58 protein-coding genes (1 of these 58 cut by a window edge) are annotated in these 84,921 nt (G+C 42.9%); 32 read left to right on the top strand and 26 right to left on the bottom strand.

Annotated features, from left to right (window positions below; genetic code table 11):
• Window positions 1–154 precede the first annotated feature (154 nt).
• Together Q0590_RS24755 and Q0590_RS24750 are read left to right on the top strand one after the other, a co-directional pair.
• The gene (locus tag Q0590_RS24755) at window positions 155–973 is read left to right on the top strand and encodes a hypothetical protein (protein WP_302040312.1); all 819 of its coding nucleotides are present in this window, start codon (window positions 155–157) and stop codon (window positions 971–973) included.
• Between the two features lie 251 nt (window positions 974–1,224).
• On the top strand, window positions 1,225–2,694 hold the full coding sequence (locus tag Q0590_RS24750; RefSeq protein WP_302040311.1) for a M81 family metallopeptidase: 1,470 nt from the start codon (window positions 1,225–1,227) through the stop codon (window positions 2,692–2,694).
• 214 nt (window positions 2,695–2,908) lie between these two features.
• On the opposite strand, the gene Q0590_RS24745 is transcribed toward Q0590_RS24750, so the two are convergent.
• From Q0590_RS24745 to Q0590_RS24695, 11 genes are all read right to left on the bottom strand, one after another.
• On the bottom strand, window positions 2,909–3,565 hold the full coding sequence (locus Q0590_RS24745) for a DedA family protein (protein WP_302040310.1): 657 nt from the start codon (window positions 3,563–3,565) through the stop codon (window positions 2,909–2,911).
• Between the two features lie 162 nt (window positions 3,566–3,727).
• Window positions 3,728–5,431 (bottom strand): sodium-dependent transporter, encoded by a 1,704-nt coding sequence (locus Q0590_RS24740; protein ID WP_302040309.1) that lies wholly within the window; start codon window positions 5,429–5,431, stop codon window positions 3,728–3,730.
• 354 nt (window positions 5,432–5,785) lie between these two features.
• The gene (locus tag Q0590_RS24735; RefSeq protein WP_302040308.1) at window positions 5,786–6,103 is read right to left on the bottom strand and encodes a hypothetical protein; all 318 of its coding nucleotides are present in this window, start codon (window positions 6,101–6,103) and stop codon (window positions 5,786–5,788) included.
• An 810-nt stretch (window positions 6,104–6,913) separates the two neighbouring features.
• Window positions 6,914–7,753, bottom strand: a complete 840-nt coding sequence (locus Q0590_RS24730; RefSeq protein ID WP_302040307.1) for a transporter — start codon at window positions 7,751–7,753, stop codon at window positions 6,914–6,916.
• A 22-nt stretch (window positions 7,754–7,775) separates the two neighbouring features.
• On the bottom strand, window positions 7,776–8,486 hold the full coding sequence (locus tag Q0590_RS24725) for an outer membrane beta-barrel protein (protein ID WP_302040306.1): 711 nt from the start codon (window positions 8,484–8,486) through the stop codon (window positions 7,776–7,778).
• A 61-nt stretch (window positions 8,487–8,547) separates the two neighbouring features.
• Window positions 8,548–11,697 (bottom strand): efflux RND transporter permease subunit, encoded by a 3,150-nt coding sequence (locus tag Q0590_RS24720; RefSeq protein ID WP_302040305.1) that lies wholly within the window; start codon window positions 11,695–11,697, stop codon window positions 8,548–8,550.
• A gap of 76 nt (window positions 11,698–11,773) precedes the next feature.
• On the bottom strand, window positions 11,774–12,883 hold the full coding sequence (locus Q0590_RS24715) for an efflux RND transporter periplasmic adaptor subunit (RefSeq protein WP_302040304.1): 1,110 nt from the start codon (window positions 12,881–12,883) through the stop codon (window positions 11,774–11,776).
• Between the two features lie 19 nt (window positions 12,884–12,902).
• A complete protein-coding gene (locus Q0590_RS24710; protein ID WP_302040303.1) occupies window positions 12,903–14,183 on the bottom strand; it encodes a TolC family protein in 1,281 nt (426 codons plus the stop codon).
• Window positions 14,184–14,527: 344 nt separating this feature from the next.
• Window positions 14,528–14,923: a hypothetical protein gene (locus Q0590_RS24705; protein WP_302040302.1), complete on the bottom strand. Its 396-nt coding sequence runs from the start codon at window positions 14,921–14,923 to the stop codon at window positions 14,528–14,530.
• 408 nt (window positions 14,924–15,331) lie between these two features.
• Window positions 15,332–16,360, bottom strand: coding sequence for a patatin-like phospholipase family protein (locus tag Q0590_RS24700; protein WP_302040301.1), 1,029 nt, complete (start codon window positions 16,358–16,360; stop codon window positions 15,332–15,334).
• A 256-nt stretch (window positions 16,361–16,616) separates the two neighbouring features.
• Complete coding sequence (locus Q0590_RS24695; protein ID WP_302040300.1) at window positions 16,617–18,425, bottom strand: D-arabinono-1,4-lactone oxidase; 1,809 nt, start codon at window positions 18,423–18,425, stop codon at window positions 16,617–16,619.
• 647 nt (window positions 18,426–19,072) lie between these two features.
• Here Q0590_RS24695 and Q0590_RS24690 point away from each other — a divergent pair.
• Genes Q0590_RS24690 through Q0590_RS24665 form a run of 6 tightly spaced genes read left to right on the top strand, consistent with a single transcriptional unit; the run spans window position 19,073 to window position 23,718 of the window.
• Window positions 19,073–19,561, top strand: coding sequence for an RNA polymerase sigma factor (locus Q0590_RS24690; protein ID WP_302040299.1), 489 nt, complete (start codon window positions 19,073–19,075; stop codon window positions 19,559–19,561).
• Entirely contained in the window at window positions 19,558–20,274 is a 717-nt protein-coding gene (locus Q0590_RS24685) for a hypothetical protein (RefSeq protein WP_302040298.1), read from the top strand. Before Q0590_RS24690 ends, Q0590_RS24685 begins: the two co-directional genes overlap by 4 nt.
• A gap of 33 nt (window positions 20,275–20,307) precedes the next feature.
• Window positions 20,308–21,201: a DUF4097 family beta strand repeat-containing protein gene (locus Q0590_RS24680; protein ID WP_302040297.1), complete on the top strand. Its 894-nt coding sequence runs from the start codon at window positions 20,308–20,310 to the stop codon at window positions 21,199–21,201.
• Entirely contained in the window at window positions 21,198–21,845 is a 648-nt protein-coding gene (locus tag Q0590_RS24675) for a hypothetical protein (RefSeq protein WP_302040296.1), read from the top strand. Before Q0590_RS24680 ends, Q0590_RS24675 begins: the two co-directional genes overlap by 4 nt.
• A gap of 38 nt (window positions 21,846–21,883) precedes the next feature.
• Window positions 21,884–22,714 carry a hypothetical protein gene (locus Q0590_RS24670; RefSeq protein WP_302040295.1) on the top strand — a complete coding sequence of 277 codons (831 nt, stop codon included), beginning with the start codon at window positions 21,884–21,886 and terminating at the stop codon, window positions 22,712–22,714.
• 11 nt (window positions 22,715–22,725) lie between these two features.
• Complete coding sequence (locus Q0590_RS24665; protein WP_302040294.1) at window positions 22,726–23,718, top strand: S41 family peptidase; 993 nt, start codon at window positions 22,726–22,728, stop codon at window positions 23,716–23,718.
• A 188-nt stretch (window positions 23,719–23,906) separates the two neighbouring features.
• On the opposite strand, the gene Q0590_RS24660 is transcribed toward Q0590_RS24665, so the two are convergent.
• Complete coding sequence (locus Q0590_RS24660) at window positions 23,907–24,908, bottom strand: glycoside hydrolase family 43 protein (RefSeq protein WP_302040293.1); 1,002 nt, start codon at window positions 24,906–24,908, stop codon at window positions 23,907–23,909.
• A 437-nt stretch (window positions 24,909–25,345) separates the two neighbouring features.
• On the opposite strand from Q0590_RS24660, the gene Q0590_RS24655 reads away from it, so the two are divergent.
• Window positions 25,346–26,560, top strand: a complete 1,215-nt coding sequence (locus Q0590_RS24655; RefSeq protein WP_302040292.1) for an exo-beta-N-acetylmuramidase NamZ family protein — start codon at window positions 25,346–25,348, stop codon at window positions 26,558–26,560.
• Between the two features lie 182 nt (window positions 26,561–26,742).
• Here the strand turns inward: Q0590_RS24655 and Q0590_RS24650 are convergent, their stop codons facing one another.
• The 3 genes from Q0590_RS24650 to Q0590_RS24640 form a co-directional block, all read right to left on the bottom strand.
• Window positions 26,743–26,931 carry a hypothetical protein gene (locus Q0590_RS24650; protein WP_302040291.1) on the bottom strand — a complete coding sequence of 63 codons (189 nt, stop codon included), beginning with the start codon at window positions 26,929–26,931 and terminating at the stop codon, window positions 26,743–26,745.
• Between the two features lie 235 nt (window positions 26,932–27,166).
• Window positions 27,167–28,336, bottom strand: a complete 1,170-nt coding sequence (locus Q0590_RS24645) for a trans-sulfuration enzyme family protein (protein ID WP_302040290.1) — start codon at window positions 28,334–28,336, stop codon at window positions 27,167–27,169.
• Window positions 28,337–28,432: 96 nt separating this feature from the next.
• Window positions 28,433–31,438, bottom strand: a complete 3,006-nt coding sequence (locus tag Q0590_RS24640; RefSeq protein ID WP_302040289.1) for a PAS domain-containing protein — start codon at window positions 31,436–31,438, stop codon at window positions 28,433–28,435.
• 606 nt (window positions 31,439–32,044) lie between these two features.
• Here Q0590_RS24640 and Q0590_RS24635 point away from each other — a divergent pair.
• On the top strand, window positions 32,045–34,195 hold the full coding sequence (locus Q0590_RS24635; RefSeq protein ID WP_302040288.1) for a PAS domain S-box protein: 2,151 nt from the start codon (window positions 32,045–32,047) through the stop codon (window positions 34,193–34,195).
• 456 nt (window positions 34,196–34,651) lie between these two features.
• Entirely contained in the window at window positions 34,652–35,179 is a 528-nt protein-coding gene (locus Q0590_RS24630; RefSeq protein ID WP_302040287.1) for a DinB family protein, read from the top strand.
• Window positions 35,180–35,284: 105 nt separating this feature from the next.
• Here Q0590_RS24630 and Q0590_RS24625 read toward each other — a convergent pair whose 3' ends face one another.
• On the bottom strand, window positions 35,285–37,441 hold the full coding sequence (locus tag Q0590_RS24625; RefSeq protein WP_302040286.1) for a hypothetical protein: 2,157 nt from the start codon (window positions 37,439–37,441) through the stop codon (window positions 35,285–35,287).
• Window positions 37,442–37,899: 458 nt separating this feature from the next.
• On the opposite strand from Q0590_RS24625, the gene Q0590_RS24620 reads away from it, so the two are divergent.
• The 3 genes from Q0590_RS24620 to Q0590_RS24610 all read left to right on the top strand — a co-directional run bounded on the left by Q0590_RS24620 (window position 37,900) and on the right by Q0590_RS24610 (window position 42,854).
• Window positions 37,900–39,834, top strand: coding sequence for a DUF3857 domain-containing protein (locus tag Q0590_RS24620; RefSeq protein WP_302040285.1), 1,935 nt, complete (start codon window positions 37,900–37,902; stop codon window positions 39,832–39,834).
• 70 nt (window positions 39,835–39,904) lie between these two features.
• Window positions 39,905–41,845: a DUF3857 domain-containing protein gene (locus tag Q0590_RS24615; RefSeq protein WP_302040284.1), complete on the top strand. Its 1,941-nt coding sequence runs from the start codon at window positions 39,905–39,907 to the stop codon at window positions 41,843–41,845.
• Between the two features lie 232 nt (window positions 41,846–42,077).
• Complete coding sequence (locus Q0590_RS24610) at window positions 42,078–42,854, top strand: hypothetical protein (protein WP_302040283.1); 777 nt, start codon at window positions 42,078–42,080, stop codon at window positions 42,852–42,854.
• 157 nt (window positions 42,855–43,011) lie between these two features.
• Here the strand turns inward: Q0590_RS24610 and Q0590_RS24605 are convergent, their stop codons facing one another.
• A complete protein-coding gene (locus tag Q0590_RS24605; protein WP_302040282.1) occupies window positions 43,012–44,121 on the bottom strand; it encodes an acyltransferase family protein in 1,110 nt (369 codons plus the stop codon).
• Between the two features lie 601 nt (window positions 44,122–44,722).
• Between Q0590_RS24605 and Q0590_RS24600 the strand changes: the two genes are divergently transcribed.
• Window positions 44,723–46,036: a Gfo/Idh/MocA family protein gene (locus Q0590_RS24600; protein WP_302040281.1), complete on the top strand. Its 1,314-nt coding sequence runs from the start codon at window positions 44,723–44,725 to the stop codon at window positions 46,034–46,036.
• A 213-nt stretch (window positions 46,037–46,249) separates the two neighbouring features.
• Window positions 46,250–46,960: a 3-keto-disaccharide hydrolase gene (locus tag Q0590_RS24595; RefSeq protein ID WP_302040280.1), complete on the top strand. Its 711-nt coding sequence runs from the start codon at window positions 46,250–46,252 to the stop codon at window positions 46,958–46,960.
• A gap of 270 nt (window positions 46,961–47,230) precedes the next feature.
• On the opposite strand, the gene Q0590_RS24590 is transcribed toward Q0590_RS24595, so the two are convergent.
• Window positions 47,231–48,361, bottom strand: a complete 1,131-nt coding sequence (locus tag Q0590_RS24590; RefSeq protein WP_302040279.1) for a glycoside hydrolase family 18 protein — start codon at window positions 48,359–48,361, stop codon at window positions 47,231–47,233.
• 352 nt (window positions 48,362–48,713) lie between these two features.
• Here Q0590_RS24590 and Q0590_RS24585 point away from each other — a divergent pair, with 352 nt between their 5' ends.
• Together Q0590_RS24585 and Q0590_RS24580 are read left to right on the top strand one after the other, a co-directional pair.
• Window positions 48,714–49,811 (top strand): MBL fold metallo-hydrolase, encoded by a 1,098-nt coding sequence (locus tag Q0590_RS24585; RefSeq protein ID WP_302040278.1) that lies wholly within the window; start codon window positions 48,714–48,716, stop codon window positions 49,809–49,811.
• A 411-nt stretch (window positions 49,812–50,222) separates the two neighbouring features.
• Complete coding sequence (locus Q0590_RS24580; protein ID WP_302040277.1) at window positions 50,223–51,746, top strand: lipopolysaccharide biosynthesis protein; 1,524 nt, start codon at window positions 50,223–50,225, stop codon at window positions 51,744–51,746.
• A gap of 81 nt (window positions 51,747–51,827) precedes the next feature.
• Here the strand turns inward: Q0590_RS24580 and Q0590_RS24575 are convergent, their stop codons facing one another.
• A complete protein-coding gene (locus tag Q0590_RS24575; protein WP_302040276.1) occupies window positions 51,828–53,129 on the bottom strand; it encodes a DUF418 domain-containing protein in 1,302 nt (433 codons plus the stop codon).
• Window positions 53,130–53,504: 375 nt separating this feature from the next.
• On the opposite strand from Q0590_RS24575, the gene Q0590_RS24570 reads away from it, so the two are divergent.
• A complete protein-coding gene (locus Q0590_RS24570) occupies window positions 53,505–54,017 on the top strand; it encodes a hypothetical protein (protein WP_302040275.1) in 513 nt (170 codons plus the stop codon).
• Window positions 53,999–55,102, top strand: coding sequence for an HTTM domain-containing protein (locus tag Q0590_RS24565; protein ID WP_302040274.1), 1,104 nt, complete (start codon window positions 53,999–54,001; stop codon window positions 55,100–55,102). Before Q0590_RS24570 ends, Q0590_RS24565 begins: the two co-directional genes overlap by 19 nt.
• A 10-nt stretch (window positions 55,103–55,112) precedes the next feature.
• Here Q0590_RS24565 and Q0590_RS24560 read toward each other — a convergent pair whose 3' ends face one another.
• The 5 genes from Q0590_RS24560 to Q0590_RS24540 form a co-directional block, all read right to left on the bottom strand.
• The gene (locus tag Q0590_RS24560) at window positions 55,113–56,021 is read right to left on the bottom strand and encodes a hypothetical protein (RefSeq protein WP_302040273.1); all 909 of its coding nucleotides are present in this window, start codon (window positions 56,019–56,021) and stop codon (window positions 55,113–55,115) included.
• A 124-nt stretch (window positions 56,022–56,145) separates the two neighbouring features.
• Window positions 56,146–57,315 carry a glycosyltransferase family 4 protein gene (locus Q0590_RS24555; protein WP_302040272.1) on the bottom strand — a complete coding sequence of 390 codons (1,170 nt, stop codon included), beginning with the start codon at window positions 57,313–57,315 and terminating at the stop codon, window positions 56,146–56,148.
• Window positions 57,316–57,387: 72 nt separating this feature from the next.
• Window positions 57,388–58,161, bottom strand: a complete 774-nt coding sequence (locus tag Q0590_RS24550; protein ID WP_302040271.1) for a hypothetical protein — start codon at window positions 58,159–58,161, stop codon at window positions 57,388–57,390.
• A gap of 879 nt (window positions 58,162–59,040) precedes the next feature.
• Window positions 59,041–59,286: a hypothetical protein gene (locus Q0590_RS24545; protein ID WP_302040270.1), complete on the bottom strand. Its 246-nt coding sequence runs from the start codon at window positions 59,284–59,286 to the stop codon at window positions 59,041–59,043.
• 280 nt (window positions 59,287–59,566) lie between these two features.
• Window positions 59,567–60,733, bottom strand: a complete 1,167-nt coding sequence (locus tag Q0590_RS24540) for a glycoside hydrolase family 43 protein (protein WP_302040269.1) — start codon at window positions 60,731–60,733, stop codon at window positions 59,567–59,569.
• Between the two features lie 545 nt (window positions 60,734–61,278).
• Between Q0590_RS24540 and Q0590_RS24535 the strand changes: the two genes are divergently transcribed.
• The 3 genes from Q0590_RS24535 (at window position 61,279) to Q0590_RS24525 (ending at window position 66,481) form a co-directional block, all read left to right on the top strand.
• Window positions 61,279–64,335, top strand: coding sequence for a SusC/RagA family TonB-linked outer membrane protein (locus Q0590_RS24535; protein ID WP_302040268.1), 3,057 nt, complete (start codon window positions 61,279–61,281; stop codon window positions 64,333–64,335).
• A gap of 19 nt (window positions 64,336–64,354) precedes the next feature.
• Window positions 64,355–65,863, top strand: coding sequence for a RagB/SusD family nutrient uptake outer membrane protein (locus tag Q0590_RS24530; protein WP_302040267.1), 1,509 nt, complete (start codon window positions 64,355–64,357; stop codon window positions 65,861–65,863).
• A 240-nt stretch (window positions 65,864–66,103) separates the two neighbouring features.
• Window positions 66,104–66,481: an STAS/SEC14 domain-containing protein gene (locus Q0590_RS24525; RefSeq protein WP_302040266.1), complete on the top strand. Its 378-nt coding sequence runs from the start codon at window positions 66,104–66,106 to the stop codon at window positions 66,479–66,481.
• A gap of 159 nt (window positions 66,482–66,640) precedes the next feature.
• On the opposite strand, the gene Q0590_RS24520 is transcribed toward Q0590_RS24525, so the two are convergent.
• Window positions 66,641–68,254, bottom strand: coding sequence for a M81 family metallopeptidase (locus tag Q0590_RS24520; RefSeq protein WP_302040265.1), 1,614 nt, complete (start codon window positions 68,252–68,254; stop codon window positions 66,641–66,643).
• 612 nt (window positions 68,255–68,866) lie between these two features.
• On the opposite strand from Q0590_RS24520, the gene Q0590_RS24515 reads away from it, so the two are divergent.
• The 9 genes from Q0590_RS24515 to Q0590_RS24475 all read left to right on the top strand — a co-directional run bounded on the left by Q0590_RS24515 (window position 68,867) and on the right by Q0590_RS24475 (window position 83,345).
• The gene (locus Q0590_RS24515; protein ID WP_302040264.1) at window positions 68,867–70,726 is read left to right on the top strand and encodes a glycoside hydrolase family 2 protein; all 1,860 of its coding nucleotides are present in this window, start codon (window positions 68,867–68,869) and stop codon (window positions 70,724–70,726) included.
• A 65-nt stretch (window positions 70,727–70,791) separates the two neighbouring features.
• On the top strand, window positions 70,792–71,835 hold the full coding sequence (locus tag Q0590_RS24510; protein ID WP_302040263.1) for a hypothetical protein: 1,044 nt from the start codon (window positions 70,792–70,794) through the stop codon (window positions 71,833–71,835).
• 73 nt (window positions 71,836–71,908) lie between these two features.
• Window positions 71,909–73,507, top strand: coding sequence for a glycoside hydrolase family 43 protein (locus tag Q0590_RS24505; protein ID WP_302040262.1), 1,599 nt, complete (start codon window positions 71,909–71,911; stop codon window positions 73,505–73,507).
• Between the two features lie 27 nt (window positions 73,508–73,534).
• Entirely contained in the window at window positions 73,535–74,554 is a 1,020-nt protein-coding gene (locus Q0590_RS24500; RefSeq protein WP_302040261.1) for a glycoside hydrolase family 43 protein, read from the top strand.
• A 66-nt stretch (window positions 74,555–74,620) separates the two neighbouring features.
• Window positions 74,621–77,080 carry a glutaminase family protein gene (locus Q0590_RS24495; RefSeq protein ID WP_302040260.1) on the top strand — a complete coding sequence of 820 codons (2,460 nt, stop codon included), beginning with the start codon at window positions 74,621–74,623 and terminating at the stop codon, window positions 77,078–77,080.
• Between the two features lie 140 nt (window positions 77,081–77,220).
• Window positions 77,221–78,324, top strand: a complete 1,104-nt coding sequence (locus Q0590_RS24490; RefSeq protein WP_302040259.1) for a glycoside hydrolase family 43 protein — start codon at window positions 77,221–77,223, stop codon at window positions 78,322–78,324.
• A gap of 73 nt (window positions 78,325–78,397) precedes the next feature.
• Window positions 78,398–80,110: an arylsulfatase gene (locus Q0590_RS24485; RefSeq protein WP_302040258.1), complete on the top strand. Its 1,713-nt coding sequence runs from the start codon at window positions 78,398–78,400 to the stop codon at window positions 80,108–80,110.
• Window positions 80,111–80,138: 28 nt separating this feature from the next.
• Window positions 80,139–82,172 carry a beta-L-arabinofuranosidase domain-containing protein gene (locus tag Q0590_RS24480; RefSeq protein WP_302040257.1) on the top strand — a complete coding sequence of 678 codons (2,034 nt, stop codon included), beginning with the start codon at window positions 80,139–80,141 and terminating at the stop codon, window positions 82,170–82,172.
• 255 nt (window positions 82,173–82,427) lie between these two features.
• Window positions 82,428–83,345 carry a hypothetical protein gene (locus tag Q0590_RS24475; RefSeq protein WP_302040256.1) on the top strand — a complete coding sequence of 306 codons (918 nt, stop codon included), beginning with the start codon at window positions 82,428–82,430 and terminating at the stop codon, window positions 83,343–83,345.
• A gap of 252 nt (window positions 83,346–83,597) precedes the next feature.
• Here the strand turns inward: Q0590_RS24475 and Q0590_RS24470 are convergent, their stop codons facing one another.
• Window positions 83,598–84,921: the 3' portion of a hypothetical protein gene (locus Q0590_RS24470; RefSeq protein ID WP_302040255.1), read on the bottom strand. Its footprint extends 38 nt past the window's final position; the window shows 1,324 of its 1,362 coding nt (coding positions 39–1,362); its start codon lies off the right edge, out of view; its stop codon occupies window positions 83,598–83,600.

Genomic DNA, 84,921 nt, shown 5'->3' with positions numbered 1-84,921 from the left:
ATGCACCACCTGCTTTCTACCCTCAGAGATCTGGAAGTGGCAGAAGCCCTGATTGCGCAGGTAGAGGAAATTGCCGAAAGTACACGCAGCCATGTGCTGGGCAGGCAAATCCATTAATAAACATTTTCAATCAATACATCCTAACTCTACAATCATGAAACAAAACATTTTTCGATTTTCCCTACCAGGTATTTTTTTAACGTTAGCTATAAGCTTACTGATCAGTTGTTCACAAACAAACGAAGTAGTAGCACCAGACATAGCTCTTGAAGAAAAGGCTGTTTTAGTACCAGAACCTGTTTTGGCAGAAGCTCCTGCAAGTGGGGAAGTGGTGGAGAAAACAGATTCCCTGGTGTTTCCAACGCAGCCATTAGCAGCTGCCCGCACATCCGGTACGCATGCCATCGACTACGTAGACTTTGACGATGAACTGGGACTCAGCCTCATTCCTGATTACGCAGCTAATATGTTTGCTTCTGCTCCTTTTTATATTCAGCAGGTAGGCAATGCCTGGGTGCATGTAAAGGAGAACAATAATGGCAGCTATAGTGCATCATTCAAATCCAATTATGGGCACTATCATTTAGATTACCAGAATTTTATACCTTGTACCAGGCCAGACGGCACGTTTGGAAGACCTACCTATGTAGGTAATGGATGCCGGAGTATTGACCCACTTAAACAGCCACGTACACTCAGCACACATTATGGGAACCAGTGGATTAAGATATATGCCTATGATTACACGAATTCCAGCAGGGTTTTTGACTTGCAGGGCATCAAGGTAATCCACGGCCCAATCCGGCTTCGGTACAGAAAGCAAAACGGCACCTGGTATGAGTGGGCAAGCCTTGGCGAGGGCTCCTGGAATCTTTCCTCCTATTCCACAGGTATTACGGAAGTATTAATTTCAAGTACAAATAATAGTTCCATAAGTTTTGATAAGGTACTTATAAAAATGCCGAACTATTGATGTTATACATGGCCACTCATCGGTTAGTGCTTACAGATAACTCGTATGCAATGGCCGATGAGGGGTATGGTTGAATTTAAGTAAAAAGATGAATTTCTTTACTCACCCACCAGATTATAGAAGGGTGATGTTTTGAATAGCTTATTTGTTATCTTCACCTGGGTAGCGGACCTTGCCTTGTTACTAATCCAGTGGTAGTACAATACTACTTGCGAATTTTTCCTACCTTGGGGTTTTACGGCCGGGAAGCGATGCAAAAGAAGATAGCCATTATCGAAATACAGCAGGAAACCAACTCTTTTTCTCCTGTCTTAACTACACTGGAAGATTTCAAAGCGGCTGCTTTGGGCTATGGAGAAGACGTGCTGGCGATCAGTGACATACACTCGACCAAGCAGATAGCCGGTTTTCTGAAAGCGGTGCGTACCTATGGCAAAGGGCAGATTGGCGTAGTTCCGGTCATTACTGCCTGGTCTACGTCTGGGGGGCCTGTGGCCATGCAAGTGTACCAGGGATTTAAAGCGCATGTCCTGACAACTCTTCAGCAGAATCCTGCGCTGGATGGCATATTTCTTTCCATGCATGGGGCAATGGGCGTAGAAGGCATGCGCGATCCGGAAAGTGATATGCTGCAAGCCATCCGGCAAGTTTGTGGAGAACAGATACCCATTGGAGTGGCCTTCGATCTGCATGCCAATGTAACGGCAGAAACCGTCAGGCAGGCAACCTTTATTACAGCGTATCGCACCAATCCCCACCGCGACCATTTTCAGACAGGATTTCGTACCGGAAAAATTCTGATAGAAACCATACAGGGAAAAGTAAAACCAGTGATGGCTTTTAGAAAGTTGCGCCTGCTCAAAGGCGGAGGATTTACTATTGATTTTCTTTCTCCCATGCGGAAAATATTCCAGTGGATGAAAATGATGGAAAAGAAACCTGATGTCTTAAGCATTTCCACCTTTATGGTCCACATCTGGCTGGACGATCCGGAACTGGGATGGAGCACCGTAGTGGTGACAGATGGAAAAAGAAAGCTGGCCGAAGAGTTGGCTGAAACGCTGGCAGATATGAACTGGCAGGTTCGCCATATTACTCATCCCCAGCCGGTAAGCCCGGCCATGGCTATAGAAAAAGTAAAAAAAAGCTGGTTTGCCCGCTTATGGGGAACCACTATTCTATGTGATGTATCGGATATTGTTTCAGCCGGAGCCCCCGGAGAAAATACATGGCTGCTGCAAACAATTGTCCAGCTGGCTCCCCACTTAAGAGCCTATATCCCGCTTAGAGATGCCCAGATGGTGGAAGTAGCTTTTGATAGCAAGCTTCATGAGGAAATAGAAGTAAGGGTAGGAGCAAAGCTGGACCAGGTCTATAATCAGCCGTATACCTTTAAAGGAGAAGTTATTTTCAAGCAGCACAGGCAAGACACTGGTAAAACAGCCGTTCTTAAAAACAGAGGTACACACCTGATTCTGACAGAACGCCCGGTGGCTGCTTTCTTTCCCAAATTCTTTACAGAACTGGGCTTAAACGTATGGAAGGCAGACATAGTAGTAGTAAAAAACCTGTTTCCATTCCGGTATTTTTTTCTGCTCTACAACCGGAAAACAATCAATGTCGTTTCGGCAGGCACAACCAATCTGGATGTATTTCAGCTTACCTACAGGCAAATCTCCAGGCCCATTTATCCGCTAGATAAAATTGAAAGCTGGAAATAAAGCCACAATAGTTCCTCCCCTTAGCTAAAAGGGGAGGAATAAACCTTATTTTCCTATTTCTACCAATAATTTTTTCTACCAATAAAAAATATCGCCAGATCTTTCCTTTGTCCGCGTATCTAATACAGAAAAGCAGGTAAAGATTTTGGCTTCGTATGCTTCTCATGCTGTTTGTCAGGCATGAAAGGAGCGTGTGTGATTTCTCTCCATGCCATTACATTTTTACAGCCTTTTTAGCTACCCTTTGTTTGATCAGTTCCAGAAGCGGAGGCATCAGGGATAAGATAATAATTCCAAATACGACAAATGTAAAATTCTTTTTGATCAGCGGAAGGTTACCAAAGAAAAAGCCCATCAATATAAAAGCCACTACCCACACAAAACCGCCAATGAGATTGTAGGAAATAAACCGCCTGTAATTCATCGTGCCTATGCCAGCTATAAAAGGCGCAAATGTGCGGATAATGGGAATGAACCTGGCAAAAATAATGGTCTTGCCTCCATGCTTCTCATAAAATTTTTGCGTTTTTACCAGGTGGTCTTTTTTTAGCAAAAAGTAATCTTTCTCAAAAACCCTTGGGCCGATTGCATTTCCAATGATATAGTTAAGTGTATCACCCAAAAAAGCGGCTATAAACAATAAAGCCATTAAAATTACTACATTCAGGTTATTTGCCGGATTGGCAGCCAAGGCTCCGGCAGCAAACAGCAAAGAGTCGCCAGGTAAAAATGGCATAATTACTACACCTGTCTCTATGAAGATAACCAGGAACAGGATACAGTAAGTTAACATGCCATATTGGGAGATGATTAGGCTTAAATGCTTGTCTAAATGAAGAAAAAGATCAATAATTTGTGAAACAAGTTCCATGTGAAAGTTCTGGTAAGAATATAATTGTGAAAAATTTACGTTGCTAAAAGCAGTAGATTGCCTTATTCAGCCGGAAAACCAGGCGTCAGACGGCCTCAAAGGATAAGTATTTCTACGACGTGTCATGGTTTATATGTGCTTGATAAGGGGTGGTTTGAGGAGTTAGGAAGTAAATCTGCCTTCCCGCACTCTTTTTTTATAGGCGGCATACACCAGTAAGGCGGCTGCCGAAAAAACGGCTAGCAGCAATAGCTTGGCTGCATTGATATAAAACAGCTTCCGTTCCAGGGCTTGTATCAGTACTGGGTCTGTTGCCTGGGCGAGCTGGTTGTTCAGCTCTTTATTGAGTAGTTGAGCAATGATTGAACTGTTATCCAGCAGCCAGCCATTTCCATTGGCTAAGCTAGCAAAAGCAGCTCCCCAATCGCCATTTGCCGGACCAATGAGCGAGCCTATAAAAACAAAGAGCAGCAGCACTGGGGTTATCCATTTGATCACAAGCCGGTAGAAGCCGGGAATATGAATGTCTGCGCCATCGGTTATTTCTTTCCAGCCTTTATCCATTCCAAAAACCCAGGCAAACAAAATGGTTTCTAGCAACGCAAACACTACCAGAGAGACTTCGCCTGCCCAGTAGTCATACTGATCAAATACCCCTTCATTGAAGAAAAATACAGTGGGCAAACCAAGAATCAGCACAATCAATCCGAAAGAGATGGCCGATTTTTCACGTTTCCATTTAAATTCATCCTGCATAAAACCCATCCAGGGCGTGCCCATGGCCAGCGAAGAGGTAATGCCGGCAAAGAATAAAAGGCCAAAAAAAGCTACGCCAGCAAAGGAGCCGATAACCGTTCCCCATTGCCCGAATAAGAAAGGCATTGTGCGGAATCCCAAACCCAAGCCCCCAGAGGTAGTTAGTTCCACCACTTTATCTATACCCAGATAGCCTACCGAAATAGGAATCAGAATGGCGCTTCCCAGCACCACTTCCACAAACTCATTCATCCATCCGGCAGACATGGCATTGAGCGCAATATCTTGTTTGCTATTCACATACGAGGCATAACATTGAATAGTGCCCATCCCAACTGACAGCGTAAAGAAGATTTGCCCGGCAGCCGCCAGCCATACTTTGGGATTTGCCAACGAATCAAACTGAGGTGTCCATAGAAAATTCAAGCCTACAGCGCCGCCATAAAGTGCACCATCTTTACCGGCTTGCAGGGTAATGCCTTTATAAGCCAGAAAAGCGCCAAAGAAAATGAGTAGGGGCATTCCGATTTTGGATGCTATTTCCACCCCACCACTTAGCCCTTTGCTTAAGATCCAGGTGTTCAGCACGACACAAAGCAGGAAGAAAAAGATGGGTTCAAACGGAATACCAGTAGTAGACGTATTCAGGTCTACATATTTCTCAAAGAAAGAAGCTACTTCCACCTGGTTTAACTCTTGAAAGGTACCCACCAGGAAGTGATAAACATAGGCCATCGTCCAGCTTTCCAGGTAGCAATAGTAGGCAGCCACCGCAATGTTGGTGAATATGCCGAACACGCCAATATATTTCCAGAACTTGCGCCTATCCATAGAATCCAGAATGAAGGGGGTGGAATGGTGGCCATTTTTTCCTCCAAAACGTCCCATCGACCATTCTATCCAGAGCAAAGGGATGCCCATCAGCAGAAAACAAACCAGGTAAGGAATAATAAAGGCGCCCCCGCCATTCTGCATGGCCTTTACCGGAAACCGGAGAAAGTTTCCTAGTCCCACGGCATTGCCTGCCATCGCCAGAATCAGACCCACCCTGGAGCCCCAGGATTCTTTGTGTATTGTTTTTGCCTGTGTTTTACTTGTTTGGGCACTCATAAGAGAAAGGTATAGATAATTAAAATGTAGAAAGGATAATGTTTTTAGACACATTCGGTATCTTTCATCGGCTAGCCTGCAGGACCGCCGGATAAACAAAACCTGTTAAGAGAATAGGCTACAGAGGAGTGTACTTGCTAAAGTTGCCAGAACCAGACTGCTACTTTCCAGTTGATTTCTTCTGTAGTTTCCTTAGTTGGTAACAGACTCAACTTGAATGTACGTGTAGTAAATAAGCCAAAGGGCAATAGCTGCAACTTTCCTCACCTTTACCCAAGGGTAGGCTGGACGAATCTATTGACAGTACACTATACGAAAGGCATTTAGTTAGATTACCCCAGGAATACTGATACCCTAGGGAGCATGGATGAGAATTACACTCAGGAACAGAATGTGCAGATACGAATTGGCAACAGAGAAGGGCCTTGCCTTACATTGCGGGCAGCACTTAGCAGCGAAAACAGCAAATAGAAAACAAGCCAGTACTTCTATCCATCCAAATTGATAAGAGGGGATAGGCGAGAGCAGCGCAGCGGGTAGCAAAAGTTTGTCAGGGCTATAGAGCGATTCTTTCTCTTCAGTGGAATCATCTGCCATAGATTGAGCAGCTGAATACGCTGTGAGAGAGGGAACATCAGGCAGGTGTACAGCCGGGCTATTTTTGCAGCACATTCCTGCTAATTGCACAAGAATCAGACAGAAGAAAAGAGTACGGAATATTGTTGCTGCAACCGCCATAGATGATACTATCAAAAATACATAAATTTATTGTAGGTTACCAGGCAGGTAACCATTACCTGCTCTTTTTTAGGCTATACCCATGTAATATTTGTATAGCCATTCATCAGGTTGTGCTCAGGGTGAAGGCTGATCGGATAGGTAAAAGCCGTTCTGTGACTTAAATAGCCGGCTACAATGCTTGTAGAAGCAGGGAGAATCCATGCACTTAACTACGTTGTAAAATAAGGTTCAATCTCATTTATAAAGTTTTAAAAGGAAGGAATAAAGTTCAAATCAACGTTTTGACATGATCCTGTTAACCCTTTCTTAAATGATCGTAAAAAAGACTGTATTCCCGTTTAACTAGCAGGGTGTGTAGAGTTCTATAGGAAGAAGCATTGACACTCAGCCCATACTTTGGTAGTAACCTTCGCCTCCCGGCTCGGTTGTAGCTCTCGCCTTGAGAATTCCAGCCCCCTTTTTGTTACTGACAAAACGCTGGCCTGGCTCAACGTATGCACTTTGCCTTGTGACCATGACCTATCAAAGATGCATCATACTTCATTGAAAATGATTTATGTGGTAAATATAAAGTTAGAAAATAGACTTGAAACTATCTGTTTTAGGGTAAGCTTTAGGAAATCTTTAACTAAGGTTACATACCTTCAATGTGGCTAGGGAGCTTAACCAGAAAGGGGATAATATATCCTTTCTGGTTGATTAATAAAGAGCCTTAAAACGTATGCTTGGTTATTCTGAAAGTTATCTTGGCAATCTGATTCCTATACCCACTCCGGCAAACACATCTGCCGCCTGGTAAGACAACGATTTACTAGCAAAGATATCTAATTGTAAATGCGGAAAGGCCACATATAATAATCCTACATCTGTTGCATACTGCACTTGCTCTCCGGCAGGCTTATAGCAAAATACCTCTACAAAGATTGATAATTTTTTGGTAAGGCTAATTGCCTGAGATAATGAATAATTTATATTTATCTTTCCTGTTGCTTGATCTAACATACCTCCTGCACTGCCGTCCAATACAAATCTATCAGATATAGCATGAGAGAATGCACCGACTAAACCTGGGGCAAATTTATATGGTAAAGCTAAATTTTTACGACTATGGTAAGGAGTGGCTAATTTAGCTAATAAGGCAAAATTTGGTCTCCACCCTTTCTGCTCAAACAACAATATTTTGGTTGCAAGCAAAGTAGGGTGCCATCCTGTTTTTATACTTTCTTTATCTAGCAAAGGCTGTGAATTGATCTTATCTACACTATAATTTTGTTCTAGCCTTACTTCCAGTCGTTTGAAAATTCCATACCGTAAAAGCATATTTGGATAGGTAAAAGAACGGTACGTGTACTTTACTCCGTCTTCTCTATACTTATCCCATACATGCTGGATACCTATTTCAACTTGAAAAGAACCTGCCGGAACCACATAAGGAGAATCTGTTTGATCAGGTCTATCAATGGTAAGCGCAGGTAAGTGATGCAGTTTTTTTGTGGTATCTGATACTGCTATTACTTCCAGCCCAGCCTGTACATAAATGCCATGGCATATAAGTATTATAAGAAGAACTGCCCTTGCCATACCTTAATTAGAATGTAAGTCATTAGAACATAACTCCTACTTGTATGCCATACATCCTGTTCTTACCGTTATAGCCAAGAGGTACCATCTCCTGATCTTTAAATACATTTTTTGTGCCCCAGTTTCCAACCAGACGTACCTGGAAAGTGGTAGCTCCTGCAAAAATATCTGCACCTATGGTACTAATAAGTCCTATTTCATTTTTGTGTACTCGATCAGTTTCATCAGTAATTTCATGAAAACCGTCTTCTACACTATGGAAAATGCGGGTAGCTTTAAACATATGTTGAGAGATAATACCAAACGTACCTACCAGCCGTACGTCACCACCTTTAATGGGTGTAGGTGTTCTTAAGACAAGTTGTATAGGAATATCCCAGTAGTTGAACCGGAGTCGTTCGCGGTAAGTAGAATCTTTGCCCCCCAAAGGAATTTCTTCTTTATTCCTATTGATGATGCCTGTTCCGCGTTGCTGGTATGTCAAACCTGCACTAATACCTAAAAACTTAGTGAAATAATATTCAGCTTTTACAGAATAGCCTAAACTTGGTTTATAAAAATATTCAGGCAAATTTTGTCCTTCAATACTTGACCAGTAGTTATTAAAACCTATACCTACGTAGAATTTTTTGTACTGTGATTTTGCTTTGGTTAAGCTATCCAGTTGGGCATAACTGCTTGTGGCAACTAGTAATAAACTGCCAACTAATAAGTAAAATATATTTTTTTTCATAAAGGATGACGAGGAAAATGCGTTAATCCCCCATGTTTAGTTTAGATGGGGGATGATTAGTTTACAAAGCGATGGAAGGATGTACTTCATCTGTTGATACCTTTTTCTTCTTAAGCTTGTGTGCTACATTTTTGTAAAATGCTTTGTAAATCACAGGAAGAATCAAAAGAGTAAGAATGGTAGCAGAAATAAGCCCGCCGATTACTACTATTGCCAAAGGCCGTTGACTTTCAGAACCAATTCCTGTAGAAAGAGCTGCTGGAAGTAACCCAAGCCCCGCCATTAATGCGGTCATAACTACCGGCCGCACACGGGTAAGAGCGCCTTCTTTGATAGCGGGCAATAATTCCATTCCATCCTGCACGTTCTTATTAAATACCGAGACGAGAATTACCCCATTTTGTACGCAAACGCCAAACAGAGCGATAAACCCAACACCAGCTGAAATACTAAAATTCATTCCTGTGAGGTATAACCCTAAAATTCCGCCGATTAAGGCAAAAGGTACGTTCATCAGTACAATACCTGCATCTTTGGCAGAATTGAACATAATGAATAGCCACACAAATATGAGAGCAATCGAAATAGGCACTACAACCTTTAATTGATTAGTAGCCCTTACTTGATTTTCAAATTCACCGTGCCAGGTAATATCATATCCTTTGTCTAATTTCACCGCCTGACTTACTTTGTCCTGTGCTTCTTTAATGGTACTTCCTAAATCGCGTTCACGAACAGAGAATTTAATAGGAACAAATCGTTGGTTACCCTCGCGGTAAACAAAAGCAGGACCAGTAGTGAGTTTAATGTCAGCTAGCTCGCGTAATGGAATTTTAGTGCCATTTGTTGTTGGAATCAACAGTTTACCAATTTCCTGTTCAGAACTACGGAATTCGGGAGAAAAGCGTACACGAATATCAAATCTTCTTTCACCTTCATATAACGTAGAGGCTGCTTTACCTCCTACTGCCATTTCTATGATATCTTCTGCTTCAGATACATGAGCTCCATAACGTGCCATCTTAATATGATCTAATTCGATACGAAGTTCAGGTTGCCCAAGGCTTTTAAAAATACCTAAGTCTTTTACCCCTTCAATCTTACTCATGATAGTCCGTATGGAATCTGCTTTACGTTCTAGCACTGTAAAATCCTCTCCGGACACTTTAATGGCCATTTCTCCTTTTACACCCGAAACGGCTTCTTGTACGTTATCTGAAATAGGCTGGGAAAAACCAAAAATAACCCCCGGAAACTTCTTTTCCAGTTTGGTCTGCATATCTTTTATGATCTCATCTTTCGTAACATCTCTTTCCCAGTCATCCTTAGAATACAGATCTACAAAAAACTCGACATTAAAGAAACCTGTTGGATCAGTACCATCATTTGGGCGGCCATTTTGTGAGATTACACCCCGCACTTCAGGATACGGACGGAATATCTGCCGCATTTCTTCTGATAACTCATTTGCTTTGGAGAAGGAAATACTTTGTGGCATACTAGCTCGTACGTAGATAGAACCTTCATTCATCTGGGGTAAAAATTCTGTACCTATGCCAGCGGCGATTACCAGACTAATGGCTAATAAGCCAACAGATAGACCCACACTTAATTTAGGTTTTCTCATAGCCCAATCTAAAGACGGACGGTAGATGTTCTCCAAAAATTTTACTAGTGGATTGTCTTTTTCCCGTACGTTTTTGTTTAGTAACATTTTACATAACAATGGTACCAAAGTAAGGGTAAAAATCAACGCACCTAACAGAGCAAACCCCATAGTATAGGCCAATGGTGAGAACATTTTACCTTCTACTTTCTGGAAAGCGAATATTGGAATTAAGGCAGTAATGATAATCAGCTTAGAAAAGAAGATAGGTTTACCCATTTCTATGGAAACTCTTTTTACCATTCCCATTTTCGAAATTAGGTTGAATCGCTCTTTGCCTAAATGGTGTTGTTTATGTGCCAGGTACACAAAGATTCCCTCTACCATAACTACGGCACCGTCTACAATTATACCAAAGTCAATAGCACCAATGGAGAGCAGATTAGCCGACATACCCTTTAACTCCATACATATAAAGGCAAAAAGTAGAGCCAGCGGAATTATAATTGCCACAATAAAGGTAGTACGCCAATCTGCCAGGAATATAGATAATATAAAAGTTACCAGTAAAACGCCCATGATCAAGTTTTCCATCACCGTATGTGTGGTATGGTTCACTAGGGTTGTTCTATCATAAAATGTACTTATTTTAACGCCTTCAGGCAGTACTCTTTCGTTTAAATCTGTTATTCTAGCATTCAGATCTTTCAGAACCTGGCTTGGATTTTCGCCTCTTCTTAATAGCACTATACCTTCTACCACATCACTTTGTGCATCTCTACCTACCTTACCCATCCTAGGACGGAAAGACATCTGTACGTCTGCTACATCTTTGATAAAAATGGGCGTTCCATTGATATTTTGAACAATAATATTTTTAATGTCCTGCACATCTTTTACCATACCAATACCCCGTACTAAATATGCCTGGGCACTTTTTTCTACCACATCTCCCCCAACATTGGCATTATTTTCATTCAAGGTTTTGAACACATCTTCGGGGGTAAAATTGAAGGCAGCCAGTTTACTGGGATCCAGGGTCACTTCAAAAGTCTTAACCTCTCCACCAAAGCTGATAACATCCGCTACACCTGGAACAGCTTTAATACGTTTGTCAATCACCCAATCCTGGATTTCTTTCAGTTCACGTACTGTTTTACCCTTTCCATCCAAGGTATAGCGGAATATTTCACCAGTAGGGCCTGTGGGAGGCTGCACTTCCGCTTCTGCTCCATCGGGTAATACTACACTTCGTAGTTGATTGGAAACCATTTGACGGGCATAGAAATCTTCTACATCATCATCAAAGATCATCGTTACTACAGATAATCCATACAGAGAAATAGAACGCAGGCTTGTTTTTTTAGGAACTACGTTCATCTCTGTTTCAATGGGAATAGTAACAAACTTTTCCAATTCTTCGGCGCTTCTGCCTGGCCACTGGGTAATTACTACCACACGTGTATTAATTACATCTGGAAAAGCTTCAATAGGCGTATTTAAAAAGGCACGCACACCCAAGCCCACTACGATAAGTGTAGTAACTATAATAAATGCTTTATTTTTGAGGGAAAAAGATATAATCTTTCCTATAAATTTATTCATGAATTCAAATAATAATAGTGAATAATGAAACGTGAGCATATTGGTGGCCAGCTGATGGCTTATTCACCAAGAGTCACTAAAGCTGATTGTTATAAGCTGTTGTAAGAAATAAAGCTCCTTCGCTTACGATCCGATCACCCGGCTTTAAACCTTCATGGACGATGGTGTAATTTTGAATGGTCTTACCAGGCTTGATTTTAACTTTTGAGAAAGTATTTTCTTTGGTTTCTTTCATTACCCAAAAAGCATTATTCTCAATAACTAGAGCCGATGTAGGCACAGCCAATACCTGGTTACCTCTTTTAGGAGAAATAATAACCGTAGCAAACATCTCAGGTTTAAGTAAGCCTTCTTTGTTGTCTAGCTCTGTTCTTACTTTAATTACCCGGGAGGCAGGATCAAGCATAGTACCTATTTTCTTGATTGTGCCGGTAAACATTTTATCAGGATAGGCGATGGTTTTTACTTTTACTTCGTCTCCTTCATGGATTTTAGAAAGATCACTTTCATACACATTGGCCCATACCCAAACTGTTTTCAAATCAGAAATAGTAAACATGGTGGACGCATTATCGGTACGAATCTGCATGCCCTGGTTAATATTCCGTTCTACTATATAGCCACTATTAGGAGCAAACACTTTGTATAAAGCATCCAGGTTTTGTGAGGAACCACCGTATAATTCAAGAATCTGCTTCCTTTTCCTATACTCAGATTGTGCATTATTAAAATCATTCTGCGCTTGTGTAAGATCTCTTTCAGAAATTACATTGGTTGCAAATAATTCTTTGGCACGTTTCAGGTTTTTCTCAGCTACTTCAAAATTTGATTTGGCAATATTGTAATCGCCCTGATACGTACTGATATCTGTACTGATAATGGTAGCAAGTAACTGTCCTTTTTGCACATAATCTCCTAGAGAAACATTTACATTCTCTACACTACCACTGACTATAGGAAACACTCTTACTACATTGTCTTCATCAAAGCTTACTTCGCCCACAACCGTAAACTCATCACTGTCCGGAATCATGGCTACTGTATCAACTGTCGTATATCCTAGACTTTCTTCAGAAAGAGCTATATCATTTCCTTTGGTGCTCTCCACTTTCTGATCTGTTGATTCTTGCTTATTACAAGCTACCATCATTAAAGCTAATACTGGAACTAAAAATATCTTTTTCATGGCTTTTAATCTTTTATCGTTAAAATATCTCTCTACCTACACTAAAATTCAATTGGTTAACTGATTGGTTATATTGATTCATTAATTGAATTTGCTGAATTTTGGTTTGTACATAAATCCGTTGCTGATCAATGAATTCTAAAATGCTAATGTTTCTTCTATTATAATTGGTGTTTGCATTGACATTCAGTTCTTCTAATTGCTGAATAAATTGCGTGGAGTAGTTTTCTATTCCCCGCTGTGTATTGATCAGTTGATAGTAAGCAGTGGTAGTTTCGTTGGTTACCTTGTTCTCTATCAATAGATTGTTAGACTTTGCTTGTTTGATCTTGACTTTTGATTCTTGAATACGTCCCTGATTCCGGTCAAATATTGGAATAGGAGCTTCTATGTTAAATCCTTCATAGGGACGAACATAGTTACTACCTCTATCAAATGGCTGATAGGCAAACTTAATGTCAGGCACGCTGATAGATTTTTGTAGTTTTAAGTTTCTTGACTCATAAGCAATGCTGCGGTTACTTAGCTTATAATCCGGACGGCTCTCTAAAGCTAGGGCAATAAGATCCTGCAAGGGTTGTAAAGATTCAACTACTTTAACAGCTTCTGTTGTTTGAATGAATGTCGTAGAAGGCAGATTGAGTAAGATGCGCAACTCACTCATAGCTTGCTCCATTTCATTCCGGTTTTGCAAAGCCTGTGTTTGGATAGAAATTAATTCTGACCGTAACCGGACTACTTCATTTCCTGCCAATGCACCAGTCCTTTGCTGTTGCTCAGAAGCTGTAATAAGCTGATTTACATTGTTTAATACCGTACCATATAAGGTATCTTGTTCTTGCAAGGCATTCAAGGAAGCGTAGCTATTTCCAAGTTCTAATAGCAAACTGCGCATTACATCTTCTAGGGCAAGCTTGCTCATTTCTACATTGAGCTTGGATAGTTTTACACTATTGGTATGCTTGCCTGCAATAGAAAATACTTGCTCTATTTGAATTAGTGCCTGTCGGGTAAAGTTGAAATAGTCATTTTTTTCTACACTATAGGCTGCTTGATTCCATATCAGATAAGGATTATTCCATAGTTTAGCTTGTACAGCCTGTGCTTCTGACATATTAATGTCATATCGGGCAGCAAGGAGTTGTAAATTCTCCTTAATCATTCTGGCTTTTGCTTCCTCATAGGAAATAGTGACTATCTCAGGAATGGTTGTGGTATCCTGTTGGGCTTGTAGAATTGTGGGCTTAATTAACACTGTACTCCACCATACCAGGAGTAAAAAGTATACTTTCGATGACATAAGATTGTTAAAATATTTCAATAGAATATTGGCTCAGCAACAGCATTTTCCTTAACAGGCTACTTCCATACATAGCTATAGTAAAACACACCTATGCTTGGTATACATTTTTAGAAAAATGCATAACCCGAAATTGAGTAAATGAATGTTGTGAAAACTAAAGGGGATCTGTAGATATACTGAAGCTAATCAGTTACCGGTTTCTACAGCCAGAGAAGGTTACACTTGCAGAGATTGCTCCTATAAGGCGTGGATGTATATACCTAGATGCTTGCATGCAAAAATACCTTTGCATATCCATATACGCTTATAAAATCAATTAAGAAAGTGCCGGAAAGCAAAACTCAAATAACGAGTTTCCTGCAAAAAATAAAGATGGGGATTAAAATAGAATAAGATTTGCAGTAGTTACGGACCGTAACGAATCGCTGGCTCTTACTTTTGAAAACAAAATATAGAACACTTAGCGAAAGTAAATGGAAAAGAATTCTTGTTCTTTCACTTGCATGCGAAACTACTGTTTCAGGCTTGATTGCCTTAACTGGGTGTATAGGAGTTGAAAAATTTAAAGCTAAATCTTCGAAGGCAAAACCTGAATTATTAACTTCTTGATGTATGGGTGTATAAGTCTCCTCTTCAACATATTCGGAAGCAACTGTTGAGTTACTGTATATCAAAGTATATACAGTTAAGATAACAGCAGCGACTAGTAATAAATATGTTTTAATTTGCTTATACATAGGTATAATACAAAGGTAAATCTAAAATTAGATACAAACCAAAACTAGTAAACTAAATATTTTTTTTAGCTCGAAAATAGTACTTTTACTACATATAGTAGAAATTAATGTAGTATTCATTGAGATTTATAATATTTAAACAATATAAGGGTAAATTAGTTCATATCCGTTACCTTACTGCCTATACTTAAGCATAATACTATTCTTTATTAGCTATCAGTTTAAGAGTTTGCAGAATCTTGTTACAAATAATACTATGTTTATGCACTATAAGCCCAGTAACTTACAATCACGCCTTCTTGAAACAAAGGCAATCCTATACAAAGAAATGCAGGCTTATAGCAGAGTATGACACAGAAGTTTCTTGCAAGGCGGCCCGCTGAACAAGAAGGCTATGTAAGGTATACTCTAAGAAAATTCCACCCTGTCCGGGCCATCTTCTATCAGGATCTCAGCAATTCTATCCAGTTCCTTGTTGCAATCTTCGGCTGTAATGGTGCCTACTTCCAGTAAGGCATTAATATTCTGCGGGGAAGCATCATCTATTTCCTGATTGGCATCCTTGAACCGTTCCGGTTGAATACGGATATACTGGTCACTCCGCTGTACGGCATCAAACATCTTCCGTAGATGATAATCCGTAATTTCGGAAGCCCCAGACATCATAATGTCAATGATCGGTTTTATCCAGCCGACGGCTCCCCAGTTTTTGGCTTTATGATACTTAAACGGTTCATTTACATCGCCAGTGCCTAGGGAAACTATGAACATATCTTTCGCTATAGGATTTTGTGCAGAGTTTCTGATCTCAGAGTAAGCACTTAAGGCGGGATTATTCACAAAGACGCCTCCATCAATTAATGCATAAGAAACATTACTCAATGATTTGACAAGGGCTACTTCAAAATAGGTTGGCGCTGCTGATGTGGCCCGGCAAACATCTTTTACAAAAAAGTCGGCACCCTCTCCCTGTGTTGCAAAGTCATGCTGGGCGAAAAAATGGGCTTTTCTCCGGTCAATATCATAGGCTGTAACAATACAAGGCTTTAGCAGCTGGCTCAACCGGACATCCTGGAAGTATTGAGCCAGCAGCGTTTCTAAGGCCGAGGCATCGTACTTCTCATCTAATGTTCCGTTTACCGATTGTATACTTTTCCACAAAGCAATATCGAAAATCTTTTGCCCATACTTCACATATAACTCAACGGCTTGTTCGGCTGAAAACTTAGCTCTCCGGGGATCATTTTCTGCAGGACATAGGTAGATACACGCCAGAATTCCGCCAGTACTGGTTCCGGCAAAGAAGTCAAAATAGTCGGCCAGGCGTGCTTCCTGATTTCCTGATAGTTTCTTTAGTTTTTTTTCTAAAGCGATTAATACTTGTCCGGGAATAATACCTCGTATTCCTCCGCCATCGATTGCTAAAACCTTTTTCATAGAAGTTGGTGGAAAGGCTTCTCCTTACATGTGGTGCTTAAATTTTTTACACCCACTGTTGAACAAGAAGCATAGATGATGATATTTTATAGGGGTTTACTACAGAAAATACCTGTGAATGAGTGGGCTGATATAAATACCTACTTGCCGCGTTACAAACTGCATGAGTGCGTATGGAAAAACGATCGTTCGGCTGCTGCCATATGCCTGCATAGATGGATGGAAATGGTTAGCTTTTCACCCAACTTAGCTTGTTTTACACTACCGGAGCCGCTATTGGGTCCAGGCCTGCCTTGCGGGTAAATTCACTTTCGAACGTACCCTTGAAATTAAAAAACCGGTAGGCAGCAAGCCATTCATTGAATTTGGGATATAGCTTGTGAAGCAGCTCTACAGTAAAAGGAAATCCGAAATTTAGGCCCCAGTGCGGTCTGCCCCCTTTCAGGTACATCATCGTTTGCAGGTGGGTAAATATTTCCAGTTCCTTTTTATCATCCTCTGCTGCCTTGCTATTTACCCGCAGAATTTCAACATAACACCATTCGGCCACCTGTTTCCCCTGGTAGGTATGGTAATTGGGTGCAAGATAGGCCTTGGAGGGCCGTACAAAGCGTAGGGCAATCGGTGCATTTAAATAATAGCCTCTGCCCATGCTGCTCACTTTTTCTATACAAGCCAGCAGCAAGTCTATGGCTTCCGGGGCTTCTTCGGCAGGAAAGGCAATTTCTATCCCTGTGCCTATGCTTTTGGTTTTGCCACTGCCGGCATTCCATATTTTATAGGCTATATCGGTGTAGCCTCTTCCTTTCCTGGTATTGTCATTCTGCGAGCGCAAGGCCGATTCGATAATACGTTTTTTGGGCATCAGGCCCGAGTTGGTAATATGCCTGATCAGATTTACACTCAGCGGCCAATTCGTAAAAACAGATGGCCAGATTTTTCTTCTGGTTTCTTTTTTTCCAGATCCGGGCACATTGCTGGGTTTTATTTCTTTCACCAGAATGGAAGGGTTTTTTTTACGCTTCAGTTTGTAAGGGTTAAGCTGAATGTAGTAAAAGTATTCCTCTTCCGGGTCGGCAGGCAGAACCGGCTTTTGTAATGTTTGCTTCAGGTTAGCCGTCCATCCTGACTGGTAGTAATAGTTGTCGGCATGAAGCAGGGTCATTTCCGCTACCTCAATAATGGCAGAATAAATAATGCCGAAGCACCCCATGCTGACCAGCAACGAATAAAATTTATCATCATCCTGAATCAGCAGTACCTTAACTTTTTCCGGATGGTTGTTATAATAGAGCTGGTGTTTATCCGGATCGGTTATTCCATTTGTAGGTTCTACACGGTAGACTTTTCCCTCGGAAGACACCAGGAGAATAGAGCGGATCATATCATGGTAAGCAGAATATTTGCCCCCAGAGCCATGAGTACCGGTAGAGAAGGCGCCGGCAAACGTTTGTACATCTCCTCCGCCCATATTATACATTCTTTTGCGGCCAAACCTGGCTATATCATTATTATTATCCGGGCAGAGTATATGGTTGATCATGCGGATAGTCAAGCCTCCCAGGGCATCAAAGTGCTGTTTTTTGCTGATGCCATCCTTTAACAGATCCAGGGATGACTGATCCAGGCTATGCACCGTTTCATTATGCTTGCCCAACGAATAAGTAAAGGTTTTGGACAGATCTATGTAACAATGATCGGTTGCCGGGGCTAACGAAAATGAATGGCGGGAACCTAATCCTTTTATTTTCAAGTGGTTTTCCTCAGCATAACGTACCGCGTTGACTACGCCTTTCAAAGAATGGGGAAACAGCATGGAAACGGGCTTGGCAAACTCCCAGGTGCCCGCCGGATTCGTGATGAACTCATTATGTTTGATATCAAATTCCTCACTGCTAAATGCAACAAGGCCCGTTACTTCCGGGGTTTCGTCGCCTTCTTCATCCAGAGGGGCTTCAGCGGGCGTAGTGGCAAGTAATTCAACTAACTCATCCACTGCTTGTTCATCGTTCGCCATGGCACCGATTTTTGATAGGCTGGCTTGTAAGTTTGTGGTAGGGGACATACCTTCTAATTAGTTAAGATGGGAAGTTTATTTATCTGATTGCTTGCCTGCTTTTCGCGCAGACAGGGATTCTCTATTACTTTCGGCCCTGTGTTCTGGTAAAGAATATATCCATAGCATTTATACGCTACCCCAGCACAGGCATATATTCAGTAGATGTTATAACTGGCTACCTGTAATGCCGCTGACAAGTCGCATGCTTTCTCAGATATATTGGCAAAGAATAAATAGGTAAGCACAAAAGTTTAGAAAAGATACGGGATTGTATGGAGTAAGTCAATACCCATTTTTAGGTATACGTAGTATACTATTGGTGTACGTCTCGTAAGATCATCGGGCTGTAGAATTTGGGAGGCATCTGTTTTCAAACGGGTAAGCATGGGCTGGCTATCCTGCTAAAAAAATCCAGGTCCTAGACCTTTCCAGGTTATTCATGATCCTTACGTTTCATAAAGCCAAAAGAATTCTACTCGCCTAAAGCCTGGTAACGGCCATGCCTGGTACTGTCTGTGAGGTGAACTGCGGTAAACTATTTTTTTTCTCTCATACAACCCTTTCCAGATATTTTCCCACTTTAAGGGTGAATGGTACTTAAGTCATTGAGCTATTTACAAGATCCATACGAGCTAGAGCTTTTACACGGCTGTATGCAGCACGACAGAAATGCCCAGCGCGCTTTGTATTACAAATACAAAGATGCTATGTATACGTTGCTCTTGCGCATGCTCAACGATGAAGAGGATGCTGCTGACGCTTTGCAGGAAGCCTTTATAGAAGTATTCCGGAGTCTTAAGAATTATAGGGGAGCCTCTTCCTTAGGGGCCTGGATTAAAACCATAGTTATCCGCAGTGGGCTCTCCAAGCAAAAGAGCTTGCATGCTTTTGAGCCGATAAGTGAATTTATACAGGATAATCAACCTATTACCTGGGATGAAAACCTGACAGGGGAATACCTGGAAAAGGCTATCCGGAAGTTGCCGGCAGGGTATAGAAATGTGTTTTTGTTAGTTGAAGTAGAAGGCTATACACACCGGGAAGTTGGCCAGATTATAGGCATTGCCGAAGGTACTGCCAAATCACAGCTGTTTCAAGCTAAAAAAATGTTGCAACGCCTTCTAAAAGACCTGATGGAATGAAACCTAACAATAAACAAATACTTGATCAAGCTTTAGCCCAATTGCCTCAATACAAGGCACCGGCGGACATATGGAAAAGTATAGAGCAAGAACTGGATAAAGAAAAAGGGCTGCCACACATAGACCGTGCTATTTCCCAGTATAAAGCGGATAGAGTGCAGGCCCATCTACCCTGGGAAAAAATTGAGCATGCCCTTGAAAACCAGGAGAGGCTGAACCGGGCTATTCAATCCTTGCCCGTACACAAACTCCATAAAGATGTATTTGAGAACATTATTGAAAAGACACAAAAGGAAAAACCAGTACGCAGTAGTCCGTACCTGTATTGGATAGCCGGTATGGCAGCATCCCTTTTACTCCTGCTTAGCTTTTTGTGGCAGAATGAAATACCTGCCAGTGCTGAAAAAATACACATAACCTACCGGGAAGAGGCTATTCCTCCTACAGACTGGCAGGCTGTGTACAGCCAGCTTCCGGAAGAGGATGAGCTAATGCAATTTATCAGAGAAAACTGTGCCCGCTTAGCTATGCAGTGTCAGGAACCTGGGTTTAGAGGTTTACTAGAAGAGTATCTGGAGCTTCATGCAGCCAGGCAAGAGCTGGTAAATCAGTTACAAACACACCGGGAACAAACACAACTGGCTACGTATCTGGTACGCATTGAAAAAGAAAAAACAGAAGTAGGGAAGAAATTAATCCAGCATCTGCTGTGATGGGATAGGTCGATAAAATTGAAGAAGCAAACCATGAAATTTTTACTCACATCCGGGCTGCTGCTTTTACTGGTTTTCTTCGCCGGTAGGCTGATAGCTCAAGGAATGGTGCAAGTGATTACCAAAACAGTGGAAAAGAATTTTTCCTGCAAAGAAGGCGAATCTATTCAACTGGAAGGGGAGAAGGCCGGAATTAAGGTGATGGGGTGGGAGGGCAAGGAAGTAAAGGTAAAGCTAAAACTTATTTCAAAAGCCCTTACCAGGCAAGTAGCCCAGCAAGAACTGGACTATCAGCGGTACATTCTGGAAAAAAGAAGAGGAGTGATTCATTTAAAAAATTATTTCGCTTTGCCTAATGGAAAGGCTCAACTGAATGCCATTCTGCTTGCCGAATATGAAGTATGGGTACCCACTGGAGCATCCTTGCAAATAACCAACAGCTATGGGAATGTACATGTAGCCAATACCTCCGGGAATACCAGCATAGACAGCAGGTATGGAAATATTAGCCTGGAAAACATGAACGGCCGGGGCGATTACAAAAGTCACTTTGGAGATTTTACGGCTACAACTATAGCCGGGCAAATCACTTGCTCTTTTACCCATACCAAAACCAGCATCCAAGGTATAACCGGCTCTGCTTCTTTTAAAAATACCTTAGGAGATATCTATATAAGCGGCTTAACCGGTATTTCTTCGTTAACAGTGGATGCTGCCAAATCCGATATACATCTTTCTATGAATCAACTAAACCATTATCAATACCAGCTGGAATCGCAGTTTGGGGAAGTCACCCTGCCGGGGCATATAAAAAGCAGTACAGTTAATCATTCTGCCCAGCTAGCCAGGTGGCAGTATGGGGCAAAGGGTTTGCCCTTAATAAAAGTTCATACATCGTTTGGCAAAATCATTTTGGAAGGAAAATGAAAAAGATACTTATTCTTTTCATCGGTTTACTGACAGGCTTGCCATGGGTAGCAGCCCAGGAGAAAATCACTATTGAACGCAGTGAGGAAGAAATGGATACGGCCAGGTTTGCCCACTTACTGGATTCTTACAACCATGTGATCAGAGCTAACGAAGAAAAAAAACAGTTAATTAAAATTGACCTCATTGGCCCTGTTTTATACCTGTTTTCCTTAGGAGAAAGAAATGATTCAAGCAAAAACCATGTGAACAATATGGTAAGGGTTTCTTTTGAGAGAAAAATAACCCCTGCCTGGTCTTATATTATAGGCACTACCCTTCGGGCAGATAACAGGCGTATCCGGGATATAGGTCTTGCTGGAGGCATGCGGTATTATTATAACCTTAACCGCCGGATTCTGAAAGGCAAGAGTGCCAATAATTTTTCGGCCAATTACCTGAGTACGTTTATCGATGGCCGGACCCGGCCCGGCAGGAATGAACAGGATCTTTCCATTCACCTGGTATATGGCATCCAACGAAGAATTACCAGATGGGGCTATGTAGATGCGGATGTAGGGATAGCAAAAGGTATCATAAATTATCCTGACCGGAAAGCAGGCCTGAATTTTAGAGCAAGCATTCAACTCGGAATAGCCTTTTAAGATAGCTGTGTTTATACCATCTCCTTACGATGATAATTATGAAAAAAATCAACAGAATTCTAGCCCCCAGCCCGTGGTTCAGATTCAGCCTTTGGGTCTTGCTCTGCCTCCATGCAGTGCAGGCTAGAAGTCAGAAAACGACTCATCTGGAGTTGGGCAGTGGCTTTACCTACCACCAGATAAAGGATGATGCGATGTCTCCGGTTCGCTACAAAGGATGGCTGCCCACCTTGTCTTTTGGTGTGTTGAAAGAAAAACAGGGCAAGCGGTTAACCGAATTACGTCTGCCTATCCAATATGCCCTTATTACTTCAGGGGATTTTAAAAAATACCCCACCATGAAAGCCAATATGTTCCGCCTGGATATAGATTATGTGTATCTGCGGAAGACCACTCTGATAAAGGACACGCTGAAGGGTGCATTTTTCCTGGGAGCCTCTTTACATACCTTTCTGGATGTGCGGTATTTACCTCAGCTGGATAACAGTGCTATCGTGTATGATAATTTTACTTCTTTAGCCATCAGTGCGGCGTATAAGGGGAGTTTTCAGCTAAAACGTAAACGGCTTACCCACTACCACCGCGTAAGCCTGCCATTGCTTTCGTATGGCACCCGGCCTGATTACCTGAATGTGTATGATGTCACCAATCCCGAAGATGACCTGTTTAGGTATGCGCAAAGAAATGCCCGGATGTGTAGTTTTGGCTCGTTTGGCCGCATTATGCTGCGTAATTCTTTGCTTTATCCCATTAGAGGAAATAATCAGCTAGGCATCAGTTATGAGTGGCAATATTATACAGCCTCCTTTACAGAGCAAGTAAAAGGGGCTTCGCATGCCCTGATGTTCTCCCTGCTAGTAACTATTTAGATGCCCTTCCTATGAAAAAGATACTTGTAGTTTTACTATTATTCGTTTTTACAGCTTGTGAGGATGTGTTTATTGAGAAAGACCCTCCCAGTGGCAATGTCACTAATTTCGATCTGCTTTGGAAGGAACTGGACCGTAAATATTCTTTCTTTGAATATAAGAGAATCAACTGGGATTCTGTATACACGGTTTATAGGCCACAGATACATAATAACTTAAGTCGGGAAGAGTTATTTGAGGTAATGGCCCAGATGCTCTCTACCCTTCGGGATGGACATGTAAACCTGCGTTCGGGAGATAATATTTCCAAATATGAAAACTGGTTTCTGGATTATCCGGCTAATGTAGACAGAGAGTTACTTATCCGCCATTACTGGGGAGATTATCATATTACTGGCCCTTTAATCAATACCATTATTGGCGAGGTGGGCTATATTCATTACAGCTCTTTCCGCAATCCCATCAGTGCCGATAATTTAGATTATATTTTTACCCGCTTTAAGGATACCGAAGGACTTATTATTGATATACGAAGTAATGAAGGAGGGAATCCCAAGAACAGTTTTAAGATCCTGGAAAGAATCATTTCGGAGCGGAAAATGCTATACAAACAAGCTTTTAAAAATGGCCCGGGGCATCAAGATTTTGAACCATTCCACGAAGTATATCTCACGCCTGATTTGGAAAATGTGCGGTTTGAGAAAAAAGTAGTAGTGCTTACCAACAGGCGCTGCTATAGTGCAGCCAACTATTTTGCTGCATCCTGTAAGGCGCTAGGCATTACGCTAATTGGGGACCAGACCGGGGGAGGAGGGGGAGTGCCGGCAGGTTCCGAATTACCCAACGGCTTTCATGTAAATTACTCTGCTTCGGTTTCTCTTCTGCCAGATGGCTATAATATGGAAGCGGGAATTGTACCTGATATTGCCGTGAATATGGCAGAGGCAGACAGAACTAAGGGCATAGATTCGATTATAGAAAGAGCCTTACTGGAGTTCAAGTAAAATAATGATTGCTTGCTTAATCAGCAAACGATTGTCCAGCCTGGTACACTGGCTAGTTCTAAAATACGGCTAGAAACATGCGCAGAGACATGGACTATAAACCTGATAAATTTTCAGGCATCTTACTGGTTTTTGTAACAGGCAGGTTCAGGATTTTTTCTGGAACAGCATGAGAGTTATTTTGTAGTTTAAGGGATATACGGCTTAGTAACAACCAACTTATCTCCAGATAGATCTGCTTCAAACAGATGAGGAATGCGCCGGTAGCGGCCGTTAATACTTTTATGACTATGGATAGACATCAATAACTTGCCATCTAAGGTGTGAAACAACATACCATGGCCATAATTGAGCGGTGTGATCGGGTCTTTCTCCTGTATCCAGGGGCCATCCAGGGTGCCACTTTGTGAATAGGCAACGCCTTGCGTGTACATATCGTAAATCCAGCTGGTCCATATCATTCCTAATCGTCCGGTTCCTGTTTTAAACAGATAAGGGCCATCGGTTACTTTGTTGGGGCGGTCTTTGCCATTTTTATCTTTTTCCCGGCTCCAGGGAGCCTCACTTGCCCGGAACAACAGCTTACTCTCGCCAATGGTACCACTTAAATCCGGTTTCAATTCAATCTTTTCAATGGTCCCATTTAAGTTTTGCAGCCATTCGTAACAATAGACCATATAGGGCTTTCCATTTGTATCTACCCATAAGGTACCATCCAACGTTGGCATATGGGCAGGTAAATAGGTAGTATCTTTCATGGGTACATAGGGGCCATCAGGCTTGTCACTTACCAGCACATGGCAGGCCCTGCGTTCAATGATATTTTCTCCGACAGTATCTATCTTGACGGAGCGGTTAGTGAAGGTAGCAAAATAATAATACTTGTTTTGAAAGGCGTGAATTTCGGCCACCCAGATCATCGGGTTTGGCCCCATCCAGGAGCTTGGATCTGTTCTGGTAACGGTAAAGGGGCCATCCCACAACTTCAAATCTTCGCTCTTCCATAACAGGCCACCGGTTCCGGTCATGTAGTAGAGCTTTGTTTTCGCATCGGCCAGAATAAACGGATCGCTTAGCACAATAGAATCCAGGGGAATGTTTTTTTTGATTTCAACTCTCTTACTCTCCTGTGCCTTACCTACAAGTGAAAAAAACAAGCAAACGGCTAGCGCAAACCCAAAATGTTTCATATCCGAATGTTGTCTGAGAAAAAGTTAAAGATAGAATTGTTGTGTATATAGTAATCCATTCTTACTAACTGCAGTTTGCTACCCATGCGTATAGGAAATCCTATATTGGTGCTCTCATGTAAGGCATGTACGTTACCTAGAAAGGATAGAGCGGGTAATATACAAAATATACCTTATCTTTGGTCAAGCGTTTTCTTAAGAGTAAGAAGGATTTATACCCCTTTGGTTTCCCGTTGTTTATATCACTGCACAGAAATTGTGTGAAGTCTTTTTTAAAATTGACTAATGGGATCATCAGACGGATTATTGTACAAGAACAACTAGATGAGCTAGAAAGAATAGGGCAGTTGTACTAGTTGTTACCAGGAGTTAAACATTGCAGGTATTCATTTGATATTTATTACTTACTAGTATTTTCATTCCATAAACATTGCCTTATGAAAGTGTTTGTTGCATTTTTCATCCTACTGAACCTTTGTATAACTCACAAAAATCCATCAGCCAATCCTGCTCTCATTAAGCCGGCAGAGATAAAAACCGGGGCAGAACAAACCGAAAAATACCTGCCTTATCTGAAAGGCAAAAGGGTGGCTATTCTTGCCAATCAAACCTCTGTGATTGGGAAAACGCATTTAGTGGATAGTCTGACCAAAGTAGGTATTACGATTGTAAAGGTGTTTGGCCCCGAACACGGTTTTCGCGGCAAGGCCAGTGCCGGAGCTGTGGTGGCTGATGATACCGATCCAGTTACCGGCATTCCGGTGATCTCCTTGTACGGCAAAAAAAGCAAACCTGCCAAAGAAGATTTAGCCGATGTAGACATCCTGATTTATGACTTGCAGGATGTAGGGTGCCGCTTTTATACCAACATCAATGCCCTTGCCCGGCTAATGGAAGCCTGTCATGAAAATGGGAAAGAACTGCTTATTCTGGACAGACCCAATCCCAATGGGTATCTAATTGACGGCCCCATCCTGGATTTAAAGTTTAAGTCAGGCATTGGTATGTTTCCATTACCTATTTCTCATGGATTAACCGTTGGTGAATTTGCTCAAATGGCCAATGGAGAAGGATGGCTCGCAAACAAAGTGAAATGTAAACTGCGGATTATTCCGGTGGCTAACTATACGCATGATATGCCGTATGTATTGCCGGTAAGTCCCTCGCCTAATTTAAATACCCAGCAAGCCGTGATGCTGTACCCTTCCACCTGTTTATTTGAAGGCACATACCTTAATCATGGCCGCGGTACTTATTTCCCTTTTACCGTGATAGGCAGTCCTGAACTCAAAGGTAAATACGAATTTTCCTTTACCCCAACCAGTATTAAGGGGATGGCAGAAACGCCACTGTTCATGAACCAGGTTTGTTATGGCCTTGACCTGCGCACGTATGATGTGGAGCAGCTAAGAAAAAAGAAACAGGTTAATCTGCAATGGATGATGGAGTTATACAAAGCTTCTCCTCACAAGGAAAAGTTCTTCGACTCCAAACTGAGCAAAGAAATGGGTGTTATTGAACGACTAGCCGGCAATGCCTTGTTCAGGCAACAAATAATTGCTGGCGCCTCTGAAAAAGAAATCCGCCAAAGCTGGGAACCGGGCCTGAGTGAATATAAAGTGATGCGAAAAAAATACCTGCTTTACCCGTAAAGATTAAAGGCAATTCTTCTTTGGAGCTCCAGTAAGGAAGATTTTGCTAATAACTTCTTTTACAGATTCATTGATGATAAGTAAAGATAGCTCCTACCTGGCTTGTTTCATAACTGAACGTGTGTTTACCCAGCTAAACAGCTTTTTCTCTATCTATAGCAGCTCTATGAGAAGCTAGGTAATTAAACATAGGTATCAATTTTGATTTTCAACAGCGTGAGTTCCTTATATAAGACCGTATGTTCTTTTTTCCAAAAGCTATTTCTGGCAAAATTCAGCCGGCTGGCGTAGCGGTTATATTTACTCTTTAACTCCCTTAGTGCATTTGGCTCATTCGTCCCAAAACCTATCGACTCAATATTCTCTCCCATTCTCATTCTGGCAATATACGCAATCCTTTTTACATTGACCTTTTACCTTTTATATAGAGTACCCCTGTTACTCCTGGTTTCGCCCCAACATACTTCAAATAAGGGAAAAGGTGTCTATTCTATAAAAGGCGTAATTAGCCTGAATAACGCTTGTAGGATAATAGTTTTCAAACGAACTCCTACTCATCAAAGCTTTACCGATGAGCTTTCGTGAGTAGGAGAATTTTTGTTCGCACTATACATGCACAGATGTTGATAGGTTGATAAAGGCTTTTTTCAGATCTTTTATCAGATCCTGAGCATTTTCAATACCTACCGATAATCTAAGCAACCCATCTTTAATGCCTGCCTCTTCTCTTTCCTGGGGCGAAAGTTTTACATGCGAGGTAGTAGCCGGCGAACAAATAAGGCTTTCTACCCCTCCCAGACTCATAGCTGGCTGAATAAACTGCAGACTATCTAAGAAAATATCTACCTGTTTTAAATCATTCGTAGCCAACTCAAAAGATAACATGCCGCCAAAGCCCCGCATTTGCGACTTAGCAATTTCGTGACCTGGATGAGAGCGCAATCCTGGAAAATACACCCGTTGAACCTCAGGTAAGCCTTGCAGGAAATTTGCCAGCATCAGGGCATTTTCATTGTGCTTTTCCATGCGGATAGCCAGCGTTTTTAAGCTTCTTTCAATCAGATAACAATCCAGTGCATTTAAACTTCCTCCGTAATTAATGGCACCTTCATATATTTGCTTTGTTAAGGCGGCAGACGTAACCACAGCGCCAAAACACAGGTCACTATGCCCACCCAGGTATTTTGTGCCGCTATGAATAACAATATCGAAGCCGAAGCTGATCGGATTCTGGTTAATAGGGCTGGCAAAAGTATTATCTATTACGGTTACAATCTGGTGCTTTTTTGCCAGCAGACTGATAGCTTGAATATCCAGAACCTCAAGCAAAGGATTGGAAGGCGTTTCTATATAAATCACCTTTGTTTGGGATGTGATCACCTGCAAAAAGGCTTCTGACGTATTATCAGGAGCAAAACTATAGCGGATTCCCCTTTTCTCAAATTCACTGCTGATTAAGTGATAGGTGCCTCCATACAAGCCTTTGCAAAATACTACATGATCTCCTGGTTGCAGGAGAGAAAAAAGTGTGGTGCTGATTGCTGCCATGCCGGAACTAAAAATGAGTCCATCCTGGCCTCCTTCCAGGGCACATAGTTTTTCAATAATCACTTTTTGATTGATGGTGTTAAAATACCTGGGATAGGTATTTTCTGTTGTTTGTCTGTATTTATAGGAGGAGGCAGGAAAAACAGGTGTAACAACACTTTGTGCATCGCCAGCTAACTCACCACCGGCGTGCACACATAAGGTTTCTTGGGAAAGGTTTTCTTCCATGATCAGAATATAAATTTTTTGCAAGTAACTAAAAGTGAAAACAGATGCACTATGCAAGGATAACATATTTGCAGAAATAGCCGCTGCTAAAAACCACTAGTGAGGAAAATACACCCGGAAGGTAGATCCAAGGCCAAGCTGGCTATTCACTTCAATTTTGCCTCCGGCATTTTCTACCATTTTCTTCACCATATATAAGCCTATGCCGGTACCCTCCACATGATCATGAAACCGTTTGAACATCGTAAACAGCTGATTTAGTCTGGCACGCTCCAGGCCCAGTCCGTTATCTTCCACACTAAGCACCAGGTAGGCCGCTTCTTGTTTGCAGGAAATTGTAATATGAGGAGCCCGGTCAAAAGAGCGGTACTTTAAGCCGTTAGAAAGCAGGTTGTAAATCACGGAACGAAGGTTTTTGATGGAGAAACGTACCGGGGGGCAGCCGGTTACTTCCACTTCTATGTGTGCATTCGTTTCTTTTATCAGCGGCTCCAGGTCTAAGCTTACTTCGCGTATCACAGGCAAAAGATCCACTAAAACCTTTTCTCCACTATTTTCCTTTTGCAGTTTAACTACTTCTGTCAGGTTAGCAATGGTGCGTTTAAACCTTTCTATGGATTCACTCATTAAAGCAAGCATGTGCTTTACCCGCTCGGAGGAGAAATTTTCAGCCGATAGGTTGCGGAGCAGGGCAGACAGCAAGGCTTCAATATTGGAGATAGGCGCTTTTAAATCATGAGAGGCTGTGTAAATAAAGTTATCCAAGTCCTGGTTAATGCCTACCAGCTGTTGATTGGTTTCTGCCAGTTCCTCATTGGTAGCTTGGATTTGTTCATTTGCTGCGCGGAGTTCTTCATTGGCAGCGGCTATTTCCTCCGACATCCGCTGTGTGGCCTGCTCGGCCAGCTTGCGGCTTGTAATGTCAATGCAGGTACCGTTCATGCGAGTTGGCCCTTTCTCATCAAAGATGACCTCTCCGCGCTCGGCAATCCAGGCAATCTCCCCAGTGGGCCTGACAATGCGAAATTCAACGTAAAACTCGGCTTGCCTGTTAGCAAACGCTTTTTCCACATGCCCGTTCACTAGTGGCCGGTCTTCAGGGTGGATTACCTGCTGAAAAACTTGGTAAGCATGGTCGAATTCTCCGGTGAACCTGCCAGCTTCTAAGCCAAACATTTCTTGTAACAGATCAGAATAAGTAGCCTGGTTACGGACAATATCCCATTCCCAGATACCTACCTTCCCGGCTTGTACCGATAAGTGCAGCCGCTGCTGTGCCACTTGTTCTTCATGTACGTCAACAACCGAACCTATAAATCCTTCAAAATTACAGGCCGCATCAAAGGTAGGTTCTCCTTTATCTAAAAACCACCGGTATTGGCCATCCTTCCCTTTGAGCCGGTAGAGCAGAGAGAAGGGCTGCTTGAGTGCATTGGCAGCAAAAAAGGTCTCTTTACTGGGCGAAACATCTTCAGGATGCGTGGCCTGAAGCCATCCAAATCCTAAGGCTTCTTCTTCGCTTTGCCCGGTATAGGCATACCAGGGCTTATTCAGGTACGTACAATACCCGTCAGCCCTTGTTACCCAGATCATCGCAGGAACCTGGTCTGCCATTTTGCGGAAATAGGTTTCCTGTTTTACTACCGCTTTATGGGACAGTACCTGAGCGGTCACATCATAAGAAAAGACTAACAGGCCATCTATGCGGCCTTCCGCATCCCGCCTGGCCTGATAGGTAAAATTCCAGTACCTGTCTTCTACCGGGCCTCCCGGATAAGCAGCAATCGGGACAAGCATCTCCTGCCCCTGATAGGACTGACCCGTTTGGTAAACCTGTCTGATAATGTCTAACAGGGGCTGCCCTTCCAGCTCGGGTAAGGCTTCAAGCAAGGGTTTGCCAAGTAACTCCCGTCCTGGGAATAGTTGCTGATAAGCCGGGCTGACTAACTCAAAAACCAGATCAGGCCCATCGTGAATACAGATGATGGCAGGCGCTTGCATGAACAAACGCTCCAGACGGGCCCGCTGCTCTTCTGCCTCTGCCTGGGCAAGCCGTAACTCGCCTGTTCTAAGGGCTACCCGCTCTTCCAGCTCTGCATTAAGTTGCTCTAAGGCCTTTTTAGTGAGAATCAGTTGTTCATTGGTGGAAGTTAGCTGTTCGTTTAACAGCTGCTTTTCTTTGGCATCCTGCTCGGCCTTTTGCCGCGCCAAAACCAAGGCGGTTACTTCATAGGCAAACACCAAGATGCCATCTATGTCGCCGTTCAGGTTGCGTATGGCCTGGTAAATAAAGTTATAATAGTTGTGGCCCAGCTTCCCGGTATTATCATGATCAAGCTGTACTTTCATTTCATAGGCATAAAAGCTCTCTCCGGTATGGTATACCTTGTCGAGCAGCCCAAAGATAGGTTGTCCTTCCAGCTCAGGCATGGCATGCCGGATGGGTTTATCGAGAAGTGGCCGTTGGCCAACCAGTTGTTGATAAGGCGGATTAACCAGTTTAAATACATGCTCTGGCCCCTGGAAAATACAAATCATCGCCGGTGCTTGCATGAGAATATGGTGCCACTGGCTTCGCTCCAGCTCTGCTTGGGCCCGGGCAGCGATAAGCGCTGCATTGAGCGTGCGCAGTTGCTCATTCAGTTCCTCAAGCAAGCTTTCGCCAGGTTGTTCATTCATTTGATCCACTAGTCTATCTGTGATAGTACCCATTTTATGAATGATATAGCTCACCTCTCCGGCCTCATCGAGCACGGGGGTATTTAAAGCTGTCCAGTGGCGTTCAATGAACATATCCTTCTCTTCTGGATGGGAAATAGTATAGGGTGGAATCGCTAGTTGATGTGGCTTTCGGGTAGTCAGCGTTTGTACGAATGAGGCCTTGAGCATGGAAACTGCTTCTGCTTGTAAGTGAAGAGACGTCTCAGGAAAGACATCGAAAATATACTTTCCAGCAATAGTATTTCTTGTAGTAACAGTGGCCTCCAGGTAAGCATTGCTGGCTGTTAGAATAAGTAAATCAGGAGTAAGCAATACATATAAATCTGGCAAAGTTTCAAATACTTTCAGCATGTCCGGTAGGTGGGCAGGGGTCAAGTTCATGGGTTAGGTATAGTTTGTATCGCATAGATAGCTATTCTCTCAGGTTTGGTAGACAGATTAGGCGGGTGTAGTGCCTAGTTGAGAAGTGGCTATCATCTTTTTTGTATGAGCATTTATATATAGGTAACTAATCAGCCGGTTTATACGGTGGCTGCTAAAGCAATGTTAATAAAAGAATTTTTCTTTAAAAAACACTGCCAGGCTGAGTAATTTTGCCAGGCGGTAAGGTAACCACCTATCGCTTGCTTCCCTTGTTTTTTGGAACATCACAAGATGAAAGTTAACCTGGCATAAGAGCCGGATTTATGCACGCGGCAAAAGCTGCCTAAGCTGCTCTGTTGACTCCTGCCCATTCAAGCCAGGAATAGAATCCGGCCTCCATGGTGAATGAATCTGGCTAAGGGTCGAATCTGCCGGACTTATCTTACCTTACTCTTTTGGCTTCCCAATCACCTTTGAATTTGGTATCAGGCAGGCCTCATTACCTGTACTAAACAGGGTAGGAGCATCACTCCTACGTGCCTCTTTTCTCATGATTAATCCTTCTTTCCGATGCCGGACAAAAAAATATCAATCATTCAACCGTACTTTTCGTATGTTAAGGCTATGACCGATCAACAGTTCCTGGCTGACATTGCCCAAAGCTTTTCTATGGACACCATTGGCAAAGAATTCTTTCAGTCTTTGACAGCCTACCTATCCCGGACTCTTCAGGTAGAGTATGTTTTTATTGGCGAACTGCTTAACGGGGATCAACTAGTGAGCTCCTTGGTATTCTTTGCTCATGGAAAAGAAGCCCCAGGCCTTCAGTACCCTTTAGCCGGGTCTTTATGCGAGCAAGTGGTAAGGTCAGGTGATTTTTGTGCTTTCCCCAACAAGGTGCAGCAGCAATTTCCCCAAAACAAAGCTTTGAAGCAATATGATGTAGATAGCTATGTGGCCGTGCCGCTGAAAGCTTCTACTGGAAAAGTACTAGGTGTGCTCTACCTGATGGATAAGCATCCGGTTGAAGACCTGGAAAAGGTTAAACTTTTGCTTTCTATTATGGCTAAACGGGCTTCGTTAGAACTGGAACGGGAGCAGCAGGAGAGAACGCTGCAAGCTAAAAATAAGGACCTGGAAAGGCTAAATCAGCAACTGATACAGACCCAGCAGGCGCTAAAAATGGCTAATGGGGGGCTGGAAGAACAAGTGGCTCATCGGACAACAGAGTTGCAGCACAGGAAAAAAGAGCTGCATGATTCGCTGCAGAAAGTATTGGCGCTTAATCAAACACTCTCTCAACGCGAACTTCTCCTGAGCAGTATAGTTAAAGGAACCAGTGTCGGAATTGCTACTACAGATGTATCCGGGCATTTTACGTATGCCAATGAAGGGTATCAAAAGCTGGTTGGCCGTCCGCTTGAACAGTTGCAGCAGCTAACGCTGATGGAGATAACCCACCCGGATGATTTGCCGGATAATCTACAGCTATTAGAAAAGCTGGTGCAGCAAAATGTATGGTTTGAGCTGGAAAAGCGGTATGTGAAGCCAGATGGCTCTTTCGTATGGGTATTGATGAATGTTTCCTTACTGGAGCAGCCTGAAGGAGGAGCTAGTCAGACTATGGCTGTTTGTCAAGATATCACACAACGGAAGCAGATAGAAAGCAAACTAGCCGAAAACGAACTGCAGCTAAGATTACTTACCGATGCCCTGCCAGTACTCATTTCCTACGTTGATCAAGATCAGTATTACCGGTTTGTTAACCAAACTTATGAACAATGGTTTGGAGAACCTTCCTGGGAAATTATCGGAAAAACCGTTGAGCAGGTAGTGGGTGCCATAGCCTATACACAAATTCTGCCTAAGGTGGAGGCAGTGCTTTCCGGGCAGGAACAGCGTTTTGAAAGACTGGTAGATTACCGCAAAATCGGAACCCGTTTTGTGGAAGCCCGCTATATCCCTCATTGGCAAAAAGGGCAAGTAGTTGGTTTTTATGCCCTGGTTACAGATATAACTCTTTACAAGCAGACACAGCAGGCCCTGGAAAAGGCAATCAGCGAAGCTCAACAAGCCAACCAGCAATTAAGCAGCATCAATGCAGATTTAGACAACTTTGTTTATATGGCCTCACATGATTTAAGGGCGCCGATCAACAATATAGATGGGTTGCTAAAAATATTAAGTAAAAGGCTGCATAAACTAGGCGGGTTAACTCAAGAAACAGATAGTATTATTACCTCATTACAGGCATCCGTCAGCCGGTTCAAAGAAACCCTTACAAGCCTTTCCCAGGTTATTAAGCTGGATCAACTGATAGATAGACAGCTAGAAAGCATACAGCCTGAGGAAGTGGTTCAAGATCTGATTTTGGACTTGCAGCCACAGATTATAGAATCAGGGGCTACAATCGACTACCATTTTGAGCAGTGCTCCCTTTTGCTGTTTTCCCGAAAGAACCTACGAAGCATACTATACAATTTGCTTTCGAATGCGATTAAATACCGGTCCACCGAAAGAAAACCTTTTATTCACCTAAACTGCCAGCTGTCAGATGAGTATGTAGTAATGTCGGTGCAGGACAATGGCTTAGGCATGAGTGAAGCAGGGAAAGCAGACATATTTTCCCTATTCAAGCGATTACATTCTCATGTAGAAGGTACCGGCATAGGCTTATATATGGTGAAGAAAATGGTAGAAAATGCCGGAGGCAAAATTGAAGTGGATAGCCAGCTGGGCGTCGGGTCTACCTTCCGCTTATATTTTAAACGATAGTAAAACTACCTAAAGAGCCAGGCCCGCCTACCTATACATAACCCATTCAATTGTGGCTCAGAAAGGCCGTTTATCCAGATAACTTCCTATAGCTCTACCACTACAATTCCTCAGTAAGCTGGGGTGTAAATTACCTATAGCTTTTACAGGGAATGATTACCCAAGTAGAAACCTGTTAGGTTTTTTAAAACCCAACAGGTTTGAGCGTAAATCTTAGGTAATTATTTGCTGAAAGAATTACAAAATAGAAATAGATGCAGGCAACTACCTTTTCAGCCTGTTAGCAACTCATTCAGCCTACTTGCCAGACTTCCTTCGCCCTGCATGAATGGTACAAGTAATGAGAAAGCAAGATTAGGTAGTTTGCCAGAATTTTATGCAGGAGGCAACACCGTTTCTTGACATAAGCAAGAAAAAAAGCCTATATTTAGCCCCACTAGTAAACCATCACGTAACATGAAAACAATCCCTTTACTTACTACCCTTTGCCTGTTTTTAGGCATTATCCAGTTTGGCCAAGCTCAATCTTCCACCGAGGAGATGGTTAAAGAATGGGAAAGAGCCAAAGCCTACACCAAAGAATACCTGGATGCCATGCCTGAGTCAGGGTACGCATCTAAACCTACCCCTGATATGCGTTCGTTTGCCGAGCAAATGCTTCACCTGACGGATGCCAATTATGGCTTTGCGGCAGCAGCAACCGGCGAAAAAAGTCCGGTCAGTGAACTGGAAAAGAATACCACCGATAAATCCAAAGCAAACATAACCAAGCAAGTACTGGCAGGCTATGATTTTGTTATCAACGGAATTAAAAAAATGACGCCTGCTCAGCTAAGCGAACAAGTAAAGCTGTTTGGAAGATTTGATATGAGCAAAGGAGTAGCCCTTGCCAAACTTTTCGAACACCAGACGCATCACCGCGGCCAGGCCACTGTTTACCTCCGCTTAGCTGGGGTAAAACCACCACAAGAGAAGCTGTTTTAACGAAGCAATCTTGTCAAAAGAATAAAGTCAACAAGGGTAGGGGTTCTACTTCTGTTGACTTTATTCGTTACTACCCGGGAGCACAAAGTGAGGTATCGTTATTGATCACTTTTGTTCTTTTGAAACTACGCTTGCCTTTTTGGCTATTTCCACATCATTAGCTACTTGCGGTCTTATCAGTGCCCAGTGAAACAGATTGTTGTCGTTTCTATCATGGCTGCTCCCATTGTAATGGGTGAGAGGCATGTCCTTATACAGTGGCCGGGTAATAGCTATAACCTTATCCCAATAACTAAGGGCTTTTTGCAGATGGGCTATTGCTTTTTGTTTATTTTCTTCTCCTCCTTTTATCCGGTAGGTTTGGAGTGCCACCGCGCCAGCTAATTTTTCTGCCAGATGTAGACCCAGATTGGCCCATGTTTGTACATCTGCCACCTCATACCTGAGTGCTGTGTTGTTTTTAGTATCAATAGTAGCCACTAACCGTAAGGCTTTCTGGCAATCCTGCTCCAGCATGCCGATCAACGCTGGCGGGGTAATGCGGTTTTTTTCAAAGGCAGTAGTAGGGGTAACTAAATCTTTCACAGAAACATAGTCCGGATCCAAGGGTGGTTGACTGATCAATCTGTCGACAGATATATATTGCAGGGTATCCCCATTGAGGGCCATCAATCCTTCTCCATATAAGGTATGGTCCCATCGGGAATCAAACACAGAGCCCAGCCGCAACTGTGTGGAGGATGCCAGGGCAAACGCCTCCAGCAGGTTATTCCCAGCTTTTCCATACCGTCTGCTAAATTCAGTCCCAAATACCTCATCCTCGGTCTGAGGATTATAGAGGAGTCTGCCCCATAATTTGTAAAATAACCATTGCCGTTCAAATGCATACTTCCAGTCCAGAGGTGCCTGTATGGCCGTGAAATAATCTTTTGCCGGAATATAGGTTTCTGAGCCAATAAAATAACCGCCCACATAGGGTTGGCTATTACGGTTTATATGGGCCCGGATAAAGCCGGATACTCCCCACCGCAGGGCAAAAAAATCTTCATTACGGGCGGTATAGGTAATTTTATAGCCTTGTGGCTCGGGGTTATAAAATGTATCAAACATTTCGCCGCCATGTACTTTGACTAATTTAGGCGTGCTGTGTGCGTGCGACCAGTTGTATTTTAAATCTGCCCAGATCGGCCCTTGAATAAAGTCCAAAGTTGTTTCCCGTTCAATGGATTTACGGGTGAGCTGTTCCAGTTCGACACTGGTAGCACCCAACGATTCGGTAGTGCTTGAAAAAGGAATCCGGTGTATAAGTTTTAGTTTTCTGCCAGCCAGGCGCATGCCTTCTATATATGTTTCCTGCATCCAGGATTCGCGTTGCTGAGGCGTCATGCCGGCCATTCCTTCGCCAAGTGTAAGGCCCAAGCCAGTAAGGGTAGGGTACTCCTTAAACAGTTGTGTAATACATTCCCGGGTATAGCGTTTCACAATTTCGGACGTATCGCCCGTTACATAATAGTGCGGGTAAACGTTTTGCCTGGCTACCTGGTGCGCTTCACTGAACTCTTTGCTGACAAAGATATTAAAGGGAACAATGTAGGTATCTATGGCACGCTCATCTGCCATGCGGAAAATTTCTTTGTGCAGGTGTTGCCATCGCTTCATTTCTTCTTCGTTAAAAGGGCTTGCCTCCGGAAAGTTTTCCGGTGTAATCATGTAGACAAAGGGATGCAAATTCCACAGTGATAAAGCATTAAAGCGGTTTTTAGCCATCATGTCCAGAAAAGCTTCCCAGTAGGCCGGATCACGGGCTGTTTCATAATGCTGGTCCAGGGCAGAACTGGAACGGTAGGTGTACCAGGGTGTATTGTGCTTGATGGCCCGGAGCAAGTAGTGCGGCTTTTCTGTTTTTCTTTCAATATTCCCTAGCCGGATGCCATTGGCTATATCTTCGGCAAGTGCCAGACACCCGTAAATCATGCCCCGTTTATCTCCTCCCGTAATGGTAATGTTTTTCCCTTCCCGGATAATAGAGAATGCTTCACTTGCTAAATTTGCTGTGTCTACCCGGATAGTTAGCAAATAAGCAGACTCCCGGCGGTTAGTTGTTAATGAAATGTTTTTTTCTACGAGTGCTTTCTTCAACATGCCTGCCCCATAGGCTGCCTGAGGCACAACCGTATCGTAGTTCATATATACACGCTGGCAATACCCTGCCTGAAGGGTGCTTAAATAAAGAATAAATAGGAGAATGACTATTTTTTTCATAGTAGGTAGTTGATCAACAAAGTACCCAGTAAAAGTGAACCTGTTGCCGGTGATGTAAACTATTTGGGTGCTGCTGCCAAAAGATAAGAAATATACCTGTTTACTCAATAAACTACTTGCTTTTCATTCATTGCCTGAGAGCATTTTGTAGAGCTCTTGCCTGTTGACAGGCTTTTCTCAAAAAAACAATTAGGCGTATGGCGCAGCCCTATTTCTATTGTTTTGGAGCTACCCGAGAGACAGACTCTGATAAATTCTTTAAGCAGATTTTTCGTTGCTTCCGGCAGATGCGTGAAGAGAAATGGCCACTTATTAACTCACCCGGACCGCATGGCAGGCAGCTAAGGTACATTTGGTAACACTTGAATATAGGTATACGCTTAACTACTTTTTAGCAAGTTGCGGTATTAACCAGCCAAAAGTTCAGACAAATTATTCTTTCAATAAGTAAACTCAACATGAGACAAACTTTTATCTATTGTTCTTGTGCTTTTCTGGTAGCCTCCTCCATTCCTGTTTTAGGACAACAAGCAGATACAGAGAAAATCAAGTCCCTTTTTCCGAATGCACCAGCCGTATATTCGGTTAAAAATGAACATTTAACCATTGATGTAAAAAATGCAGCCTTAGCCCTTTCCAGTTCAACAATGGAAGAAATGCTGTTTATCACCAGTGAAGCAGCTCCTTATGCCAACAAATCTATTTATTTCTCTGGGTTTGAAGAGATAAAAGACATTGAAGCCTACACGCTGGTTCCCAATAAATCTAAATACAAAAAGTTTGAAGTGGGTAGCATTGAAACCAAAGATGTGCTGCACAGAGGTATTTTTTATGATGATGGAAAAGTAAAGAATCTGATTTTCCCCAATGTGCAACCTGGTGCCATTACTTCCTTGCAGTATACCCAGAATATGAATGAACCCCGGCTGCTGACTCCCTTTTATTTTTCTTCCTATATTCCTACAGTGGCTACTCAGTACTCGGTTAGTTTTCCTGAAAATGTATCTGTCAAATGGAAATTGCTGGGTGCTAACACGGATAAAATTACTTTTTCTGAAACTACAGCAAATGGTAAAAAAACCTATACCTGGAAAGCGGAGAACATGCCAGCTAACCTCTATGAGGAGGATGCCCCGGCCATAGCCTATTATGCTCCGCACGTAATGGTATATATCCATAAAGCAGTTATCAGTGGAAAAGAAACCACCTATTTAGGTGATGTGTCGCATTTGTATGACTGGTATTCCACCATGCTCAAAAACATCAATAAAACAGATAATACGCACATCCAGAATATTGTAAAGGAAATTACCAGAGACTGTAAAACGGATAAGGATAAGGTAAGAAGTATATTTCAATGGGTCCAGAGTAATATCCGCTACATTGCCATTGAAGATGGCTGGGGAGGCTTCATTCCTACAGATGCTTCAGAAGTATATGCCAAACGCTATGGCGATTGCAAAGGGATGGCGAACCTTACCAGGGAAATGCTTTCTCAGGCCGGGATTACTTCTCATTTAACCTGGATTGGCACCCGCAGCCTTCCATATATATACCAGGAAATGCCTGCGCCTATTGCCGATAACCATATGATTGTATCAGTAGAATTAGACAAGCAAACCCTGTTTTTAGATGCTACAGACAGTTATGTGCCTTTTGGCCTGCCCAGTTCCATGATTCAAGGGAAAGAAGCATTGATTGGCCTGGGAGAAAAAAAGTTTAAAGTAATGCCAGTGCCTGTTGTAGAGCATACAAAAAATACCTCTACAGATACCATTCAGCTGCAAATACAGAACAAAGCATTAGCCGGAAAAGGCTTTATGCACCTGAGTGGGTATAAGAAAACAGATTTTGAGTATAAGTATTTAAGCAAAGCAGGTACAGATATGCAGAAATTTCTGATCCAGTACCTGGAAAAAGGCAATGATAAATTTTATGTTACCACATCCGACATACACGGGTTGCACAATTTAAATAGCAATATCCGGATTGAGTACAATTTTATGCTTCCAGACTATATAAAAACGGTTGGGAACTCTACCTATATCAACATGAACCTCACCAAACCATTACAGAAAGAATCCATTGATGTTAGCAAAAGGATAATGGATAAAGAAATAGAATACCAGTATGTGGACAGCGGAGTAGTAGAACTGATAATTCCGGATGGGTTTACCATTAAGCATCTGCCGGCGAATGTCTCATTAGAAGGAAAAGACTACGGCTTCACTATTAGCTACCGGCTTCAGGGCAACAAAATTAGTATGAATAAGCAGTTGTACATCAAAACTATTATGCTCAAAAAAGAGGCCTTCCCTCAATGGAATGCAATGGTTGCCCAGTTATGCAAAGCCTATCAGGATGTGTTGATATTGACTAAACAAGGGGTCTAATAAAATGCATCCATCCAACCCTGTATATAATTTTCAATCTAAGTTTTCATGCATGCAAAATGCCCAGATTATGATCAAAACTTTACTTACAGCCCTATTACTGTCCAGTGCTAGTTTAGCCCTTGCTCAGGATTTTAACTATAAGACCTATGAGTGGGAAACTAGGCCAGCCATTCATCCGCTCTCGCCGGAAGAAGAAAAAGAAGGAGCGGTAATTATAAAAGATACCCGCATTATTGAATACGCTATGGGGGAAGATGCCCGCTTATATATGGCAAAAACGCTTCACAAAATTATCCGGGTAAATTCAGATAAAGCCATGGAGGAATATAATAAAGTATATGTGCCGGTAACTAACCAGAAGATACTTTCTGTAAAAGCGAGGTCTATTGCTAAAAGCGGCAAAATAGTAGAAATGGATAACAATAGTATGAAGGAGTTGAAGAACGTAGGGGAATATGGCAATTTTAAAATATTTGCTATTGAAGGGTTGGAAAAAGGCGGCGAGGTAGAATATATGTATACGTTGCTCTCTTCACCCAAAGAATCGGGCAGGGAGGTAATGCAGTCAGATGTGAAGGTAAAACAGGCAACCCTGGAAATACTTTCGCCCCGCAATGTAGAAGTAGTTACCCAGTCGTACAACGGCTTTCCGCAGCTTGATGTACAAGGCAAGACCAAAATCATATTAACTGCGAAAGCCGAAAATATACCCGCCCTGCGCGACGAAGAATATGCTACCCGTAAAGCAAACTTAATGAAGGTAGATTACAAAATAGCTTCATTTACCAATATGTATGGCACTACGGTGGATGTTTCTTCCTGGAGGGTTATTACTGAGCGCTACAACAAAGTAGTATTCGAAGAAAAGCCTAAGGAATATAATAAGGTAGCAAAGCTTTTGAAAAACCTTAAAATAGAGAGGATGAATGAGGAGCAAAAAATTAAGACCATTGAGCAATATATCAAGAATGCCATCACCCTGCGCGATGGCAGTGGCGAAGAGTACATCTCCATAGAAGATATATTGAGCAATAAATTCGGGAATGAACTAGGCTTAATCCGCCTGTACCAACTTTGCTTAAAAACAGCAGGAGTAGCTAACTATCAGGTACTGGTAAGCTCCAACCGCTATGAGGCCCGTTTTGATGAGTTTTTTGCCAGTTTTAATAACCTGCAGCATTTCTTACTTTACTTTCCCAAATACCATAAATACCTGAGTCCTGCGAATGTAGAATATCGCTATGGCATGGCACCTTATATGTTTGCCAATAACCATAGTTTAGTGCTTAATTCCGCCGCTGTTCATTATATTGACGGGGCCGATACAACTCTTAATTACATCCGCAAAGATGTACGCTTAACTTTCCCGGCTGAGATGGATTATGTCGAAATGAACGTAGCTTATGCATGGAATGGACACAGAGCAGCCGGCATGAGAGGGGCGTATCATTATCAGAATGAACAGGGTAAAGAAGAGTTTATTAAAGGGAATCTTTCCTCAGGAATGGAAGATGCGCAGATCATCAGCAAAAAGCTGATCAACGAAAAGATGGATCATTCAGCCGAAAATCAGGAATTTGTGCTCCAGTCGTCTCTGAAAGCAGGTTCGCTGATGGAGAAAGCAGGAAACGATATCATCTTTAATGTGGGCAGAGTGATTGGAAAGCAGACCGAGTTATACCAGGAAAACGAAAGACAACAAGATATCGATATGTCTCATCCCATCCAGTACACTTATCAGATCAGTTTTGCTATTCCTGCAGGATATACTGTAAAAGGAATGGATGATCTGGTAATGGACCATTATATACTGGAGAAAAAAGAAAAAATAGCGCAGTTTGCGGCCAACTACACCATTCACGGACAAACGGTAACCATTCTGGTAAAAGAGTTCTATACACAAGCTGAGTATACTAAGAAAAACTACGACGCATTCAGAAAAGTGATCAATGCGGCTGCAGACTTTAGTAAAACCGTTCTGGTATTTGAACGAATAAGTAATGAATAATACAGCCGCCGTCTGCACAAGCCGCTAACTCACAAGTGGAGGCATGTCTTAAAAAGCTGATTGAATAAAGAAAGCAAAATTTTCAGCTCTCCTCCTTTAACCGAGGGAGCTGAAAATTTTTGTTTCACAAAGAGCCTTGTTGTATGAACGGTGTTTAAGAAAGGCAGGCTTCTTTTGGTCAAAGTGCTACCAGTTGATTTTTTTTGAGGATCTTTGTTCTAAAGTTTATCTTATGCGAGACATTTTACGGAGCTTTTTCCTTATCATCAATTACAAAACCCTGATCATTACCCTGCTTTCCATTGTCTCTACATTTCTTTGCCACAGGTTTGGCTTAACAGCCAGATTTCCGGATATGCTGGTGGGCGTGGCGATTGTGTTTCCGGTAGTGTTCTCGATTGGCTCAGCCTATAGCCGCCGGGAAACTGCCCTGCAAAAACTGTCGGATTTTAAAGGGCATGCCATTGCCATCTATTATGCTTCCCGTGACTGGACTTCCAGCAAAGAGCATGATCTGCCCGAACGTGTGCAAGGGATTGTAGGAGATATGATTGTGCTGATGAAGCGCATGTTCAGATACGATCAGCGGACCGCCTGGCAGGAAAATGAAAATCAGTTTTATGCTTATTTTTCTCAGTTATCCAGACTCACGATGGAAATGCGCAACCATGGGGCGCAAAGCGGAGAGATATCCAGAGTGAGCCAGTATGTAAGTAAGATGATCATTGCATTTGATAACCTAAAAGTGATTCATACCTACCGGACACCAATTACGCTCCGGGCATACAGCAAAGTTTTTATTTATATTTTTCCTATTCTCTACGGGCCCTACTTTGCCAGTACATTCAAAGAATACGCCGTTCACTTAGAGTATGTGATGCCGGTTCTCTATAGTTTTATTCTGGTAAGCCTGGATAATATCCGCGATCATCTGGAGCATCCGTTCGATGATGTAGGCGAAGATGATATCCGCTTTGACCAATCAGAGATTATTTCCCACATGCGGTAGCACTACTTAGCCTTCGCTAATTTGTGATGCATCTGTTTGCTGTATTCTAGACAGTGTTCCGAGCAACTATTGGCTTAACTTAAATTTGTAAACCATAGCGAGAAAGGGTAATGCTTGTAGCAATCTCCCTGGAGTGCCGATGAACTGAGGTGACGATTTAGGATAACACGGTGGCTAAACGCCTGATAACTAAATACTGGCTAGATTTTAAGTACCTGTTCACTAGGTAATTTTGCAGCAGCGTTAGCATTATTCCAAACCAAAGGATAAAGCAGGCTTTGGTTAAACTTGGGAGAAGTTCCTTATTTGTTGAACCCAGCAATAAGTCTGCGATGAAAATACCCATAATATGCCACAAATAAACCCATAACGAGTTAGCTGACAGCCATGTGATAATCCTTACCGGGATAATCTTTACTAATACTTTATCGCATAAAAAATAAACGATATGTAAGCAACAGAAAGCATATGAAAGGTAATACATGCGGGGCGGATATTTGTCAACCTGGGTTTGATAGAACATATCAAAGGTTGCAAAATTATAGATTACCATGCCCACAAAGGGAATAATCGATAGGCCGGCTATAAGCAAAATCTTGTTTTTCTTTATTTCATCAAGCCTTAATCCATAGAGAAATAACAATGCGTAGGCCAGTAAGGTAAAAATATTGGCATCCATACTTTTTGAAAGAGGAACAGGCAGCACCAGATGTGTCAGGCTGATGAGCAGTTCATAAAAGAGATAGCCAAAGAAAAGAAATAGAAAATAAGCAGAAAGTGTACTTGGGGTGTTGGAGGATTTCAGGCGTAAAGCAAAAGGAGTAAATAAGGCAATAAAAATGTAGACTCTTAAAATCCATAAATAATCAATACCCCCTCCGCCATACATATACGATTTTAAAACTGTTCTCAGGCTATAAGGATAATCTGCTGCGTTCCCAAATAAAAAGAAGGCTGCATAGATAAGAGAAAAATAAAGGGTCAAAAAAATCCAGGAGGGAACCGTCAGTTTTATTAATCGCTTTTGATAAAACTCTTTAATAGGTAACTGCCTGGTTTTATATATTTTAGACACCGTAAGGGCAGAAGCTACAATAAGTAAGGGAGTTCCAAAATTTCTGAGTTGAAAAAGCCAGGCAGGTGGCTGGGAGTGCGCTAGCATGATAATAAGCAAGCCAATAAAGCGCATAAGGTCCAGGCTGCTGTCTCGTTGTTGGGTAGATGTATTTTTAGTTTTTAGATGCGGTTGTGTTAGTACGGAAGCCATGAATAATTTAGCAAGTAACGGATAGCTAGTAGTAGAACCCTGTTAATGAAAGGCCTACGGAGTCTAAATAGATGGTAGGCAATTGCTGAACATACTAATCAAGTCTCAATATAGAAGTAAATGTTATAAAAAACGATCCTTATTCAAACAAATGATATTTTATTTTGAATGCCGCAATAATAGAAGAAGAGTTTGAATGTATTTGCTGCAGTTGAATAAGAGTAGACCTATCGGAACTGTTCTATTTGAAGTTGTTTCTTCCTACCAAAATATACGTTATCCAGAAGTTTATTTTAGTCACCTCTTTTGTCTTTGACTAGTGCCTATTGTATATACCATAATGCTTAGTCAGGCAGCAAGCCATAGGTCAGCATCCTATTACGAATTAACAGAGCAGGTAAATTTTTATCTGACCTATTGTGGAACAGCAGCTGGATATACTTTTCAGCGAAACCTAATATACTATAGGACTTAGATGTGTTCTATCTAAGGCAATGCCTGCACCCAATCAATGAGCAGTAATAAATATATGATTGGATAATCAAACCGGCTGATATTATTTGTATATTAAATGGCAATAAACCAATAATATTGATGGATTATGAAGAAAAATACCTATGAGCCGGGTAAAACAAACCGGAGAGCATTTCTCAAATCAACTGGAACAGCTGTAATCGCCAATACCCTTGCCCTTACCCTGAGTTTTCCTGAACAGATAAGGGCAGCTAATAAAAATACCTTAAAAGTAGGGTTAATCGGATGCGGGGGTAGAGGTACTGGTGCTGCTGTGCAGGCGCTTAAGGCCGATCCGGATGCAGTAATTACGGCTATGGCAGATGTTTTCCCCGATCGACTGGAAGAGGCCTATCAGTCACTTATAAAAGTTTTTCCTAAACGCATAAAACTAAATAAAGAGCATAAGTATGTAGGGTTTGATGCCTACAAAAAAGTAATAGAATCAGATGTAGATGTGGTGCTCTTAGCTACGCCTCCTTCCTTCCGCCCGGATCATCTGATGGCTGCCGTGGAGGCTGGAAAGCATACATTTTGCGAAAAGCCGGTTGCAGTAGATGCTCCTGGGGTGCGGAAAGTTTTAGAGGCAGCAAAGAAAGCCAAACAGAAAAACCTCTCGATCCTGTCGGGCTTTTGCTTCCGCTACGATCTGGCAAACCGGGCAACTTTTAGCAAAGTGCACCAGGGAGAGATAGGCGAAATAAAAATGGTAGCCACTACACGGAATGGTGGGCCGGTTTGGCATCTGCCCAGGCAGCCACAATGGACAGATATGGAGTACCAGATGCGCAACTGGTATTATCAAAACTGGCTGTCTGGCGATTTTATTGTTGAACAAGCCGTGCATAGCCTGGATATGATGTCATGGGCCATGGGCGATAAGCCGCCTTTGAAAGCCAGCGGAAGTGGCGGAAGGCAAGTACGCACAGAGGCTATCTATGGAAACATATATGATCATTTTGCCATAGAATATGAGTATGAACAAGGGGTGAAAGGATTTCATTTTACCCGCCAGCAAAGTGGTTGTTCTACGGCTAATACGGTGGATATAGCTGGTACTGAAGGAAATGCTAGCCTAAATCTATGGCGCGGAGTTCATGAGATCACGGGCAAAAACAAATGGCTATACCGGGGCGAAAAAAATGATATGTACCAGACAGAACAAGATGAGTTTTTTGCTTCTATCCGTCAAGGGAAACCGATGAATGATGGCGAATGGATGGCTACCAGCACCATGCTGGCTGTTTTAGGAAGAATGGTTGCCTATACCGGCCAAACCATTAGTTGGGAAGAAGCCTTCAATTCTGAGCAAGTGCTGGGTCCTAAAACCGACGAGTTTACCTGGCAACTGAAGTGGCCAGGTCCGGGAATTGCCATTCCAGGAATTACTAAGCAATTTTAATTTACCAAGAACAAGGATAGCTGCCATTGACAGGTCTCTAATCAATCCAATAACGGATGTTGAATGGAAGATTCCAGAAGAATTTTTAAGCAGTATTTCCTATCCAAATTAACCCTTTTTTTACGGTTTGTAACATCTTATTGTAAGTAAAGTCACATGAGAATTTTTTTGAAAATAGCAGCATCCCAACTATTCGTAAGTCTAATAGTTAGTATGTATAGCATTTCCTATGCACAAGGTTTCCTGTTTGAATTTGGCACCCAGAGGAAGTTAGACAACATTACCTCCGGCCAACCGGTGCAAGAATTTCCTATAAAATGGATGAATGTCAATACAAATAGTTCTACCTGGACTAAAAAGGATGATGGAGAGTTAATCTGCTTGGGCCAACCTATTGGCGTCATTCGTTCGGAAAAGCAATACGAAAACTTTATGCTACACATTGAATGGAAACATATGGAAGCGGGAGGTAACTCTGGCGTTTTCGTTTGGAGTGATGCTAAACCTGATGAAAAATCGCGTTTGCCCAATGGAGTGGAAGTGCAGATGCTGGAACTAGATTGGGTGAATTTAAATAAACGTGACGGCACCACTCCGCCAATCGCCTATGTTCACGGGGAGCTTTTTGGCGTAGGTGGCGTAAAAACCTTGCCTGATAATCCCAGAGGCGACCGGAGTAAATCTGTTGAAAACCTATGCAAAGGCCGTGGCGAATGGAATACCTACGATGTGGTATGTGTCGATGGGGTGATTAAGCTTTCTGTCAATGGCAAGTTTGTTAATGGTATCAGCCAGTCGACTCAGCGGAAAGGATACCTCTGTTTAGAGTCTGAAGGGGCAACAATTCATTTTCGCAACATTCGATTAATTGAGTTACCAGCTGGTACAGCTTCGGCAAGCCATACAGCCCCGGAGCTTCCCTAATCTTTTTGCTCACCTGGTGCAATGCTTTACCATCAGATGTTGGTTATTTTAAACTTCTATAGGTTTTGCTATAAACAGCAGGTCATTCTAAACCGGCTGTTTTTGTTAACAATTATTCGATACAAGAGTAGCTACTATCTTGATTTTTGAACCAATTCAACCTATGATAAAGGCTGGACTAGCTGATAGATGTTATAAGAACTGATAGATTGATTGGGAGAACCCGGCTTTCTGGAAACACCCTGCAAAGGGTATTGACAAGCTATCCTGTTATTTGATCGTGCTGGCTGCCGGACGATAGCTTTTTTTTACATCAGCTATCGCATCCAATAATCCTTCCTCCGGCAGATCGTCTGCCAGTTGCCAGAACATGATACCTCCTAACTGTTGATCTACCACATATTTAGTTTTTAATTCGATTGAGCGCCGGTCGTCAAAAGTGACAAACAGTTTTTCCTGGGCATTGTACAGATAAGGCGCTTTTGCCTCTTCATCCCAATAGTATGCATATCCTTTGTCAGGGGTTAAAGTAGGGAAAAATTGCTTGTATCCGATACCTGACTTAAACTTAGCAGACTGATAAAGTCCCTGGTTGGTAGAAGCCACATTCTCGAAAACACGGGCATAGAAAGCCCCGCCAATTACCAGTTGTCTGGAGTCTATGCCTAGTTTGCGCAGATATTGCACGGCATGATCGGTAGACTCTGCTTGTTGAGAGGTAGCATACAGAGGCGTATGATGCCCTGTTTTGGTGGCATAGCCATTCACCAGATCATAGGTCATCAGGTTCACAAAATCTACTTCTTTCATTACTTTTTTCCACTCCACAGATTTGTCAAGAAACTCTGTGAACCCTCCGGCAGCAAAACTAATAATGCTTTCTTTCCCTAAGGTTTTGCGTAGTTGCTGAACAAGCAGGGTAAAGTTTTTTCTGTCTGCAGGACCATACGGGTGACCTGGCAAACCTTCAATAGCCGGATACTCCCAGTCCAGATCAATGCCATCTGTATGCAGGCGTGTTTGCATAACTTTTACAGATTCTGCAAATGCTAGTCTGCCGGCATGAGTTGAAAAAACTGGCGAACAGGTTTCGCACCCGCCCCAACCGCCTAAGGATAATAGTACTTTTAAGTGAGGTTGCTGGCGTTTTAAAGCCACCATTTTGTTAATAATCAAGGTGTCCGCAGGCTTGCCCAGGGTAAAGGAATTTCCCTGTAGATGGCCAAAGCAATAGATCAAATGGGTAATGTTAGCAACCTTGAAACTATCAAGTTGAGCGGCATTTCCGGCAAAATAGGCAATGACATTAAAATTGTTGGTTGTCTGGCTAAAGCCGGGTAAGAGGGCAATACTACTGAGAATAAGTGAAAAAAGCAGGGGAATACGTTTTAAAAACATCATAGATTCGTAAAAGTGGTTTTGAAGAAAGCGAACTTATGAATAATTTTCAATAATACGTGTATGAATGTAGTACCCATAGCCTCACTTTCAGCAGTTGCCGCATATAAGTAGCTCTTAGGGGTGATAACTTTATGTAGAAAGCCAACTGATGTACACTTTGTTCTATAAGCATAACCGGTACTAAGGCCTTGTATACATTCCATACAACCTCAAAAGATTCTTTTGTTGAAGTACACACTTCTACCTTTTTTTATCAAACTTGCTTATAGTCCTAGTATGCCAGTAAAAAAAATGTTCGTAAATAACCAACATTCAGCCTGAGCTGAGTTCAGATAAATATAAAGAAATACGCATGAAACGATTTAAAAAAGCAGGTATCATTCTTGCCTCGATCATTGCCCTGATTGCTGCAAGTGTTTACATCATTTTTCAATTGCCGCAATTTGGCGGTTCGTTGCCAGGCAACCGGCTTGAGAGGTTTCAGCAGTCTCCGCAATTTATCCATGGACGGTTTGAAAACACCCCTCCGCAACAGACAGACCTATCGCTTTTTAACAATTTAAAGCTTTACTCGCAAGGCCAGATCAGAGAGCCACAATTTGCTGTTCCGGTCGTTCAGCTGGAGGCAAACACGCTGAAAAATCCTCCTGGCCAAGGACTCAGAACTATCTGGCTGGGGCATGCTACTGTTTTGGTGGAGATCAATGGCTTACGGATTATGACAGATCCTGTGTTGTCGGAAGTGGCTTCTCCTGTGCCCATTGGACCTCACCGGCTGCATCCCTCGCCTATTGCCTTAGAAGCACTTTCAGGTATCGATGCGGTAGTTATCTCTCATGATCATTACGACCATCTGGATATGAAGACCATTCAGCATCTGGCATCCCAGGGCACGCATTTCTACGTAGGGTTAGGCGTGGGCGCACATCTGGAAAGATGGCAGGTAGCTCAACAACAAATTCATGAAATGGATTGGTGGGAGCCTGTTCAACTCAAGGGGGTAACAATTATCTGCACGCCTGCCCGTCATTATTCCGGGCGAAAGTCTATGGATAACTCAACCTTGTGGGCATCCTGGCTACTGCAGGGAGGGGGGTATTCCCTTTATTTTAGCGGCGATACCGGATATGGTGAGCATTTTAAACAGATTCGCGAGCGTTTTGGAGCCGTAGATGTATCCCTGATGAAAGTAGGAGCCTATGGCGATACCTGGCTTGATATCCATATGAATCCGGAATCAGCTGTACAGGCACAAGTGGATCTGGGGGGTAAAATCCTGCTACCCGTTCATTGGGCTACTTTCAACTTATCGTATCATGCCTGGGATGAACCTATTTTGCGTACGTTAGCGGCTGCCAAAAGTAAAGGCATAACTATTATTACTCCACAGGTGGGGGAGCCCTTTGAAATGGGGAAGCCCTTTGAGAACAAGGTATGGTACAAGCCTTAGAAGTTAGCTGAGATTTTGCTATAGGTTGTGCCAGTAAGCTCCCCATCTCAATGTATGGTAGTCTAAAGAAATGGGTAGTGGTATGCAGGCTTCTCCAAATTTTCATTTTCTGCCTTTATTGACTAGTTAAAAAACAGCCGTGCTGGCAACTATTTCATAATCTCCAGGCCAAGGCATAAGAGTAAGAGAGGAATAGATGAGAGTAATATGTCCGTTTCTTTGCTGCTGGCTTCTATCCTAAAGTGATTATCTGCTTTTTGCAGGCTTTAAGCCTAACTTCTTTTGATCTTTAAGAAATCTTCTTTCCCATGACAGTTTACCTTATATTTACTTTATGCGGTAGATTCCTTAAAAGGTGTATTCTTAGAACAAATTTACCCAGCCAACAAGCAGCATATCCGGAAACAATCCATGAGTGAAAATTTAACCACCAAGACCGTCCAGGGCATTAAATGGAATTCAGTTTCAACCATTACGAATGCAGTTGTGCAGTTAGGCTATAGTGCCATCATGGCACGCTTGTTAGCTCCTTCAGATTTTGGACTAATGGCCATGTCCGGATTGGTTCTTGGGTTTAGTACCTATTTTTCCCAGATGGGGATGAGCCAGGCGTTAATTAACAAAAAAGACTTATATAAGGAAGATATACGGGTAGCTTTTACCTCTTCCTTCTTATTAGGTATACTTTTCTCAGGAATAACCTGGCTGGCGGCTCCTTTGTCAGTATACATATTTGATAATCCGCAGTTAGTACCCATTCTCCGTACCACGTGTATCTCACTAGTGATCAATGGCCTGGGTTCTACTTCCATTAGTTTGTTGCGGCGGAACCTGGAATTTAAGTCCGTAGCTATTATTCAGATCGCCTCTTACCTGGTAGGATATGTATTGGTTGGAATGAGTTTAGCCTATTTGGACTTTGGGGTGTGGAGCCTGGTAGCGGCTTCCATCTGCCAGGCCATCATTAGTACGGTTACCTCCTATATTTTTGCCAGACATAGCCTGTCGTTGTTGTTTGACTGGAAGTACTACCAGCCACTATTTGCTTTTGGCAGCAAGATGTCCTTGATCAGCTTTATTGATTTTTTGGGTGCCGATTTTGATACCCTCTTTATTGGCAGATTTCTGGGAGAGGCAAACCTGGGTTTGTATAACCGGGCTTTTATTCTCATCCGGCAGCCAGTCAGTTTACTGGTAGGAACTGTTTCCAGGGTATTGTTTCCTGCTTTTAGCCGTATCCAAACGGAGATTTCACGGTTAAAAAATGTATACTTGTTTTCTGTTTCATCAGTAGCCCTGATTATCTTTCCTATCTGTTGCGGCATTTCCCTGGCCGCCGAACCCATTGTTTATCTGATGTTGGGCGAAAAATGGACAGCCGCCATTCCTATCTTACAGGTATTGGCTTTTACTACTCCCTTCCGGGTGCTGATGCATTTTAGCGGCATTGTTTGTGATGCAACCGGGACCCTAACCTGGAAAGCAATGCTGCATATATCCTATTTTCTTGTTCTGGGAATACTGTTTTTTGCCTTTAAACCTTTAGGCCTCATCGGCTGTACGTATGCGGTATTGCTGGCAGCCATCCTTAAAAATGTGGGATATTTTCTCATACTCCGGAAAGTATTAGGACTGAAACTTGGCGAACTGTTGAAAGCTTACCGGCCTGGTTTTTTTTCAGCCATTGTACTCAGCATCGGTCTGTATGTTACGTCTATGCTCCTTGAAAGCTTTTATCTGCCTAACCTGCTAGAGTTAATTGTCTTGCTTACCGTAGGGTTGCTGTTTTGGCTTGTATCTCTCTATTTCACACCGGATAAGGGGCTGCTGGCACAACTTAGCCAAAAATTTAACAACAGGCCTACCAGTAAAAAAAGTAATTCTCCCCTTGCTCAGTTACTGACAAAAGTACTAAAGGTCATAACCCATACCTAGCATTGTGCACCAAACAAGAGCCTGTTATCTTTGGGGCCATTTTACTACAGGTGGTTCGTATTTTATTTATTCGGTTGTGTCTTAGCTAACTTCTGATACCATAGGCTTGAGTTTAATGGACAAGAATTTTCCATACGTTAAGCATCGCCATAGCCATTCCACCGGGCCAAATTGAAAATGTCTGAGCCACCAATGGCTAAGCACTAATTGAAATACAAGTATAGCCGCTGCAATTCCTAGCCCTATAAAAGGACCCACTTCTCCCAGCAAGCCTAACCCAATGCCATTAAATACCCCTACACAAATGACACTCTGTAATAAATAATTGCTTAATGCCATTTTACCTACCGGAACCAAAAAACGTAGTCTGCCCTGCCATTTCTCTTTTTGCCAGGCTAATGTAAATAAGGCAACATAACATAAGCTGAGTGGAACTACGCCCAGCATATAAACCAAAGATTGAACCAGGCCAAGCATAGAAGGGGGCGTATCACCACCGAGTTCCATTAGCCAGGTAAGGACAAGGTTTGCCGGCACACCCAGGAGTAATCCTCCGGTAATCAATGTATTTATCAGTGGACGGTGTGTCTCCGGACTGCTGAACAGCTTTTTGCGGCCTGCATAAAATCCAAGCAGAAACATAGCCAGGATCTTAAAAAAACGCCCGGTATATAACAAATGTTCAAACCGGTAGCAGGCACTTACCAAATTCGATTGTATCATGGATAAATAATCTCCCTGCAATTGTGATAACCGGGTGCCAGTTAAGCCCAACTTTTGTTTTATTACCGAAGCGGCTATGGCAAAGGCCATTCCTGGCTGCACTTTTCCGTCGACAGTTAGTACCAAGGCATATTGTATCACTGGTAGGATGAGTAACACAACTGCCCATAGTAATAAGGTTTGGTTACTTTTATTGCGGAATAGCAGTAACACAAATCCGGTAATTGCATACGCAGCTAAAATATCCCCTGTCCATAGCAAAAGCAAATGTGCCAGGCCAATCAAAAATAAAATAAAAAGCCGCCGGATATAATACGGCAGAAAATCAGATTTTTTCTCTCCAGCCCGCACCAGTTGGACGGCAAATCCAATCCCGAATAAAAGGGAAAATAGGGAATAAAATTTTCCTTCAACAAAGAAATGAATTAGCAGAAGCACCACTTTATCAGCTTCCGCAAATGGCATGGCCGCCTGTTGCTGATCGGTCAGGTAATAATAGCCCATTAAAAATGGGAGATTTACCAGCAAGATACCACAGATAGCAAAGCCCCGTAAAGCATCTAAAATTTCTATCCGGTTGCTACTGCCTAGTGGCTTTAAACTAGTCTCAGGCTTTTTTTCTACATGAAAAGATGGTTGCTGAAGTTCAGTTTTTTTCATCTGGGCGGTCATGGGTTTAATTGATTGGACCTACACAGCTTGCTTTTTACCTGGAATTTCGGCAGACAAAAGGCAAAACAGCTCCTGTCTGGAGTTTGCTTGGAAACCAGCCAGCCATAGGTGTCTGTGTACAACTGGTTATTGTATGTAGTTAAATATAGTGGATAAGCTTGTAGAAACAGCAAAGTAAGTGATTTTATTTATGCTTATTCCTCTCCAACAATAGCTACTGATGCATAAAATCTCAACCTAGTTGCATGTTTCAACTAGCAGCAGTGTATCCCGTGTAGACCGGCTTTAGCAAAAAAAGGAAGTGCTTGATAATAAATGAAATAAATTATATATTCGATTACTTTTTCCCCTTCCGCACTGCTGATGAAAGCAACACAAAAAGTATATGCTGTGTCGGTGATGGTGGCTTTTTTGCTGCCTAATTTGTATGTGATGTATAGCGGCCATGAGTCGTTTCCGTTTACGCATGCACCTATGTTTGCCCATTATATTGATGAAACTACCCTGTTTTATGATTTTGAGTTTATCGGGCAAAAAGGGCATCAGGAAACTTTCCTGTATCCTTCTTATGAAAGCCCTTTACCCTCAAAAGACCGGGTGATCAGGCGTTTTTTCTTCAATAAGGTGTATGGATCCATGGAAGCCAGTTCCTTCAGTCACTTTGAACACGATACCCAAGAGCAGTTCATCAGGCGGTTAGAACTATTTTTCGCTTCTTATTTTGGTTACTTACAACACGATACGCTTGGCATCCAGACCGTTCGCCTGGAAGTACATCAATACAATGCAGACTATCAGCTTACAGAAAAACATACCCTGGGATATTTTGATGTTTCAACAGGCAAATTTCAGTATACATGGACAAACCGGCAGTAAGGCACAAGCTACTATCCTTCTTCAACTCTTACTTTTTCGCCGAGGTAAATCCGCACAAACTTGGCCTGATCCGCATACTTCTGGTAGGGCTCACGCTGCTACAAACAGCCAGCAGGTATTACCTTATGCACCGGATTACCTCTTTAGGGCCTGCTTTTGATGTGTTGCATACACCCAGCCACTTACTCAAACTGTTAGCTGTTCCCTTTCCACTGCCACCAGAACTACAATTGCCTTTTGCCATAGGCTATTATTTAGTGGGTTGCTGTGCCATGGTTGGTTTGTTTACCCGCCCGGCCTTAGTCCTGTTTGGCTTAGCCAACATTTATGTGTTTGATGTGCAATACGCTACCGGGGTTTTCGATCATGAAATGGGCCTCGTTTCGCAGGTATTGCTTGTGTTGGCTTTTGCTCCCGGCACTATGGCATTTTCTGTAGACAGGCTTATTGGCTGGCTGCTACACAAGAAAAGCCTGACCACTACCCAACCATTGTATCATTTTTTGCCTGGGCCCCGGGTACCGGTTTGGGGCTTGCGGCTCATCATGATTTTGCTGGCGTGTACCTATTTTACAGCTGGTTTTTCAAAAATCAGATATGGAGGTATACAGTGGGTAGATGGGAAAACCTTGGCACATTACCTCAATGGCCAAGCCAGCCCCAATATTGCCGGGCACAGACCTATTTTTATGGGTCCTGCTGTTGTGCCAGCCGATAAAAAATGGAAAGATGGCTTTGGCATTTATACTTACTCCTGGGGAAACAAGCAGCGCAATGTGTCTCGCATGGAAATAGGAAAATTTATAGCCTCTAACCGGTTTATCATTACGGCCCTTTCCATTGCTACAGTTATTTTTGAACTCAGCAGTATACTTCTTTTAACCTCGGGCTGGCCAAAACTGCTGTATCTGGTAGGAGCTATTGCTATGCATCAAACGATTGGATTTTTGATGGACTTGCGTTTTTTAAAGTTCCAATTACTATGTCTGTTGTTGATCGACTGGCAATGGGTGTACCGCACACTGCTCTCTGGCTTTAACAAAGTAGTGGCCCGAAGGCAGGCCCGGACGTCTTCACTTGGGTAAAGGTGTATGTTTATTGCTGAATGACTGCTGTATTGGTAGATTTAGCCGGAGCAGCTTCTATAAAGTTTTTGATAAATGCAGCCGTTAATTTTCGCAGGGCCCGTATTTCATCCACCCGCGATAAATTATGCGGAGGCCCTCCAGGTGTATTATTTACATCCACAATATAAATTTTTCCATCTTCTCTATCGCGCAATACATCCAGTTCGCCATAATCGAGCCGCATTTGTTTACAAAACTCTATAATGTTTGTTACCTCTATTGCACTGAGCACCTGATGCGTAGGCACCATTACACACTTGGTGTTTTTACTTCCAAAGCGGCTATCGACAGGCCGGTTTTTTACATAGACAAATGGTATGTCATGCAAAAACACTGGCACGCGTATGTCTTCAATAAACACTCCTGTCTGATTATTAATTAGCTTCTGATAAATAAATCCGTCTTCGGGGTAAGCAACCGGGCAAGCTACAATACTTCCGTTATGCAAAGCATTAATATCCCCTTTTTTTACACACAAACCCTGGTAGGTAGTAGGGTCAATCAGGGTTTGGTAGCCAAATACTTTTCCGAAGGTAGTATCTACATAGGTCTTACTGATATCCAGGCTGCCACTGTTGATCACAAGCCGGTTGGCGGATAGATTCAGTAACTCAGGTAGTTGCCTGCGAAAAGTCGTGTCTTCCCAGCTCACAACAAAGGCAGCTTTGCCGGCCGCTTGTAAATCGGTTGTAATCTGATACCGGAGAATGCGGAAGATACGGCCCAGAATATGGCGGCTGCGGGGCAGTTCCGGGTAAAACACCACTGTCTTTCTTTCCTGTTTTCCTTTATAGGAAAGGCTAGCGAATATGAGCCAGTAGTTCAAAGACTCTTTATAGGTATTATACGCTTCCCGGATTGTATGATAAAGTTTCATGGGTGCAGCCGTTTATTGTGTGATACGAAAGAGGTTTTACAAGATGCCAGAGATCCGCCAGGTAAGGATAGTAGGAACGGCCTGTTTTCTAAACTTTACTGCTGTGGTGAATAAGCTTAGGCATTTAATAGACGGCGTCATAGGATTTTAGTTTCAGCACTTTTTTATACATAGTTATATACGCTTCTACAATCGAATCTTCACTAAAGCTAGCGGTGGCGTACCTGTTTGCTTCACCTGTTAGTTGATTAGCAAATGTGCTGTTAGAGAGGATTTTTTCTGCAGCCTTTTGTATCTCATTCACTGAATCAACATCACATAATACACCGTATTTGCCATGCCCTAGTAAAAAAGGAACATTCCCGCTTTTACTGCCTGCCACTACAGGGGTACCCAGCACCATTGCTTCAAGCAGCGTATTTCCAAAAGATTCTTCCCGGGAGGTATGTAAAAGCAGCTTTGCTGAAGCTATCATCTCCATAGTCTCTGTATAGGATTTTGGGCCCATAAAAACTACCCCTTGGGTAAGGTTGTGTTTTTTGGCATATTGATAGGCTAAGCCTTCTGCATCCATATTATGGCCCAGTAGGTAATAGGTGAGCGAAGGGTATTTTTTTCTGATCTGCTGGAAAGCTAACAAGCCATTTTCGATATTCTTCCGCTTGCCAAATCCATTGTTAACCGAAACCATGTAATCGAGCTTTTTCTCATAGCTAATGAAATAATTCTCAATAAGTTTGGGGTAAAAGTTTTGGATAATGGTCGTTTTTTTCTGCTCGGTTTTACTTAGAAGCTTAAACAAATAATGTGAATTAGTAGTAAGCTCCTTTGCCTTTGACAATACAATGCCATTCATCAGCCACCGGACTACGCGGAAAGGAATAGGATGGTATTTGAGAATAGTGAGGGCATGATCCCGCACCGTCACTACTACTGGTAGGTTTGTACCTAAAGCCGCCCAGGCATATTCATAGGACCAATGTGCATTAATCAGGTCAGCCGGGTATTTTTTCATTAGCTGAATTAAATCCTGACGAATGGATCTAAAAAAATCTCTTCCTGGATGAGGTTTGTAAGGCGCAACACATACAGTTACTCTGTCTGTTTCAATAATTACAGGCTCCATAATTTTGCAGGAGGTAGTATATACTACAATTTCGTACCCTCTTTGTAACAATGCATTTATTAAAAGGGCTGTAATAGGTACACGGTTGTAGGTGTCGGGCAGTAAATTGCCTTTAAAATCAACATCAAGCAGATGTAAAGGTACTGGAGCTGCAATCCCAATTTTCATTCTACAATAGGTAAGAGGTAAAATTCAACACAGAAAAACATATGGATAGCTTTCGTATAGCCTGTATCCTTACTAGGTTATGGTCACCTCTTTTCCCTTCGTAGCAGTACTAAGCAAGTGCTTAATGGGCATGCGAACATTGGTATACACAAAATGCCTTAGTTGAGACTGTAGCGGTATACGCCGGCCAAGGCCCTCTTCCATGGTTGCTTTGCAAGGCATACATAAGCCACAGGGTTGCTCATGTATGGGGGAATGGCAAAACCAGGTTTGATTCATAATATCAATAAAATCATGCTTGATGGCTAGTTGCTGTAAGTCTAACTTAGTCAGTTCATGTATGGGAAAGCGGAAATACTGAAATAGGGAAATATCCGGATTACGGGGTAGATCCGTTATCTTAAAATTTTCAGCCTTGCCATCATGAATTTTTATTATTTCCGGCTTCACATAGCTTGTAAAGAATCCAGGACTTCGTGTTTCAATAGCTAATTCCAGGTCGTACAATTTTTCTTCCTCCGCAAAACAAGCCAGCCATTCATATTGCGCACCCAAGTGTCTTACTGATTTTAAGCGGGCATACTGCTGTTGAATCTGCTCATTGGGTTTAATGCCTTTTAAATCTTTAAATTTGGTAGGAAGCAGAAGTTGCTTTGTATGAGGAGCTTTCTTAAAGATCATACCAGTCAGCTTTTCCATGGTTTGTATTTCCATGTGGAGCGATTTGCGTAAATGATCTTTGACATAAAAGGGTTGTACAGTTCTTTGTTGCACCAGCAGCAGATCGAGCAACCTGAATGTGGAATCCCATCCACTGGTCCAAAATAAATTAACAGGCTTTTCCATGGAAGGTGTTTTTTTGAAAATTAGGTGGTGTATTAGGTTAGTAGAATATACACATAAGTCAATAAATTATAAGCATTTTTATATTTATTTTTTCGCTTTTCTTTCCTGAAACTTGACTAGATAGCTGAAAAGCAGCAATGCTAATCTACAAATACATATATAGGATAAAAGGACCTTGTAAAACGGAATCGTAACCCTTGCCTTTACACGAACTAGTTCGAAGCAGAACCTATTGCTTGTATACTATCTGGAAAGGAAGAAATTCCTAAGTAAAACAGTGGCACATCCAAAGGATAATTTGAATCTATTCCTTTGGTAGCTCTAGCAATAATTTGCAGAAGACGCTCTGTCTACCTGCCGTTATAGTGAGCGTATCTTATGCGCTGCTCATAGCTTACTATCAAAAGCTTTTAATGGAACTTACCTGAGGATACATCTAAAATAAGCTAGGAACTAAAGGCAGTATACGTGGAATATGTGCATTTTGTGCTAATCCAAGTATTTATACAATAAAACCAGGTTTTTAGTTACACTTTAAAAATAAGTATTTTTTCTGCTTTTTTGATGTAACTCTATCAGTCATCGTTTTTCCAGGGCGGAGTAGGCAAACAAGCACCATATGTGAGTAGTTGCCAGCTTTTATTTAGTAGAAAAAATAAAGTACAGAGCAGGTTGGGATAAATCAACCTGCACATTACCAGCTTGGCTACGGTCTCACACAGAGAAAAATAAGTTATTGGCAGTAAACAGGTGGGGAGGGCTGCAACTCCCAGGCAGGAGAAAATCTCTTTTACTCATATACCAGCTGACAAACTAAATGGCAGGCGTAGCTGAAACATACTAGCAGTAGCTTATTAATTGCAGCTAAGTTGCTTTCCGTTAATGATTCTTTTGGGTATCATCCAGGTTCCGTTCATGTTCAGCCAGTGCTTTTTCGATGGCTTTTTCAATCATCTCCACATTTTCCTGGGTTAAATAAATCGTATCATTTGCACCCAGAATCAACTCTACTTCATGCACTGACAGCGGCGAGTCCATATAGGTTACTAGTTTCTGGTTATCTAACCTTAATCGTTTCTTAAGTTGGTTGAGCTTATTAATTCTGCTGCTAAAAGGTTTTGCCATATAAAAACAGATAATTTGTTAAACGTATACGTGCCAAAAGCAAGTTTGGATCGTGTTCATACTATTAAGTTGAAATGCTAGTTGCCAGCCTGGTACCTCATGCGGCCAGGAATAGAGAGTAGCGTTTTAAATTAAGTAAAAAACAATAGGATGCAGATAAGGTACGCTAAAATTTTTCTTGGTGCGTTATTACTTCCCTACCTACTAACCCATTGTTGTTTTTAAAGAGGCCGATTTTTTATTCAGGTCTTACGATGAGAAGGAAAGCCTTTCTACACCATTAATTGGTATTAAGCGCCGTTTTTACATCGGAAGGTAGTTTTTGTGGGGTGGTAGTAGGGCCAGAAATAGTTAATTTGCCATTTTTCACCTGCATACGGTCAATAAATACGACTCTTTCCTCGCCGGTTTTGGCTGTACGGCCATGGTACACACAAAACATCTCTTTTCCGTCGGGCGAGTACGCAATGCTGTTGTGTCCGGTGCCTGATACAACACCCCCTTTATCTGTATTTTTCTGTAACACCGGATTGTTCGCTGCTTTTTTATATGGACCCAGTGGTGAGCTGGCGGTAGCGTACCCAATGGCATAATGCGCTCCACCAAAATGATTCGCGGAGTACATCATGTAATAGGTGTTGTCTTTTTTAAACGTAACAGAACCCTCTGTCCAGCGGCGGTTTACTTCACGGGCCGTAACCGAACGGCTTTCCCACTCTGCCTGCTTGTCGCTTAAGGAAGTAGGTGGGCGCAGCAAGAGTACCGGTTGGCCGACAACCCCGAAAAAATCATCCTTTAGCTGGATGCCATACACCCAGCTTTCTTCAATCTCCTTGAACCAACCTTTTTCCCTGGCTAATGTGGCTACTTCACTTTCCACCGGATGTTTGTAGCAAGCCCTGGAATAATACAGATATGCTTTGCCATCCGTGTCAAAAAATACATTGGCATCAATAATAGGATAGCCAGGATCAAAAATAGGTTTGTTGGTCATATCAATAAAAGGTCCGGTTGGCTTGTCGGCAACTGCCACCCCAATCCGGAAATTTTCTACTTCCTTGGTGGGATTTACCTTCCATTGGGCACTGTAAAACATATAGAATTTTCCTTTTACCTCATAGACTTCAGGTGCCCAGTAAGCTCCGCCCCAGTCCGCATCCGGATCACTCCAGCCATTCTTGTTATCATGAAAATACACTTGTCCTTCTGGCTTCCAGCTTACCAGATCTTTTGATGAATAGGCGGCAAACCCCTTGTCTGCTCCTCCGCCAGTCCCATAGAGGTAGTAGGTATCCTGTGTGTACAACACGTATGGATCACCAAATTGTACAGGCAAAGGATTAGAAAAAGTAGCTGTATTAGAAGCTGCCGGTTGAGTAGTTTGGGCCATCCCATGATAGAAAGACAGTCCGGTGACTAGCATAAAAAAGAGGAGTGATTTTTTCATGGTAACTGCTAAAGTTTGCTAAATGTAGCTATTTTTTCTTTAGCTGCGTCCGCTACCCTTAATATACCTTTTTTTTGCTGGCCTGAGCACAAACGTAATTCAGAATTGTACAGAAAACTTATGTGCCGGTATATGCTACTTGCAGGCTATCTAGTTACCCTGTAAGTAGAAGGGTTTGTAATTCAGCTTATTTTACCTAGCTACTCTTAATAAACCGTTGCTAGTGCGACAGTTAAAAGATTAGGTGACAATATTTTGCTAATTATTATTTAGCAATGTCAAGTTTTTTTTGAATTATTATTAGTATGTATACATGCTTAATAACTATATTATTTTAATATTCATTTTAATTTTAAATGGAATTTATGCTTTTTAAGGCAATTTTTTATATTTTATATTGATTTATTTCAATAGAACCTGCCTATATTTGGAGCTTGTTCCGGACTGGGATAGGTACTTATTTTTTTGAGTTCCACAAGTCATAAACTCGAGCTATAGCGCTTAAGTCCGGTTTTTATTTTTTTATTTAACCTATTTCTTATTTTATGAAAAAGCGCTTACAAATCCTGCTATGGATAAGTTGCCTTTGCATCACATCAGTTGCTTACGCGCAAAACTTAACAATCAAAGGAAGAGTCACCAGCGAGAATGAAGCCATTCCCGGGGTGAATGTTGTTCTGAAGGGTACCACAACAGGTACTTCTACCGACATGGATGGAAATTATTCCTTAACCGTGCCAGATGGAAATGGCACATTAATTTTTACCTATATCGGCTATACACCTGAGGAAGTGCCTATCAACAACCGCACTACCCTTGATGTATCCCTGGTACAAGATATCCAGACCTTAAGCGAAGTAGTAGTAGTGGGCTATGGTACGCAGAGCAGGCAGAGTCTGGTAGGCTCCGTGGCCTCCATTAAAGCTGAAGAACTTCGTACCCAAGGGGTAAACACCATTCAAAAATCCCTGCAGGGACGTGTGGCTGGTGTAAACATTGAATCGTCCGGCGGTAGCCCTGGTTCTGGTGTTCGGATTTTAGTAAGGGGTACAGGTTCGTTCAACAATAATGATCCTTTATATATTGTAGATGGGGTACAAGTGACGAATATCAATAATTTATCTCCATCTGATATTGCCTCTATTGATATCTTGAAAGATGCCTCTGCCGCCGCTATTTACGGATCACGGGCAGCCAATGGCGTAGTACTCATTACAACTAAAACTGGTACAAAAGGCGAGCCTCGTATTGATTTCAATGTGTATGCCGGATTACAAAGTGTAACCAAGAAAATAGATGTACTGAATGCTTCCGAATGGGCAAGAGTGAGCAATGCAGCGCATGATGCAGCCGGATTGCCCAGGTTAGACATAGCCCAGAATCCTGAATCATTGGGTGAAGGTACTGATTGGCAAAGTGAAATTTACCAGGTAGCGCCCACCCAAAGCTATGAACTGGGTGTAAGTGGGGGAGGAGATAATTTTACCTATAGCCTTTCTGGCGGCTATTTTGATCAGAATGGCATCGTAAGAAAAACAGATTATAACCGGTTAAACTTGCGGTTAAAAACAGATTTTACCAAAGGCAGATTGAAAATAGGCGAGAGCGTAATTCTAACCCGTGAAAACTGGCGCAACATGGCTGGTGGCTGGGGCGGACAAGGTGGCAACCCGGTAGGTTCAGCTACTAAAATGATTCCGGTGTTTCAGGTGTATGATGCCAATGCACTTGGTGGCTTTTCAGGTGCCTCTGGCCCAGTGGTAAACGTGGCTAATCCGGTAGCCCAGTTATACCTGGAAGATCCTACCGTAAACACGAATACAGTAATGGCTAACATTTTCGCTGAACTTACTCTGATCGACAATTTGAAGTACAAATACAATGTAGGGTATACCAATACATTTGGCTATAACTATACGTATACGGCTCCTTATCAGGTAGGTGCTTTATTCCAAAACCTTAACAGTGATTTAAGTGAAAGCCGGAATCAAACTTCGTTCTTCTTACAGGAACATACTCTGGCTTATGATAAAGCGTTTGGCAGACATAATTTCCAGGCACTGGCCGGTTTTGGTTTACAGAAAAACACCTTCCGTAGCTTAAATGGCTCTAGAAGCGGTATGCCAGGCGGACTCCAGGTTTTAGATGCCGGAACGACTAATATTGCTTCTGGAGGCCTGGCACGTGAAAATGTACTGGAATCCTATTTTGGCCGTTTTGTATATTCGTATGATCAACGTTACCTGCTGACAGCCAATTTCCGCCGCGACGGCTCTTCCCGATTTGGTAGAGCATACCGGTATGGCAATTTCCCTTCTTTGGCCCTAGGCTGGAATTTATCTAACGAAGCCTTCTATGAACCATTCCGCTCCTATGTGAGTCAGTTAAAGTTAAGGGCTAGTTATGGGCTGTTAGGAAACCAGGAGTTTGATGATTATCAGTATGTGGCTTCGATTCCTGGTAACCTGAATTATGTAATTGGCCGGGATCAGCAGTTATGGGTAGGGGCTATACAGCAGGCATTTGCTGATCCGAATCTTAAGTGGGAAGAATCAGAAAGCATTAACGTTGGAGCTGATCTGGGTTTTTTCAATAACCGCCTTTCGCTGATTGCTGATTACTTCATCCGTAAAAATTCTGACTTATTGTTACGCGTGCCACTGCCTTTATCTACCGGTTCTACCGTTAACCCAGTAGTAAATGCCGGGCAGATTACGAACAGAGGGGTTGAGTTAGCTTTGTCGTACAACCAGGAAATTAATGATTTCTCTTATCAGTTGACTGGTACATTTACAGCTATCCGAAACAAGGTTGATCAGTTAGGTTCCGGCAGTCAGCAAATTTCTGGTGGGCAACCTACGCACCATGGCTCATCTGCTACTATAACTATGGCCGGGCAACCTGTTGGTACATTCTATCTGATTAAAACCGATGGAATCTTCAATGATACCGATGAAGTAACAGCACATAGCAAAGAAGGAAAGTTGATTCAACCTAATGCCCAACCTGGCGATATCCGCTTTGTAGATGCCAACAATGACGGAATTATTTCAGAAGACGACCGGGTGAATGTAGGCAATCCTAATCCTGATTTTTCTTATGGATTTGGTGGCAATGCCCGCTGGAGAGATTTTGATCTAAGCGTTTTCTTCCAGGGAACACATGGCAATAAAATATATAATGGCTTACGTCAGGACCTGGAAGGTATGACTCTGGAGTTTAACTATGGCAAATCTACCTTGAATGCCTGGACACCAGAGAATCCTACTGATTTCCCAAGAGCCGTAATCAACGATCCAAATTATAATTCCCGTACGTCCGACCGTTTCCTGGAAAGCGGATCGTATTTGAGATTGCGGACCTTACAAGTAGGCTATACCTTACCCAAAGCTTTGCTGGAGCGGGTGAAAATAACCAGCTGCCGGGTCTATCTAGGCTTTGACAATCTGTTTACCCTCACTAAGTACAATGGCTACAATCCTGATTTGGGGCGCTATAGCGGTGGTACAAGCCAAGGCATCTTCGACCGTGGAGTGGATTTTGGACATGTCTCTTATCCATTGGCCAGAACATCTATGTTAGGGCTTCAACTTTCTTTATAAAATTAATTAGGCTAATATCATGAAAAAATATATAATAATTTCTCTAATAACTCTCTCCTTAGCCGGATGTAAAAAGGAGTTAGAGGTAGTGAATCCAAATGTAATTACCACGGAAACGTTCTGGAAAAACGATGCAGATTTTCAGTCAGCTTTAGCAGCAACGTATAAAGTTTTCCGGGATGTAAATAATGGCTATTGGGGAGTAAGGGGTGTTGAGTTAACCAACGGACGGGGCGATGATTTTTTTATCCGTAACGACGTACAGGCACTATATCAGCTTTCTACGTTTACTAATACTCCCTCTACCGGAACACCCTCTTCTATATTCCAGGGGGCTTATACTGGTATTTTCCGGGCAAACCAGATTATTGAAAATGCTCAAACGGCTCCCATATCAGAAGAATCAAAAAAGCAGTATACGGCAGAAGCACAGTTTATCCGGGCACTCAATTATTTTCATTTAGCCATTAATTTTGGTAATGTGCCTATTATAACTACTGTGCCTACTGATAAAAGCCAGTATTTTCAGCCCAGTTCCCCGGAAGCACAGGTATGGCAACAGATTATCAGCGACTTTACAGCTGCAAAAGAAGGCTTACCAGAATCGTACGATGAAAAATGGGTAGGCAGAGCTACCAAGGGTGCCGCTATTGGATACCTGGGTAAGGCTTATTTATACAATGAACGTTGGGCCGATGCAGAGAATGAATTTAAGTTACTTATGTCTGCTCCTTTCCAGTACGACCTGAGGCCAAACTTTGCCGATAATTTCCGTCCGGAGTTTGATAACAACGAAGAATCGGTGTTTGAAATTCAACTGCAGAATGTAGGCGGTGTACAACCATGGGCTGGTGAAAATGCCAATGAAGCTTTAGGGGTAACCACTGCCCAGGAATTTGCACCCACAGAAGTAGCCGGCTGGTTTGAAGTGTCCCCGACTGATACGATGTTTGTTGAATTCGAGAAAGAGAAAACAATAACAGGAGATTATGATCCGCGGATGTATGCTTCTATTGTATGGGATTATCCTGGTGCCATGTATTACAACAGGCCTTTTAAAGAGTTTAAACTAGTTTTTGGTTATCAATCCATGATCCGTAAGTACCAGAACTGGTGGAATGATAATGAACAGCCTAATGGTAATTATATCTCTGAAATCAACGAAAAGGCTATGCGGTTTGCCGATGTGTTACTGATGTATGCCGAAGCATTGACCATGCAAGGGAAAGTGGTGGAAGCCACTGCGCCAGTTAACCGGGTGCGTGATAGAGCTAATCTAGCTGAACTGCCAGCAACCTATTCGCAGGATGAGATGATGGCGGAAATTCGTCATCAGCGGATGATTGAATTGTTCCGCGAAGGGCACCGTTTCTATGACCTGAAACGCTGGGGATTATTGGAACAGGAAATAAAGAATAGCGACAAAGTAGGAAGAGAGTTCTTTGATCCTGCCAGACATGCGTATTTCCCAATTCCGCAGAATGAGTTAAATACTAATCCGAATATCGAGCAAAACCCAGGTTGGTAATTACCTGTACAGCACTATAGATTTCTTTAGTGAATGTGTAATAGATAAAAATCAGAGCCCGGTTATCCTATAATTGTAGGAGGACCGGGTTTCTTTTTTAGCAAACATATAGGCTGCCGTTGAATCTATAAAACTACCCGGGTTTACACAGGTAAGGTATTGCCTTAATTGACTTTGTACCGGGATTCAAAAAATGGATAGTCTTGCAGTCAAAACTAATTCTAGTAAACAGTCACTTTTATGCAAACTCATTTAATATTTGATGCAGCCAGCAACACGGTTGTTGCCACCATTGCCGGAAGAGTAGATTCTCAACAGTTTAGAACGTTTGCTTTGCAAGAAATAGCCTTACTCAAAGAGAAAAAAACCAATAAACTAATTATTGATATTGCCGGACTTAGCGTAATGAGCCTTCCAGACCAGCACTGGTTGCAGCAAGAATGGAATAGCAAAGCCATGCAGGAAGGCTTACGACACCTGGCTTTTGTCGTGCCAAAAGATGTATTCGGAAAAGTAGCCATGAATAAAGCAAATCAGGATGAAAAACTAGCCGCACAAATTTCAATCGGATACTTTGACAGAGTAGAAAAAGCCCAGGAATGGATAAAACGGTGCTAAGCCTGCGGTCGTGCAGAGAAGCTTTTTGCTGAAGATGGTATATCCGGGTTGATGTGTGAGCCAAAACCCTCATCAACCCGGATTTTATTTGTAGAATTCCCTCTGTTAGCAAGTAGAAAGAAAGCAGACCTAAGGAAGAATAGATACCATTAAATACACTTATAATTGATCAGAGATGGGCACAAGCTTAGCGGCTAAATCTGGGGCTTTCATCGTTTTATCTAATGGAAACATGGGCCGCTTGATCCGCTTATAGGGCAACCGCTCCAGGTTTTGGTCCACGCCGCCTGGCGTCAGTGCCAGAATCCAATCTGCCCGCATGGCATATAATTCAGGTTCCAGGTACCCGATTTTTACTATGACAATGGCCGCTTTCCGTGGCTCTAACCCTAGCCTGGTAAAATCTATTTCCTTGTGGTAAGGCTTGCGTTTCTGGGTTACAATCACCGATACACTGCCTACCTTCACTACTACTTCTACCTCAGCATTCCTGTCGCCATACTCAATAGCGGTAACCGTTCCTGAAAGCTTTACCGGGGGAGCAAAACGTGCATCTACTGCCGCTCCGGCATTTCCTTCCACTTTTCCACCCACCCCGGCAGCGATGGCTTTTTTTACCAGCTCCGGACCTGGAATGGAGGCATAGATAAGGGAAGGACCATTAGGGGATTTGAATTCTGGCCTGGCCAGTATTTCCTGTAATGTCCAGGTAACATCGCCTGCGCCTCCGGCAGTCGGGTTATCGCCAGAATCACTGATATAGAAGGGACGCTTGTTGCTGGCAATGGCTTTGTCGAGGCTTTCTTTTAAGGAACCTGTGGGTGCAACAAAGGCAAATTCGTTTCTGGCGTTCCAGAAACTGGTGGCCAGTTTTTCGGCTGTGCTTGTTACTTTTGCTTTATCATCGCCAGTTACCATCACTACTGCATGATTACGCGGTTCGTCCGCCCAGGCATAGCCTACCCAAATGGCTGCATCTACTATTCCTTCCTGAGCCGCAGCAGGCGCAACTGCCTGATAAATAGTTTTTGCCGGTTCTATCCGGGTGCTTGTTTTCTCGCCAGGCAATAAAACAGGAATAGGTATCCATGCCTTATATTGAGGTTTCCCTTTTCCACTTTCAAGCCGTTTCAGCAGGTTTTCAAGAGCCCGCTGTTTGGTTTCCATGGCATCTTCGTGAGGTGCCATGCGGTAACAGGTAATAAGGTCAGTATGGGAGGCCAGCCGCCAGGATACATTTCCATGCAGATCCATGGAGGTAGATATAATGGTTTGTTTGCCAATTACTTTGCGGACTCTTTCAATAAAGTCGCCTTCCGGATCATCCAGGCCAACTACACTCATGGCTCCATGAATATCGAAGAATAACCCATCATAGGGTCCGTTTTTCTTCAGTGAATCTAAGGTTTTGCTGACAAGCGATTCATAGGCTTCTCTGGTAACGGCTCCTCCTGGCAGGGATTTGCCAATGATCGTTGGTATAAAAACTGCCCGTTTATGGTAAGGAGAAGCTGCGGACAAAAATGGATAAGAGGTAAATACGTCGGCCCCATATTTTGCATGGAAGGCTTCTTCATGGGTAAGTGCCGGAGAAAAAGTGCTCGACTCAATGGCCAGCCCGGCGATAGCAATCCGGGGAAGGGCCTTGGTTTGGGAAGGATCTGCGCTGGAAGCAGGCGTTCTCTGATGAATGAAAGAGTTTTTATTTCCTAAAGAAAACCCCTGACCTATGTTTAACCAGGCTAAGATAACTACTAAAAACGTATGCCGCATGAACAATCGTAACTAAGTTTAAGTGGAAGTTTATGTTAAATTTTTTAACTGATGCTTTTCTAGGACAGGTCCGTGTTATACATGCAGAGAAATATTTCATTATCTGCTCATACAAACTATACTATTTAGCTACCTACACGGCTGTACCTACTTACAAAGGTTAAGGAAAGATTAGTGTTTTGCCAAAAAGAAGACAAGAAAAAGTGTTTTTGCTTTCCAGCCAACAAAAGTAAGGCTATCCGTTGCATAAACCTGTTTGATAAAGGATTCTGCTATAAAATATCGGCTTCTGCAAAAGTAAACTGAGTTTGAGGATTAGACAGGTATTCACCGGTTGTCCGTACAAGCATTGCCACTAAAGAGGTAAATGGAGTAAGTATAACCATCTGCATGGGTTAACTTTGAATAGATGCTCCAGCTCTGTATCTAAGCCCTACGAATTGACTTACGCTTGTGAAAATAAAATATCCATTGAAATTTGTGTCTATAAATAATACCTTCGTACCCAATAAACCTTAGTTGGAAATACTTACTACACCCAAATCGCGGGCAATACGGAAAGTAGTAGTAGGACAGGTATTTCTGAAAATAATCTTCACTTATTCACTACCTATGAAAAAGTACAGTACTTTTCTGATTCTTCTCCTGCTAACCCAGTTCTACTTCATTCAGGCACAGCAGAGCAGCTGGAAAATGGTGGGAGGAAAAATTGCTTCTCCCTGGGCAGAAAAAGTAAACCCTGCCAATCCCTTACCGGAATATCCAAGGCCGCACATGATACGCCAAACCTGGATGAATCTGAATGGTTTATGGGACTATGCCTTAGTACCAAAATCGCAGGGAGAGAGCAAACCCTCTGCCTTTGCCGGACAAATACTAGTACCATTCCCGGTAGAGTCAGCCTTATCTGGCGTTGGAAAAAAAGCCGGAAAAGATACCCTGCTCTGGTATAAACGGACAATAAGCATACCGGCAAACTTTAAAAAAGGAAAGGTGCTGCTGCATTTTGGGGCTGCCGACTGGCAATGTGAGGTGTTTGTGAACGGGAAAAAAGCAGGCGCACACCAGGGCGGATACGACCCTTTCTCTTTCGACATCACCCCACTTCTCAAAGGGGGAAACCAGCAGGAAGTAAGTGTGAAAATATGGGACCCCTCCAACGACGGGCCACAACCCCGCGGCAAGCAAATCAAAAATCCGCATGGCATCTGGTATACGCCAGTTACCGGTATCTGGCAGACAGTATGGCTGGAAGCTGTTCCCCAAACCTATATTACGTCTACTAAACACACGCCCGATATTGACAAGCAAACCCTGACAATCCAAAGCCAGGTGCAGAACCTGCAATCCGGCGATAAGCTGAAAATTACGGCCTGGGATGGAAAAACCAAGGTAGCCGAAAAAGAAGTTGCCGCCAATACAGAAGCGGTGTTGCAGGTAAATAACCCAAAGTTGTGGTCACCGGAAAATCCGTTTCTCTATGATCTAAGCATAGCTGTAGTACGCAAGGGGAAAGTAGTAGACGAAATAAAAAGTTATTTTGCTATGCGGAAAATTTCTATGCAGCCAGATAGCAAAGGCATGCTGCGGATGCTGCTCAATAATCAGTTTGTTTTTCAATATGGCCCCTTAGACCAGGGCTGGTGGCCAGATGGGTTATATACAGCTCCCACTGACAAAGCCCTCAAGTTTGATATTGAAAAGACCAAAGAGATGGGCTTCAATATGATCCGCAAGCACGTAAAAGTAGAGCCTGCCCGCTGGTATTATCACTGCGATAAGCTGGGAATGCTCGTATGGCAGGATATGCCCAGTGGCGACATGGGTAATCGGTGGGATTCGCGTCCGGGAATTATTGGGCGGGCCACCGAAAAAGAACGCACAGCCGAATCTGAGCAAATATTCCGTACCGAATGGAAAGCCATTATGGATGCTACCTATAACTTTCCTTCTATTGTGGTATGGGTGCCATTTAATGAAGCCTGGGGCCAGTTCAAAACCGAAGAGATTACTAAATGGACCATGGATTATGATAAGAGCCGCCTGGTGAACAGTGCCAGTGGAGGTAATTTTCATAAAGTAGGCCATATTATTGATCTGCATAACTACCCGGAGCCTGCCATGCCCCAGCCAGATTTGTTTGGCAAAGAACAAATTATTGTATTAGGCGAGTTTGGGGGATTGGGCTTACCTCTGGAAGACCATACCTGGCAGCAGAAAGATAACTGGGGCTACCAGAGCTTCAAAAATGCCGATGAACTGTTTGCCAAATATGAAGAATTTATGAATAGCCTGGCAGGCATGATCGGCAAAGGACTGTCCGCCGCTGTGTATACCCAAACCACCGATGTAGAGGTAGAAACCAACGGCCTGATGACCTACGACCGGAAAGTAATAAAAGTGCCGGAAGCTAAACTCAAACAAGTACATAGCAAATTATATAATCCGGCATTGGGTAGCTTGAAAGAATAAAGTTGCGTACATTCAGTAGCCGAATATATATACCCTACTTGTTCAAACTAACCTAAAGCAGTCCTATGAAACAGTTATTTCTGCTCCTGGCCTTCTTGCTGGGAAATTGCCTACTATTTGCCCAGCAAGAAACCCTTGAATCAATTACCAGAAAACCTACAAATAAGGAAATTACTAAACCGCTGGTTGATCTACGGACCAAAGAACTTATCCAGAAAGCCATAGACCGTATTCCGGAAAATTATCCGGATAGGCCTCATCAGATGGAAGGTTTTTACCGGAAAGTATCTACCTATGAAAATGAGTATACACACTTGCTGGAGGCGGCTTTTTTAATGGAAGATAGTAGTTATACCACGTATTCTCACAGTGCACTCAACGTTAAATTACTGCAACAGCGGCAAAGCATGGAATGGGGAAAGATAGATGAAGAAGTAGTGATTGCTGTCAGGAATTCAACTCAACGGTTGGCCAAACATGTAAAACATCAGGTTGCCAGTAGTAATACTATTCACCGGACGTATGAGTATAATTCGTTGAGAGGGTATAATAGCCCACATACAATTTTTAACTCATTAGGCCGCTTTACAGAAGGAATAAATTTCCGGATACGTGATACCTCTCTTGTGGAGAACGATACCATTTTTCATGTCCTGATCAGTGATGCGCTTATGCCGGAAGGCACCAGCTATCTGAAAATTAACAGGAGTGATCTGGCAATCGTAGAATATCAACGAGCTATTTATCTATTCGGGTATGATTTTACAGAACAGGTGCACGTTCGGTATAAAAAAATAGATGGCCGCTACTATCCGGACTATATCCAGGTAAAAGTTCCCAGGATCATAAATGAGGATATAGGTGGGCATCAGCTGGATATTCATACCTTGTGGGTAAACAGGGTAGATACTGGCAAATTCAAGAAGATGAAAGAAAAAGAGAAAACAGACCGGATGCAGGAATTGCGAGTACTTACACTTCCTTACAACGAAGCTTTCTGGGCAGAATACCCCATGCCAAAAATTCATCCCTTGGAAAAGCAAATTCAACGGAGCCTGGAAAGAAATAAAAGCCTGGACAGGCAGTTTGAAGAAATGGCTGCCAGGTAAAGCTTTTTGATTTTTATTTGCCAGATCTTTGGCAACCCTAATGTAGATTCTATGGAAGATTATACCTTTGTTAATGCAATTATCAGTCAGAGTAGCCATACTTTTTAAATGCCTGTTCATTGGCTTCGTGTTGTTTGGTTGTGTACAAGATCTACAGGCTCAATCCAACAAGGCAGCTAAACAGGAAGCCACGTACCGCAATCCGGTTATCAGCGGAGATTTTGCCGATCCTTCCGTGATCCGGGTAGGCGACACCTACTATGCCACAGGTACCTCTTCCGAATGGGCTCCGCATTATCCGCTTTTCCAATCCAAAGACCTGGTTAACTGGGAGCCAATGGGCTATGTTTTTCCTACGACACCAGCCTGGATGCAGTCTTCTTTCTGGGCACCAGAATTGTTTTATCAGAACAATACCTTCTATGTGTATTATACCGTAAAGCGCAAAAGCGATGGCAAATCCTGCATCGGAGTAGCCTCCACCAAAGACCTGAGCAAAGGCTTTACCGATCATGGCATAGTAGTGGAACATGGCTCTGAATCCATTGACGCCTATGTATGGAATGAGAATGGCCAGTTGTATATCTCCTGGAAAGCCTATGGCCTGGATAAACGCCCGATAGAAATACTGGCTAGCAAACTATCTTCCGATGGATTAACATTGCAGGGTCAGCCATTTACGTTATTGAAAGAAAGTCCGGATGAAAAAGGCATAGAAGGCCAGTGCCTGGTGAAGAAGAATGGATATTATTACCTGTTCTATTCGGCCGGGGCTTGTTGTGGCTCAGGCTGCACGTATAATGTCCGCGTTGCCAGGGCAAAATCCATTAACGAACCTTTTGTGCGCTACGAGAAAAATCCCTTATTGGATAAAGATGACCAGTGGAAGTGCCCAGGACATGGAACCCTGGTAGAAACACCGGATAAACGTACGTTTTACCTCTACCACGCCTACAATTCCCATGACCATGTGTATACCGGCAGGCAAGCCATGCTTGATGAACTCTTATGGGATGAGGCGACCGGATGGCCTTACTTTAAATACGCCCAAAGTCCTAGTATACAAACCCCCATGCCTGTTGTTAACAGTAGCCAGCAGAAATCCTGCGAATTCATCGATTCATTTGAGGCAACTTCTCTTTCCAGTTTCTGGCAATGGAATTTCCGTTCGTATACCCCAGTCACTAACATAGAAAAGGGTAATTTGTATCTATCTGGAAAAGTTGCTTCTGGCAATAAAACAGGTATTGCCTTAACAGTGAGGCCAGCAAAAGGCAATTATGAAATCATCACAGAGGTGGTTAACCAAAATAATGCCTTGAAAGGACTGGTGTTATATGGCGATTCCAGTCAGGCGGTGGGTATAGGCGTAAAGGGAAACACGGTAGAAGTATGGGAAGTAAAGAACAATCAGCGCAAATTAATCAAAGAAGAAACCGTAATGCAAGCCCCTATACAACTAAAACTACTGGTAGAAAACGGATTTATGTGCCGGTTCTACTGGAGGACCGGTGGAAAAGATTGGACAGAGATAAAACCAGCAGGTGAGCATTCTTTTTATGATGGCAGTTTTTTGCCGCAGTGGGACAGAAGTGCCCGGGCAGGTCTGTTTCAGTATGGAGAGGAAAGCCAGCCTGGTGTTTTTTCTTCATTTTCATTAACGTATCACTAATTTATAAAGTTAATATCTCTACAAAGCATGAAAAATTTACTTATTCTGTGTGCCTTCGTTTGTTTTACTACCGCTGCCTGGGCACAAAGTGCGGCAGGTAAAAAGGAAAATTCTGCCAATAATGGCAACACAAAAGCAAAAAACAAGTCTGGTAACCCCATTTTTGAAGGGTGGTATGCCGACCCGGAAGGCGTCATCTTTGGCAAGCAATACTGGATTTATCCCACCTATTCCGCTAAATATGAACAACAAGTATTTATGGATGCTTTCTCCTCAACAGACCTCGTAAACTGGACCAAGCACCCACGCATTATTGATACAGCAGCCGTAAAATGGGCCAAAAAAGCAATGTGGGCTCCGGCTATTATTGAAAAAGGAGGCAAGTATTACCTGTTTTTCGGAGCCAACGATGTACATGAAGGAGAAATCGGCGGTATTGGGGTAGCCGTTGCCGATAATCCGGCCGGTCCTTTCAAAGATCACCTGGGCAAACCCCTGATTGGTGAAATACACAATGGAGCCCAGCCCATAGACCAGTATGTGTTTAAAGACAAAGACGGCCAATATTATATGATCTATGGCGGCTGGTCGCACTGTAATATTGTTAAACTAAAGGAAGACTTCACTGGCTTTATTCCTTTTGAGGATGGTACCACCTTTAAAGAAATCACACCCAAAAACTATGTAGAAGGCCCGATCATGTTTATCCGCAACAACAAATACTACTTTATGTGGTCGGAAGGCGGATGGACAGGCCCTAATTATTCAGTGGCCTATGCTGTGGCCGATTCTCCTTTCGGGCCTTTTGAACGGGTAGGCAAAATTTTACAGCAAGACCCCAAGGTAGCTACCGGTGCCGGGCATCATTCGGTGTTGCAAGTGCCGGGTAAAGACCAGTGGTATATTGTGTATCACCGCAGGCCACTAGGCGAAACCGACGGAAACCACCGGGTAACCTGTATAGACAAGATGGAGTTTGATGAAAAAGGCCTGATCAAGCCGGTAAAAATTACTTTTGAAGGCGTAGCCAAACAGCCGTTGAAATAGGTAATTGCTTTAAGATATATATTACAGTTATTGCTGCCGGAACACCTATATAACCTCCGTTTACCCATGAAGAAATTTTTTGTGCTTTTTTTGCTCTTCCAGGGCTTTATCCTGCAAGCCCAGCAGATGCGGGCACCTTCCTATCCTTTAGTTACCCACGACCCGTATTTCAGTATCTGGTCTGCTACCGATACGCTGCATGCGTCGCCTACCAAACACTGGACAGGCAGCAGTCATTCATTAACCGGTTATGCAAAGGTAGATGGGAAAGTATACCGCTTTTTAGGCAAAGAAGAAAACGTGTACCAGACAGTGCTAGCTGCCGCCGATGAAGAAAACTACCAGGCAAAATACACAGAAACCGAACCTGGCGAAGGATGGATGAATGCAGCTTTTAACGACAGCCAGTGGAAAACTGGCACGGCTCCTTTTGGCGACAATAAATCCCTGGCCAAAACAGAATGGCTGAGCAAAAATATCTGGATGCGGCGGACCTTTGCGTTACCTGATCTGAATTTTCATAAGCTGTTCCTTAAACTCAACCACGACGATAATGTAGAGGTGTACCTGAATGGAGAAAAGATATACAGCCATGTAGGCTGGCTGAACAAATACCAATATTATCCCATTCCGGAAGCTGTAAAGCAAAAGCTGAAAAAAGAAGGAAACATTCTGGCTGTGCATGTGGCCAATACGGCTGGCGGCCAGTGGCTGGATGCTGGCATTGTGCATGAACCGCTAGCAAAACCAAACACCGCCATGCTTACAGCTTTGCAAAAAAGTGTAGAGCTCAAGGCCACCCAAACTATATACCAGTTCACCTGCGGCAAAATAGACCTTACGCTTACCTTCACTTCTCCTTTATTAATGAGTGATTTGAATCTGCTTGCCAGGCCAGTAACCTATATTACCACACAAGTAAAATCCAACGATGGCGCAACGCACGAAGTAGACCTTTCATTAGGGGCCTCTACAGAGATTGCTGTAAATACGCCTGCACAAGTGGTAACTGCCGAACAAATGTCTACTGGCGGATTATCTATCCTGAAAGCAGGCACTAAAGAACAACCAGTGCTCCAGAAGAAAGGCGACGACCTGCGGATATACTGGGGCTATATGTACGTAGCCCTGCCAAGAGCAGCAAATGCTAAACAACTGATTCTGACCGCTACACAGGCAGAAGACCCTTTTGCAAGCGTAAATAGTGCTTCTGCACAATCACCTACCGAAGGGAAACAGCTGACATTACGTACGATTATACCACTAGGAAAAGTAGGCAGTACACCCACAGAACAAGTACTTCTGTTGGGCTATGATGATATTAATCCGGTGCAATATTTTGGGCAAAACTTAAAGCCCTGGTGGAAACAGGATGCTTCGCAAACCATGGAAAAAGAATTAGCCAAAGCAGCGGCAGATTATAAAAAGATACTTAGTCAATGTGAGCAGTTCAATAAACAGATGTATCAGGAAGCGGTAGCAGCAGGAGGCGAAAAGTATGCTAAGCTGTGTGTGCTAGGATACCGCCAGAGCATTGCTGCACATAAGCTGGTAAAAAGTCCGCAGGGAGAGATTCTGTTTCTTTCCAAAGAAAATTATAGCAATGGATCGATCAATACGGTGGATGTTACCTATCCATCGGCTCCCTTATTTCTGGCCTATAACCCGGATCTGCTAAAGGGTATGCTGAATGGCATTTTCTACTACAGTGAAAGTGGCAAATGGACCAAACCCTTTGCTGCGCATGATCTGGGAACTTATCCGCTAGCCAATGGACAAACCTATGGAGAAGATATGCCAGTAGAAGAATCCGGAAATATGTTGATACTGACGGCAGCTATTGCCAAAACCGAAGGGAATGCCAACTATGCCAAAACGCACTGGAAAACCTTAACCACCTGGGCCGAGTACTTAAGCAAAGAAGGCTTTGATCCGGCCAATCAGCTATGCACTGATGATTTTGCCGGGCACCTGGCCCGTAACGCCAACCTTTCTGTAAAAGCTATTGTAGGATTGGGATCTTATGCCATGCTTGCAGGCATGTTAGGCGATAAAGCCACCGCCGAAAAATACAAAGCCAGTGCGGCTCAAATGGCTAAAAAGTGGATGCAGTTAGCCGACGATGGCGATCATTATGCGTTAACCTTTGATAAAAAAGGTACTTGGAGCCAGAAGTATAACCTGGTATGGGATAAGCTTCTGGGCTTAAATTTATTTCCTAAATCTGTCTACGAGAAAGAGGTAACGTATTACCTGAGCAAACAAAATGAATATGGCTTGCCCTTAGACAGCCGGAAAACCTATACCAAATCCGACTGGATCATCTGGACATCTACGCTAGCCTCCAGCCAGAAAGACTTTGAAGCATTCGTAGATCCGGTGTATAAGTTTGCTGTACAAACCCCTTCCCGCGTACCCATCAGTGACTGGCATGAAACAACGAACGGCAAGCAGGTTGGCTTTCAGGCCAGAAGTGTGGTAGGGGGGTATTTTATCAAACTGCTGGAGAAAAAATTTGCCAACTAACAGCTTGGACGTAGGTATCTGTAAAAACAAAACAATGAGCAATATATTTTCCGCCTACATTTTTTGAATGAAGATTGTAACCGTTTACAAGTATCTATTTCAGGTTATTGCCACTGGTATGAAAGCTTAAAATGTCCACCATGAAAAAACGACTACTTAGTGGGAATGTGCTTTGGCTGGTTTTGCTGATTGTTGCCGCCTGTTCGTCTAAAACTAGTACAGTCACGGAAGCAGAGGTTGAAGCTGACCTGGAAAATACCTTTACAAATCCGCTCTTGCCAGGAGGCCCGGATCCCTGGGCTTTTTACCATGAGGGATATTATTATTATACCCATACCTTGATAGACAGCATTGGGCTATGGCGGACAAAGGATATTACGGATTTGAAAAATGCGGAGTATAAAACCATCTGGATACCTACCGACCCTAAGAATGCAAAAGACCTCTGGGCTCCTGAAATCCATTACATTAAAGGGAAATGGTATATCTATTATGCGGCGGATGATGGCAACACGGATAATCACCAGTTGTATGTATTGGAAAATGCCTCCAAAAATCCGTTTGAGGGAGCGTTTACCATGAAAGCAAGAATCCAGACAGACCCTGGCAATAACTGGGCGATAGACGGATCGGTGTTTGAACATCAGGGAGACTATTATATGGTGTGGTCAGGCTGGCAAACCCGCCGCGTCAGCACAGAAACCCAATGTATTTATATAGCCAAAATGGCTAATCCCTGGACCTTAGGCTCTGAACGCGTGCTGATTTCCAAACCTGAATTTGAGTGGGAACGCAACTGGCAAAACCCAGATGGATGGACGCCTAATTACACCATTTATGTAAACGAAGGCCCGCAGCCGCTGAAAAATACCACCGGCGATAAGGTGTTTGTCATTTATTCGGCCAGTGGCTGCTGGACACCCCAGTATGCCTTAGGCATGCTTACAGCCAGTGCAACAAGTAACCTGCTGGATGCAAAATCATGGACCAAATCCCGGCAGCCGGTTTTTAAACAAGCACCGGAGAATAAGGTGTTTGGCACCGGACACAATAGTTTTTTCAAATCTCCGGATGGCACCGAAGACTGGATTCTGTATCATGCCAACGACAAAGCTGAAAATCCTTGTGGACCCACCCGTTCGCCAAGGGCTCAGAAAATTACCTGGCAGGCGGATGGAATGCCCGATTTTGGAACACCTCTCTCCACAGATACACCCATTCAAAAACCATCCGGAATTAAGTAAGGCATGCTACCAATCCCACGGCTGCTGAGTGGCCTACACGTTACTGAATTGTTTATAAACTTAGTTTACCCGCATGACTCTACACAAACTTAGTTCCTCCTTTCTCCTAAGTATAGGGCTATTTTTAGCCTCTTGTACAGCAGGAAAAAAGGAACAAACCACTACAACAGCAGCAGCTTCAGCAGAAGACGATCGGCCCAATATTGTTTTAATTCTTGCCGACGATCTGGGATATTCGGACCTGGGTTGTTATGGAGGAGAAATTAAGACACCCAACCTTGATTTTCTGGCAGCCAATGGACTCCGGTTTACCCGTTTTTATAATACATCCCGCTGTTGCCCTACCAGGGCATCTTTGCTCACAGGCTTGTATAACCATCAGGCAGGCATTGGCGAAATGACCACAGACCGGAACCTACCCGGCTACCGCGGCTATCTAACAGAAAACACAGTTACGCTGGCCGAAGTGTTAAAACAAAGTGGCTACCTTACCGCCATGACAGGCAAATGGCATGTATCCAATACGATTGAACAACCAACCAAAGAAGCACAGCTGCGCTGGCTCAACCATCAGGAAACACACCCGTATTTTTCGCCGGTAGCGCAGTATCCAACCAGTCGGGGCTTTGATAAATATTATGGAAACATCTTTGGGGTAGTAAATTTTTTTGATCCCTTCAGCCTGGTGAATGGCACTACGCCTGTCGCTTCCGTTCCTGAAAACTACTACCATACCGATGCTCTCAACGATACCACTGTCCGCTACATCCGGGAGTTAAGTAAAGAGGATAAGCCTTTCTTTATTTATCTGGCCCATACAGCGCCCCATTGGCCCTTGCAAGCCTTGCCAGAGGATATAGCCAAGTATGAAACTACCTATACTGCCGGCTGGGATGTTATCCGGGAGGCCCGCTACAAAAAAATGACAGAACAAGGAATGATTGATCCGGCAAAAGCACCTTTACCCACCAGGATAAATTCTGCACAAACCTGGGAGAATAACCCAGACAAAGAATGGGATACAAAAGCCATGGCCGTGCATGCCGCCATGATAGACCGGATGGACCAGGGCATTGGCCGGGTAATAAAAGCCTTAGAAGAAACCGGTGAACTGAATAATACCTTGATCGTATTTCTCAGCGATAATGGAGCAAGTCCGGAAGTTTGTGCCGCCTATGGCCCGGGATTTGACCGCCCTAGTGAAACCCGCAAGGGGCAAGCCATTCGTTACCCGGTAAAAAAGGAAGTGATGCCTGGAACAGAGACGGTATTTGCTTCCATTGGTCCGGAGTGGGCAAATGTTTCCAATACGCCCTTTCAACATGCAAAAGCTGAATCCTATGAAGGGGGCATAGCCACCCCCATGATTGCCTTTTGGCCTAAAGGAATAGGAGCGAAAAAAGGGAGTATTAGCCATCATGTTGGTCATGTAATGGATTTTATGGCCACTTTTATTGAACTCGCTCAGACTACCTATCCTACCCAATACAAAGGCAGAACTATTTCTCCCACTCCAGGAGTAAGCCTGCTGCCGGCCTTGCAGGGGAAAGAAGGTACAGCGCATACCCGGTTATTTAATGAACATTTTAATGCCCGTTTTGTGAGAGAAGGGCAGTGGAAGCTACTGTCTATGTCAAAAGATACCACCTGGCATTTGTACGATATAAAACAAGACCAAACAGAGCTAAAAGATTTGTCGGCAACCTATCCGCAGGAAGTAGAAAGATTAACCAGAGAATGGCGAAGCTGGGCATCCACATACCAGGTGTTTCCTAAAAAACCTTAATTCCTTACCATTCAAATCCATTGTACGCATGAGAATAAAAAGCTTTCTGCTCATCTGTCTGGTAATGCTGTTAGTCCCTGCGCTGGCACAGCAGCAAAACACCAAGAAACTAGCCCCTTTCAAAGCATATACCCCTAACCGCTCTCCGCTCCGGGAAAATCCCTATATCGAACTTCCGTTGGGGGCCATTAAACCGCAAGGCTGGTTGAAGGAAATGCTGATCCGGCAAAAGAATGGGGCTACCGGACAATTGGATAAACTCTATCCGCTGGTAATGAACCAGCGCAATGGCTGGCTCGGGGGAGACGGCGATCAGTGGGAGAGAGGCCCTTACTGGATCGATGGATTATTGCCGCTTGCCTATATTTTAGATGACAAAGAGCTCATAGCAAAGGCTAAACCCTGGGTAGAGTGGGCACTCAAAAGCCAGCAAGCGGATGGGTATTTTGGGCCAGATAAAGATTACGAGCCCCAGCCAGGTGTGCAACGGAATAATAGCCGCGACTGGTGGCCAAAAATGGTCATGCTCAAAATTCTTAAGCAGTACTATTCGGCTACCGGCGATGATCGGGTGATCTCCTTACTGACGAATTATTTTAAATACCAGCTGCAACAGCTTCCTACCAAACCTTTAGATAACTGGACTTTTTGGGCACGTTACCGCGGTGGCGATAACCTGATGGTCGTCTATTGGCTGTATAATATTACTGGCGATGCATTTTTGCTTGACCTGGCTGAAATTGTTCATAAACAAACCTTCAACTATACGGATGCCTTTCTGGGAGGCGATATGCTTGCCAGCCAAGGAAGCATTCACTGTGTAAACCTGGCGCAAGGCATTAAAGAACCAGTAATTTACTTTCAGCAACATCCGGAGCAAAAATATACAGAAGCGGTAAAGAAAGGCTTTGCAGACATCCGCAAATTTAACGGTATGGCACATGGGCTCTATGGAGGAGACGAGGCCCTGCATGGAAGTAATCCTACCCAGGGCTCTGAATTATGTTCGGCGGTGGAGATGATGTTTTCGCTGGAAAGTATTCTGGCTATAACCGGTGAGGTAAGCTATGCTGACCACTTGGAAAAAATTGCTTTTAATGCATTACCTACGCAAGCAACCGATGATTATATGGCCAGGCAATACTTTCAGCAGGCCAACCAGGTGATGATTACCCGGCATACCCGCAACTTTGACCAGAATCATGGAGGCACAGACCTTTGTTATGGCCTGCTTTCCGGCTATCCCTGTTGCACATCCAACATGCACCAGGGCTGGCCAAAGTTTACCCAGAATTTGTGGTATGCTACCCCTGATAAGGGTTTGGCGGCTTTGATATATTCCCCAAGTGAGGTAACCGCCTATGTTGCTGGTGGTACGCAGGTTTCCCTAAAGGAAGAGACGACTTATCCATTCGGTGAGACCATTACATTTACCTTAACTACTGATAAAAAAACGAAGGCTGTCAGTTTTCCTTTTCATCTGCGTATTCCGGCATGGTGTAAAAAAGCCACCATCTCCATTAATGGCAAGCTATTTCAGGAAGCCAACAGCAACCAGATTCTTAAAATTAACCGGGAATGGAAATCAGGAGATGTGGTGGAATTGCAACTTCCGATGCATGTGTTTAAAAGCACCTGGCATGAAAATTCAGTAGCCATCGAACGTGGCCCAATAACTTATGCGCTAAAAATAGAAGAAGAATGGAAAAAGGTAGAAAATACGAAAGACCCCATCCAGTATGGAGATGCCTATTATGAAGTGCTGCCTAAAAATCCCTGGAATTACGGACTTGTTCATATATCGGATAATAAGCTGGCAGAAGCCTTTCCTGTGACAAAAAAAGACAACCTGGAGGCTTATCCCTGGAATCTGCAAAATGCACCTATCACCATCAAAGCCAAAGCAAAACGTATTCCCTCCTGGACGTTATACAACGATATGGCTGGACCCATACCTTATAGTATGACCAATGGGTTAGAAACTGGTGCGGAGGAAGAAATTATTCTGATTCCCTATGGGTGTAGCAAGTTGCGTATTTCCCAATTTCCTGAAGTTCGTTAATATCTGTTGTTGAGCGAGAATAGATTTTTCATCTTCTAACCTGTTAATAGGGTATAAAACTGCCTTCTGGTTATAGGGCACGAAACTGCTTTTTCTTACCTGGCGTGGGGTGAATAGTACCTTTTGGTGAATTCAACTTTGTTTCTTTATTCCGGTTACTATTTCTGTTTTTGCTGTATTCTCAAAGTCTGCAAGCTTTTTTAGCCAGCATAAACTCCAAGAACACTACTACATTTTAACCATTTTATCGAGCACATGCACAAACTTTTAACACTCGCCTTTCTGTTTTGTATAACAGGAAAGTTGTATGCCCAGATCAATCCGGCAGATTCTACCCTGCAAGTAGTGGGTTACTGGCAGAATAAGGAAAAACAATCTTTTTCGGTTTCTCATGAAAAATATAAAATCACCGGGACAGATACCACTTCCCGTGAGCTGATCACGTATCAGGTGGAGGTTACCATCAAAGACTCTACAGCAAAAGGCTATACCATTGAGTGGTTTTACCGCAACTATGCCATTGAGTCGGAAAATGCGCTTGTAAAAAAGATGATCCCTCTTTTTCAGGATATAGCGGTTCTCATCCAGACAAATGAGTATGGAGCTATTACCGGCGTGAGCAACTGGCAGGAAGTACGGGACTATATGCAAAAAATGGCTACTCATCTGGAAAGCGAACTGGCAGCTATACCCCATGCGAAAGGTATGATGACCCAACTAATGGCCATGTATCAGAGTAAAGAAGCAATAGAGGCCAATGCCATTAAAGATGCCCAGCAGTTTTATACCTTTCATGGCGCGAAATATAGCCTTGGAAAAGAATTAAAAGCAAAGATGCAACTCAGAAACAACTATGGTGGAAAACCCTTTGATACAGATGTAACAGTTAGCCTGGATGAAATAAATGAGCAAGAAGGGTATGGCATTATCCGGATGTATCAGCAAGTGAACCCACAGCAACTGACCGATGCTACGTATGCGTTTCTCAAACAGGTGTCGCCCGCAAAAAATACTTTTCCTGCCAGAAATGCCTTTCCGCAGGTCTCCAATGAAATATGGACTGCTTCACAAATTCATGCCGGAAGTGGATGGATCATCTATAGTGTGGAAACAAAACAAGTGAAGGCCGAGAATGTAACAAACATAGAGGAAAGAGTTATACAACTCAACTAAACCCAGTATGCCTTGCATAGCTGGTATAAAAACAAAAAAGCATTCCATCTAGAATGCTTTTTTGTTTTTATACCAGCTACTTCCTAGTAAGTGAGTTTGTTCGCTGAAATGCCAGGATTTGTAAAACAGATGGTTGTACCCGTTATTCAACAGAGTGGAAATGTTGCCAGGGAAAGCTCAAGGTTCCTCTTTCTATAAAACAATAGACCCTGCCGGAATTGCCAGCAGGGTCTAGTAATGAAGCGGAATAGTTTATTTTACACTTTTCAGCGTAAATATAAATCCGGCATCTTCAGCATTACGCATATTTAGTATTTCGCCATCTTTCAAAGGCATTTTGGTAAACTGGTTGATGCCATCAAAAGGGTGTATAGATTCTTCAGTTACCGAGCTTTCGCCATTTTTATAATGCAGGGTAAACGTAGGGAAATCCATCCATTTGCCTTGTATAGAAAACGTCAAGATACCGGTTTTAGGATCTACCTCTCCCTCCATACCCATCAGAAAAATACCAGTTACCTGGCCAGTGGCTGAATAAAAATCCTCGTTGCAGCTTTTTACGTTTTTCAACTGAGAATCAATCATGCCCTCCATCTTAATGACTTTAACTTTCGACTTGTCCAGTTCAAATTCAATTCTGCCTTTGGTTGTATATTGAAAAGAAGCAATAGCCCCAGGAGAGCAGGTACTCAGCCGTTGCCAGTCCAGTTCCAGACTATAAATGGTGGTGGTTATGCTGATGTTAGCTACCAAGATTACTTTAACACCGGTAGGATCATTCATTTCCACACTTACGGCTACCGGATTTTGTGCCGGCACAGCAGCAGGTGCTTTGTAAGTCATTTTATTAGCCGTGGTGCCTGATAAACTTCCGTTGGCACCCCCACCGGTTTGTCCATTTATTTTCCATGATTTAATGAGTTTAGCATCTGCCAGTTCTTCACTTTCTACTTCATAAACATCCGAGCTGCCAGGGGTAGGCAAAGTTATGTACACGGTCCGCACTTGCAGCTCAATGGATTCGCCCGGTTTCAAGGTTGCATTCCTGGGAATAAGCAGATGATCGGCATACAGGGACAAGTCGGTAATCCGCTTAAATTTCTTTGACACAGTTTTCTTGGTTGTATTGGTTGTCACTTCTTTTGCACTTTGCCAGGCTCCTTTTTCATTTTGCTGGGCAATCCGGAAGTGTTCAACATTGGTTCCTTGCAGGTCTTCATCCGTGTAGGTAAAAACGATCTCTATCGGTTGGCTGAATTCCTTTTCAGCAGGTGAAAAACGGTAGGCTTGCCCTTGCCCATTCGGCATCTTATTAGAGATAGGCTGCAGGGTAACCGGCGTGCTGCTACTTACTGCCCCGGCAGGAAATAGCAGGCTTACCCGGCCGTCGGCAGAAGTAATGGTTCCGCCCTCCGGTCCAATGGTTGTACTTACCAGGGTGCCTTCCGGAGAGCCTTTTTCAGTGATCAGACTTTTTGGCGGTGTGGTGGGGGTTTCTGTCGGTGTTCCGGTAGAAGGGGGTTGAACAGGTAGCGGAGAATCATCTTTTTTACATCCCCAAATAGCAGCAATACAA

Source organism: Rhodocytophaga aerolata (genome assembly GCF_030503435.1).
GTDB classification, from domain to species: domain Bacteria; phylum Bacteroidota; class Bacteroidia; order Cytophagales; family 172606-1; genus Rhodocytophaga; species Rhodocytophaga aerolata.
The sequence above is the reverse complement of the archived record's forward strand: the minus strand, read 5'-3'. Positions and strand labels throughout refer to the sequence as shown.

Bases quoted from the DNA above. Each gene is read 5' to 3' on its own strand.
- Q0590_RS24755 (WP_302040312.1), top strand. From the start codon at position 155: ATGAAACAAAACATTTTTCGATTTTCCCTACCAGGTATTTTTTTAACG.
- Q0590_RS24750 (WP_302040311.1), top strand. From the start codon at position 1,225: ATGCAAAAGAAGATAGCCATTATCGAAATACAGCAGGAAACCAACTCT.
- Q0590_RS24745 (WP_302040310.1), bottom strand. From the start codon at position 3,565: ATGGAACTTGTTTCACAAATTATTGATCTTTTTCTTCATTTAGACAAG.
- Q0590_RS24740 (WP_302040309.1), bottom strand. From the start codon at position 5,431: ATGAGTGCCCAAACAAGTAAAACACAGGCAAAAACAATACACAAAGAA.
- Q0590_RS24735 (WP_302040308.1), bottom strand. From the start codon at position 6,103: ATGTGCTGCAAAAATAGCCCGGCTGTACACCTGCCTGATGTTCCCTCT.
- Q0590_RS24730 (WP_302040307.1), bottom strand. From the start codon at position 7,753: ATGGCAAGGGCAGTTCTTCTTATAATACTTATATGCCATGGCATTTAT.
- Q0590_RS24725 (WP_302040306.1), bottom strand. From the start codon at position 8,486: ATGAAAAAAAATATATTTTACTTATTAGTTGGCAGTTTATTACTAGTT.
- Q0590_RS24720 (WP_302040305.1), bottom strand. From the start codon at position 11,697: ATGAATAAATTTATAGGAAAGATTATATCTTTTTCCCTCAAAAATAAA.
- Q0590_RS24715 (WP_302040304.1), bottom strand. From the start codon at position 12,883: ATGAAAAAGATATTTTTAGTTCCAGTATTAGCTTTAATGATGGTAGCT.
- Q0590_RS24710 (WP_302040303.1), bottom strand. From the start codon at position 14,183: ATGTCATCGAAAGTATACTTTTTACTCCTGGTATGGTGGAGTACAGTG.
- Q0590_RS24705 (WP_302040302.1), bottom strand. From the start codon at position 14,923: ATGTATAAGCAAATTAAAACATATTTATTACTAGTCGCTGCTGTTATC.
- Q0590_RS24700 (WP_302040301.1), bottom strand. From the start codon at position 16,360: ATGAAAAAGGTTTTAGCAATCGATGGCGGAGGAATACGAGGTATTATT.
- Q0590_RS24695 (WP_302040300.1), bottom strand. From the start codon at position 18,425: ATGTCCCCTACCACAAACTTACAAGCCAGCCTATCAAAAATCGGTGCC.
- Q0590_RS24690 (WP_302040299.1), top strand. From the start codon at position 19,073: ATGCAGCACGACAGAAATGCCCAGCGCGCTTTGTATTACAAATACAAA.
- Q0590_RS24685 (WP_302040298.1), top strand. From the start codon at position 19,558: ATGAAACCTAACAATAAACAAATACTTGATCAAGCTTTAGCCCAATTG.
- Q0590_RS24680 (WP_302040297.1), top strand. From the start codon at position 20,308: ATGAAATTTTTACTCACATCCGGGCTGCTGCTTTTACTGGTTTTCTTC.
- Q0590_RS24675 (WP_302040296.1), top strand. From the start codon at position 21,198: ATGAAAAAGATACTTATTCTTTTCATCGGTTTACTGACAGGCTTGCCA.
- Q0590_RS24670 (WP_302040295.1), top strand. From the start codon at position 21,884: ATGAAAAAAATCAACAGAATTCTAGCCCCCAGCCCGTGGTTCAGATTC.
- Q0590_RS24665 (WP_302040294.1), top strand. From the start codon at position 22,726: ATGAAAAAGATACTTGTAGTTTTACTATTATTCGTTTTTACAGCTTGT.
- Q0590_RS24660 (WP_302040293.1), bottom strand. From the start codon at position 24,908: ATGAAACATTTTGGGTTTGCGCTAGCCGTTTGCTTGTTTTTTTCACTT.
- Q0590_RS24655 (WP_302040292.1), top strand. From the start codon at position 25,346: ATGAAAGTGTTTGTTGCATTTTTCATCCTACTGAACCTTTGTATAACT.
- Q0590_RS24650 (WP_302040291.1), bottom strand. From the start codon at position 26,931: ATGGGAGAGAATATTGAGTCGATAGGTTTTGGGACGAATGAGCCAAAT.
- Q0590_RS24645 (WP_302040290.1), bottom strand. From the start codon at position 28,336: ATGGAAGAAAACCTTTCCCAAGAAACCTTATGTGTGCACGCCGGTGGT.
- Q0590_RS24640 (WP_302040289.1), bottom strand. From the start codon at position 31,438: ATGAACTTGACCCCTGCCCACCTACCGGACATGCTGAAAGTATTTGAA.
- Q0590_RS24635 (WP_302040288.1), top strand. From the start codon at position 32,045: ATGACCGATCAACAGTTCCTGGCTGACATTGCCCAAAGCTTTTCTATG.
- Q0590_RS24630 (WP_302040287.1), top strand. From the start codon at position 34,652: ATGAAAACAATCCCTTTACTTACTACCCTTTGCCTGTTTTTAGGCATT.
- Q0590_RS24625 (WP_302040286.1), bottom strand. From the start codon at position 37,441: ATGAAAAAAATAGTCATTCTCCTATTTATTCTTTATTTAAGCACCCTT.
- Q0590_RS24620 (WP_302040285.1), top strand. From the start codon at position 37,900: ATGAGACAAACTTTTATCTATTGTTCTTGTGCTTTTCTGGTAGCCTCC.
- Q0590_RS24615 (WP_302040284.1), top strand. From the start codon at position 39,905: ATGATCAAAACTTTACTTACAGCCCTATTACTGTCCAGTGCTAGTTTA.
- Q0590_RS24610 (WP_302040283.1), top strand. From the start codon at position 42,078: ATGCGAGACATTTTACGGAGCTTTTTCCTTATCATCAATTACAAAACC.
- Q0590_RS24605 (WP_302040282.1), bottom strand. From the start codon at position 44,121: ATGGCTTCCGTACTAACACAACCGCATCTAAAAACTAAAAATACATCT.
- Q0590_RS24600 (WP_302040281.1), top strand. From the start codon at position 44,723: ATGAAGAAAAATACCTATGAGCCGGGTAAAACAAACCGGAGAGCATTT.
- Q0590_RS24595 (WP_302040280.1), top strand. From the start codon at position 46,250: ATGTATAGCATTTCCTATGCACAAGGTTTCCTGTTTGAATTTGGCACC.
- Q0590_RS24590 (WP_302040279.1), bottom strand. From the start codon at position 48,361: ATGATGTTTTTAAAACGTATTCCCCTGCTTTTTTCACTTATTCTCAGT.
- Q0590_RS24585 (WP_302040278.1), top strand. From the start codon at position 48,714: ATGAAACGATTTAAAAAAGCAGGTATCATTCTTGCCTCGATCATTGCC.
- Q0590_RS24580 (WP_302040277.1), top strand. From the start codon at position 50,223: ATGAGTGAAAATTTAACCACCAAGACCGTCCAGGGCATTAAATGGAAT.
- Q0590_RS24575 (WP_302040276.1), bottom strand. From the start codon at position 53,129: ATGAAAAAAACTGAACTTCAGCAACCATCTTTTCATGTAGAAAAAAAG.
- Q0590_RS24570 (WP_302040275.1), top strand. From the start codon at position 53,505: ATGAAAGCAACACAAAAAGTATATGCTGTGTCGGTGATGGTGGCTTTT.
- Q0590_RS24565 (WP_302040274.1), top strand. From the start codon at position 53,999: ATGGACAAACCGGCAGTAAGGCACAAGCTACTATCCTTCTTCAACTCT.
- Q0590_RS24560 (WP_302040273.1), bottom strand. From the start codon at position 56,021: ATGAAACTTTATCATACAATCCGGGAAGCGTATAATACCTATAAAGAG.
- Q0590_RS24555 (WP_302040272.1), bottom strand. From the start codon at position 57,315: ATGAAAATTGGGATTGCAGCTCCAGTACCTTTACATCTGCTTGATGTT.
- Q0590_RS24550 (WP_302040271.1), bottom strand. From the start codon at position 58,161: ATGGAAAAGCCTGTTAATTTATTTTGGACCAGTGGATGGGATTCCACA.
- Q0590_RS24545 (WP_302040270.1), bottom strand. From the start codon at position 59,286: ATGGCAAAACCTTTTAGCAGCAGAATTAATAAGCTCAACCAACTTAAG.
- Q0590_RS24540 (WP_302040269.1), bottom strand. From the start codon at position 60,733: ATGAAAAAATCACTCCTCTTTTTTATGCTAGTCACCGGACTGTCTTTC.
- Q0590_RS24535 (WP_302040268.1), top strand. From the start codon at position 61,279: ATGAAAAAGCGCTTACAAATCCTGCTATGGATAAGTTGCCTTTGCATC.
- Q0590_RS24530 (WP_302040267.1), top strand. From the start codon at position 64,355: ATGAAAAAATATATAATAATTTCTCTAATAACTCTCTCCTTAGCCGGA.
- Q0590_RS24525 (WP_302040266.1), top strand. From the start codon at position 66,104: ATGCAAACTCATTTAATATTTGATGCAGCCAGCAACACGGTTGTTGCC.
- Q0590_RS24520 (WP_302040265.1), bottom strand. From the start codon at position 68,254: ATGCGGCATACGTTTTTAGTAGTTATCTTAGCCTGGTTAAACATAGGT.
- Q0590_RS24515 (WP_302040264.1), top strand. From the start codon at position 68,867: ATGAAAAAGTACAGTACTTTTCTGATTCTTCTCCTGCTAACCCAGTTC.
- Q0590_RS24510 (WP_302040263.1), top strand. From the start codon at position 70,792: ATGAAACAGTTATTTCTGCTCCTGGCCTTCTTGCTGGGAAATTGCCTA.
- Q0590_RS24505 (WP_302040262.1), top strand. From the start codon at position 71,909: ATGCAATTATCAGTCAGAGTAGCCATACTTTTTAAATGCCTGTTCATT.
- Q0590_RS24500 (WP_302040261.1), top strand. From the start codon at position 73,535: ATGAAAAATTTACTTATTCTGTGTGCCTTCGTTTGTTTTACTACCGCT.
- Q0590_RS24495 (WP_302040260.1), top strand. From the start codon at position 74,621: ATGAAGAAATTTTTTGTGCTTTTTTTGCTCTTCCAGGGCTTTATCCTG.
- Q0590_RS24490 (WP_302040259.1), top strand. From the start codon at position 77,221: ATGAAAAAACGACTACTTAGTGGGAATGTGCTTTGGCTGGTTTTGCTG.
- Q0590_RS24485 (WP_302040258.1), top strand. From the start codon at position 78,398: ATGACTCTACACAAACTTAGTTCCTCCTTTCTCCTAAGTATAGGGCTA.
- Q0590_RS24480 (WP_302040257.1), top strand. From the start codon at position 80,139: ATGAGAATAAAAAGCTTTCTGCTCATCTGTCTGGTAATGCTGTTAGTC.
- Q0590_RS24475 (WP_302040256.1), top strand. From the start codon at position 82,428: ATGCACAAACTTTTAACACTCGCCTTTCTGTTTTGTATAACAGGAAAG.